General features: G+C 68.3%; 93 protein-coding genes and 2 pseudogenes. 35 read left to right on the forward strand and 60 right to left on the reverse strand.

Annotated features, from left to right (window positions below; all coding sequences use genetic code 11):
• Positions 1-117 precede the first annotated feature (117 nt).
• Positions 118-273, forward strand: a pseudogene (locus D893_RS08675) (winged helix-turn-helix domain-containing protein); the annotation flags it as partial.
• 13 nt (positions 274-286) lie between these two features.
• Positions 287-1600, forward strand: a complete 1314-nt coding sequence (gene phoR, locus D893_RS08680; RefSeq protein ID WP_110619571.1) for a phosphate regulon sensor histidine kinase PhoR — start codon at positions 287-289, stop codon at positions 1598-1600.
• A gap of 2 nt (positions 1601-1602) precedes the next feature.
• On the opposite strand, the gene D893_RS08685 is transcribed toward phoR, so the two are convergent.
• Positions 1603-2229 (reverse strand): YIP1 family protein, encoded by a 627-nt coding sequence (locus D893_RS08685; protein WP_077244005.1) that lies wholly within the window; start codon positions 2227-2229, stop codon positions 1603-1605.
• Positions 2230-2387: 158 nt separating this feature from the next.
• Here D893_RS08685 and D893_RS08690 point away from each other — a divergent pair, with 158 nt between their 5' ends.
• The 5 genes from D893_RS08690 (at position 2388) to phoU (ending at position 9118) form a co-directional block, all read left to right on the forward strand.
• Entirely contained in the window at positions 2388-3356 is a 969-nt protein-coding gene (locus tag D893_RS08690) for a phosphate ABC transporter substrate-binding protein PstS family protein (protein WP_110619572.1), read from the forward strand.
• A 206-nt stretch (positions 3357-3562) separates the two neighbouring features.
• Positions 3563-5833 (forward strand): ABC transporter permease subunit, encoded by a 2271-nt coding sequence (locus D893_RS08695; protein ID WP_018945908.1) that lies wholly within the window; start codon positions 3563-3565, stop codon positions 5831-5833.
• Positions 5834-5842: 9 nt separating this feature from the next.
• Positions 5843-7510, forward strand: a complete 1668-nt coding sequence (gene pstA / locus D893_RS08700; RefSeq protein WP_110619573.1) for a phosphate ABC transporter permease PstA — start codon at positions 5843-5845, stop codon at positions 7508-7510.
• A 43-nt stretch (positions 7511-7553) separates the two neighbouring features.
• On the forward strand, positions 7554-8381 hold the full coding sequence (gene pstB, locus D893_RS08705) for a phosphate ABC transporter ATP-binding protein PstB (RefSeq protein WP_110619574.1): 828 nt from the start codon (positions 7554-7556) through the stop codon (positions 8379-8381).
• Positions 8382-8395: 14 nt separating this feature from the next.
• Positions 8396-9118, forward strand: a complete 723-nt coding sequence (phoU, locus tag D893_RS08710; protein WP_024328937.1) for a phosphate signaling complex protein PhoU — start codon at positions 8396-8398, stop codon at positions 9116-9118.
• Positions 9119-9136: 18 nt separating this feature from the next.
• Here the strand turns inward: phoU and folE are convergent, their stop codons facing one another.
• Entirely contained in the window at positions 9137-9760 is a 624-nt protein-coding gene (gene folE / locus D893_RS08715; protein WP_018945904.1) for a GTP cyclohydrolase I FolE, read from the reverse strand.
• A 30-nt stretch (positions 9761-9790) separates the two neighbouring features.
• The gene (locus D893_RS08720; protein ID WP_018945903.1) at positions 9791-10546 is read right to left on the reverse strand and encodes a DUF3429 domain-containing protein; all 756 of its coding nucleotides are present in this window, start codon (positions 10544-10546) and stop codon (positions 9791-9793) included.
• 85 nt (positions 10547-10631) lie between these two features.
• Here D893_RS08720 and D893_RS08725 point away from each other — a divergent pair, with 85 nt between their 5' ends.
• Genes D893_RS08725 through D893_RS08750 form a run of 6 tightly spaced genes read left to right on the forward strand, consistent with a single transcriptional unit; the run spans position 10632 to position 15823 of the window.
• Positions 10632-11984 (forward strand): FAD-dependent oxidoreductase, encoded by a 1353-nt coding sequence (locus tag D893_RS08725; protein WP_110619575.1) that lies wholly within the window; start codon positions 10632-10634, stop codon positions 11982-11984.
• On the forward strand, positions 11984-12751 hold the full coding sequence (locus D893_RS08730) for a DUF1365 domain-containing protein (protein ID WP_110619576.1): 768 nt from the start codon (positions 11984-11986) through the stop codon (positions 12749-12751). Before D893_RS08725 ends, D893_RS08730 begins: the two co-directional genes overlap by 1 nt.
• Entirely contained in the window at positions 12751-14007 is a 1257-nt protein-coding gene (locus tag D893_RS08735; RefSeq protein ID WP_110619577.1) for a cyclopropane-fatty-acyl-phospholipid synthase family protein, read from the forward strand. The genes D893_RS08730 and D893_RS08735 overlap by 1 nt, the downstream gene beginning before the upstream one ends.
• A 57-nt stretch (positions 14008-14064) precedes the next feature.
• Positions 14065-14517 carry a GNAT family N-acetyltransferase gene (locus tag D893_RS08740; RefSeq protein WP_018945899.1) on the forward strand — a complete coding sequence of 151 codons (453 nt, stop codon included), beginning with the start codon at positions 14065-14067 and terminating at the stop codon, positions 14515-14517.
• A gap of 27 nt (positions 14518-14544) precedes the next feature.
• Positions 14545-15045, forward strand: a complete 501-nt coding sequence (locus D893_RS08745) for a hypothetical protein (protein ID WP_110619578.1) — start codon at positions 14545-14547, stop codon at positions 15043-15045.
• Entirely contained in the window at positions 15032-15823 is a 792-nt protein-coding gene (locus D893_RS08750) for a secretin N-terminal domain-containing protein (RefSeq protein ID WP_110619579.1), read from the forward strand. The genes D893_RS08745 and D893_RS08750 overlap by 14 nt, the downstream gene beginning before the upstream one ends.
• Positions 15824-15958: 135 nt before the next feature.
• Here D893_RS08750 and D893_RS08755 read toward each other — a convergent pair whose 3' ends face one another.
• Entirely contained in the window at positions 15959-16474 is a 516-nt protein-coding gene (locus D893_RS08755; protein WP_019022146.1) for a cytochrome c, read from the reverse strand.
• A 62-nt stretch (positions 16475-16536) separates the two neighbouring features.
• Here D893_RS08755 and D893_RS08760 point away from each other — a divergent pair, with 62 nt between their 5' ends.
• Complete coding sequence (locus D893_RS08760) at positions 16537-17265, forward strand: HAD family hydrolase (RefSeq protein WP_110619580.1); 729 nt, start codon at positions 16537-16539, stop codon at positions 17263-17265.
• Positions 17266-17284: 19 nt separating this feature from the next.
• On the opposite strand, the gene D893_RS08765 is transcribed toward D893_RS08760, so the two are convergent.
• The 20 genes and pseudogenes from D893_RS08765 to D893_RS08860 all read right to left on the reverse strand — a co-directional run bounded on the left by D893_RS08765 (position 17285) and on the right by D893_RS08860 (position 40428).
• On the reverse strand, positions 17285-20389 hold the full coding sequence (locus tag D893_RS08765; RefSeq protein WP_110619581.1) for an efflux RND transporter permease subunit: 3105 nt from the start codon (positions 20387-20389) through the stop codon (positions 17285-17287).
• Complete coding sequence (locus D893_RS08770) at positions 20386-21723, reverse strand: efflux RND transporter periplasmic adaptor subunit (protein ID WP_110619582.1); 1338 nt, start codon at positions 21721-21723, stop codon at positions 20386-20388. Before D893_RS08770 ends, D893_RS08765 begins: the two co-directional genes overlap by 4 nt.
• Positions 21720-22487: a 3-deoxy-manno-octulosonate cytidylyltransferase gene (gene kdsB, locus D893_RS08775; RefSeq protein WP_110619583.1), complete on the reverse strand. Its 768-nt coding sequence runs from the start codon at positions 22485-22487 to the stop codon at positions 21720-21722. Before kdsB ends, D893_RS08770 begins: the two co-directional genes overlap by 4 nt.
• 7 nt (positions 22488-22494) lie before the next feature.
• Positions 22495-22689 carry a Trm112 family protein gene (locus D893_RS08780; protein ID WP_110619584.1) on the reverse strand — a complete coding sequence of 65 codons (195 nt, stop codon included), beginning with the start codon at positions 22687-22689 and terminating at the stop codon, positions 22495-22497.
• A gap of 7 nt (positions 22690-22696) precedes the next feature.
• Positions 22697-23710 carry a tetraacyldisaccharide 4'-kinase gene (gene lpxK, locus D893_RS08785; protein ID WP_110619585.1) on the reverse strand — a complete coding sequence of 338 codons (1014 nt, stop codon included), beginning with the start codon at positions 23708-23710 and terminating at the stop codon, positions 22697-22699.
• Positions 23711-23738: 28 nt separating this feature from the next.
• Positions 23739-24887 carry a glycosyltransferase N-terminal domain-containing protein gene (locus D893_RS08790; protein ID WP_110619586.1) on the reverse strand — a complete coding sequence of 383 codons (1149 nt, stop codon included), beginning with the start codon at positions 24885-24887 and terminating at the stop codon, positions 23739-23741.
• Positions 24888-24892: 5 nt separating this feature from the next.
• On the reverse strand, positions 24893-25330 hold the full coding sequence (locus D893_RS08795; RefSeq protein WP_018869577.1) for a biopolymer transporter ExbD: 438 nt from the start codon (positions 25328-25330) through the stop codon (positions 24893-24895).
• Positions 25327-25965: a MotA/TolQ/ExbB proton channel family protein gene (locus tag D893_RS08800; protein ID WP_018869578.1), complete on the reverse strand. Its 639-nt coding sequence runs from the start codon at positions 25963-25965 to the stop codon at positions 25327-25329. The genes D893_RS08795 and D893_RS08800 overlap by 4 nt, the downstream gene beginning before the upstream one ends.
• Before the next feature lie 41 nt (positions 25966-26006).
• Entirely contained in the window at positions 26007-27332 is a 1326-nt protein-coding gene (gene rlmD / locus D893_RS08805) for a 23S rRNA (uracil(1939)-C(5))-methyltransferase RlmD (RefSeq protein WP_110619587.1), read from the reverse strand.
• Positions 27333-27336: 4 nt separating this feature from the next.
• Positions 27337-28128, reverse strand: a complete 792-nt coding sequence (locus D893_RS08810; RefSeq protein ID WP_110619588.1) for a 3'-5' exonuclease — start codon at positions 28126-28128, stop codon at positions 27337-27339.
• Between the two features lie 7 nt (positions 28129-28135).
• On the reverse strand, positions 28136-29044 hold the full coding sequence (gene cysM, locus D893_RS08815) for a cysteine synthase CysM (RefSeq protein WP_110619589.1): 909 nt from the start codon (positions 29042-29044) through the stop codon (positions 28136-28138).
• 130 nt (positions 29045-29174) lie between these two features.
• Positions 29175-29648: a DsrE/DsrF/DrsH-like family protein gene (locus D893_RS08820; protein WP_018945885.1), complete on the reverse strand. Its 474-nt coding sequence runs from the start codon at positions 29646-29648 to the stop codon at positions 29175-29177.
• Positions 29649-30068: 420 nt separating this feature from the next.
• Positions 30069-31550: pseudogene (locus tag D893_RS08825) on the reverse strand (dynamin family protein); the annotation flags it as partial.
• A gap of 46 nt (positions 31551-31596) precedes the next feature.
• Positions 31597-32145 carry a hypothetical protein gene (locus D893_RS08830; RefSeq protein WP_110619590.1) on the reverse strand — a complete coding sequence of 183 codons (549 nt, stop codon included), beginning with the start codon at positions 32143-32145 and terminating at the stop codon, positions 31597-31599.
• A 53-nt stretch (positions 32146-32198) separates the two neighbouring features.
• The gene (locus D893_RS08835; RefSeq protein ID WP_110619591.1) at positions 32199-32873 is read right to left on the reverse strand and encodes a hypothetical protein; all 675 of its coding nucleotides are present in this window, start codon (positions 32871-32873) and stop codon (positions 32199-32201) included.
• Between the two features lie 35 nt (positions 32874-32908).
• A complete protein-coding gene (locus tag D893_RS08840) occupies positions 32909-33535 on the reverse strand; it encodes a ParA family protein (protein ID WP_110619592.1) in 627 nt (208 codons plus the stop codon).
• A gap of 87 nt (positions 33536-33622) precedes the next feature.
• Complete coding sequence (locus D893_RS08845) at positions 33623-34060, reverse strand: sulfur globule family protein (protein ID WP_110619593.1); 438 nt, start codon at positions 34058-34060, stop codon at positions 33623-33625.
• 563 nt (positions 34061-34623) lie between these two features.
• Positions 34624-35340 carry a hypothetical protein gene (locus D893_RS08850; RefSeq protein ID WP_110619594.1) on the reverse strand — a complete coding sequence of 239 codons (717 nt, stop codon included), beginning with the start codon at positions 35338-35340 and terminating at the stop codon, positions 34624-34626.
• Positions 35341-35373: 33 nt separating this feature from the next.
• Positions 35374-39237: an efflux RND transporter permease subunit gene (locus D893_RS08855; RefSeq protein WP_110619595.1), complete on the reverse strand. Its 3864-nt coding sequence runs from the start codon at positions 39235-39237 to the stop codon at positions 35374-35376.
• Between the two features lie 42 nt (positions 39238-39279).
• Positions 39280-40428 carry an efflux RND transporter periplasmic adaptor subunit gene (locus D893_RS08860; protein WP_024329782.1) on the reverse strand — a complete coding sequence of 383 codons (1149 nt, stop codon included), beginning with the start codon at positions 40426-40428 and terminating at the stop codon, positions 39280-39282.
• Between the two features lie 283 nt (positions 40429-40711).
• Between D893_RS08860 and D893_RS08865 the strand changes: the two genes are divergently transcribed.
• The 3 genes from D893_RS08865 to D893_RS08875 all read left to right on the forward strand — a co-directional run bounded on the left by D893_RS08865 (position 40712) and on the right by D893_RS08875 (position 46356).
• The gene (locus tag D893_RS08865; RefSeq protein WP_110619596.1) at positions 40712-41695 is read left to right on the forward strand and encodes a sigma 54-interacting transcriptional regulator; all 984 of its coding nucleotides are present in this window, start codon (positions 40712-40714) and stop codon (positions 41693-41695) included.
• Between the two features lie 181 nt (positions 41696-41876).
• Positions 41877-43193 carry an HlyD family efflux transporter periplasmic adaptor subunit gene (locus tag D893_RS08870; protein WP_110619597.1) on the forward strand — a complete coding sequence of 439 codons (1317 nt, stop codon included), beginning with the start codon at positions 41877-41879 and terminating at the stop codon, positions 43191-43193.
• A gap of 13 nt (positions 43194-43206) precedes the next feature.
• The gene (locus tag D893_RS08875) at positions 43207-46356 is read left to right on the forward strand and encodes an efflux RND transporter permease subunit (RefSeq protein ID WP_110619623.1); all 3150 of its coding nucleotides are present in this window, start codon (positions 43207-43209) and stop codon (positions 46354-46356) included.
• Between the two features lie 48 nt (positions 46357-46404).
• Here D893_RS08875 and D893_RS08880 read toward each other — a convergent pair whose 3' ends face one another.
• The 4 genes from D893_RS08880 to D893_RS08895 are packed head-to-tail and all read right to left on the reverse strand — an operon-like array spanning position 46405 to position 50513.
• The gene (locus tag D893_RS08880) at positions 46405-47244 is read right to left on the reverse strand and encodes a ScpA family protein (protein WP_018945874.1); all 840 of its coding nucleotides are present in this window, start codon (positions 47242-47244) and stop codon (positions 46405-46407) included.
• Between the two features lie 5 nt (positions 47245-47249).
• The gene (locus D893_RS08885; protein ID WP_018945873.1) at positions 47250-48470 is read right to left on the reverse strand and encodes a tryptophan--tRNA ligase; all 1221 of its coding nucleotides are present in this window, start codon (positions 48468-48470) and stop codon (positions 47250-47252) included.
• Between the two features lie 49 nt (positions 48471-48519).
• Positions 48520-49890, reverse strand: a complete 1371-nt coding sequence (locus D893_RS08890; protein ID WP_110619598.1) for a DUF945 family protein — start codon at positions 49888-49890, stop codon at positions 48520-48522.
• A 2-nt stretch (positions 49891-49892) separates the two neighbouring features.
• Positions 49893-50513 carry an L-threonylcarbamoyladenylate synthase gene (locus D893_RS08895; protein WP_110619599.1) on the reverse strand — a complete coding sequence of 207 codons (621 nt, stop codon included), beginning with the start codon at positions 50511-50513 and terminating at the stop codon, positions 49893-49895.
• Positions 50514-50627: 114 nt separating this feature from the next.
• Here D893_RS08895 and D893_RS08900 point away from each other — a divergent pair, with 114 nt between their 5' ends.
• Positions 50628-50924, forward strand: a complete 297-nt coding sequence (locus D893_RS08900; protein ID WP_018945870.1) for a YciI family protein — start codon at positions 50628-50630, stop codon at positions 50922-50924.
• Positions 50925-51803: a peptidylprolyl isomerase gene (locus D893_RS08905; RefSeq protein WP_110619600.1), complete on the forward strand. Its 879-nt coding sequence runs from the start codon at positions 50925-50927 to the stop codon at positions 51801-51803.
• Between the two features lie 48 nt (positions 51804-51851).
• Here D893_RS08905 and thrC read toward each other — a convergent pair whose 3' ends face one another.
• From thrC to alaC, 3 genes are all read right to left on the reverse strand, one after another.
• Complete coding sequence (thrC, locus tag D893_RS08910; protein ID WP_018869600.1) at positions 51852-52994, reverse strand: threonine synthase; 1143 nt, start codon at positions 52992-52994, stop codon at positions 51852-51854.
• A gap of 37 nt (positions 52995-53031) precedes the next feature.
• The gene (locus tag D893_RS08915; RefSeq protein ID WP_018945867.1) at positions 53032-54339 is read right to left on the reverse strand and encodes a homoserine dehydrogenase; all 1308 of its coding nucleotides are present in this window, start codon (positions 54337-54339) and stop codon (positions 53032-53034) included.
• Positions 54340-54402: 63 nt separating this feature from the next.
• Entirely contained in the window at positions 54403-55605 is a 1203-nt protein-coding gene (gene alaC / locus D893_RS08920; protein WP_018945866.1) for an alanine transaminase, read from the reverse strand.
• 530 nt (positions 55606-56135) lie between these two features.
• Between alaC and D893_RS08925 the strand changes: the two genes are divergently transcribed.
• Positions 56136-56516 (forward strand): hypothetical protein, encoded by a 381-nt coding sequence (locus D893_RS08925; protein ID WP_018945865.1) that lies wholly within the window; start codon positions 56136-56138, stop codon positions 56514-56516.
• A 68-nt stretch (positions 56517-56584) separates the two neighbouring features.
• Complete coding sequence (locus D893_RS08930; protein ID WP_026288850.1) at positions 56585-57121, forward strand: SCO family protein; 537 nt, start codon at positions 56585-56587, stop codon at positions 57119-57121.
• A 78-nt stretch (positions 57122-57199) separates the two neighbouring features.
• On the opposite strand, the gene D893_RS08935 is transcribed toward D893_RS08930, so the two are convergent.
• Together D893_RS08935 and D893_RS08940 are read right to left on the reverse strand one after the other, a co-directional pair.
• Positions 57200-58759: a GGDEF domain-containing protein gene (locus D893_RS08935; RefSeq protein WP_051073604.1), complete on the reverse strand. Its 1560-nt coding sequence runs from the start codon at positions 58757-58759 to the stop codon at positions 57200-57202.
• Entirely contained in the window at positions 58756-58962 is a 207-nt protein-coding gene (locus D893_RS08940; RefSeq protein WP_018945863.1) for a hypothetical protein, read from the reverse strand. Before D893_RS08940 ends, D893_RS08935 begins: the two co-directional genes overlap by 4 nt.
• 145 nt (positions 58963-59107) lie before the next feature.
• Here D893_RS08940 and D893_RS08945 point away from each other — a divergent pair, with 145 nt between their 5' ends.
• The gene (locus D893_RS08945) at positions 59108-59674 is read left to right on the forward strand and encodes a CPBP family intramembrane glutamic endopeptidase (protein ID WP_018945862.1); all 567 of its coding nucleotides are present in this window, start codon (positions 59108-59110) and stop codon (positions 59672-59674) included.
• A 22-nt stretch (positions 59675-59696) separates the two neighbouring features.
• Here the strand turns inward: D893_RS08945 and D893_RS08950 are convergent, their stop codons facing one another.
• A complete protein-coding gene (locus tag D893_RS08950; RefSeq protein WP_018869605.1) occupies positions 59697-60077 on the reverse strand; it encodes a DUF2237 domain-containing protein in 381 nt (126 codons plus the stop codon).
• Between the two features lie 162 nt (positions 60078-60239).
• Here D893_RS08950 and D893_RS08955 point away from each other — a divergent pair, with 162 nt between their 5' ends.
• Positions 60240-62342 carry a GGDEF and EAL domain-containing protein gene (locus D893_RS08955; protein ID WP_110619601.1) on the forward strand — a complete coding sequence of 701 codons (2103 nt, stop codon included), beginning with the start codon at positions 60240-60242 and terminating at the stop codon, positions 62340-62342.
• A 5-nt stretch (positions 62343-62347) separates the two neighbouring features.
• Here the strand turns inward: D893_RS08955 and lysS are convergent, their stop codons facing one another.
• The 3 genes from lysS to D893_RS08970 all read right to left on the reverse strand — a co-directional run bounded on the left by lysS (position 62348) and on the right by D893_RS08970 (position 66010).
• A complete protein-coding gene (gene lysS / locus D893_RS08960; RefSeq protein WP_110619602.1) occupies positions 62348-63838 on the reverse strand; it encodes a lysine--tRNA ligase in 1491 nt (496 codons plus the stop codon).
• A gap of 17 nt (positions 63839-63855) precedes the next feature.
• Positions 63856-64954, reverse strand: a protein-coding gene (gene prfB / locus D893_RS08965) for a peptide chain release factor 2 (RefSeq protein WP_110619603.1) whose coding sequence is annotated in 2 segments (ribosomal slippage) — positions 63856-64881 and positions 64883-64954 — 1098 coding nt in all. Because the reading frame shifts where the segments join, the coding sequence is not laid out codon by codon here.
• A 75-nt stretch (positions 64955-65029) separates the two neighbouring features.
• Positions 65030-66010, reverse strand: a complete 981-nt coding sequence (locus D893_RS08970; protein WP_018945859.1) for a hypothetical protein — start codon at positions 66008-66010, stop codon at positions 65030-65032.
• 172 nt (positions 66011-66182) lie between these two features.
• On the opposite strand from D893_RS08970, the gene D893_RS08975 reads away from it, so the two are divergent.
• On the forward strand, positions 66183-67748 hold the full coding sequence (locus D893_RS08975) for a DUF255 domain-containing protein (protein ID WP_110619604.1): 1566 nt from the start codon (positions 66183-66185) through the stop codon (positions 67746-67748).
• Positions 67749-67755: 7 nt separating this feature from the next.
• Here D893_RS08975 and D893_RS08980 read toward each other — a convergent pair whose 3' ends face one another.
• From D893_RS08980 to D893_RS08990, 3 genes are read right to left on the reverse strand one after another with little or no spacing between them, the layout of a single operon-like run.
• Positions 67756-67986, reverse strand: coding sequence for a hypothetical protein (locus D893_RS08980; RefSeq protein ID WP_110619625.1), 231 nt, complete (start codon positions 67984-67986; stop codon positions 67756-67758).
• Positions 67983-68885: a type III pantothenate kinase gene (locus D893_RS08985; protein WP_110619605.1), complete on the reverse strand. Its 903-nt coding sequence runs from the start codon at positions 68883-68885 to the stop codon at positions 67983-67985. The genes D893_RS08980 and D893_RS08985 overlap by 4 nt, the downstream gene beginning before the upstream one ends.
• A complete protein-coding gene (locus D893_RS08990) occupies positions 68875-69702 on the reverse strand; it encodes a biotin--[acetyl-CoA-carboxylase] ligase (protein ID WP_210434089.1) in 828 nt (275 codons plus the stop codon). Before D893_RS08990 ends, D893_RS08985 begins: the two co-directional genes overlap by 11 nt.
• 99 nt (positions 69703-69801) lie before the next feature.
• Here D893_RS08990 and D893_RS08995 point away from each other — a divergent pair, with 99 nt between their 5' ends.
• Positions 69802-70578 (forward strand): lytic transglycosylase domain-containing protein, encoded by a 777-nt coding sequence (locus tag D893_RS08995; protein WP_110619606.1) that lies wholly within the window; start codon positions 69802-69804, stop codon positions 70576-70578.
• Between the two features lie 7 nt (positions 70579-70585).
• Here D893_RS08995 and D893_RS09000 read toward each other — a convergent pair whose 3' ends face one another.
• From D893_RS09000 to msrP, 4 genes are all read right to left on the reverse strand, one after another.
• Positions 70586-70900, reverse strand: a complete 315-nt coding sequence (locus D893_RS09000) for a DUF2007 domain-containing protein (protein WP_018869615.1) — start codon at positions 70898-70900, stop codon at positions 70586-70588.
• 32 nt (positions 70901-70932) lie between these two features.
• Positions 70933-71556, reverse strand: a complete 624-nt coding sequence (locus D893_RS09005) for a hypothetical protein (protein ID WP_077243969.1) — start codon at positions 71554-71556, stop codon at positions 70933-70935.
• A 64-nt stretch (positions 71557-71620) separates the two neighbouring features.
• On the reverse strand, positions 71621-72253 hold the full coding sequence (locus tag D893_RS09010; protein WP_246863899.1) for a protein-methionine-sulfoxide reductase heme-binding subunit MsrQ: 633 nt from the start codon (positions 72251-72253) through the stop codon (positions 71621-71623).
• The gene (gene msrP, locus D893_RS09015) at positions 72254-73219 is read right to left on the reverse strand and encodes a protein-methionine-sulfoxide reductase catalytic subunit MsrP (RefSeq protein WP_110619608.1); all 966 of its coding nucleotides are present in this window, start codon (positions 73217-73219) and stop codon (positions 72254-72256) included.
• A gap of 215 nt (positions 73220-73434) precedes the next feature.
• On the opposite strand from msrP, the gene D893_RS09020 reads away from it, so the two are divergent.
• The gene (locus tag D893_RS09020) at positions 73435-74532 is read left to right on the forward strand and encodes a GTP-binding protein (RefSeq protein WP_110619609.1); all 1098 of its coding nucleotides are present in this window, start codon (positions 73435-73437) and stop codon (positions 74530-74532) included.
• Positions 74533-74580: 48 nt separating this feature from the next.
• Here the strand turns inward: D893_RS09020 and D893_RS09025 are convergent, their stop codons facing one another.
• Positions 74581-75567, reverse strand: a complete 987-nt coding sequence (locus tag D893_RS09025) for a succinylglutamate desuccinylase/aspartoacylase family protein (protein ID WP_018945849.1) — start codon at positions 75565-75567, stop codon at positions 74581-74583.
• Positions 75568-75601: 34 nt separating this feature from the next.
• The gene (locus D893_RS09030; protein ID WP_110619610.1) at positions 75602-77524 is read right to left on the reverse strand and encodes a DUF255 domain-containing protein; all 1923 of its coding nucleotides are present in this window, start codon (positions 77522-77524) and stop codon (positions 75602-75604) included.
• A 131-nt stretch (positions 77525-77655) separates the two neighbouring features.
• Between D893_RS09030 and D893_RS09035 the strand changes: the two genes are divergently transcribed.
• The 3 genes from D893_RS09035 to D893_RS09045 all read left to right on the forward strand — a co-directional run bounded on the left by D893_RS09035 (position 77656) and on the right by D893_RS09045 (position 80495).
• A complete protein-coding gene (locus D893_RS09035) occupies positions 77656-78651 on the forward strand; it encodes a MerR family transcriptional regulator (protein ID WP_018945847.1) in 996 nt (331 codons plus the stop codon).
• A gap of 125 nt (positions 78652-78776) precedes the next feature.
• Positions 78777-80186, forward strand: coding sequence for a deoxyribodipyrimidine photo-lyase (locus tag D893_RS09040; protein ID WP_110619611.1), 1410 nt, complete (start codon positions 78777-78779; stop codon positions 80184-80186).
• A gap of 42 nt (positions 80187-80228) precedes the next feature.
• Positions 80229-80495 carry a hypothetical protein gene (locus D893_RS09045; RefSeq protein ID WP_018945845.1) on the forward strand — a complete coding sequence of 89 codons (267 nt, stop codon included), beginning with the start codon at positions 80229-80231 and terminating at the stop codon, positions 80493-80495.
• Between the two features lie 38 nt (positions 80496-80533).
• Here the strand turns inward: D893_RS09045 and D893_RS09050 are convergent, their stop codons facing one another.
• From D893_RS09050 to D893_RS09085, 8 genes are all read right to left on the reverse strand, one after another.
• Entirely contained in the window at positions 80534-81859 is a 1326-nt protein-coding gene (locus D893_RS09050) for an MFS transporter (protein ID WP_110619612.1), read from the reverse strand.
• Positions 81860-81866: 7 nt separating this feature from the next.
• Entirely contained in the window at positions 81867-82388 is a 522-nt protein-coding gene (locus tag D893_RS09055) for a hypothetical protein (RefSeq protein ID WP_018945843.1), read from the reverse strand.
• Entirely contained in the window at positions 82385-82684 is a 300-nt protein-coding gene (locus D893_RS09060) for a nucleotidyltransferase domain-containing protein (RefSeq protein WP_018945842.1), read from the reverse strand. The genes D893_RS09055 and D893_RS09060 overlap by 4 nt, the downstream gene beginning before the upstream one ends.
• An 85-nt stretch (positions 82685-82769) precedes the next feature.
• Complete coding sequence (locus tag D893_RS09065; RefSeq protein ID WP_110619613.1) at positions 82770-84326, reverse strand: ribonuclease H-like domain-containing protein; 1557 nt, start codon at positions 84324-84326, stop codon at positions 82770-82772.
• A complete protein-coding gene (locus tag D893_RS09070) occupies positions 84323-86740 on the reverse strand; it encodes a DEAD/DEAH box helicase (protein ID WP_018945840.1) in 2418 nt (805 codons plus the stop codon). The genes D893_RS09065 and D893_RS09070 overlap by 4 nt, the downstream gene beginning before the upstream one ends.
• A gap of 103 nt (positions 86741-86843) precedes the next feature.
• Positions 86844-87335 carry a hypothetical protein gene (locus tag D893_RS09075; protein WP_018945839.1) on the reverse strand — a complete coding sequence of 164 codons (492 nt, stop codon included), beginning with the start codon at positions 87333-87335 and terminating at the stop codon, positions 86844-86846.
• Positions 87332-87631 (reverse strand): nucleotidyltransferase domain-containing protein, encoded by a 300-nt coding sequence (locus D893_RS09080; RefSeq protein ID WP_026288845.1) that lies wholly within the window; start codon positions 87629-87631, stop codon positions 87332-87334. Before D893_RS09080 ends, D893_RS09075 begins: the two co-directional genes overlap by 4 nt.
• Positions 87632-87757: 126 nt before the next feature.
• Positions 87758-88852 carry a hypothetical protein gene (locus tag D893_RS09085; RefSeq protein WP_018945837.1) on the reverse strand — a complete coding sequence of 365 codons (1095 nt, stop codon included), beginning with the start codon at positions 88850-88852 and terminating at the stop codon, positions 87758-87760.
• 153 nt (positions 88853-89005) lie between these two features.
• Between D893_RS09085 and D893_RS09090 the strand changes: the two genes are divergently transcribed.
• The 3 genes from D893_RS09090 (at position 89006) to D893_RS09100 (ending at position 94502) form a co-directional block, all read left to right on the forward strand.
• Positions 89006-90337, forward strand: a complete 1332-nt coding sequence (locus D893_RS09090; protein WP_110619614.1) for a DNA repair exonuclease — start codon at positions 89006-89008, stop codon at positions 90335-90337.
• Positions 90334-93852 carry a hypothetical protein gene (locus D893_RS09095; protein ID WP_110619615.1) on the forward strand — a complete coding sequence of 1173 codons (3519 nt, stop codon included), beginning with the start codon at positions 90334-90336 and terminating at the stop codon, positions 93850-93852. Before D893_RS09090 ends, D893_RS09095 begins: the two co-directional genes overlap by 4 nt.
• Positions 93853-93992: 140 nt before the next feature.
• The gene (locus tag D893_RS09100; RefSeq protein ID WP_024328424.1) at positions 93993-94502 is read left to right on the forward strand and encodes a CZB domain-containing protein; all 510 of its coding nucleotides are present in this window, start codon (positions 93993-93995) and stop codon (positions 94500-94502) included.
• Positions 94503-94537: 35 nt separating this feature from the next.
• Here the strand turns inward: D893_RS09100 and D893_RS09105 are convergent, their stop codons facing one another.
• Together D893_RS09105 and D893_RS09110 are read right to left on the reverse strand one after the other, a co-directional pair.
• Positions 94538-96427, reverse strand: coding sequence for a DEAD/DEAH box helicase (locus D893_RS09105; protein WP_110619616.1), 1890 nt, complete (start codon positions 96425-96427; stop codon positions 94538-94540).
• A gap of 118 nt (positions 96428-96545) precedes the next feature.
• Entirely contained in the window at positions 96546-97547 is a 1002-nt protein-coding gene (locus D893_RS09110; RefSeq protein WP_246863900.1) for a diguanylate cyclase, read from the reverse strand.
• Positions 97548-97711: 164 nt separating this feature from the next.
• Here D893_RS09110 and D893_RS09115 point away from each other — a divergent pair, with 164 nt between their 5' ends.
• Entirely contained in the window at positions 97712-100006 is a 2295-nt protein-coding gene (locus D893_RS09115) for an ATP-binding protein (protein ID WP_110619618.1), read from the forward strand.
• On the forward strand, positions 100003-101454 hold the full coding sequence (locus D893_RS09120) for an HD domain-containing phosphohydrolase (protein ID WP_110619619.1): 1452 nt from the start codon (positions 100003-100005) through the stop codon (positions 101452-101454). The genes D893_RS09115 and D893_RS09120 overlap by 4 nt, the downstream gene beginning before the upstream one ends.
• Before the next feature lie 11 nt (positions 101455-101465).
• Here D893_RS09120 and D893_RS09125 read toward each other — a convergent pair whose 3' ends face one another.
• From D893_RS09125 to D893_RS09140, 4 genes are all read right to left on the reverse strand, one after another.
• Complete coding sequence (locus tag D893_RS09125; RefSeq protein WP_110619620.1) at positions 101466-103991, reverse strand: VWA domain-containing protein; 2526 nt, start codon at positions 103989-103991, stop codon at positions 101466-101468.
• Between the two features lie 113 nt (positions 103992-104104).
• A complete protein-coding gene (locus D893_RS09130; RefSeq protein ID WP_110619621.1) occupies positions 104105-105205 on the reverse strand; it encodes an acyltransferase family protein in 1101 nt (366 codons plus the stop codon).
• A gap of 233 nt (positions 105206-105438) precedes the next feature.
• A complete protein-coding gene (locus tag D893_RS09135) occupies positions 105439-106011 on the reverse strand; it encodes a hypothetical protein (RefSeq protein ID WP_018945827.1) in 573 nt (190 codons plus the stop codon).
• A gap of 196 nt (positions 106012-106207) precedes the next feature.
• Positions 106208-108862, reverse strand: coding sequence for an AMP-binding protein (locus tag D893_RS09140; protein WP_110619622.1), 2655 nt, complete (start codon positions 108860-108862; stop codon positions 106208-106210).
• A gap of 184 nt (positions 108863-109046) precedes the next feature.
• Between D893_RS09140 and D893_RS09145 the strand changes: the two genes are divergently transcribed.
• The coding region (locus D893_RS09145; RefSeq protein ID WP_246863901.1) for a helix-turn-helix domain-containing protein at positions 109047-109240 on the forward strand (194 nt) is incomplete at its 3' end.

A 109240-nucleotide genomic window follows, 5' to 3' on the forward strand; every position in this document is an offset into this window, starting at 1 on the left:
TCAGTTCATCGACGGCATCGAGCAGACCGAACCGACCAACGACGAGGAATCCTCCATCACCGACCGGAGCGCCGCCTGAACCAGCGATCACTCATACACCAGACTTGACCATAACTCCTGCTGGACAAGGTCTGGGGCACCAACGTCTACGTGGAGGAACGCACCGTGGATGTCCACATCCGTCGCCTGCGCAAGGCCCTGGCCGAAACCGGACACGACGACCTGGTGCAGACGGTGCGGGGCTCCGGTTACCGTTTCTCCGACCAGCCCTGACCGGATCCGCCCCTTGCAGCCCCCCTTCAATCCCTGGCCACGGGTTATTGCCCGCAACCTGCTCGCCGGCCTGATCATTCTCGGCACCGGATGGGCCCTCGGCTACCCGTGGATCACCGCGACGGCCCTGCTGACCGCCGCGCTGGGCTGGAACCTCCTGCAGCTCTACCGTCTGGAAAACTGGGCCCGTCGCGGCGGCCGCAGCGAGCCCCCGGATGCCCGCGGGATATGGGGCGAGATCTTCACCAACCTGCACCAGCGCCGCCAGCGGCGACTGCGCCGGGTGGCCGGCCTGCGGCGCACGCTGGAACGCTATCGCGACTCGGCCAGCGCCCTTCCCGACGCGGTGGTGGTCCTCAACCCCGAGCACCGGATCGAATGGGCGAATCCCACCGCCGCGCGCCTGCTGGACCTGGAATGGCCGGCCGACGAGGGCCGCCGCATCACCCACCTGGTGCGCCATCCGGATTTCCTGCGCTTCATGGACCCCGCCAGCCCGCCACAGGAGAGCCTCAACATGCCGTCGCCGCTGGATGCGAACCGGCGACTGGAGATCCGTCTGGTGCCCTACGGCGAGCACCAGTACCTGCTGCTGGCGCGCGACACCACGCACCTGCACCGTCTGGAGGTGATGCGCCGGGATTTCATCGCCAACGTGTCCCATGAACTGCGCACCCCGCTGACCGTGCTCTACGGCGTGGCCGAAACCCTCGAGGACGAACTGGTCGACCAGCCGGAACTGATGGATTCGGTACGCCTGCTGCGCGAACAGTCCGAGCGCATGAAACTGCTGGTGGACGACCTGCTGATGCTCTCGCGCCTGGAGACCGGGTCGGAACAGGGCGAGCAGACCTGGTTCAATCCGACCAAGATGCTGCGCAATCTGATCGACGAGGCCGAACTGCTGTCCGGCGACCGCGGCCACCACCTGGCACTGGACGCCGAGCCCGATCTGGAGATCCTCGGCACCGAGACCGAGTTGCGATCGGCCTTCGCCAACTTGCTGTTCAATGCCATCAAGTACACCCCGGCAGGCACCCGGGTCACTCTGAGCTGGTCCGCAACCGACGACGGCGGCGCTACCCTCGCCGTGGACGACAACGGTCCCGGCATCGCCAGCCACCATCTGGAGAGGCTGACCGAGCGTTTCTACCGCGTGGATGACGCCCGCAGCCAGGATCGCGGCGGCACCGGCCTGGGCCTGGCCATCGTCAAGCACGTGCTGCTGCGCCACCAGGGACAGCTGCAGATCGACAGCGAACTGGGCGTCGGCAGCCGCTTCAGTTGCCATTTCCCGGTGCATGCGGTGCGGCGCTGCGAAAACTGAACTCAGATCAACCAGGTCGTGCCGAGACGCAGCTCCGGGGCAGCCCCGGGGATCAGGTCCATCAACGCCCAGCCAAAGACCAGCGTGATGAACGCCCCGGAGAACAGCGTGGCCGCCCACAGGCCGATCCGGTTGCCGCGTTTCAGTCCCAGCAATTCGCGCAGAGCCACATACAGCAGCGCTAGGCTGTACAGGATCAGGGCCAGCGCGAGACCGTTGCCCCAAGGCCAGGGGAACGCCGCGACCACGTTGCCCAGCCACGCCGGGACCAGCCCCAGAGTCACGGCCATGGCGGCCCGCTCGGGACCCGTCGGCCCCTGGAACAGCTCCACCAGGTAGTGAGCCGACAGGGTCAGCCCCGCGACCCCCACCGTCATCGCCAGCACGCTGTAGACGCCGAAGCCTACCGGATCCGGAACGGACTCGGGAGGCAGCGCGGGCGGCATCAGCCCGTAAAGCCATTGACTGAGGATGACGCTGGTCAGCACCAGGGGCAGAGAGAAACGCAGGAACACGGCCTGCCACGAAGGCAGCGGACCGTGACCGGCGAGCGAGCGCAGCACCGGTCCCGGACGCACCAGGACACGGGCGGCCAGGGGCCAGACGCGAAGGGGGCGATCAGCTTTCATGGGTGCACTGTATGAAGCGCCGATGACAATCCCGTTACAGCCCCCTGTCATGCTTCTGTCACGTCGCCGTCACCAAACTGCAAGCATGGCTCCCGATAATCCGGCATCAAGGACCCACCGGTCCGACGCACCGTCAAGCAAGCACGAGGGAGTGACCCATGCTGTTCAAGCGTACCGTTCTGGCCGCCGCCGCGGCCGCCGCCCTGGCCGTCACACCGGCGATGGCCGATGTCGACCCGGATCTGCCGGCCTACCAGACCGTCAGCGGCATCTCCGGCAACCTGTCCAGCGAAGGCTCGGACACCCTGAACAACCTGATGGCGCTGTGGGCCGAGGAGTTCCAGGACTTTTACCCCAACGTCAACATCCAGATCCAGGGTGCCGGCACCTCCACCGCCCCGCCCGCCCTGACCGAGGGCACCGCCGACTTCGGCCCGATGTCGCGCCAGCCGCGCGACAGCGAGCAGGCCTCGTTCGAGCAGCGCCACGGCTACGAGATGACCCTGGTGCCGGTGGCCATCGACTCCATCGCGGTGTTCGTGAACCGCGACAATCCGATCGAGGGGATGTCGATCGAACAGGTGGACGCGGCGTTCTCGTCCACCCGCCGCTGCGGCGGTGCCGAGGACATCAACCGCTGGGGCCAGCTCGGCCTGGAAGGCTCCTGGGCCAACCGCGACATCACCATCTACGGGCGTAACGCGGTCTCCGGCACCTACGGGTACTTCCGCCAGCACGCCCTGTGCGACGGTGACTTCAAGAATGCCGTGAACGAACAGCCGGGTTCCGCCTCGGTCGTCCAGGGTGTCGCCGAGTCCCTCAACGGCATCGGCTATTCCGGCATCGGCTACAACACCTCCGGTGTCCGCGCCATCGCCCTCGGCGAGAGCGAGGATGCCCTGTACGAGCCGACTGCCGAGAACGCCGCTTCCGGCGACTACCCCCTGTCGCGCTTCCTCTACGTCGCGGTCAACAACCACCCGGAAGACGGCCTCGCCCCGCGCCAGGCCGAGTTCCTGAAGATGGTGCTGTCGAAGGAAGGCCAGGAGGTGGTCGTGCGTGACGGCTTCGTCCCGCTGCCCGAGACGGTCGCCAAGCGCCAGCGCGAGGCCCTCGGCCTCGAATAAGCGGTGTACCGCCCGCAATGGGGAGGCATCAGGGCCCGGACACTGTCCGGGCCTTTTTCGTTTATGCCTCTTTCGTTTATGCCTCTCTCCTCGAGCCGCTGCGCGTTCAAATGCCTGTCACCGCAGTGTCATCGGACTGTCACAACGCGCCCTTAGGATCCCTGCCAACGACCGTCACGCGCCCGTCGATATTTCAGGGGAACCGAATGCCCGGCACCATCGCGAACACCACTCTCGACCGCTTCCAGCGCTGGCGCCGCGCCAAGGACACCTCGGCCCGCTACCTGATCGGATTTTTCGGGCTGGCCGTGATCGGCGCCCTGACCCTGATGTTCGTCTACCTCCTGAGCGAAACCCTGCCGATGTTCCAGGGCGCCTCGCTGGAGGAACGCGCGGCCTACGATGCACCCGGCGGGGCCGACACCGGGACCATCCACCTGGCGGTCAATCGGCATCGCGAAATGGCCGTGCGCCTGACCGAGGACCGTCGGGCGGTCTTCTTCCGCCCGTACAGCGGCGAGGTGGTACGCGAACAGCCGCTGCCGATACCGGATGACGTACGGGTCACCAGTTTCAGCATGGCCGAACCGCGCACGCGCCTGGTCGCGGCCGGCCTGGACAACGGCCAGGTACTGGCCATCGAATACGAATACAACGAACGCTTCACGCCGCAGGGTCGCGAATACGATCCGGGCCTGGTGTACCCCCTGGGAGACGAGGATTCGGCGCTGCTGGACGTGGATTCCGAGGGCCGGGCCATCGACGTGGTCGGCATCCAGCGAGGCTCCAGCGGCGTGCGGGTGGCCGCGGCCACCGAGGACGGTGACCTGCGACTGGTCAACTTCGAGGAACGCACCTCGATGATGACCGGCGAGACCGAGGTCACCCGTTCGGCCCACGACCTGCCCTCCCTGCCCGGGGACGCGACACCGACCCGCATCCTGGTCGACATTACCGGACGCAACCTGATGGTGGGCGACGACCGGGGCCGGCTGCATTTCTACGACATCAGCACTCCCCGCGACGCCCGGCTCGTCGACAGCCAGCGCGTGGTGCGCGGGGACGATGCCGAGGTGACCTCGCTGGAATACATCCTGGGGACGGTTTCCGTCGTGGTCGGGGGCTCGGATGGCTCGGTCGCCCAGTACATGCTGGTGCGCGACGAAGACAACGTGAACCGCATCACCCGCGTCCGCGACTTCCCGCAACATACCGATGCGGTCACCAACACCCAGCCGGAATACATCCGCAAGGGGTTCGCCACCACCGATGCCTCGGGCGCCCTGGCGGTCCATTACCCGACCTCGCAGCGCACCCTGCTCCAGCAAACGATCAGCGACCGTCCCCTCTACCGCGCGTACATCGACCCGCGCAATCGCATGCTGATCGCGATCGACGACGCCGAGAGCTGGTTCGTGAACGACCTGTCCAACCCGCACCCGGAAGTCTCCTTCCACGTGCTGTGGCAAAAGGTCTGGTACGAGGGCCGTTCCGGCGGCGACTACGTGTGGCAGTCGTCATCCGCCACCGACGAATTCGAACCCAAGTTCTCGCTGGTGCCGCTGACCCTCGGAACGGTCAAGGCCGCCTTCTACGCCATGCTGTTCGCCACCCCGCTGGCCATCATGGGGGCGATCTACAGCGCGTATTTCATGTCGAGCCGCATGCGCAGCCTGACCAAGCCCAGCATCGAACTGATGGAGGCCCTGCCGACCGTCATCCTGGGCTTTCTGGCGGGCCTGTGGCTGGCCCCGTTCATCGAGGCCAATCTGCCCGCGGTAGCCAGCATCCTGATTCTGCTCCCGCTGGCCATGCTGGTGATGGCCTATATCTGGACGCGGGTCCTGCCGGAGGGCGTACGCCGTGCGATCCCCGCAGGCTGGGAAGCCGCGATCCTGATCCCGGTGATCCTGCTGGTGGGCTGGTTCGCGGTGTTCATCAGCCCGCATCTGGAAATCTGGATGTTCAACGGGGATGCCCGTCAGTGGCTGACCGACGCCGGCTACACCTACGACCAGCGCAACGCCCTGGTGATCGGGATCGCGATGGGTTTCGCGGTGATCCCGACCATCTACTCGATCTCCGAGGATGCGGTATTCAACGTGCCCAGGCACCTGACCCAGGGCTCGCTCGCACTGGGCGCCACCCCCTGGCAGACGGTGGTGCGCGTGGTGCTGCTGACCGCCAGCCCGGGGATCTTCTCGGCGGTGATGATCGGCTTCGGCCGCGCCGTCGGCGAGACCATGATCGTGCTGATGGCGACCGGCAACTCCCCGGTGGTCAACTTCAACATCTTCGAGGGCATGCGCACGCTCTCCGCGAACATCGCGGTGGAGATGCCCGAGACCGCGGTGGGCGGCACCCATTACCGCATCCTGTTCCTGGCCGCGCTGGTCCTGTTCGCCCTCACCTTCACGGTGAACACCATCGCCGAGATCGTGCGCCAGCGCCTGCGGAACAAATACAGCACCCTGTAAGGAACAACGATGAAACACTGGTTCCAGTCCGGCACCCCGTGGATCTGGCTGAATGCCGGGGCAATCGCCGCCTCACTGGTGATGGTCTTCGGGCTGATCACCATGATCGCGGTGAATGGCCTGTCGTTCTTCTGGCCGTCCGAGGTCATCGAGTTCGAATACCAGCCCGCGGCTGACAGCGAGCCCCGGGGGGTGATGGGCGAACTCGCACGCTCGGAGACCATGACCGCCCAGGCCGCGCGGGAAGCCGGCTTTCAGGTGCCGGAGGGTCAGGAAATCGTCGTGCGCCACCTGATCAAGCGCGGCAACCGCGACCTGGATTCACGCGACTTCCGCTGGTATCTCGAAGACGCGATGTCCGAACGCCGCACCCCGCGCGGCGCCGTGGTGCTGGAACGCCTGCAATGGGGTGACTTCTTCGGCTTCATCCGGGAATACCGCGAGGACGGCGAGACCGTGGCCGAAGGCGAAGCGGCACGCACCGCCTTCGAACAACGCATCCGGGAGACCCGCGATCTGGTGCAGCAGCTCGAACGCATCGAGCGGGTCGAGATCGGTCAGGTCAATCATCAGATGGAACGGGTGCGGCTCGACCGTCGCGGCCTCGAGCGGGACACCTCGCTACCGGAGGAACAGCGCGCGCAGCGCCACCGGGAACTCGACGAGGAACAGGCGGCCCTGGACGCCGAATACGCCGAGCTGGAATCCGAACGCAACGCCCTGCGCGAGGAAGTCGCCCGTTACGCCATCGTGCTGGAAACCGCCGATGGCCAGCGCACGACCCTCGCGCTGTCGCAGATCGTGAACGCCTGGTGGCCGAACGACATGAGCACGGCCGCCAAACTGCGCCACTACGTCGGCAGTTTCTGGGACTTCATGACCGGCTACCCGCGCGAGGCGAACACCGAGGGCGGCATCCTCCCGGCGATCTTCGGCACCGTGCTGATGGTAATCCTGATGTCGATCGTGGTGACCCCGTTCGGCGTGCTTGCCGCGATCTACCTGCGCGAATACGCGAAACAGGGCCCGCTGGTGCGCATCATCCGCATCTCGGTGAACAACCTGGCGGGGGTACCGTCGATCGTGTTCGGGGTGTTCGGCCTGGGCTTCTTCGTGTACCTGATCGGCGGCAACATCGACCAGATCTTCTTCCAGGATGCCCTGCCCTCGCCCACGTTCGGTTCGCCGGCGATCATCTGGGCATCGCTGACGCTCGCCCTGCTGACCCTGCCGGTGGTGATCGTCTCTACCGAGGAGGGCCTGACACGGATCGGCAGCAGCGTACGCCACGGTTCCCTGTCGCTGGGCGCCACCAAGGCCGAGACCCTGTGGCGGCTGATCGTGCCGCTGTCCGCGCCGGCCATGATGACCGGCCTGATCCTTGCGGTGGCGCGCGCCGCCGGCGAGGTCGCACCGCTGATGCTGGTGGGCGTGGTCAAGCTCGCGCCCAACCTGCCGGTGGACGGCACCTTCCCCTATCTGCACCTGGACCGTGCGTTCATGCATCTCGGCTACCACATCTACGACGTGGGCTTCAAAAGCCCGAACGTCGAGGCAGGCCGGCCGCTGGTGTACGCCACGGCCCTGATCCTGGTGCTGCTGATCGTCGTCCTTAACCTGACCGCCATCTCCATCCGCAACCATCTGCGCGAGAAATACCGCGCGGAAAGCGACTGAGACGCGATCGGCGTCGAACCCCATTCGCCACGGAGTACCCGAAATGAGTGACACCCGGACCCACGCCGTCAATCCGGCCCAGCAGCAGGCCCCGCGCGGCCTGAACATCGATCGCGAAGACATCTGCCTGACCGCAGAAGACCTGAAGCTGTACTACGGCGACGACCAGGCGCTCAAGGGTATCGACATCCGCATCCCGAAGAACCGGATCACCGCCTTCATCGGACCGTCCGGCTGCGGCAAGTCCACTTTCCTGCGCTGCTTCAACCGCATGAACGACCTGATCGACGTCGCCCGCATCGAAGGCACCATCCGCCTCGACGGCGAGGACATCTACGGTGCCAACGTGGACGTACCCGAGCTGCGCCGCCGGGTCGGCATGGTGTTCCAGAAGCCCAATCCCTTCCCCAAGTCGATCTACGAGAACGTGGCCTACGGCCTGCGCCTGCAGGGCGTGAAGAATCGGCGCCGCCTCGACGACGTGGTGGAAAAGTCCCTGCGCCGCGCGGCCCTGTGGGACGAGGTCAAGGACCGCCTGCACGAGAACGCCTTCGGCCTGTCCGGCGGCCAGCAGCAGCGCCTGGTGATCGCCCGGGCGATCGCCATCGACCCCGAGGTGCTGCTGCTGGACGAGCCCTGCTCGGCGCTGGACCCGCTGGCCACGCTCAAGATCGAGGAACTGATGATCGAGCTGAAGAAGGACTACACGCTGGTCATCGTCACCCACAACATGCAGCAGGCCGCGCGCGTATCCGACTACACCGCCTTCATGTACATGGGCGAACTGATCGAATACGCCGACACCGACACCCTGTTCACCTCGCCCGCGAATAAGCAGACCGAGGACTACATCACCGGCCGCTTCGGCTGAGGAGCCCCCACGCCATGGACAAGAGTTTCTTCAAGCAGCACATCTCCCAGCAGTTCAACGAGGAGCTGGAAGACATCATCAAGCGCGTGATGGAAATGGGCGGACTGGTGGAACAGCAGCTTGCCGATGCGGTGAACGCCATGGTCGAAGGCGACACCGAACAGGCCGAGACCGTGATCACCACCGACTACCGCATCAACGCGCTGGAGGTCGAGATCGACGAGCAGTGCACCCACATCCTCGCTCGGCGCCAGCCCACCGCCTCCGACCTGCGTCTGGTGATCGCGGTGATCAAGACCATCACCGATCTCGAACGCATGGGTGACGAGGCCGAGCGCATCGGCCGCATGGGCCTGCATCTGCTCGAAGCCGACCGCCAGACCGCCCCGATGAGCGATCTCGCGGAAATGGGCGAACACGTGCGCCACATGACCCGTGGCGCGCTGGACGCCTTCGCCCGCATGGACACCGAGCAGGCGGTGCGGGTCGCCCAGCAGGACATTCAGATCGACAGTCTGTACGAATCCGTCACCCACAAGCTGATGAAACAGATGACCGCCGCCCCCGACGCCGTCCCCCGCCTGATGGACATCGTCTGGGCCACCCGCTCCCTGGAACGCATCGGCGACCGCGCCCGCAACATCTGCGAATACGTCGTCTACTTCGTCAAGGGCAAGAACGTGCGCCACACCAGCTACGAACAGATGGCGGCCGAGGCCACCGGGGATCGGCGCTGACCGATTCCGGGCCGACGCTCAGTCGCGCCCGCCTCGGCCGATGAGGTTGAGGAATTCGCGCCGGGTGCGCGAGTCCTCACGGAACGCGCCGAGCATGACCGAGGTGGCCATCGAGGAGTGCTGCTTTTCCACGCCGCGCATGGTCATGCACATGTGGCGGGCATCCACCACCACGCCCACGCCCTTGGCCTGGGTCACCTGCTGCAGGGCCTCGGCGATCTGACGCGTCAGGTTTTCCTGGATCTGCAGGCGGGCGGCGAACATGTCGACGATGCGTGCGATCTTGGAGAGGCCGATCACCTTGCCGTCCGGCAGGTAGGCCACGTGCACCTTGCCGATGATCGGCAGCACGTGGTGCTCGCACAGCGAATACAGCTCGATGTCGCGCAGCAGGACCATCTCGTCGTTGTCTGAGGTGAACAGTGCCCCGTTGACGATGGTGTCCAGGTCCTGTTCGTAGCCGCGGGTGAGGTACTGCAATGCCTTCGCGGCACGCAGCGGGGTGTCCTTCAGGCCCTCGCGTTCCGGGTCCTCGCCGAGCCCGACCAGGATCTCGCGGTAGTGCCCGGCCAGTTCGCTGGCCGGCGTGCGGTTATCGGATTCCTTGTCATTGTGCGAGTCGCTGTGCGAAGCGGCATCCATCATGTTCTCCTTGGATCAGAGCGGATCGGATCAACCGACCGTGACCGCCCCCAGGCCCGCGGCCAGGGAGAGGATCGCGCCGGTGGTCAGCACCATGCGCAGGGTGAGATAGCCCGGCGGCAGTCGCCGGTCACGCAGGCTCAGCCGGTCCACCCACAACACGCCCAGGAACAGGACCGCCAGGGTCATGATCGCCTCGGGCAACGGTTGCAGGACCGCCAGCCAGGCCAGCACGGGCGGGATGACCGCCCAGGCAGGGCCCGAAAGCGGCCCCACTCGATGGGAACGGTCCGCCAGGTGGATGCCCCAGTGGATCGCTCCCAGAAACGCCAGAATGACCGCACCATATAGCGCCAGCGCGTTGAGTGCGAAAGCCTGCCATTCCGGATGGGCGATCCATGCCCCTGCCCCGAAGAACACGAACGGTATCAGTCCGCCGGCGCCCAGCACCGTCAGGACCGGGTCCCGCGCGTCGGTCCGAGGCGTGTCCGGCGTGGTATCACCCAGCCAGGCGCGCAGTTCGGGCACCCCGCCCAGGGCGCCTTCCCGCGTGACCACCAGGGGCAGGATGCGCATGCCGGTGGCCTGCTGCAACTGGTGGAACGCCGCGCGGTTCCCGGCCGACCCCATGCCCCATTCCAGGCGGGTCCACTCGCCGGGCCGCTGCTGGTCCAGCAGGGCCTCCGCTTCGCGGGTGTCGCTGAGACCGGAGGTCACCAGCACGATCGGGTATTCCTCCAGTGCGCGGCGCACCGGTTCGGGCCAGTCAGGGTTGGTCTCCGCCATGCTCGTCTCCTTCGGCGTCATTTACAGCCATTGTACAGGTATTGTATAAGATAGATATCTACCCCGGCCGCTGGAGAGCCCGGACATGCAAAGACAGCGCCTCGCCGTCATCGGCGGCGGTATTGCCGGACTCGCCTCGGCCTGGATCCTGCAGCAGCGCCACGATGTTCGGCTGTTCGAACAGGCGCCGCAGCTCGGGGGCCATGCGCATACCGTGGATGTGGCCGACCCCGAGGGGCCGACCGCCATCGACACCGGGTTCGTGGTCTATAACCAACGCAACTATCCCCTGCTCACCCGCCTGTTCGCGGAGCTGGCCGTCGAGACCCGTCCCACGGACATGAGCTTTGCCTGTTCGCAACAACCCGCCGGCCTCGAATATGCCGGCAACGACCTGAACACGCTGTTCGCCCAGCGCACCAATCTGTGGCGTCCGCGGTTCCTGCGCATGGTCGCCGATATCCTGCGCTTCAACCGCCTGGGCCACGAACTCAATGCACGGCAGGAGATGCCGGAGGGCACGCTGGGCGAGTTCCTGGCCCGTCATCGCCTGGGGCGCGGCTTCACCGAAGACTATCTGCTGCCGATGGGCGCGGCCATCTGGTCGTGTCCGCCGGCGCGCATCCGCGAATTCCCGGCGGCCAGCTTCCTGCGCTTCTTCCTCAATCATGGTCTGCTGGATCTGCGCGATCGCCCGCAGTGGCGCACGGTGGTCGGCGGTTCGCGCAGCTACGTCCGGCGTCTGGCGCAGCGCCTGGCCCCCGGCTCGGTGGCGCACGGCGCGGTATCCGCCGTGGAGGCTCGCGCCTCGCAGTGGCGGGTGCACGGATCCGGCGAACCCGAGGAGTTCGACCGCGTGGTGTTCGCCTGCCACGCGGGCGATGCCCGCCGGCTGCTGGACGGCGGCCCCGAAGCCACCCGCGCCCGCCTGGCCGCCTGCCAGTTTCAGGAAAACCGCGCGCTGCTGCATACCGACGCCCGGTTGATGCCGCGCTCCCGCCGCGTCTGGTCTTCGTGGAACTACCTCTCGCGCGCACGCGCAACCGGCGAACGCGGCGTCTCGGTATCCTACTGGATGAACGCCCTGCACCGGCTGCAGCGTCGCGAGAACTACATCGTCAGCCTCAACCCCCTGCACGACCCGCATCCTTCGCTGACCCTGGGCGAGTTCCTGTGGGAACACCCGGTGATGGACGCGCCGGCCGAACGGGCGCGCGCTGCACTGGCCGAACACCAGGGCGAGGACGGCCTGTATTTCGCCGGGGCGTGGATGGGCGACGGCTTTCACGAGGACGGCCTGCGTTCGGCACGGAGCGTGGGGCGCGCACTGGGAGTGGAAATGCCCTGGGCGGCGGGTTCCGAACCCCTGGCTGTTCCCCGCGCAGACGCCAGTCAGCCCGCGGGAACCGCGGTCCGCACCGTGACGGGACAAACCTGATGGATGCCGCCCTGCTTCCCGGCCATGTCATGCACCGTCGCCTGCACGGGCCGGACTACCGTTTTCGCTACCGGGTGGTGAGCGCGCTGTTCGACATCGACCGGATCGAAGATCTGGCGCGCAACCGCCGCTGGTTCTCGCTGGATCGCTTCAATCTGTTCAGCCTGCATACCCGTGACCACGGCCGCCGCGATGGGACGCCCTGGCGGCCGTGGGTCGAGGCCCGGCTGCGCGAGGGCGGACTGGAACCCGATGGCGGCGCGATCCTTCTGCAGGCCACGCCCCGGGTCCTCGGCCATGCCTTCAACCCCCTGAGCATCTGGTACTGCCATCAAATGGACGGGCATCTGCAGGCCGTTTTGCTGGAAGTCCGCAACACCTTTGGCGAGCATCACCATTATCTGCTGCCGGCCGGAGACAGCGCGGGGGGCATGCTGCGCGGGGAGCAGGACAAGGTGTTTCACGTCTCGCCGTTCATCGATATGGACGCACGCTACGCGTTCGCCGTGACCGCGCCCGAACTGCGCGAAGGCAGCTCGATGCGCGTGGCGATCCGCGAATACCAGGACGACCGGCTGCTGCTGGTCGCCACCCAGCACGGCCATGTCCGGCCGATGACCGACGCGGCCCTGCTGCGCCAGTGGGCCCGCATGCCCTGGATGACCCTCCAGGTCCTGTTCCTGATCCACTGGCAGGCGCTGAAGATCTGGTGGCGCGGCGGGCGCTATCACCCGCGGCCCGACCCGCCCGAAAAGGAGTTGAGCTGATGGAACTGCAACGCAGCGAACGGCTTCCGGCCGTGTCCCGGTCCGCGGCGAGCCGGGCCCTGGATCTGCTGGCGCGACGTATCCATGGACTGGACCACGGTCACCTGACCCTGATCGGTCCGCATGGCGAACGCCGCGAGATCGCCGGGCAGGGCCCGGGCAGCGAGGCGGTCTGGCACCTGCGGCGGCCGTGGGCCACGCTTGTGCGACTGGCCCGCCACGGCGACATCGGCTTCGCCGAGGGTTTCATCAACGGCGAATGGACCACGCCCGATCTGCATGCCCTGCTGCGTCTGGCGATGGAGAACGAACACCGGCTCGGCCGCGTGTACCAGCGCCCCGCCTGGCAACGCGGAGTGGATGCCCTGCGCCACTGGCTGCGGCGCAACTCGCGCCGGGGCAGCCGCGCCAATATCCGTTTCCATTACGATCTCGGCAACGACTTCTACCGCCTGTGGCTGGATCGCGGCATGGGCTACTCCGCCGCGCTGTTCTGTCGCAGCGACGAATCCCTGGAGCGCGCCCAGGAGCAGAAATACGAACGGCTGCTGACGCGCCTGGCTCCGGAACCCGGCGCCCACATCCTCGAGATTGGCTGTGGCTGGGGCGGTTTTGCGGAATTCGCGGCCCGGCGCGGCTACCGGGTAACCGGCGTCACCCTGTCCGACGAGCAGCTGGAATACGCCCGCGAGCGGATCCGGCAGGCGGGACTGGCGGACCGGGTCGACCTGCGTCTGCAGGACTACCGCGAACTGAACGAGACCTTCGACCACGTCGTGTCCATCGAGATGTTCGAGGCCGTCGGCGAACGCTGGTGGTCCACCTGGTTCGAGCAGGTGCACCGCCGCCTGCGGCCCGGCGGGCGTGCCGCGGTTCAGGTCATTACCATCGAGGAAGCGGCATTCGAGTATTACCGCCGCAACGCCGACTTCATCCAGTTGTACGTGTTTCCCGGCGGCATGCTCCCGACCCCGGCACGCTTCGGCGACGCGGCGGCCGCGGCCGGCCTTCAGGTCACCGAGCGCGCGTTCTTCGGTGCCGACTACGCCCGCACCCTGATGCACTGGTACCGCGAGGTCATGCGCACCCGGGGGCCCATCGAGGCGCTCGGTTATTCACCGGCGTTTCTGCGCATGTGGCGTTACTACCTGGCGTACTGCGAAATCGGTTTCAGTTCCGCTCGGGTCGACCTGATGCAGACCGTCATGGAACGCCCGGAACGCGGACTGCCTCACGGGCAGGAACCCCGAGGCTGAACTAGACTCTTCTGTCCGGCGTGGCCTTGGGTAACCGGCCACGAGGAGGAGGTGGTTATGTCCCAGCGCATCAACTTTCGGGAGGCCAGCTGGCCTGCCGACCGGAAGGCACTGTCCCTGATTCGCCGCGAAGTCTTCGTGGAGGAACAGCAGGTGCCCGAAGACCTTGAATTCGACGGCCTCGACGCCGGGGCCCTGCACTGGCTGGCGGAGGAGCCGGGAGGCGAACCCATCGGCACCCTGCGCCTGCTGCCGAGCGGCCAGATCGGACGCATGGCCGTGCGCCAGCCCTGGCGCGGTCACGGCATCGGATCGCATCTGCTCGAGTGCGCCCTGAGTGCAGCAATCCGCCACGGCTGGCGGGAGGTCTGGCTGAACGCCCAGGCGACTCGCCTGGGATTCTATGCCCGTCACGATTTCTTTATCATCAGTGACACGTTCGAGGATGCGGGCATCCCCCACCGGCGCATGCTGCGGCGCATCCGGAATTCCATGGCCCGCGCCGGATGAGACGGGCCGGATGACAAAGGAGAAGGCATGAACACGGAAGGCGGCGAAGTCGAGGAAACCACGGAAGACCCGCGCGAGCAGGCCCGCGAAATGCTGCGGGAGATGAGCGAAAACGCCGGGCGGATCCTGTGGATCCATGCTCCGGTATCGCTGCTGGAAGAAGTCGCGGACGACGATCTCCCCGGCACCCTCGCGCGCATGGCCCAGCGCCACCGCTCCACCGACATTCGCCTGCTGGTGGACGACGACCTGGCACTGAAGGACCGTCTGCCCGAACTGGTCGGCACGCTCAAGCGCCTGACCACCGCGGTCTCCGTGCGGGTGCTGGAACCCGACGAAAACGCACCGCTGGTGGTGACGGTCATCGCCGATCAGTCCGGCTGGATGCAGTTCACGCGTTCGGGCAGCCAGCGCATCCTGCGGGGTGAAACCGATCATCGAGGCCGGACCCGGCGCCGCGCCGAGGAATTCGAAGCGAGCTGGGAAGCCGGCCGGGATTCGGACGAACTGCGACGTGTCCATTTCTGACCGACGCCGACGGTTCCTGCGGGCGAGCGCGGCCGCCTGCCTCCTCGCCCTGCCTCTCCGTTCCACGGCTCGCGACGCGGCCGACCGTGTCACGGTCATCGACTTGCAGAATCGCCGGGCCGAAGCCGTGGTGCACGACCTGCGCGAACTGTTCCCCGGCGCCACCCTGCAGCCGGACGGCTTCCGCCTTCTGGTGCGCGCGCCGGCGCACGAGATCAAGGAGATCCGCCAGATGGTGGCGGAGCTCGACCGGGCGTCCCCCGATCTGATCCTGCGCGTGCGCCGCCGCCGCGACCACGACGACGAAACCGCCGGCCGTATCCGGCGCTTTACCACCCGGCGAGACGAGGACCGCGAGCAGTTCCTGCGGCTGCGCGACGGAGGGCGCGCCGTTCTGATGGTCGGGGAGACGCTGCCCGCCGGTTACCGCCTGTTTGCCGGCCGTGCCGGCGTGGCCATCGAACCCATCTATCGCGACACGGCGCGCGGCTTCGCCGTGGAACCCCGCATGCAACCCGATGGCCGCGTGCGCGTGGCGATCACCCATCTCCATCAGACGCCCCTGCAGCGCGGCGCCGAGCACGAACGGGTCGCAACGGAGATCACCCTGGAGCCCGGGAGCTGGCACGATTTCGCCGGCATCCGGTCGCGGCTGGAAAGCGACGCCCGCGACGTTCACCCGCCCGTTCGCCGCCGCACCACCCGCGCCCGGGATGACGTATCGCTGGAGATCCGGGTGGACCCGGCGGAGGACGCCACGGCCCCCGGGTTACGCTGAAGTCGTGCGCGGCCCGGGCACGGTGCGCGGCCCGCAACCAGAAAGGCCCGCCGCTGCAGCGACGGGCCCCGGTATGTCTCAGTTCGGCACGGGCCGACCCGGCGGCATATACCACCGGGTGGCCCCGCCGGCCGATCAGTCAGCGCGGAAGCTGTCGTGGCAGGCCTTGCAGGACTGGCCGATCTCGCCGGCCTGACGGCGCAGCTGCATTTCATCGGCCCCTTCATCGATCAGGGCCGTCATGCGCGAAACCTCTTCTTCGAAGTCCGCGATCTTCTGTTCCCAGGTCTCCTGATCTTCCCAGACCTCCATCATGGCATCGGTTTCACCGAGATCGGAGCCCTCGGTAAAGCCCTGCCACGGCATGTCGGCCAGGCGCGCCAGCTGATCGGCACGCTCCAGGAACATCTCCTCGTTGAACGGGATCTCGCCCTGGGCCATGCCCGCCATCGGGCCGAAATTCCAGCTGAAGGCCTTGAACACGCCCTGGCGATACTCGATCGCGTCCTCGGGATCGACCGCCTGAGCGGTACCGGTCATCATCATCGCACCCAGCAGGGCCACGGGAAGACTGCGCAGAAAGAGCTTCTTCATGTTGTGATTCTCCTTTTCGGGCAGAATGAAAGCTGCACGATTGAAATTCCCCTTCATTTTACACCTGCTTGAGGTTCGGAAAAGCGACGCTCGACGCAAAACTCCGACAATAACGTTCGATGAAATCGAAATCTCGACCCGCCGCGGCACCCGATCATTCGATCGAATGCATCACGTTCGATCTGGACGACACCCTCTGGCCGGTGATGCCGGTCATCCGTCATGCCGAAGACCGTTTCTACGCCTGGCTGCGCGAACGCGCGCCCGCAGTCTGCGCCCGCTTCGAACCCGAGGAGCTGGTGGCCGACCGCGCGGGCTTCATGCGTGCCGCACCCGAGGAAGAGCGCCACGACCTTACCCGCCTGCGCAAGCGATGGCTGCGCGGTCTTGCACAACGCTGCCAGGTCTGTCCGGACACCCTCGAGGAGGAAGGCTTCGCGGTCTTCTGGCATGCCCGCAACGAGGTGACCCCGTTCCCCGAGGCCGACGCGGTGCTCGCCCGCCTGCATGGCCGATTCACCCTCGGCGCCATCAGCAACGGCAACGCCGACGTGTTCCGCACGCCCCTGGGCCGTTATTTCGATTTCGCCGTTCCCGCGGCCGAAGCGGGCGCCGCCAAACCGCATCCGCGAATCTTCGAACACGCGCGCCGGCGTGCCGGCGTACCGGCACCGGCCATCCTCCATGTCGGCGACGACCCCGTGGCGGACATCCTCGGGGCGCTGGATGCGGGTCTCAACGCCGCCTGGTACAACCCCGACGCGCTGCCCTGGGAACACCCGGTTCCCGCCCCGCCGCGTCTGGGCCGTCTCGGGCAGCTCCCGCGCATACTCGGCTTGCACGACTGAATCCCGACCCGCGGCAATTTCAGGCCGGGCGCGGGAGCCGGTGCAGCGTCGCGTAGAGCACCGGCACCACGCCGAGGATCAGCACCGTGCCGGCGGCAAGGCCGCTCATCACGGCGATGGCCAGCGGCGCCCAGAACGGTCCGGACAGCGCCAGCGGGATCATGCCGAGGATGGTGGTCAGGGCGGTCACCAACACCGGGCGGAAACGATTGACCGCGGCCTCGATCAGGGCCTCCAGGGGTTCCAGTCCGCGGCGGCGTTCCAGCTCGGCCTGCTCCACCAGCACAATCGCATTGCGCAGGAGGATTCCGCCCAGGCTCATCGCCCCCAGCAGGGCGATGAAACCGAACGGCTGCCGGAACAGCAGCAGACCCGCGACCACGCCCACCACCGCCAGCGGGACGCTGAGTGCCACCACGAGGGTGTTGCGGAAACTGTTGAACTGCCAGAGCAGTAACACCACCATCAGCCCCAGGACGACGGGCACCGGCGCCAGCACGCTGGCCTGGGCATCGGCGGCCGCCTCGAACTCGCCGCCCCATGCGCGCTCCACTCGCCCGGCGTTCCCGGTGCCCTGCAGCAGGGTGTCGATCACCGGGTCCGCCTCGCGCACGAAACCGCTGGCGGTGGCACCGGGGGCAAGGTCCGCCTGCAGGGTCACGGTGGGGCGCCGGTCATGGCGCCAGATCACCGCCTCGTCGAACACGGGCTCCACCTCGGCTACCTGACCCAGCGGCACCGCGGCACCGCCGTCGCGCGGCCAGATCTCCAGGGTGTGCAGCTGTGCCAGGTCCCGGCGTTCGTCCTCCGGGAAGCGCCACAGCACCGGCAGGGCCTGATCGCCATCGCGGAACACCCCGATCGGCATGCCGCTGACCCCGGCCTCCAGCGTCTCGGCCACCTCGGCGCTGGACAGCCCGGCCGCTCGTACCCGGTCCTGATCCACCTGTACGTCCAGCGTCAGTGTGCGTTCGCGCCAGTCATGCCGGGGCCGTTCCAGGTCGGGGTGACCTTCCATCCATTCCAGCACGCGGTCGGCGGTGGCGCGCAGTTCGGCCCGGTCCTGCGGCCCGGACAGCCGCAGCTCCACCGGATAGCGCACGGGCTCCCCCAGCTGCATCGGCCGCACCCGAGGTTCCGCCCCGGGGAAGCGACCGTCCATCCATTCGCGGGTCTCCGCGATGATGTCATGCAGTCGATCCACGTCTTCGACCTGCACCAGGATCTGGGCCAGCGCCGGATTGGGAAGCTCGGGCATCATCGGCAGATAGAACCGCGGGGACCCCTCGCCGATGAAGGCCGTGTAGCTTTCCACCTCGGGGTGCTGCGACAGCCAGGATTCCAGCCGCGCCACATCGGCTGCGGTGGTCTCGATGCGCGTCCCTTCTCCCCGCCAGTGATCGATCATGAACTGCGCCCGGTCGGCCGGCGGGAAGAAGATCTGCGGTACCAGCGCAAAGGACGCGACCGCGACCAGCATCAGGCCGACCACCGACGCCAGGGTCCGACGGCGATGGCGCAGCATGGCCGTGAGCGCCCGGCGATAGAGCGCGAGCAGCTGCGTGCCGATTCCGGGCGTCTCCGTGCCGGTCGGGTCGCCATTCACCGGACCCGGCAACCAGCGCCACGCCAGCAGGGCCGTCAGGGTTACCGCCAGCAGCCACGACAGGCCCAGCGCGATCGCCACCACCCAGAACAGCGAGCGGGTGAACTCGCCCACCAGGGTCGGCGTCATGCTGATCGGCGAGAACGCCAGCGCTGCGATCAGGGTCCCGATCAGCAGCGGCCCGCCGGTCTCGCTGACCGCCTCGCGCGCCGCCTGCAGTCGCTCGGTGCCGCGCCGGATGCGGGTCATCATCAGCTCGGCGACGACGATCGCGTTGTCCACCAGCATCCCCAGCACCACGATCAGGGCCCCCAGCGAGACCCGGTGCAGTTCGATGCCGGCCACCCACATCACGAAAAAGGTCGCCAGGATGGTCAGCGGCACGCCCATGCCGACGATCAGGCCGGTACGCCACCCGAGCGCTACCAGCAGCACCCCCAGCACGATGACCACCGCGGTCGCCAGATTGCCGCCGAAATCCAGGATGGCCGCGCGCACGGTCTCCGGCTGGAAGTTGACCGTGTCGATGTCGATCCCCACCGGGCGATCCCCGCGCAACGCCTGGATGCGCTCCAGGACGTCGTCACCCAGGGCGACCACGTTCGTCCCTTCGGTCGGGCTCACCCCCAGCGCCACCGCCGGCTGACCGTTGTAGCGCAGCATGCGCTCCGGCGGCTCGGCGTCACCGCGGTGCACTTCGGCCACATCGCGCAGCTGGAAACGCTCGCCGGTCTCGGGGTTGTGGATGGCCAGGTTGCGAACGTCGTCCACCGATTCGAACACCCCGGAGACGAACAGCCGGACGCGATCCTCCTCCAGTTCGATCGCCCCGCCGGGCGCCACCACGTTCTGGCGCTCCAGGGCCTGGATAATCACCCCCGGATGCAGATCCAGTGCGGCCAGACGGGAACGCCGGGTCTCGACGAAGATCCGCTCGCCGCGATCGCCGAACAGCTCCGCCCGCGCCACCCCGGGCAGGCGCAGCAGTTCACGGCGCAGTTCATCGGCGTAGTCGTGCAGCTCGCGGTGGCTGTAGCCCTCGCCGTGGATCGCCAGCAGGGTACCGAAGACATCCCCGTAGTCGTCGTCCACCAGTGGACCGCGGATCCCCTCTGGTAGATCCGGCACCGCCGCGCGCACGGTGCGTTCCAGCTCGTCCCAGACCTGGCGCTGAGCCTGATCCCCCAGAGCCTCGTCGACGTGGACGAAGATCACCGATTCGCCATGGCGGCTCACCGACTCCAGTTCATCCAGCTCGTCGAGCTGCTGGATATGGCGCTCCAGGACCTCGGTGACCTCCTCCTCCACCCGCGTGGCTCGAGCACCGGGATACCCGGTCTGCACCAGCGCGGTCGGCACGGTGAACTCGGGATCCTCGAGCTTGCCCATGTCGATGAAGGCCCAGGTCCCGCCGAGGACCAGCAGGGCCGTCAGGAACACTACCAGCCGGGCCCGCTGGATGGCCCAGGTCGCGGCGTTGAACCCGGACCCGGCGTTGTCGCCGCCGGGCGGGTTCACGGCCGGTTGCCCCCGGCCCCGGTGTCGCGTCCCGAAGCCGGGGACTCGTCATTGAACCGACGGGTACGCTGGCCCTCGCGCAGCCGCCCGGCACCCGCGGAGACGACCTCATCACCCGGTTCCAGATCACCCTGCACGCGCACCCCGCGACCATCCGCGCCAAGCACTTCCACCTGGCGCGGGGCGACGCGGCCGTCCTCCGGGTCCCGCACCCACACCGCGTAGCCCTCCGCGTGTTCCACCAGAGCGGACGGCGGCAGCACTACGCCGACACCGGGTTCGGGGCGCGCCCGGAAGGCGACCTCGGCGGTCATCCCCGGCAGGACCCGGTCGGGGTCAAGCGCCGTCGCGGGCAGGGTCAGCGGGTCGGGGGTCTCCAGACGCACCTTGACCGGATAGGTCTGCCGTCCCGGCAGCACGTCCACCCCGACCGACCGGATGCTGGCGGAGAAACGCGCGTCGTCCAGCGCCGGAATGCGTACCTCCACCGCCTCCAGCCGGTCCCGCCAGGCCAGCAGCCCCTCGGGAATGCCGACCTCGATCTCGATGGATTCCAGATCCTCGAACAGGACCACCGGGTGATGGGCCTGCACCGGTTCATGCGGTTCCAGATCGCGTTCGGCGACGTAACCGGTGAACGGGGCTCTGAGTTCGCTGTCTTCCAGTGCGTCGCGCGCCTGCTCCAGCTGCGCCTCGATGCGCCGGATCCGGCCCCGGGCGGCCTCGCGCTCCTCCTCGCGGCCGCCGGCCTGCGCGATGGTCAGCGCCTCCTGCGCCGAACGCCGGTCCGCCGCGGCCTCGCGCAGAGCCCGGCGGGCGCGGTCATATTCCGACTGACTCACATGACCGTCGTCGCGCATGCGCGCCACCCGGCGGTATTCGGACTCGGCCTGTTCCTCGCGGGCCCCGGCCGCCTCCAGCCGCGCCTCCAGCTGGCGCCGTTCTTCCTCGCGTGCGCCGCGCTCCAGCATCAGCTGCTCCGCGCGGGCCTCCACCAGACCGCCCTCCAGTTCACGCACCCGGCGCTGGAAGTCGCGCGGGTCCAGACGCGCCAGGAGGTCGCCCTCGTCCACGCGTTCGCCGCGCTCCACCGCAACCGACTCGACCACCCCTCCGACGCGAAACGCCAGCCAGGCACGTTCCGCCGCCTGGGTACGCCCGGAGAAGCGGCGCTCGATGAGAGTGTCCCGCTCGCTCACGGTGACCAGCTTGACCGGACGCTCGGAGGCCGGCGCCTCCGACGGCCCCTCGCCACATCCGGTCAACACCAGCGCCAGTATCAGGACACCCGCGGCGTACCCCGCCGTCCGGCGACGCGGCCACCCGTCCGTCATGATCCCCGACCCTGCGCCAGCACGGCTTCCACGCGTTCTACATCGCTCGGAGTGTCGACACCGGGCGGATGCGCCTCCGCGCGCAGCCCCACCCGGATATGCGCGCCCATCGCCAGGGCTCGCAGCTGCTCCAGCTGCTCGAGGCGTTCGAGGCGCGCCGGCGGGGTCGCACTCATGCGCCGCAGGAACCCGGCGCGATACGCGTACAGTCCGAGGTGACGCACGGCCGCCGACGTGTCGGGGTCGCGGCCGGCGCGCGCGGCCTCACGGTCGAAGGGAATGGGCGCGCGGGAAAAATACAGCGCCCGCCCGTGGTCGTCGGTCACCAGCTTGACCTGGTTCGGATCGTGCAGATCGGCCGCACTGCCCAGCGGCACCCCGAAGGTCGCCATCCCGGCCTCCGGCGATTCCGCCAGCAGGGCCGCCAGCTCGTCGAGGAGCCCGCCGGGCGTCAGGGGCTCGTCCCCCTGCAGGTTCACCACCAGGGATTCGTCACCCCAGCCCTCCCTCGCAGCCACGGCGGCGATGCGGTCGGTCCCCGACGGGAGGTCCGCGGCGGTCAACACCACCTCCGCGCCCGCCTCGCGGGCTGCGGCCAGCACCCGTTCATCGTCGGCCGCCACGATGACGCGGGAGGCACGACTCTCCCGCGCACGCGCGACGACATGCGCGATCAGCGGACGGCCCGCGACCGGCACCAGCGGCTTTTCCGGCAGACGACTGGAGGCCAGCCGCGCCGGAATGACGACAACGAAGGGTTCCACGGCGCCCTCAGACGTCGCGCCAGCGTTCCTTTTCCTCGTCCGACATGGGCCGGGCCTCGTCCACCAGCATCACCGGGATCTCGTCCCGGATCGGGTACGCCAGACCGGCCTGAACCGAGATCAGCTCCTGATTCTCGCGGTCGTATTTCAGCGGGCCCTTGGTCTCCGGGCAGACGAGGATGTCGAGAAGGCGGTTGTCCATGTTGTACTTACCCCAGATGGCGGAGCCGGATGCTGGTCCTGAGACGCTGCAGCAGGGCCGGCTCGAAAGTGGCTGGAAGGCTGGCCGCCACGGGCCAGTACCAGTGGCGGGATTGCGCGAACGACCGGCATTTTACGGCATCCTTCTCGGTCATCAGAACCGGCAGGTCGTCATCAAACGCCAGATCACGCGCGCGAAAGCGATGATGGTCCGGAAACGGGTGCCGGATCACGTAGATGCCGCGCTGCTCCAGCATGGAAAAAAAACGTTCCGGGTCGGCGATGCCGGCGACCGCGTGGACCTCCCGCCCGCCCAGAAGCCTCGGGCGCATGGTCTCGTCACTGCCGTCCACCCGCCGCAGGCGCGAGGCCGGTACCAGCTGCATCGGGATCTCGTCGGCGCCGGCCTCACCACCGGTCCGCACGACGAAATCGGCCCGCGCACGTGCCGCCTTCGGCTCGCGCAGCGGCCCGGCCGGCAGACACAGACCGTTGCCGAGGCCCCGGCGTCCGTCCACCATCAGCACGGTCAGATCCCGTGGCAGTCGATGGTGCTGCATGCCGTCATCGGCGATCACCACGTCCGCGCCGCGGTCGGCCAGCGCGCGTGCGCCACGCACGCGATCGCGGTCCACCTGGACCGGCAGCCGGGTCCGTCGGGCCAGCAGCACGGGCTCGTCCCCGACCTCGGCCGGATCCGAATCCGGATGCACCGCCTGCCCCGCCTCGCCACGCCGGCCATAGCCGCGGGACACGATGCCCGGACGATATCCCGCCTCCGTCAGACGCCGCGCCAGCCAGTCCGTCATCGGGGTCTTGCCGCTGCCGCCGACCGTCAGATTCCCGACCACAATCACCGCCTTCAACGGCAGTCGGGTATTCCGGCGGATCTCTTCCAGGCGCATGCGGTTATATTCCGCAAGTCCGGCGTAGGCCAGCGACAGGGGGTACAACGTCGCGGCCACCGGGCCGCGGTGGCTCCAGTGTCGCCACCACCATCGACTCAGCCAGGCCGTATTCATGCGCGGCCTCCGTTCCCCGGCAACGGGCTCACCAGTCCCAGACCTCGGCCAGCAGCGTCTCGAAATGGTCATCCACCCGCCGCCGCTCGTCCCAGAACCGGCGGCGGGCGGCATCCCCCAGCTGACGGCGGACGGCGGCATCGTCGCGCAACGCCGTCCAGCGGGCCAGCACCGCCTGCGGATCGGCGTGCACCTCCACCGGCAATTCCAGGGTCCCTTCGCGCCCGAGGCTGACCGCGGTCCCGCCCGCAAGCGCCTGCCACAGCACCCGCGATCCCGGGGCATCCAGATGCACCGCCTGCGTCGCGCTGGCCGCCGCGGCGAACCAGCGCGGGTCGTCCAGCTGCACGACATTCCCGGGCGCGAGCGCATTGCGATCCCATTCGCTCACCCGCAGTGAACGCCCCGGCAGCGGGTGACCGGGGTCCTCTTCCAGGCTGGCCAGCAGGATATCCTCCTCCCCGAAACCGGAGGCCTCCCAGGCGGCGCGCCAGTCCGGCCAGCCGGCCGCAGTGCCGTGCCACCACCACAGCCGGCGTACCTCGCCACCCACCAGCGAGCGCAGGACCACGTCCGCCTGCGCTTCGACGAAACGCGCCATCGGATCCGCCGGTTCCAGCCACCGCGCGGCACCGCCGTCGCCGGCGTGCTCATTCCAGCGCCGGCTCTCTTCCGGATCGCGGGGCCAGGCCAGCTCCAGACCCCGCGCCGCCGGCCGCGCCGGCGGTGCCGCGTTCACCGCGATCACCGGGGCCTGTGTGGCTTCCAGCAAGTTGGGCGGGGTCACGCCGCCCGCCAGGATGATGCCCGCGGGCTGGAAGCGGTCCAGCACGCGGCGCACGACCCGTGGCCGATCGCAGGGGCCGTACCCCACGCCCACCTTGCGAAACGGCTGCATGTGCTGTTCGAACAGTTCGGGACAGTCGCGCTCGAAGGTCAGCACCAGGCGCACGTCCTGACGCTTGTGGCGCACGAATCCCAGCAGTTCGATCCCCAGGCGCAGGCTCTCGGGGTCGGCCCCGGCCCGAATCCAGATCAGGCGGCCACGGTCCTCCGGCGGACTGAGGAACCCCAGCCGCGCCAGCGCGCGTGCCCGGTCACCGCGGCGCCAGTCCCGCCCGACCGCGCTCCAGACTCCCGCCAGTCCGGCCCCATATCCCGGTTCGGTCGTGTACATGCCGCTCAGTCGTCCGCCGCCCGGCCGTCATCACCCAGTGTCGCGATCGACACCGCGCTGACACCGAGGCGGCCCACCACGTCCAGCGCCCGCACCACCGACTGGTGACTGGCACTGGCGTCCGCGCGGATCACCACGGGGTCATCGCCGCGGGCCTCGAGAACTTCGCCCAGCACCTGTTCCAGGGTTTCGGCCCGACGGTTCACCAGTTCCCGCCCGTCCACGAAATAACGGCCGTCGGCGTCCACCACGATGTCGATCCAGGCGCGATCGTCCACCTGTTCCGCTTCCCGGTCGGCCGATGGCAGGGTGATGTCGATGTCGGCGTGCCGGTCGAACGTGGTGGAGACCATGAAGAAGATCAGCAGCAGGAACACCACATCGATCAGCGGCGTGAGATTGACGCCGGGCTCCTCGCGTTGTGTGGGCGGGCGGAACTTCACGCCCGGCCTCCGGCCTCGACGCTGCTGGCACTGCGCTCGCCGTGCATGATCTCGACCAGCTTGGTGGCTTCCTGCTCCATCTCCAGCACCAGCTCGTCGATCCGGCCGCGGAAGTAGCGATGGAAGATCAGCGCCGGAATCGCGATCCCGATGCCGGTGGCGGTGGTGATCAGCGCCTGCGAGATGCCGCCGGCCAGATCCCGCGGACTGCCCACGCCGATCTCGGTGACCACCGTGAAGACCTCGATCATGCCGACCACGGTGCCCAGCAGCCCCAGCAGCGGCGTGATCATCGCGATGGTGCCGAGGGTGTTCATGTAGCGTTCGAGTTCATGGGCCACCCGCCGGCCCGCCTCCTCGATGCTTTCCTGGGTAATCTGGCGGGTACGGTCATGGGTCGCCAGACCCGCGGCCAGCACGGCCCCCAGCGGGGAATTTTCACGCAGGCGCTCGATGTCCTCCATCGACAGGCCGTGTTCGCGCATCTGTTCCCATACGCGCGCCAGCAGGCCCTGCGGTACCACTCGCCCTCGCCGCAGCGAGATAAAACGTTCCAGGATGATCGCCACGGCCAGCACCGAACACAGCAGGATCGGCACCATCAGCCAGCCGCCACTTTTCACGATCTCGAGCATTCACTGCCTCCTTGGAGTTACCACGCGATCCGGCCGCGCCCTCAGGCCCGGGAAAAGACGGCCATGGATTCCACGTGCGCGGTGTGCGGGAACATGTCCATGATCCCGGCCCGTTCCAGCCGGTAGCCATGATGATGCACCAGACGTTCGGCGTCACGGGCCAGGGTCGCCGGGTTGCAGGACACGTACACCATGCGCTCGATCCGGCGCGGGCCAAGGGCCTCCACGGCGGCGGCCGCCCCGGTGCGCGGGGGATCGAGCAGGACCCGGTCCCAGTCCTCGTGCAGCCAGTCGGCCCGCGACAGGGCCTCGGCGTCGTCCAGATCCGCACGCGCGTACCGGGTATTGGTGATGCCCTGGGCGCGGGCACTGTCCGCCGCACGTGCCAGCATGGCCTCATCCACCTCGATACCGGTTACGCCGGCCGTCCGGGTGGCCAGCGGCAGGGTCAGGTTGCCCAGCCCGCAGAACAGATCCAGTACCCGGTGCTCCGGCTCCAGCTCCATGGCGGCCACCGCCTGGCGCACCATGGCACGGTTGACCTCGGGGTGGACCTGCACGAAATCCATGGGCGTGAAGCCCACCTCGACGCCGAAATCCGGGTGACGATAAACCAGCGGGGCATCCGGCCCCGCCAGATGGACCACAGTCTCCGGCCCGCCCGACTGCAGGAACACGCCGATGTCTTCCTCATCGGCCCAGGTCGCCAGCCGCGCCTGATCCGCCTCGTCCAGCGGGTCGAGGTGACGGAACACCAGCGCCACGCGGTCGTCGTCATCCACGCCGACCTCGATCTGCGGGATCCGGTCACGCGCCTGCAGGCCGTCCAGCAGCTCCCGCAGCGCGCGGATGCGGTGCCCCACCGCCGGGTGCAGCACCTCGCAGTGGTCCATCTCCGCCAGATAGGGGCTGCCGCGTTCGCGGAACCCGACCAGCGTCCCGCCCTTCTTCGGCACGTGCTTGGCGCCCAGCCGCGCGGTCCGCCGATAGCCCAGGGTCGCCCCGGTCAGCGGCTCGAACCGCGCCTCGGGCGTCACGTGCCCGATCCGCTCCAGCGCATCGAACAGGGCCTGTTCCTTGATCTCGCGCTGCAGGTCGACCGAGGCGTGCTGCAGCTTGCACCCGCCGCACAGACCGAAGAACGCGCAGGGCGGATCCACCCGGCCGGCGGCAGGCTCCAGCACCTCCACCACCTCGGCCAGATCAAAACGGCGCTTGCGCCCGGTCTGCACCGCGCGCACCCGCTCGCCGGCCAGTGCCCCGTGCACGAAACAGGCCTTGCCGTCACGCCGGATCACCCCCTGGCCATCCAGGGTCACATCCTCGATCACGGCCTCGAACGGTGTGCGGTCGAACTTCTTGCCCATGCCGTCAGCCCCGCCAGGCTTCGAGAAATTCCAGGTGGTGCTCCGCCGGGCTGGCGGCCAGGTAATCCGCCAGCTGGTCCTGGCGGGACTTCAGCGCGTCGTCGGTCAGGTGGCCCCGCATGTGCTCGAAGCGCAGCCACACTAGGTAGGTATTGAGCACGTCGTGCTCCACGTAATCGTGAATCTCGCCGGCCCGGCCGTCGCGCCAGGCCGGCCAGACCATGGATCCGTCCATGCCCAGCTTGCCGGGGTAACCCAGCAGACTGGCCATGGTGTCCAGCCCGGTGACCGCGCGGCCCTGAAAGCCGGCGAGCACGTCCATCAGGTCGACATGGCGCCAGTGGAAGCGCGACAGGTAATTGTTGTAGCGGAATTCGCGGTCGTCGTCGCCCTGCTCCCAGTACCGCGGCGCCTGCACGCCATTGACCAGCGCGCGGTAGTGCAGCACCGGCAGGTCGAAGCCGCTGCCGTTCCAGCTCACCAGCGTGGGCGTACGCTGGTCGATCACGCCGAAGAACTGGCGCAGCAGCTCGGCCTCGTCCGGCGTGTGCCCGTCCTCGCCGTCGCGGCCGAAGGCCGACAGCTTGAGCGCTTCCCCGCCCTGGTACAGCACCCCGATGGAGACGATGCGGTGCAGCGGATGGCGCAGGAATTCCGAGCCGGTCTGCGCGCGGCGCATCGCGAACATCGCATCCGCGACCTCCCGGTCGGTCAGGCCATCAAAGTCGTACAGCCGGCGCGCGCCCTCGATATCGGGCACCGTTTCCAGGTCAAAAACCAGTACGGGAGCGGACATGCCAGCCTCAGTCGGGGTAGACGCCGGTGGAAATGTAGCGATCGCCACGATCGCAGATAATGGCGACGAAGGTCCCGCCCTCGACCTGTGCGGCGAGCCTCAGGGTGGCCGCCACCGCGCCGCCGGACGACACCCCGGCAAAGATGCCTTCCTCCGCCGCCAGCCGGCGCATGGTGGTCTCCGCTTCCTCCTGGGTCACGTCCACGGTGCGATCCACCCGCGCGGCCTCGAAGATCGTCGGCAGATAGGCCTCGGGCCAGCGCCGGATCCCCGGTATGGAAGCCCCCTCTCCCGGCTGCACGCCGACGATCTCGATCTCCGGATTGCGCTCCTTCAGGTACCGCGAGACCCCCATGATGGTCCCGGTGGTGCCCATGGAAGACACGAAATGGCTGATCGTGCCCTCGGTGTCGCGCCAGATCTCCGGCCCTGTGCCCTGATAGTGGGCATCGGGATTGTCGGGATTGCCGAACTGGTTGAGCAGGAAGCCCTCTCCCGCGTCCGCCATGCCCTGAGCGAGATCACGCGCCCCTTCCATGCTTTCCTCGCGCGTGACCAGCTTGAGCTCGGCGCCATAGGCCTTCATCGACGCCCGCCGTTCGGCCGACATGTTGTCCGGCATGATCAGGATCATGCGATAGCCCTTGATCGCAGCCGCCATCGCCAGCGCGATACCGGTGTTGCCGGAGGTGGCCTCGATCAGAGTGTCGCCGGGACGGATGTCACCGCGCTGTTCCGCCGCCCGGATCATGTTCACCGCCGGGCGGTCCTTGACCGAACCGGCGGGGTTATTGCCCTCGAGCTTGACCAGCACGGTCGACGGCAGATCCGCGGCCAGACGCTGCAGGCGCACCAGCGGCGTGTTGCCGACGAAATCCTCGAGGGTCGGAAAGGAATCGGGATGCAGTCGTTTCATGGCCGCAGAGTATAACGACTCGCGCAGGCTTTGCGGGTCCGCGGGCACGACGAATGCGACGTGAACCCCGTCAACAAAAAGGCCCCGGAGCTCGGCTCCGGGGCCCGAATGGCGCGAACGCCCCGCCCGTTTACATGAACAGGCAGATGTCGGAATCACCGGCGAACTCGAAGAACGCCGCCGCCCCCGCGTATTCCACGCCATCAATGAAGTGACTGGTGTCCATTTCGAACAGATCCACCGTCATCTGGCAGGCGATCATCCGCACTTCGGCCTCCTGGCACAGATCGCGCAGATCCTCCAGATCAGAGACGCCCTTCGCCTTCATCTTCTTCTTCATCATCACGGTCATCATCTTCTGCATCCCCGGCAGGGCCTGCACAAGAACCGGCATGGGCATCGGCATCGGCATGCCCGGATTGCCCAGCGAGGTCACCTGAAGATCCAGCTTTTTCTCCAGCAGCTTCAGCCCGTAGAAAGTAAAGAAGATCTCGCATTCATAGCCCAGGGCCGCCGCGGTGGAGGCCAGGATGAACGGGGGATACCCCCAGTCCAGACTGCCCTTGGTCGCGATGATGGCCATTTTCTTCTGTTCGTCGCTCATTGAGTTTTCCTCCTGTTGTTATACATGGCGAAGCCGGGTAGCGCCCCCTGCACCACCCGGCTCCGAATGGCGTGATTCGCGGATACTTCAGTGTCCGGCGTTGTGACGCGCTCGTCGCCAGTCCCGAACCAGGGCGCAACCCGCGCAAACGCCCAGGGCGGCAAGACTGGCCCAGACGGAAATCGGCACCAGAATCATCGCCAGCCCAAACATGACCCACGCCAGTACGGTCATTGCTCTCCTCCTTCGGTGCAGCCGGCCCTGGGCCGTCCCGCGACCGCTTTGCTTTTTTTCGACAGCAGGCAGGCACCAACCAGGGCAGCCGGAAGCCTACCGCGTTCCGTTGCTCCCTGCATCACTGACCTCGGCCGAACCTTCCTGATCCGGTCCGGATTCCGGCGCCGGCCGCCGTTCGGCGGCCTCCGCCGGACGGTGGACGTCCGCCGCGGACGCCCGGCCACTGCCTGGATCCACGGGACGTGCGTCCACGAACTGATTGTTGAGCTTCTGGATATAGGCCTCTGCCTGATCGCGGAGACCATGCAGACGCGCCAGACGCCGCCGCCCGAGTCCGCGCGGCGAGCGCGCGAATAGCGAACGCATCGGACGGGTACTCTTGAGAAAGGCCGCCTGCCAGTTCCCGGCCGCCGATTCCTTCGGCAGCTCGCGTGCGATTCGCCGTGCGAGCCAGCGCCGGTTGAAGAAATGGATCCCGCCCAGAGCCACCACCAGCAGGATCACGCCCGCCGAGGTCCAGACCGGGTTATCCAGCAGAGTTCCCCACACCCGCCCGTCGATCCACGGACGGATGCCGTCGGTCGCCTGATACCCGATCACCGCGAGCACCGCCACGAGCACCCCCATCATGCCCGCGTCGAACTGCAGCACCCGACGGCGCCAGCGGTCGAGACTGCGCTTGATCGCCGGCAGCACATCCATCTCGATGGACTCGGCAATCGCCTGCAATGCTCCAATAATGCGATAGGACCGCGACGAACTGATCTCCCGGATTTTCTTGTGGATCTCCTCGCGGTCGTGCGCGGATTTCTCCTCGTAGCGTTCCCGCACCTGCGGGTCCCCGATCTCCACCGCACCGCTTTCGTTGTAGATGCAGTAGAAACGCCCGGTTGCATTCCCCTGGCGCACCACCGCGCGCTGCCAGGCCGCGACGACTTCCTCGAGGTTGTCCTCGCGCCAGGTCGTGTCGATCTGGTTCAGGATAAAGACCAGCTTGGTGAAGTCGTTGCGCTCGGCCACCCGGTTGACCAGGTGTTCCAGGGTGTCGCGCATGGCGCCGGGTTCGGGGTGCCGTGCATCGAAGAACACCAGCACCAGATCCGACAGATCGATGATGTGGTCGGTCAGCTGCAGGATGGTGGTGCGTTGCTCGTCGGCATCGAAGCCGGGCGAGTCGATCAGAATGCGGCCCCGCAGCTGCTCCGCGCGCGCGGTCTTCATGGCCAGGAAATGATCCACCGTGCGCCCGCCGCCATCGGTGATGCGTTCGATCTCGTCGGACACCCGATAGAACGGGAAGCGCGGATCACCGTCGAGCGCCAGGCCCGGGAGCTCCTGCACCCGTTCGCTGCCGCCATAGGAGATCACGGTGAACTTGTCGTCCACCGCCTGACTGCCGCTGCGCTGCACGGTTTCACCCACGAACTCGTTGATGAACGTGGACTTGCCCGAGGAAAAGGTCCCCAGGACCGAGATCATCGGCCACCACGAAATGGTGAAGGCGTAGGACTCTTCTTCCGGATCCAGCAGGCCCGAGGCATATCCGACCCGATCCAGTTCCCGGAACGGATTGACCACGCCCTCGAGGACCGGGTTTTCCTCCGCCAGACGGTCACTCAGGAGCTTGAGCTGCTTGCGGACGCGGCTGCCAGGTCGATTGAACATTCCGATCTCCGTATTGGTTCGGGCCCGGGGCAGACCGCGCACACGACTAGCGCGGCGCCGACGGCGGACGGTATGGGCCGCCCGACCCCGGATAGGGACCGCCCTGCCCCGAGAGTGGGTTGAACATGTTCATCATACCCATGGGACCGCCCACATTGCGATTCAGGCTCCACATGTCGCGCTGCATGCCGATCACGGACCCGGCCATCACCTCGGTATCCCGGGTCATCGACCCGATGTCCGTGCTCATGCGGCCGGTGTCCTCGCTGATGGACGCAACGCTCTGCTCCATCTCGGCCGTGGACCCCGCAATATCCACCATGCGGCCCTCCATCGCCTCCATGTGGCGCACAATCGCCGACATGTCGCGGTCCACCACCCGGGTCATCGAGGAGATCTCCTCGGTCAGCTGTGACACGTCCCGGGTCAGGCTGGTGATCAACCAGAAACCGTACACCGCCAGCACGACGAATGCGACCAGGGAAGCATAGACGATCAGTTCGAGTCGCCGGGCCCGTCGTTGCGCATCGTCCGCCTCTTCCTTGACCTCGTAATACTGACTGTCGCCGTCAGCTGGCATGTCTTTCGCACCCATCGTTCCTCCGGTCGGTGACTACAGCACACGTGATGTGGAGGGTGCCGCAAACCTCAGCGGAACCGTTCCAGGTGGTCCGCCCCTTGCGGATGATGCCGGGAATAGATCGGACGCAGTGGGGCCATCATCGCCCGGCGTTCGCCCTCCGGAAGCTTCTCCAGCGCCCGGTCCCAGCTTCCCATGGCGGCTTCAACGTCGCCGGTGGCGTATTGCAGATTGCCCAGTTCCCCGAGGATGTCCGCCCGTTCCCGGCTTTCGTACGCCTGCGTTTCCAGCCCGCCTTCGAGGACGGTCCTCGCGGCTGCGGCACCCTCGCGCCAGTACGTCTCTCGAGCTTCGGTCAGCAGCGCTTCAACCTCCAGCGCCGGTTCCTCCGCGGCTTCTTCCCTGGCGGCTTCTTCCCTGGCGGCTTCTTCCCTGGCGGCTTCTTCCCTGGCGGCTTCTTCCCTGGCGGCTTCTTCCCTGGCGGCTTCTTCCCTGGCGGCTTCTTCCCTGGCGGCTTCTTCCCTGGCGGCTTCTTCCCTGGCCGCTTCCTCCCCAGCAGCTTCCTGGTCCTCGGCAGAGGGCTCTTCCTCCAGGACCACGCCGGATGCCGCGGGCGGGTCCTCCGGCTCGGCCGGCGCCAGCCAGTCTCGAGCGGACCAGGCGATCAACCAGAGGACGATCACGATCAGCACCCAGTAGCGATTGATGAAACCGTGGCGCGGCTTGTCTTCACCTGATCCCATTTGTCACCTCGTTTCCTGGAGGGGATTGCCCCTTCTTATCCAAATATCGCCCGGGCCAGTCGGTCCAGCTCCTCCGCCGCCTTGCCGGATGGCTCCAGCTCGTTTACCGCCAGCCCCTCGCTGAACGACCGCCGAAAGGCCGTGCGCTGCTTCAGCCGAGGGCGCAGAAAACGGATACCTTCGATCTGCTGCAGGGCCTCCGCAGTCTCCTCGGTCTCGCGCACGAACTGGTGCGTATCAGCGCGATTGATGAACACCTCGATGCCGGGGCCGGTGTCGCGATCGGTCCGAAGCTTCTGGATCTCGCGCACGAAACGGTGAGTGGACCACACGTCCGCCTGACTCGGCGGCACGGGGATCAGCACCCGGTCCGCGGCGGCGACCGCCTGCATCAGGGTCTCCATGGCGGAGGGCCCGACGTCCACCAGCCAGTGATCGAAATCCCCCTGCCGACCCAGCGCGACGTCGGCATCGGTCGTGGCGGGGAGCGCGGGGCTGTACCCCTCCTCCTGCCGCACTTCCAGGACATCGCCGAGAGTCCCCTGCGGATCCAAGTCCACGGCCTGTACGCGGTGCCCTTTCGCGAGCAACCAAAGCGCGAGATTGAAAGCGACGGTGCTCTTGCCCGTTCCACCCTTCAGGTTGGCCACCACGGTCAGCATTGCGGCTCCCGGATCCATTGAATTCGAAAACGGGCTGCCCGGCGAACCGGGCAGCCGATCATGCACGGGCGAACCCGTGCGAGCAGATCACTGCTCTTGCTGCTGCTGCGGCATGCCCTGCTGCGGCATTCCCTGCTGCGGGCCATAGCCGTACCCGGGGCCGTAACCGTAGCCCGGATGGCCATAGTAGCCGGGACCATAGCCATGACCACGACCATAGCCGTAGCCGTCACCACGGCCATGACCGTAGCCGTGACCATGACCGCGACCGCGGGCGGAGAAATCGAAATCGCCCATCATGTCGCCCATCATGTCGCCCATGTTGTGACCGCGGCCGTAACCCGGACCGCCAAAGAACGGCATGCCACCGTAGCCGGGGCCATAGCCATAACCGGGACCGTAGGGAGCCCCGTAGCCCGGGCCGCCATACCCCGGGCCGCCCCACTGCGCGGAAGCCATCATCGGGGCAGCGGCCAGACCGGCCATGGATGCCGCAAGAACGGCTGCTTTCAGAAACTTGCTCATAGTGTTACCTCCTCCTCTCGGAGACATGCCCTCCCGGTTTTGCCACCGATGCGCGGAGGGCGATCACGCACCGGCCCCTGCCCGAAGGCAGGTGATTCAGGGCCCCGAAAAGGGTCCCCATGCGCCCGGGCCGCCGAAGAACGGGAATCCGTACCCCGACATGCCCGGTTCACTTGCCCCCGGTCCCCGGTGGCCGCCATACGGATACGGACCGAACCCGTAACCGTAGGACGACATCCCCGGACCCGGGGGTGCTTCACCTGCGGGAACACGCGAGCGGTCCTCGCGTCCCCGCCGCGCCGGATCGTAGTCCGGCGGAGGGAACGATCCAGCCGACCGGGGTTCGCTCCGGGTGAAGCCTCCCGGCTCTCCCGCATCGGCCGCGGATGGCGGTCCGGCATGCCACGGGTTGTGACGTTCCCGGGCCTCGGCAGCCGCAGCGGCCCCCATCAGCCCGACCGTCACCAGGGCCACCAGAAGGACGCTCCGCCCCGCTGTTACTCCCCGCTGCATGCCGTAACCTTCAAACGCCATTCGCCTCGCTCCCATGCGTCACCCGGTGCTCAGTAGTCCCCCGAGTCGCGACGCTCTTCCATCTGCTCCATGCGCATCTCGCGCTGGCGTTCCATCTCTTCCATGTAGGCCTGGCGACCCTTCTTCATGGCTTCCATTCGGGCCTCGCGCATGGCTTCCATTTCCTCGATGCGTTCCTGCCGCTCGGCCTGCATGCGCTCGATACGCTCGCGCATCTCTTCCGGCATGTCCTCCGGCAGATCTTCGGGATCAAATTCCGGCATCTGGCCGTAGCCTCCGGGACCCTGCATACCGGGACCATAACCGGGACCGTACGCGGGACCGTGCATCATGCCGGGGCCATGACCCTGCTGCGGACCATAGCCGGCACCATGGCCCGGGCCGTATCCATACCGCGGGCCATAACCATGTCCCGGGCCGTAACCCTGACCGTAGCCCTGGCCATATCCCTGACCGCGGCCCTGGCCGTAGCCCTGCCCGTGGCTGCGCCCGGACATGCCGAAGCTGAAGTCACCGGAGGCATCGCGACGCTGCATCATCTCGCCGCCCTGATGCCCGCCCATGCCCTGTCCATACGGACCCGGCTGGCCCCAGGGACCGGGAACCGGAGCATGCTGGCCCATCGGCTGACCCTGAGCGCCCGGGTTCCCTTCTTCCGCCTGGGCCGCGCCCAGCACGGACATCGAGACCACTGCGGCGCCGGCCATTGCCAGGCCGAGCATGCGTGCGTTGAATCGCTTCTTCATCATTAACCTCCTTGAGGTTCTTTCAGTGATTGCTCATTTCAGCCGAATACCCCGGCGTCGGCGGCCACCCGACTGGCGTGCACCGGGGCCCGCCTCCGAGGAAGACGTTTCATTGCCATCTTCCCCCGAGTCCGACTTCTGTTCCGCCGTGGCGGAATCGTGATCCGGCGTCGCACTCGGCCCGGCGGAACGGGAAGCGCTGCCGGATTTCCGCGGCGCGTCCGTATCTCGCTCCTTCGGTTCATGCCCGTCGTCCGGCGCGGATTCGGCGTTCGCACCCGCATCCGCTTCACGGCCGGAGGGGCCGTCCGAGGCCCCCGACGCGGGGGGACCCGGCGCAGGACCGGACGACGGGGCTGGAGAAGGCCCGGAGTCCGAGCCGGAACCGCCGGATCCCGGGCCACCGCCCGGCCCCGGCCCCGGGCGCGCCCCGAAACGGCCGCGCAGAAGCTTCAACAAGGCGAGGAAAAGATCGCGCATGCCCTCGACGAAGGCGGCGGCCAGGCAGCGCAGATACAACCCGAGATACTGGACTGCGCGTGTGACCGGTCCGCCCTCGGCCGGGCCGAAGGGATTGTCGTCACGGCCGGTCCCGGCACTGCCATTCGTCGGGGTAGCACAGCCGGAGCCGTTGGTGCCGTCGCCGTCTTCCAGCGAGGCGGGACAGAACGCGCGCCGCCCGGAGATACAGCCCAGCGGGATGACGACCAGGGTCAGCAGCGTGGCCACGATGGTCCCGAACATCAGCGAGATCGCCATGCCCTGGAAAATGGGGTCGAACAGGATGACGCTGGAACCGGCGAGCAGCGCGAACGCGGTGATGATGATGGGCCGCGTGCGCGCCTGACAGGCGAGGATCATCGCCTCGCGGACGTCATGTCCCTGATCCACCGCCTGGCGACCGAAATCGACCAGCAATATGGAATTGCGCACGATGATCCCTGCGAGAGCGATGAACCCGATCATCGAGGTCGCCGTGAATTCGGCGTTGAACAGCCAGTGGCCCGGGATGATCCCGATCAGGGTCAGCGGGATCGGGGCCATGATGATGCCCGGCAGCACGAAGTTCCCGAACTCCCAGACCACAAGCATGTAGATGAGAATCAGGGCGATGGCGAACGCGATGCCCATGTCGCGGAAGGTCTCGTAGGTAACCGTCCATTCGCCGGCCCATTCGAACGCCGTGGAACCGTCGTTCGGCGGCGGTCCCAGCCAGTGCGGCTGCACCCGACTGCCGTCGGGAAGCTCGTAATCGGCGAGTTGTTCCTGCACCTCGAGCATCCCGTAGACCGGCGCCGCCAGACGCCCCACCACTTCGCCGGTGACATACTCCACCGGCCTCAGGTTCTTGTGATAGATGGGTTCGTCCTGCGGGCGCTCGACGAACCGACCCAGCTCGCCCAGGCTGACTGTCCCGCCATGCTGCGAGGCCACCGGCAGCTGTTCCAGACGCCCGATATCGGAGCGCGTGGGGCGTGGCAGGCGCAGCTCGATCAGGTGCGGCTCCACCAGCGAACGCGCCTTGATGTCGCCCAGGACCCGGCCACCGATCGCGGTCTCCAGCGTCTGGTTCACGGTCTCCACGGTGACACCGCGGCGCAGGGCCTTGTCGCGGTCCACGTCGAAATGCCAGACGTCGTGCGGGGCCTGCAGGAAGCTGTCGACGTCCGCCACGTGTTCGGCCCCGCGGAACATTCCTTCCAGGTCGCGCGCGACCTGACGCCGGGTATCGGCATCCGGGCCATACACCTCGGCGACCACCGACTGCAGGACCGGGGGCCCCGGCGGCATCTCCACCACTTCGATGCGGGCGCCGGCTTCGCGGGCCAGCGGTGTCAGACGCTCACGGGCCTCGGTGGCGATCTCGTGGCTGGAGCGCGCACGATCGCCCTTGTCCACCAGCTGAACCTGGATATCGCCCAGCCAGGGGTCCTGGCGCAGGTAGTAATGACGCACCAGACCATTGAAATTGAACGGCGCCGCAGTGCCGACATATGCCTGCAGCCCGGTCACTTCCTCGAACTCCCGCAGCTCGGACACCATCGCTTCGCTGAGCGAGGCGGTCTCGGTCAGCGCCGTGCCCTCGGGGAAATTGATCATCACCTGGAATTCGGGCTTGTTGTCCAGCGGCAGCATCTTCACCCGGACATCCGTGGTGTAGAACAGGCTGGCCATCAGGAAGAACACCACCACGATACCGGCCAGGAAGGCGTAGCCCCGGGCGGGATTGTCCGCCAGCCCGGGGATCACCCGGCGGAAGAACGTACCCAGCCGCTCGGCCTGCCGGTGTTCCTTTTCGGTGGCCTTCTCCAGGTAGGCCATGCTCGGGCGCAGCCGCTGGGTCAGCCAGGGGGTGAACACGAAGGCCGCGACCAGCGAGAACAGCATGGCGACCGACCCCAGAACCGGGATCGGCTGCATGTAGGGACCCATCATCCCGGACACGAAGCCCATGGGCAGCAGTGCAGCGATCACGGTAAAGGTCGCGAGGATCGTCGGGTTGCCCACCTCGCGTACCGCATCCACGTTGGTTTCGGCATCCAGGCCGCGCTTCATCAGCCAGCGGCGGTAGATGTTCTCCACCACGACGATGGCATCGTCCACGAGGATCCCGATCGCGAAGATCAGCGCGAACAGACTCACCCGGTCGATGGTGTAGTCGAGCAGCCACGCGCTGAACACGGTGAACAGGATCACAACCGGAATCACGATCAGCACCACCAGTGCCGCGCGCAGCCCCAGGAACAGCGCCACCAGCAGGGTCACCGCGAAGGTCGCGACAAACAGCTTGAAGATCAGCTCGTTGACCTTTTCGTTGGCCGTCTTGCCGTAGTCGCGCGAGATCTCGACGCCCACGTTGTCGGGGATGGCGGAGCCTTTCAGGCGCTCCAGGCGTTCGAGCACGCCATTGGCGACCGTGACCCCGTTACTGCCGGGCTTCTTGGCGATCGCGAGGGTCACGGCGGACGCACCCTCCGGTGCGGCATCGGGTGCCTCGGCGGCCGGGCCGGAATAGTGACGCACGAAGCGATCCACCTCCCCCGGGCCATAGCTCACGTCGGCCACGTCGCGCAGATACACCGGGCGACCGTCTTCCACCGAGATCAGCAGGCGTTCGACATCCTCGGCACTGGTCAGGAACGAACCGGTGTGCACCGACATGTGCCGTCCACCCGCCTCGATCGCGCCCGCGCCGCGTTCGGAATTGGCCTGACGCACCGCACCCGCGATCTGATCCAGGGTGACCCCGTAACCTTCCAGCCGTTCCGGCCGCACCTCGATGCGCAGTTTTTCCTCGCGGCCACTGACCACGAAGCTCTGCGCGGTGTCCGGTACCTCGTTGAGTTGCTGCTGCGCGTCCAGGGCGATCTGGCGCAGCATCGCGTCATCGACCTCGTGCGACCAGAAGGTCAGCGTCACCACCGGCACGTCATCCGCACCCTTGGGCTTGACCATCGGTTCGCTGACCCCCGGAGGCATCAGATCGCGGTTCGACATCAGCCGGTCGTGCACCTTGACCACCGAGGATTCCATTTCCTCGCCGACGTCGAACTGGACGGTAACCATCGCCTCGCCTCGCTGCGAGACCGAGTAGACGTTATCGACACCCGAGAGCTCGCTCATCAGACGTTCCAGCGGCCGCGCGGCCAGACTGGCCACCTGCTCCGACGGTACGCCCGGATACTCCACCATGATGTCGACCATCGGGACCGAGATCTGCGGGTCTTCCTGGCGTGGCGTGACGACCAGGCCGAGGATGCCGATCGCGATGCTGGCCAGCAGCAGCAGCGGCGACAGCGGCGAATGGACGAAGGCGCGGGCCATGCGCCCGGCGATGCCGGGATCGGTCGCGTGATCGCCGGGCCGTTCCTGGTTGCGAGGTTCCTGGTCGCTCATGTCTGGCGCGAACGTCCTGTCATTGTTCGATTTCGAAGCGCATCAATGGCGGCCGCCGGGGTGCCGCAGCACCCGCGCCCCGGGCTCCAGCCCCGAGGTCACGACCACGCCGCCATCACGCGACGCCCCCAGCCGGACCATGCGGATGCGCACCTCGTCATCGGCATCCAGCACGGCCACGCGCGGCAGGGCCCCGCCCGGGATGATCGCGCTCTCCGGGATCACCACCCGGTCTTCGCGCGTCACTTCGCCCGGCAGATGCACCTCGGCGTACATGCCCGGGCCGCCGCGGACCTCCTGCGGCAGATCGAACTTCACGGTCACGGTATGGCGTTGCGGGTCGGCCAGCGGGAAGATCCGCGAGACCCGGGCGCTGACTTCTTCCGCATGACCGTCGAGCGTCACCGGAACGATGTCGCCCACGTCCAGCTGACGCACCAGGCGAACCGGCACGGCCGCCTCCACCCGCAGATAATCCAGGTGCCCGAAGGTGACCAGAGGATGCCCGGGCTGAACGGTATCGCCCTGTTCCACGTGCTTGTGCATGATCACCCCGTCAAACGGAGCACGGGAGCGGGTGTCCTCCAGCGCGACGTCGAGCTCCTCGACGCGGGCCCGGGCCTGCTCCCAGCGCGCCCGGGCCTGATCGACGCCGATGTGGCGGGAAAAGAGATCCGTAGTGCGGTCCAGGGTCGGGTCACCGAATCCCATGAACTGCCCCATGTTGCGCGTGAACATCTGGTCGAACATCGACGGCATGCCCATGCCCGGCATCTGCCCGATGTCCTGTGAGCGCGGGGAAATGACCTCGCGGTCGTACTGCATGCGTGCTTCGCGGATCGCCGCCTCGGTGGTGCGCATCTCGGCGAGCGCCGCCTGGCGTTGGGCCTGCAGGCGATCGTCGGAGATCGCGACCAGTTCTTCTTCCGCTTCGAAGCGGTCGCCCTCGACCCCTTCGACCGCGATCACCCGGCCACCCGACTGCGCCCGCAGGGTCACTTCACTGAACGGGATCACCGTGCCGCTGACGGTATGGCGCTCCGCGGCGAGCGGCTGAGCAACATGGACCCCGGTATTGTCGGGACTCGTGGTTCCCGGGCTCTGGGCCGGCGTCCAGGCAGTCTGCGCACCGGCCGTGCCAACCACGGTGACCATGCACAGCATAAGGCTGGCCGTTCGCATCAGCGTCATTCGCACCTCCCCCCGACAGCGTGCCTGTTCCGTTGGTCTTGTTTCGTTGTAGAGAAAAGCACGCCCCGATACAAGCAAGAGAAATGCCAATATTAGAATATTATTAAATTTCAGATATTTGTCCTCGTGAAAAAACACCGCGCACTCAGGGTGTTGCAACACGCGCTACCCGGGAATTCGAATATAAGCATCTGTTACTTCGTAAATTTTTTTGTTGCAACAGCGGTGGCGGCGTTGCAACGCCGCTGCCATACTCCGGGTGAGTTTCCCGGAGAGGAAGGCGATGAAAATGAATCGTGGGGAGGGGCTGCCGGACGCGTTCCGTTCGGCCGATCCGGACTGCCATCACCAGATGGTCTTCGCCCGCCGGGCGGCGGGCAGCGACATTCGCATGCTGCTGCTGGGCGAGTCGGGAACCGGCAAGACCCGCCTGGCCCGGGGCATCCATGAATGGAGCCCGCGGGCCGCCGGACCCTTCGTCGAAGTCAACTGCGCGGCCATCCCCGACGAGCTGCTGGAATCGGAGCTGTTCGGCCATGTGCGCGGGGCCTTTTCCGGCGCGGTGAGCGATCGCGAGGGTCGTTTCGAATCGGCCCACGGCGGCACCCTGTTCCTCGACGAAATCGGTGAACTGCCGCTGCGTCTGCAGGCCAAGCTGTTGCGCGCGGTGCAGGATGGCCAGTTCGAACGCGTGGGCGAGAACACCACGCGGCAGGTGGACGTACGCATCCTTTCCGCCTCCAATCAGGACCTCCAGGCCCGCGTGGATGCGGGACAGTTCCGCGCCGACCTGTTCTACCGCCTGGCTGTCGCCACGGTGGAGCTGCCGCCCCTGCGGACCCGGCCGCGTGATCTGGCCGCTACCCTCGACCGCTTCATCGAGGAACACGCGCTGAAGCTGGCGCCGGCGTTAAGGCGCAAACTGGAAGCCCACCCCTGGCCCGGCAATTTCCGCGAGCTGGAGAACGTGTTCGCCTGCCTCCAGCTGCACGCGGTGAACGGGCGCGTCGAGGATTTCCCCCTGCCCGAAGGCCGGCCTCCCGGGACCGTTTCACCACCGGCGGAGGCTGCCGCCCCGGCTACGGCTTTTCCGGAAGGGGCTCCCACGGACACGGCCCCGCAGGTATCCCCGAGGGAGTCCGAAGAGGCGCGGCGCCTGCGCCAGGCCCTTGCCGCCCATAATGGCAACCGCTCGCGGGCCGCCCGCAGTCTCGGGATCGACCGCACGACCCTGTGGCGCAAGCTGCATCGCTATAACCTCGCCTGAAAGACCATCCGAACGCCTGCGGTCCTCGGGCCGCCGATGTTAGGATTGGCCATATCAGGAGACACTGATACCGGTCTCCCGTGGACGGGAACTTCAACCGGTGCACCGTCTCCAAGGCCCGGGCATCAGGCCCGTGCCCCATCCAGCCCAGGACCCGAGCGAGAACTGCATGTCCCGTGTCATGCCGCGAGTCGGCCGTGCCCTCATCCCCGTACTGATCCTCGCGCTCAGCGTGGCGGGATTCATGATCCTGCGCGCTACCGGTCCCGAGGCGCCCGCACCCGCGGGTGAGGAACGTTCCTGGCCAGTACGGGGGTTCGTCGCCGAACCGGGCACCCATCGGCCTTCCGTCATGCTCTACGGACGCAGCGGATCGGCCAGCGATGCGACCCTGCGGGCCGCCGTTCAGGGGGACGTGGGAACGGTTTCCGCCCGCATCGGACAGCATGTGGAGCAAGGCGACCTCCTGGTCCGGATCGACCCGGCCGACGCCCGCCTCGCCCTGCGCCAGGCCGAAGCGGAGGTGCGTGAACTTGAGGGGGCCCTCGAGAGCGAGGAACTCCGGGCGCGTTACGACCGCGAGGCCCTGATCCGCGAACGTGAAATGCGGGACATCGCCCGACGCGGCCTCGACCGGGCCCGCAACCTGCGTGAGCGGGACATGGGCTCCGACAGAGATGTCGACGATGCCCGCGAACGTCTCGAACAGGCCGAACTTACAGTACAGAACCGGGAAGAAGCGATCGCGGATGCCCCCATGCGCATCGCCGGCGCCGAGGCGCGGCTGGATCGCGCCCGGGCCGCGGTCGAACAGGCCGAACTGGACCTGGAACGCACCGAGATCCGCGCCCCGTTCGATGCCCGCGTGACCGCCGTCCGGACCTCGCCGGGCGAACGCGCCCGGGTGGGCGACGAACTGGTGCGCCTGTTCGACGTGGACGACGTGGAGATCCGGGCCGGACTTCCCGTGTCGCTGGAGCCGCGGCTGGAGGCGCTGCTGGCGGAGGGGAGAACGCTGGAAGCCTCGGCCCGCAACGGCGGCCGCGAGATCACCAGCGAACTGGTCCGCATCGAAGGCGAAACCCGGCCTGGCGCCAGCGCTTCGCACGGCGTGTTTGCGATCCGCGAAGGCGGGCGCTCGCTGGGTCTGAACCGCTTCCTTGAACTGGACCTGCGCCTGCCCGAGGAAGACGACAGCCTGGCCGTTCCGTTCGAGGCCCTGTACGGGCGCGACACCATGTTCCGCGTAATCGACGGCCGCCTGCAGTCCCTGAAGGTTGAACGTCTGGGCGAATACCGCAGCGAGGCCGGGGACACCCTGGCGCTGGTCCGCAATCCGGACCTGTCGGCCGGCGACGTCCTGATCGCCACCCGCCTGCCCAATGCGGTGGATGGCCTGCGCGTAGAGGTCGAGGACGACGAGGACCTCCCCACCGCGGCCGAAGCCGTGCGCGAAGGCGACCCGGACCTCCAGCCGCAGGACGCCGGCGATGAGTGAAACCAGCGCACCCATGCCGGGCGGCGCCCCGGCCGGGGGCGATGCGGAGGGCGCGGCCGGTCGCGGTCCGATCCGGCTGTTCCTGGAACACCGGCTGGCCGCCAACCTGCTGATCGCGCTGATGCTGCTGGCGGGCGCCTATGCCCTGAACCAGCTGAACTCGCAGTTCTTCCCCGATTTTGATCTCGACATCATCACGGTCCAGGTCGTGTGGTCGGGCGCTGCCGCCGAAGACGTGGAACAGTCGATTACCGACCCGCTGGAGCAGGACCTGCGCACGGTCGACGACCTGCGCGAAATGACCTCCACCTCCGCGCTGGGGGTGGCGACCATCACCCTGGAGTTCGAACCCGGCGCGGACATGTCGCATGCGCTGGAACAGGTCAACGACCGGGTCGATCAGCAGCGCAACCTGCCGGCGGATGCCGAGACCCCGATCGTCAATCAGGTGATCAACTACGAACCGGTCTCGCGCCTGCTGATCACCGGCCCCGACGACCCGGAACAGCTGCGGACCCTGGCCCGGCAGTACGAACGCGAGCTGCTGGACGCCGGCATCGCGCGGGTCGAATTCACCGGCCTCACGGAAGACGAGATGGCCATCCAGGTGCCGGCCTTCAATCTCTACCGCCTGGACATGACCCTGGCCGACATCGGCGCCGCGATCGCCGGCATGAGCCGCGACATGCCCGCCGGCTCGGTCGGACGCGACGACACCGCCCGACAGCTGCGCAGCCTGGAGCAGGCACGCGACATCGTGTCCTTCGAGCGCCTGGTGCTGCAGGGCGACCCCGAACGCGGTCGGGTGCTGCTGGGCGACATCGCCGACATCGACCTGCGCCCCCGGGACGGCGAGGTGCGTGTCCGCTCGCAGGGTACGCGGGCCATCGAGATGCAGCTGATGCGCAGCGAGACCGGCGACGCCCTGGAATCCGCGCGCATCCTCGAACAGTGGCTGGAGCGCACCCGGCCCGCCCTGCCCCCGGGTGTCGAGCTGCAGGAAACCGATGCGTTCTGGGAGCTGCTGTCCGAGCGCATCACCCTGCTGCTGAAAAACGGTGCCGGGGGACTCCTGCTGGTGCTCGGGATCCTGTTCCTGTTCCTGAACCGCCACATCGCCCTGCGCGTCGCCCTCGGCATCCCGATCGCCTTCACCGCCGCATTCGTGGTGTTGTGGCTGGTGGATGGCTCGATCAACATGATGTCGCTGTTCGGCTTCATCATGTCGCTGGGGATCATCGTCGACAACGCCATCGTCGTCTCCGAGCACGCCTACAGCCTGCATCAGAGGGGCCTGTCGGCCAGTCGGGCGGCACGTCAGGGTGCTCAGCGCATGGTCGGTCCGGTCGTCGCCGCGTCACTGACCACCGTCGCGGCCTTCATGCCACTGATGCTGATCGGCGGGATCATCGGCAACATCCTGTTCGACATCCCGCTGGTGGTGATCTGCGTGATCGTGGCCACCCTGCTGATCGCGTTCCTGATCCTTCCGGCCCATCTCAAGGGCGTGATGGATCGCCTCGAGGAACCGCCGGCCGGCAGCCTGCGGGCGCGCTTCGACCGGGGGTTCGAGAACCTGCGCAACGGCCCGTTCCGCCGTGCCGTCACGCACGCCGTGGACCACTCCGGGGTCACCCTCGCCCTGGCGGTGGGGGCGGTGATCCTGGCCATCGGCCTGGCGGCATCCGGACGCATCGGCTTCACCTTCTTCCCCTCGCCCGAGGGCACGGTCGTCAACGCGGGCGTGAACTTCGTGGCCGGCACCCCGCCGGAACGGGTCGAAGAGTTCCTCATCCACGTCGAACAGGCGCTGGAGGAAACCGACGAGGAACTCGGCGGCGGCCTGGTGCGTGCCTCGGTGACCCGGCTCGGACGCGGCATCGACCCCGGCGACGGCAACGCCCCGCAGGGCGACCAGTTCGGCAACATCCAGGTCGAGCTGATCTCGCCGGAGGCCCGCGAGGTGCGCAACCGGGCGTTCATCCAGGCATGGCGGGACAACGTCCGCGAGGCCCCCGGCATCGAGACCTTTTCTATTGACGAGCGTCAGGCCGGCCCGCCCGGGCGCGATCTCGAAGTGCGTCTGACCGGCGATGACCCGCATATCCTCAAGGACGCGGCACTGGACGTGGCCGATCTGTTCGACGAGTTCCCGGGCACCTTCGCCACCCAGGACGACACCCCGTTCGGCCGCGAGCAGCTGACCTTCCGCATCCTGCCGGAAGGCCGCGCCCTCGGACTGACCACGGAGCAGATCGGCGCGCAGCTGCGCGACGCCTACGACGGCCATCTGGCGCAGATCTATCAGGATGGCCTGGAGGAGGTCGAGGTACGCGTGCGTCTGCCCGACGACGAACGCCACGCGACGGAAAGCCTGGACCGCCTGCAGATCCGCCTGCCGGACGGCGAGCTGACCCCGCTGGAGAACGTGGCGGAACTCGCATCCCGTCCCGGCTTCGAGACCCTGCGGCATGCCGATACCCGCCTCGCGATCGAGGTATCCACCGAAGTCGACCGCTCGGTGAACAATGCCGCGCGCATCCGCGCCGCGCTGGAAGACGGTCCGCTGGACGCGGTCGCCGAGCGCCACGGGGTGGACTGGTCCTTCGAGGGCCGCGCGGCGGATCAGGAGGAGACGTTTGCCGACATGCGCACGGGCCTGGTGCTGGCGCTGGGCCTGATGTACATCATCCTCGCCTGGGTCTTCGCCTCCTGGGGCTGGCCGCTGATCGTGATGGCCATCATCCCGTTCGGGATCCTCGGTGCCCTGCTGGGCCACTGGATCCTCGGGGTGGAGCTGACCGTGCTGTCGATGTTCGGCCTGTTCGGCCTGACCGGGATCGTGGTCAACAACTCCATCATCCTGGTCAGCTTCTACCAGGGATTGCGGGAGAGCGGTCTGGCCCTGCGCGAGGCGATCATCGAGGCCTCCTGCCAGCGCCTGCGCGCGGTCATCCTGACCTCGGTCACCACCATCGCGGGCCTCACCCCGCTGCTGTTCGAGCGCTCGGTGCAGGCGCAGTTCCTGATCCCGATGGCGATCTCGATCGTGTTTGGGCTGGCAGTGGCCACGGTGCTGGTACTGTTCGTGATCCCGGCGCTGCTGCGCCTGTACGAGGGGGCATTCGATCGCGGCGCCACGTCCACCCACCACGCGAGCTGACCGCAGCCCCGCGGAAGGGGGGGCACGGGGCGGCGGGGCGCGTCGGGGTCAGGCGTCGCCGCCGCGCCGACGCAGGCGGATGGGGGCGTAGGGTTCGCTCTGCCCCCACTCCACCAGCCCCGCCTTGGCCAGCTCGAGGATGGCGAGGAACGACACCACCACGCCCTGGCGGCCCTCGGCCCGTTCCAGCAGGCCGACGAAGTCGGTGAAGGTCTCGCTGTCCAGCTCGTGCAGCAGCCGGGTCATGCGCTCGCGCACCGACAGCTGTTCGGTCGCCACGTGGTGGTGGGCGTTCAGGCTGGCACGCCGCATCACCCCGGCGAGCGCATCCATCAGGGCATCCAGCGACGGCGCCGGGGGCGGCGGGCCTTCCAGTGCGTCGGTCGCGGCGCCGGCGGCGAAGAAATCCCGCTCCATGCGCGGCAGTGCGTCCAGGCGTTCGGCCGCGGTCTTGAACTGCTCGTATTCCTGCAGCTGCCGAATCAGGGCCATGCGCGGATCACCGGCGTCTTCCTCGCCCGACTCCGCCGGGCGTGGCAGCAGCATGCGCGACTTGATCTCGGCCAGCAGTGCCGCCATCACCAGGTATTCGCCCGCCAGCTCCAGGCGCAGGGCACGCATCACCTCGATGTAGGCCATGTACTGGCGCGTGATCTCGGCGATGGGGATCGCCAGGATGTCGAGGTTCTGCCGGCGGATCAGGTACAGCAGCAGGTCCAGTGGCCCCTCGAAGGAATCGAGGAACACTTCCAGTGCATCCGGAGGGATGTACAGGTCCTCGGGCAGCTCCGCGACCGGTTCGCCGTGAACACGCCAGACGTGCTCGCCCTCCCCGGCGGCGGCCGGATCAACGGGGTCGACGGTGGCGTCTTCGGCATGTTCGCTCACCGGTTCTACCGCAGGTAGTCCAGCCCCATCGCGCGGCGGACCTCCTCCAGGGTCTCGCGCGCCTCTTCGCGGGCGGCCTCCGAGCCCTCGACCATGATCGAGCGCACCAGCCCGGGATCACTGGCGTATTCGCGGGCGCGCTGCTGAATCGGTTCCAGTTCCTCCTGGATGGCCGCGATCAGGGGCTTCTTGCAGTCCAGACAGCCGATCCCGGCGGTGGTGCAGCCCTCGTAGAGCTCGCCCCGCTTTTCCTCGCCGGTGTAGACCTGATGCAGCTCCCACACCGGGCATTTTTCCGGCGTCCCCGGATCGGTGCGGCGCACCCGCGCCGGATCGGTGGGCATGGTCCGGATCTGGCTCTCCACCTCCTGCGGCTCGGACCGCAGGCTAATGGTGTTGCCATAGCTCTTGGACATCTTGCGCCCGTCCAGCCCGGGCATCTTCGCGGTGGGCGTCAGCTTCGGATGCGGCTCGGGCAGGATGATCTTGCCCCCGCCCTCGAGGTAGCCGAACAGCCGCTCGCGGTCTTTCAGCGAGATGTTCTGCTGGGATTCCAGCATCGCCCGGGCGACCTCCAGGGCCTCGTCCTCGCCCTGCTCCTGGAAGCGCTTGCGCAGATCGCGGTAGCGTTTGGCTGCCTTCTTGCCCATCTTGTCCACGGCCTGCTCGGCCTTTTCGGCAAACCCGGGTTCGCGCCCGTACAGATGGTTGAAGCGCCGCGCCAGCTCGCGCGTGACCTCCAGGTGCGAGACCTGGTCCTCGCCCACCGGCACCATGCCGGCGCGATAGGCCAGCACGTCGGCGCTCTGCAGCACCGGATAGCCGAGGAAACCGTAGGTCGCCAGGTCCTTCTCGCGCAGCTGTTCCTGCTGGTCCTTCCACGTCGGCACCCGCTCCAGCCAGCCCAGCGGGGTGATCATGGACAGCAGCAGATGCAGCTCGGCATGTTCCGGCACGCGCGACTGCACGAACAGGGTGGCCGATCCCGGACTCACCCCCGCGGCCAGCCAGTCGATCACCATCTCGGTCACGTATTGCTGCAGGTCGCCCGGGTCCTCGTAGTGCGTGGTCAGCGCATGCCAGTCGGCAACGAAGAAAAAGCACTCGTAGTTGTGCTGCAGCTCGATCCAGTTCTTCAGGACCCCGTGATAATGCCCGAGGTGCAGGCGCCCGGTGGGCCGCATCCCCGAGATGACACGCTGGTTCGTCCCCTGATTGGTGGTCACGGTCGCGATCCTTCCTGATGGTTGACTGATGAGACTGAGGTGGTCGGTGTCAGAACATGCCGCCGGCGGCGGCGAACAGCAGGCCCAGGGCGCTGGCCGTACGATCCCGGTCGTTGACGTGGATGCGGCCGTCCCGCATCGCCAGAGTCCCGCTCAGGATCTCGCCGTCCCGTTCCAGCCAGGCATCCGCCTCGGCCGCGGCCAGAACCCGATTGAACGGTTGCGGGTCGGCCAGCCCGACCAGCGACTCGGGCCATTGCAGCCCGACCGCGGCCTGCATGTCCAGCGCGATCGCTTCCACCGGGCGCATGCGGAAGCCGTCGGGCGTCCCGGAAAAGACCAGGTTGCCCTCCAGCTCCAGCCGACGCTCCGGCTCGTCGTTCATGATCGCCCCGAGCGTCACCGCCGGGCTGCGCTCCAGCGACTGGCTCACGGCATCGATCATCGCGGCATGGGTGAGATCGCGGCGTTGCTCGGCCTCCTGGCGCCGGTGCGCCGGGTCACGCAGGGTTCCGGCGAGCTGCTCCACGGCTGCGCGGTCCCAGCGCTCCAGCCCCAGCTGCAGATCCATCGGCCCGCTGTGGCGCACGACACGCTGGGTGCCCCGCGTCACGGTCATCCGGTCGATTTCCAGGCGCGCACGGGAGTCCAGCCGGTCTCCATGGGTGCTCTGGAACGCGTTGATCCGGGCACGTTCCAGAAGCAGACTGCCCTCGCATCCCGGCCCCATCCATTCCATCCGGTCGGCCGCCACGCCGCCTTCATAATCCGGAAGCACGCCATAGGCCCCGTCGGCGTCCGGTTCCAGCGCAAGGACCTGCCGCAGACCTTCGAACACCAGGGTCCCGTCCGCGTGGTCGAGTCGCAGACGCGGGATGGACAGACTCGCCATCGCCTGCTCCTCCGACCACGCGAACTGGCCCAACGCCTCCTCGAATTCCAGCCACAGGGGGCTCTCCGACTCCCGGTCTTCCGCCACGGCGGACCACTGCGCAATATCCAGCCGCGTTCCCTGCACCTGCACGCGCGTCGTCACGCCGCCTCCGAGGCCACTCCGACTTTCCGCTTCCGGTTCCAGCCGCTGCAGCACGGCAGCCAGCGCGGCATGGTCAGCCAGGGCATCGTCGAGGGCCGCGTGATCCAGCCGGGTCTCGACCCTCGCTCCGAGAACCCCGTGCCGAACTTCATGCCGCAAGGGGATCTCGTAGGTCGTCGTACCATCCCTGACGTGCAACGTTCCCTCGGACCGCGCCTCACGATAGCTCCGCTCGTAGATTCCGGGTTCGTGGCGCAGTTCCAGGCCGCCCGCCCGCAGGTCCATCTCGGCGCTGAGGGTGTCTTCCACTTGCCCCCCGACGTACCAGGGCCAGAGTGCGGCCACGGCCAGCAGCACCAGGACCAGGATGATCCATTTACGCATGACTATTCATCCAGGAAGGCCGCGTCGCCAAGCCCGTGACGTACCACTTCGACTCCTTCGCCGGACAGGTCCAGCACCGTCGTCGCCTCCAGTGTCCCCGCCCCGCCGTCGATGATGGCATCCACGGCGTGCCCCAGCCGTTCCTCGATCTCCCAGACCTCGGTCAGCGGGGTGTCGTCCCCCGGCAGCTGCAGGGTGGCGGACATCAACGGCGTACCGAGTTCCGCCAGCAGCGCGGACACGATGGGGCTGTCCGGCACCCGCAGTCCGATCGTCCGGCGCCTGGGATGCTGCAGCCGCCGCGGGACTTCGCGGGTGGCGGGGAGAATGAAGGTGTAGGGCCCCGGAGTCCGGTTCTTCATCAGCCGAAAGGCACTGTTGTCCACCTTGGCGTACACCCCCAGTTCGGACAGGTCACGGCACAGCAGGGTGAGATGATGGGTCTCGTCCACCTCGCGGATGCGGCGGATGCGATCGGCGCCGGTCTTGTCACCGGGCAGGCACGCGAGCGCATAACAGGCATCGGTGGGCACGGCGATCACCGCACCTTCCTGCAGCCGGTCGCAGACCTGGCGGATCAGCCGTGGCTGGGGATTCTCGGGGTGGATCGCGAACGTACTCATGGGGGAACCGCAGATCGGACAAAGCGCGCAGTGTAGCGCAACTGTGACCCGACCATCACGCCGCACCCGCCCGTGACGTTACAATGTCCGCCTGTCCCCCGACACGGAATGCCGATGCTCTACATGATCCAGGGCCACGATGCCCCCGATTCGCTGGACGCCCGCCTGGCGGCGCGTCCGGAACACCTGGAACGCCTGCAGGCCCTGCGCGATACCGGACGCCTGGTGCTGGCCGGGCCGTGCCCCGCGATCGACAGCCCCGATCCGGGGCCGGCCGGCTTCAGCGCCAGCCTGATCGTCGCCGAATTCCCGTCTCTGGAAGCGGCCCGCGAATGGGCCGATGCCGATCCTTATGTCCGGGCCGGGGTGTATGCCTCGGTGGATGTCCGCCCCTTCAAGCAGGTGTTCTGAATGGCCGCATCAACGTTTCCACTGCCCGCACCCCGCGGCCTGCTCGCGGCCGCCATCCTGGTCGCCGTTACCTCACTCGCCGCCTGCGGCGACGGCCCCCGGGATGACGAACGCAATGGCCACGAAACCGGTGCCGCCACCACCACCGAAGACGCCGAAATCCTCGCACGCATCGATGGCGAACCGATCACCCGGGCCGATGTTTTTACCTATTCCGGCCTGGACGACGACCCCGGGCTGGCCGGCGATGATGGCGTGATCGACGAACTGATCAGCCTGCGGCTGCTGCGTCAGGAAGCCGAGCGGCGTGGCCTGCACGAGGAAGAAGAAACGCGCCGGATCCTCGAGATGGTCCGCACCAACTTCCTCGCCTCCGAGATGATGGAGCGCCTGACGGCCGAGCTGGAACTCACCGACGACGACCTGCGCGCCGAATACGAGCGGCAGGTGGAGCAGATGGCCGCCGAGGAGTACCGCGCCCGCCACATCCTGGTCGAGAGCGAGGAGACCGCCCGGGACCTGCTGGCCGAACTCGAGGACGGGGCGTCGTTTGCCGAGCTGGCCGAAACGCATTCAACCGACCCCGGCTCCGCCCAACGCGGAGGTGACCTGGGCTGGTTCGAAGCCGGCCGCATGGTGCTGGCCTTCAGCGATGCCGTGCAGCGCCTGGAACCCGGCGAGACGACGACGGATCCGGTGGAAAGCCGCTTCGGCTGGCACCTGATCCGGCTGGAAGAGACGCGTCCGGTCGACCCGCCGCCCATGGAAGACGTGCGGGCCGAACTGATCGAGATCCTGGAAAGCCGCGCGATTCAGGAAGAGATCGAACGCCTGCGCGAAGCCGCCCGGATCGAGATCCCCGAACGCCCGGCGAACTGACCCTGCCCGCGGGGCCGGAACCGGTCCCGCGGCTTCAGGTGAACGGTTTCAGGCGAGGTTGTCGCGGATCGCCTGCGACACGGCGTCCAGCTCCGCGGGCACCCGCGTCGGCTGGACCACGCTCTGACTGATCGCGGTGTCCGGGTCCTTGAGGCCGTTGCCGGTGAGCGTGCAGACCACGGTGGACCCCGCCGGGATTCGCCCCGAGCGAATGTCGCGCAGGGCGCCGGCCAGCGAGGCAGCGGAGGCCGGTTCGCAGAACACCCCCTCCTTCTCCGCCAGCAGTTTCTGCGCGGCCAGGATCTCGTCGTCCGCGCATTCGTCGAACCAGCCACCGGATTCCTCACGCACCTTCCACGCCATGTCCCAGGACTGCGGGTGACCGATGCGGATCGCGGTCGCGACCGTGTCGGGATCGTCCACCATGGCCCCGCGCATGAACGGCGCCGAACCCGAGGCCTGATAGCCCACCATGTGCGGCCGGTTCCCGACCATGCCGCCGCCGGCATACTTGCAGTGCCCCTGGCAGTAGGCGCAGGCGTCGGTCACGTCCTCGCTGCTGCGGGCGGCCATTTCGCTGTAGCCGATCCAGTGCGCGGTGATGTTGCCGGCATTGCCCACCGGCAGGCAGTGATAATCCGGTGCCCGGCCCAGCTCCTCGATGATCTCGAACGCCGCGGTCTTCTGGCCCTGCAGACGGTACGGATTGACCGAATTGACCAGGGTCACCGGCGTGTTCGAGGCGACTTCCTTGACCAGGCGCATGCCATCGTCGAAATTCCCGGCGATCTGGATCACCGTTGCCCCGTGCATCATCGCCTGGGCCAGCTTGCCCATCGCGATCTTGCCGTCCGGGATCACCACGAACGCGGTGATCCCCGCGCGGGCGGCATACGCCGCGGCGGCGGCCGAGGTGTTGCCGGTAGAGGCGCAGACGATCGCCCGCGAACCCTCTTCCACGGCGCGGGTGACGGCCATGGTCATGCCCCGGTCCTTGAACGAACCGGTGGGGTTCAGGCCCTCGTACTTGACGTAGATCTCCACCTCGCTGTCCAGCTCGCGCGGGATGTTGTTGAGGCGGATCAGCGGCGTGGCGCCCTCGCCGAGGGAGATCACGCGGGTGTCGTCGTGGACCGGAAGGCGATCGCGGTAACGGTCGATCAGGCCGGTGTAGCGGTGTCCGTGGGCCATGCGGATTCTCGTGTCGTGGATCGGATCAGTCGATTGTTCAGAGCGCTTCCATGCGGATGCGCGTGATCGGCGTCAGCAGGTGCGGCAGTGCCTCCACCGCGGTGATGGCCTCGTTCATCGCACCTTCCCGCACCGCGTGCGTCAGCATGATGATAGTGGCCTCGCCGCGCTGCGGATCGGGTTCGCGCTGCAGAATGGCCTCGATGCTGATGCCGTGCTCGCCGAGGATGCGGGTGATATCGGCCAGCACGCCCGGCCGGTCCTGGGTACGCAGGCGCAGGTAGAACGAGGTGTGTACGTCTTCCATCGCCAGCACCGGGTGATCCGACAGCGCATCCGGCTGGAACGCCAGATGCGGCACGCGGTTCTCGGGATCGGTGGTCAGGGCGCGCACCACGTCGACCAGATCGGCCACCACCGCCGAGGCCGTGGCCTCGGCCCCGGCGCCAGCGCCGTAGTACAGCGTCGGGCCGACCGCGTCGCCCTGCACCAGCACCGCGTTCATCACCCCGTCGACATTGGCGATCAGCCGGCGTTCCGGAATCAGGGTCGGATGCACGCGCAGCTCGTAGCCGTTGTCCATGCGCCGGGCGATGCCAAGGTGCTTGATGCGATAGCCCAGCTCGGCGGCGAAGCTCACGTCCTCGCGGGTGATCCCGCTGATGCCCTCGACCGCCACGCGATCGAACTGCAGCGGGATGCCGAAGGCGATGGAGGCCAGGATCGCCAGCTTGTGGGCCGCATCGATGCCCTCCACGTCGAAGGTCGGATCGGCCTCGGCGTAACCCAGCGACTGAGCCTCCGCCAGCACGTCCTCGAAGTCACGACCCTTGTCGCGCATCTCGGTCAGGATGAAGTTGCCGGTCCCGTTGATGATCCCGGCCAGCCACTCGATACGGTTGCCCGCCAGCCCCTCGCGGATCGCCTTGATGATCGGGATGCCACCGGCCACCGCCGCCTCGAAGGCCACCATCACGCCGCGCGCATGGGCCCGCTCGAAGATCTCGTTGCCGTACAGCGCGATCATCGCCTTGTTCGCGGTCACCACGTGCTTGCCGGCATCGATCGCCCGCAGGACCAGATCACGCGCGGTTTCGGTACCGCCCATGAGCTCGACAACCACCTCGACTTCGGGATCGTCAACCACCACGCCAGGGTCGGTGGTCAGGCGGATTCCGGAAGTGTCGCAGTCGCGCTCGCGCTCGATGTCACGGGCTGCCGCGGCCACGACCTCGATCCCGCGTCCGGCGCGCCCGGCGATGTCGGTGCCGTTGCGGGCCAGCACGTTCACCGTGCCACAGCCCACGGTACCCAGTCCGAGAATTCCGATCTTTACCGGCGTCATATGATCCTGTTTCCCTGATCGTCCGGATGCACCGCATCCGGGTTTTGGTCTTCGAATGCCTGGTTACGCGGAGGCATCGGCGAGGACGGAATCCGCCCGGAACATCGCCTTGATCCCCCGCAGGGCCTGGCGCGTGCGCTGCTCGTTCTCGATCAGGGAGAAGCGCACGTGGTCATCCCCGTAGGAGCCGAAGCCGATCCCGGGCGAGACCGCCACCTTGGCGTCGCGCAGCAGCTTCTTGGCGAACTCCAGCGACCCCATCTCGCGATAGGGCTCGGGGATCGGCACCCAGACGAACATGGTCGCCTTCGGCTTTTCCACTGCCCAGCCCAGCTTGTTCAGGCCGTCGCAGAGCACGTCGCGGCGCACGCGATAGGTCTCGCGGATCTCCTCGACACAGTCCTGCGGGCCTTCCAGCGCGGAGATCGCCGCCACCTGAATGGGCGTGAAGGTGCCGTAGTCGAGATACGACTTGATCCGCGCCAGGGCGGCCACCAGCGTGGGGTTGCCGCACATGAAACCGACCCGCCAGCCGGGCATATTGTAGGTCTTGGACAGGGTATAGAACTCCACCGCGATGTCCTTGGCGCCCGGCACTTCGAGGATCGAGGGGGCCCGATAGCCGTCGAACGCGATCTCGGCGTAGGCCAGGTCGTGCACGATCCAGATCCCGTGCTCGCGGCAGATCTCCACCACCCGTTCAAAGAACTCCAGATCCACGCACTGCGTGGTCGGGTTCCCCGGGAAATTCAGGATCAGCATCTTCGGCTTGGGCCAGGAATCGCGGATCGCCCGCTCCAGCTCGGCGAAGAAATCGACGTCCGGCGTCAGCGGCACGTGGCGCACGTCGGCGCCGGCGATCACGCAGCCATAGGGGTGGATGGGATACGCCGGGTTCGGCACCAGTACCGCATCCCCCGGCCCCAGGGTGGCCAGCGCAAGATGCGCCAGGCCTTCCTTGGAGCCGATGGTGACGATCGCCTCGGTTTCCGGATCGAGTTCTACATCGAAACGATCCTGATACCAGCGGGTGACGGCACGCCGCAGCCGCGGGATCCCGCGCGACACCGAATAACGGTGGGTGTCGCCGCGCTGTACCGCCTCGGTCAGCTTGTCGACGATGTGTTTCGGCGTCGGCTGGTCCGGGTTGCCCATGCCGAAGTCGATGATGTCCTCGCCGCGAGCTCGTGCCTCGGCCTTCAACTCGTTCACGATGTTGAAGACGTAGGGGGGCAGTCGCTCGATGCGGGGAAAGACGTCGGTCACGGGTCGATTCCTGATTGGGCCCGGGATTACCGGGCGTAGGCTTTGCGGCGCTGGCGACCGGCGCGATCAGGATACGCGCACCCTGATCCGGCGCGCGCCGGGAAACAGGTCAAACTATAACCCGCATCGGAACCTGTCAACGCACACCGCCGCAAGGCTTGTTTCGCCACCCGCGCTTTCGCTATGATTCGCGCCCGTTCGTGGCCGGGTGCCACGAGCGCATGTTGAGCCATACGAGGTATGACGACACCCATGGACAGTTGCAGTTGCCGATGCACGAAGGCCGCCGGCGCGGCGGATGACGTGTATCCAGCTGTCCGTCGGACCCGGACCCGCCGCCTCCTCGTCTGAACGAGGCCCCGGAACCCGGTCCGTCGTGACGTGGATACACGCCGGATACGGGTTCCCGCACATCCCGGTAGCGACCGGGTCGTGCCTGCCCCACCGCCCGCTCCCCGATCGGGGACCTCCGGACGGCCTTCGCATCGTGTGTTTTTCCGTTTCACCGAACCGATGCGAGGAGACCGAACATGACCGAACTGGCAATGGATACCGTGCAGGATTTCCACACCGGCGCCGAATTCCGCGGTGAAAGCGCCGTACCCGGGGTGCACTGGGCCGACATGCGCCCCGACCCCGCCGTAGCCGGCATCCAGGGCGCACTGGAGGCCGGCCAGCTGGCCGCCGCGCGCATGCGCTTTCTCAACCTCACCGAGCGGGCCCAGGCCGACGTTCTCGGAGCGCTGGATCCGCATTCCGTGGCGCGCCTCGCCGACCGCCTGCCCAGCCACGGGCTGGCGCGTGCCTGCGAGCAGCTGCCGGCCGGCGTACGCCGGGAGGTGCTCGACGCCCTGCCCGCCGGCAAACGCCACGGGGTCGGGGTAATCCTGGATCATCGCGCCCGGCTGTGAAGCCAGGCCGCTGGTCCCGGCGAGGCCCGCTCCTGCTCGCCGGGACCCTGATCGGAGCCGCGGCGGTTGTGGCCTTCATCGCATGGAGCCTGGGACAATGGCGTCCCCAGCCAGAAGGCGGCGACTTCACCCTGGAAAGCGCAGCCGGTCCAGTGTCCCTTGTCAACCGCCGGGGTCAATGGACAGTGCTGTATTTCGGCTTTACCCATTGCCCGGATGCCTGTCCGGTCAGCCTCTCCCGCTGGGCCAAAGTCTTCGATGAACTGCCGGCGGACAAACGCGACGCAGCGGGCCTCATCCTGATCTCCGTCGACCCATGGCGCGATGATCCGGAACACCTCGCCGAATATGTCGATTTCTTTGATCCGGCCTTCACCGGGGTGACCGGCTCGCCCGAACAGATCGCGAAGGTGGCCGGGCGCTACGGTGCGGAATACGAGCGGGTGGAACTTGACTCGGCGTTGGCATATACCGTCGACCACTCCACCTGGAGCTACCTGATCAACCCCCGAGGCGAGATCGTGCACATGTATCCGGACGACACGCCGGCTTCGGTGCTTGAAGATTCCCTGCGGGAACACATGCAGGCATCGGATCAACACTGAATCGGCTCTGCCAGGGCACTGCATCGGCGCAACGGCTTTCGCTTCGCCTTCTCCCGCGTGAAACGATCCGGGAGGATGTCAGCCCGTGGCTGCGCGGGACGGATCATAGACGCTGACCACGCCCTTGCCCTGACCCTTCGCCTGATAAAGGGCTACGTCGGCCTGCTTCAACAGATCATCCACATCACGCGCCCCCTGGCCGACATGGGCAATCCCGACGCTGCCCCCGACCTGGACAGTAATGCCCGCAGTCTCCAGCTCCATGGTCCGCGCCATGTGTTCCAGCAACCATTGCCCGACTTCCCGGGCCGCCTCCCCGTTGCCATAACCCTGCAAGACCACGACGAATTCGTCGCCGCCCAGGCGCGCGACCAGGTCGTCCGCCTGGACCGCATGACGCAGCCGCTGCGCCACCACGCGCAGCACCTCGTCCCCGGCGTCGTGGCCGTGGGTGTCATTCACCGGCTTGAAGCCGTCCAGATCCATCAGCAGGACGGCCAGGGGTTGGCCGTCACGCTCCCACGCCCGCAGGCCCTGCTCCAGAACCTGCAGCAGTCGGGTACGGTTGGGCAGGTCCGTCAGCATGTCGTGGAACGCCAGGCGCTGCATGGTCTGTTCGGTCCGCCGGCGCTGGGTGATGTCCTCCATGGTCAGGATGGCCATCACGGGCTGGCTTTCCTCGTGCAGCACCACGGAAACCTCAAACAGGCCTTCCTGCCCGTTGGGGAGACGCAGGCTGATCTCCTTTTTATCCAGCACGCGATCGGGCGACGACTGCAGTTCGGCCACCAGTTCTTCCCAGGTCCCGGGCACGGAGCAGATCAGGGTATCGCGCACGCTGGCCCCGGGCGCCGTCAGGCCCATGTTGGTGCTCCAGGCCTCGTTCGTGTTGACCACCGTCTCGTTGTCCAGGCGGATCACCGCCGCCGGCACGGGCATGACCCGGAGCAGATCCAGCAGCCGGTTCTTCATCTGCACCACGGCCTGGATCAGGGGCGCATCCCGCACATCGTCCGGAAGCTGCTGATCGGAGATCAGATCCCCCTGCATGATGTCCTGTGCCATCTCGATCACGTGCTGGTCCTGATAGGCCTCGCGGCGAAGCCAGATGGACAGGTAGATCATCATTGCGATGAACGGCAGGAAATAGGCAACGTGGACCCAGAACAGGGTCCAGAATTCGGGTCCGTCGAACACGTACACCGGCACGCCCAGGGTCTGGGTATACCCCAGGATCAAGTGATGCAGGTAGATCACCAGCGTCGCCATGGCGATAGTGCGCCAGTCGCGGTAATACAGCAGGATGCCGATCAGGCCGAAGGCGGCGAAATGGGCCTCGGTCATCCCCTCGCTCTGATGGATGATCAGCCCGGTGAACACCATGAACGCGGCTGCCATGTACAGCCGAGTGATCAGCGTCCCCGCGTAGCGGGTCCCCAGTATGAAGGCGAGGATCAGGGTCGGCACGCCCACCGTCAGCACGGCCAGCCAGGTCCCGTACCACGGCGCCAGGGCCACACAGACTGCCAGCAGGAAGGCGTTCATGCCGATCATGATGTGATCGGCGCGCTCGCGATAGGTCCTCAGCAGGACGTCAAAGCGGGCCTCGTGTTCCAGCCAGCGGGGAAAGAGGTTCATGCGCCGGCACTCAGACAGAAGACTCCGCGCTGGGCGCTTTCATACGCGAGATAGCCAAGCATGGACATGGAGTAAACCAGCCATGTCAGGACCCAGGCGACCGGGCGTCGCCAGAAGGCCGGCGCGGCTTCCTGCGCTACGGTCGCTTGCTTGCTGACGTCGCGCCCCATGGATGCCCCCGTGTCGTACGTCTCAAGACTCAATCGCGCATCCCCTTGCCCGGGGACACAAGGTCATGCCCTCGATCAGAGCATGGTATCATTAGGGTTGTCTCGCAACACGCCCGTGTCCCGGGATCGCTCACGTCGGCATAATCCCGATTCACCGTCTGCCTGAAGACCCGCTGCCTTGCGTTCGTTCATCGCCCGTCATCCACTGCTCGCCGGAGCCCTGTTCCAGGGTGCACTCATCCCCGTGGCGTTCGCGCTGGCGGCGCTCGCCGGAGTGCCGCTTCTGGGCGCGATGGACTGGAGCATCGAGGCCGTGGCCCTGGGCCTGCTGGTCACCACCCCGATGTTCCTGCTGGTCGCCGTGCTGGGCTGGACCGACCACCCGGCGTTTCGCGACATTCGGGCACAGCTGCAGGAATTCCTGGATCTGCTGTTTCGCGGGGCCCCGGCCGGCTCGGTAGTGCTGATCGCGGTGCTCGCCGGGGTCGGCGAGGAGCTCCTGGTACGCGGCGTGCTACAGCAGTGGCTGGGTCTGCACCTGCCGCCCGGGGCCGCGATCCTGCTGGCCTCGGTGCTGTTCGGGCTGGCGCACTACGTAAGCCATCTGTACTTCGTCTTCGCCACCCTCATCGGCCTGTATCTCGGCTGGGTCTACCACGTGACCGAGAACCTGGTGGTGGTGATGATCGCGCACGCGGCCTACGACTGGGCGGTCATCCGCTGGTATCTGGCCCGCCCCGTCTGAGGCGCCCGCGAACGCGTCCGCGCTACTCTGCCGGATCGCGGGCGTGCGCCTGCAGCACGTCCAGCGGGATGATCGCCAGGGTTTCTTCGTGGGTCGCCCGCAGATACACCCCCGGCGCCACACCGGCCCGATACGCCTCGACCCAGCGGCCGGCGCACAGGCACCACCGGTCTCCGGGCTTGAGCCCGGGGAAGCCGAAGGCCTCCATCGGCGTCACCAGATCGTTGCCCTGCGCCAGGGAATAATCGAGAAACGCCTGCGTCACTTCGGCACAGACCGTATGGATACCGGTGTCGTCGTGTCCGGTGGCACAGCGCCCGTCGCGATAGAACCCGGTCACCGGGTCGCGGCCACAGGGCTCGAGTTCCTCACCGAAGACATTGCGCGAGGCAAAGGGCTGCATTGATGGCTCCCTGAGTACGGATTCAGATTCACAAGGATACCCGATCTGCGCATGGCGTTTCGCGCAACCGGACTCGCCGGGCGGATCCGGCGCGATTGCACCGGGCGAATTTCCATCGCCATAATGAGCCAATGGCGATCGGGCACCAGGCAGGGATCAAGGATGAAAACGGATCAACATCAATACGGGCCCGACGATACACTGGTCATCGATTACCGCAGCCTGATCGAGGACCACCCGCACATCATCACGGTGTACCGGCCGGACACGACCATCCTGTTCGCCAACCGCATGGCGCGGGAATACTTCGGCGCCGATCTGGTCGGCCGGCGCTGGATCGAGGATCTGCCCCCCGAACACCAGAAGGCCAACCTCGCCGATCTGGCCCGCTTCACGCCGGAACACCCGGTCCGGATCATCGAGAACCCGGTCATTCGGGCGGACGGTACACAGCGCTGGGTCGAGTGGACCTCCCGTGCCTTCTTTGACGAGCACGGGCGGATCACCCACCTGCAGACCCTGGGCATCGACTCCACCGAGCGCCACCGTGCCCGCGAAGCGCTGGAACAGCGCGAGGCCGAACTCGCCGAGGCGCAGCGCATCGCCCATCTGGGTTCCTGGATCTCGGATTTCGAAAACGACGAAATCCGCTGGTCGGACGAGGTCTACCGCATCTTCGGCATGACCCGGGAGCAGTGGGGCGCCAATCACGAGTCCTTCATAACGGTCGTGCATCCGGATGACCGGGAACACGTTCAGCAGGCGGTCAACGCGGCTCTGCGCCCCGATGGTCCGGAATATGACATCGAACACCGCATTCGCCGACCGGACGGCACCACGCGGGTGGTCTACCAGCGCGGCACCGTGAGTTTCGACGACCATGGCCGCCCACGGCGCATGGCCGGGATCGTGCACGACATCACCGAACGCCGCGAGACCGAAGACCGCCTGCAATACCTGACCTGGCACGACCCCCTGACCGGCCTGCCCAACCGCGAACTGTTCCTGCAGCGGCTGAACGAAAGCATGGAATACGCCTGCGGCCGCGGCTGGCCCCTGCTGGTTGTGCACCTGGGGCTCGACCGGTTCAAGGGGATCAACGAGGGGCTGGGGCACACCACCGGCGACGCACTGCTGCAGCGTGTCAGCCAGCGTCTGGAAGGTGCCCTCGAGGAAGGCGACACCCTGGCGCGTATCGGTGGCGATGAATTCGGCATCGTACTGGGCCACAGTGCCGAGGCCAAAACCCTGGTCCGCCAGGCGGCCGGTTTGGTGGATCATTTGAAGGAACTGTTCGCGATCGATGGCGAAGAGGTCTACGTTCCCGGGTCGGCCGGGGCGGCCCTCTACCCCGACGATGGCAGCGAACCCCACGAGCTGTTGCGCCGCGCGGGTGCCGCCATGGATCAGGCCAAGCGGGAAGGCGGTAACGGGCTGCGTTTCTGTTCCGGCGAGCGCAACACCACGGCGCGCGCACGGGTCGCCCTGGAAGGCCAGCTCCGGCGCGCCGTCTACCGCCAGGAAGGCTTCTTCCTGCACTATCAGCCGCGGGTCGAGGCCGGGAACGGGCGCATCACCGGTCTCGAAGCCCTCCTCCGCTGGCAGGATCCCAACGGACAGGTGCTGTCGCCGGGGACCTTCATCCCGGTACTGGAAGAAACCGGACTGATCCGTGAACTGGGGGAATGGATCCTGCGCGAGGCCTGCCTGCAGCATCAGCGCTGGAAGGCCAGCGGACTGCCCTCACCACGGATCTCCATCAACCTGGCCGCCCCGCAGTTCCGTGATCAGGATCTGCCACGCCGGATCCGCCGGATCCTGGCCGAAACCGGCACGCCGGCCGATGCGCTGGAGCTCGAGGTGACCGAGAGCATGCTGATGGCCGACGTCCAGCGGGTCATCCACACCCTGGGGGCATTTCGCGACATGGGGCTGCGGGTGGCCCTGGACGACTTCGGCACCGGCTACTCGTCACTCGCCTACCTCCAGCGTTTCCCGCTGGACGTACTCAAGATCGACCGCAGCTTCGTGCGCGACCTCGACAATGGCGGCAGTGGCGAGGCCATCGTGCGCACGGTGCTCAGCCTTGCCGCAAACCTGAACCTGGAGACCGTCGCCGAAGGCGTGGAAAACCTCGAACAGCAGCGTTTCCTGGAAGCCGCCGGCTGTGACACTCTCCAGGGGTTCCTGCTCGCCCGCCCCGCTCCCGCGGCACAGTGCGCCGGGCTGCTCGCACGGGGCGTCATCGCCCCGGACAAACGCTGAGGGACTCAGGCTTCGGGGCGCATGTGCGGGAACAGCAGCACGTCGCGGATGGAGCTGGAGTCCGTCAGCAGCATCACCAGGCGGTCGATCCCGATGCCCTCCCCGGCGGTGGGCGGCAGGCCGTGCTCCAGGGCGCGGATGAAGTCGGCGTCAAAATGCATGGCCTCGTCGTCACCCGCGTCCTTCTCCGCGACCTGCTCGCGGAAACGCTCGGCCTGATCCTCGGCATCGTTGAGCTCGGAGAACCCGTTGGCGATCTCGCGCCCGCCCACGAACAGCTCGAAGCGATCGGTGACGAACGGGTTGTCGTCGTTGCGCCGGGCCAGCGGCGAGACCTCGGTGGGATAGGCGGTGATGAACGTCGGGTCGTGCAGCTGGTGCTCGGCGGTGGCCTCGAACAGCTCGGTCCACAGCTTGCCGAGACCGAACCCCGGCTTCACCTCGATGCCCTTGCGCTCGCAGTGCGCGCGCACGCGCTCGATGTCGTCGAGGTCGGCATCCGCGATATCGTCGTTGTGGGCGAGGATCGCCTCGCGCACGGTCATGCGCGCAAACGGTCTGCCGAACTCGTAGGTCACGCCCTGGTATTCCACGGTGGTGGTCCCCAGCACGTGCTCGCACAGCCCGCGCAGCAGCGCCTCGGTGCGATCCATCAGCGCATGGTGGTCCACGAAGGCCTCGTAGAACTCCAGCATGGTGAACTCGGGGTTGTGCCGCGTGGACAGCCCCTCGTTGCGGAAATTGCGGTTGATCTCGAAGACCTTCTCGAACCCGCCCACCACCAGGCGCTTGAGGAACAGCTCCGGCGCCACGCGCAGGTACAGCGGCATGTCCAGCGCATTGTGGTGGGTGACGAACGGACGTGCAGTGGCCCCGCCCGGGATCACCTGCATCATCGGGGTCTCCACCTCGAGAAAGCCCGCATCCTCGAAGTAGTCACGGATGAAGCGGATGATCCGCGTACGCCGCCGGAACAGCTCGCGCGATTCCGGACTGGTGATCAGGTCCACGTAGCGCTGGCGGTAGCGCGCCTCCTGATCGGTCAGGCCGTGGAACTTCTCCGGCAGCGGCCGCAGGGCCTTGGTCAACAGGCGGAATTCGGTCAGATTGACGGTCAGCTCGCCGGTCTTCGTACGGAACAGCGTGCCGCGCGCGCCGACGATGTCGCCCAAATCCCACTGCTTGAAGGCCGCATACACCCCTTCCGGCAGGGCATCGCGCTGCACGAACAGCTGGATGTCCCCGCTCATGTCCCGCAGGCGCACGAAACTGGCCTTGCCCATCACCCGTTTGCCGATCATGCGCCCGGCCACGCAGACCTCGATGCCCTCGGCCTCCAGCGCCTCGCCCTCGGTTTCATCGTGCGTGGCGTGCAGCTCGCCGGCCAGGGCATCCCGGCGGAAGTCGTTGGGGAAGGCGTTGCCGGCCGTGCGCAGCTCGTCGAGCTTGGCGCGGCGCTGCGCGATCAGCTTGTTCTCGTCGGTTGTTTCGGTCATCGAGGGTTTTCCGGGGGTTACAGCCCGCTCTTGAGGCTGGCTTCAATGAAGGGATCGAGGTTGCCGTCGAGCACGCCCTGGGTGTTGCCGACCTCCACGCCTGTGCGCAGATCCTTGATCCGCGACTGGTCCAGGACATAGGAGCGGATCTGGCTGCCCCAGCCGATGTCCGACTTGGTCTCTTCCTGCGCCTGTTTGGCCGCGTTCTGCTCCTGGATCTTCTGCTCGTACAGCTTGGCCCGCAGCTGGTTCATCGCCATCTCGCGGTTCTTGTGCTGCGAGCGTCCGGCCTGACAGGCGGCCACGATGCCGGTCGGCTCGTGGGTGATGCGCACCGCCGAGTCGGTAGTGTTGACGTGCTGCCCGCCGGCCCCGGAGGAACGGTAGGTATCCACGCGCAGGTCGGACGGATCGATCTCGATCTCGATGTTCTCGTCCACCTCGGGCGAGACGAACACCGACGCGAACGAGGTATGGCGGCGGTTGCCGGAGTCGAACGGCGACTTGCGCACCAGACGGTGCACGCCGGTCTCGGTACGCAGCCAGCCAAACGCATGATCACCCTCCACGTACACCGTCGCACTCTTGATTCCCGCGGTGTCACCTTCGGAGAGTTCGGTAACCTCCGCCTTGAAGCCCTTGCTTTCGGCCCAGCGCAGATACATCCGCAGCAGCATGTTGGCCCAGTCCTGGGCCTCGGTGCCGCCGGAACCGGCCTGGATGTCGAGGTAGGCGTTCGCCTCGTCCATCTCGCCGGAGAACATGCGACGAAACTCCAGCGCCTCCACTCGCGCCGTCAGCCCCGCGACATCCGCCTCCACCGAAGAAACGGTTTCGGCGTCATCGTCCGCCTCGGCCATCTCCAGCAGCTCTCGGCTGTCCTTCAGGGCTTCGGAGATCTCACGGATGTTGAAAACCACGCCCTCCAGCTGGGCGCGTTCCTTGTTCAGGGCCTGGGCCTGCTCCGGTTGATTCCAGATGTCCGGGTTTTCTTCCAGCTCGCGCTGGACTTCTTCCAGCCGTTCTTCCTTGCCAGCGTAGTCAAAGATACCCCCTCAGGCCGTCGATGCGGCCTTGCAGGTCTTCGATCCGGCTGTAGAGCGGACTCAGTTCCATGGTGTGTCCCCGTGCGGAAAAAACCCGAGAGTATACCAAGCCCGGCCGCCTGCGTGGTATCACTCATGCACGGAGTTACAGACCGGGCCAGGGCATCCGCCGGCGCCACAGCGCCCAGGTATCGCGTCCGCGCAGTATGCGACGCGGGCCCTCCGCCGGTGGCAGCAATGGATCCTCGATCTCCAGACGCCCGGTTCGGCCGAAGCGCAGGCCGGCGGCGCGCGGGGCGATGACCTCGAGCACCAGCGAGGTCAGCAGCTCGGCCATGCGTTCCGGGCTCGCCGGACCGTCCAGCGAATCCATCACGATCACGTCGCCACCCGACGCCGGATCGGGATTCCAGTCCGCCCCCGCGGTCTCCGCCAGCCAGCGGCCGTGGATGCCGCCGCCGGCGACCCGCACTGCCGGCGCAGCGGGCGGCGGCTCGCCCGGCGACCAGAACCACAGCCCCTGCACCGGGTCCAGACCGCTCTGTTCGCGCTGCTGGTTGACCGGATGCTGAAACCAGGCCATCTGGATCGCGTTGCCCAGCACCTGCAGGCAGCGGGCGGCCTCGCTGTCCAGGCCGGCGGCCGGCATCGGCCGGCCCCAGCCTGCCGACGGGCTGCGGGTGCCGTCGGCACCCGCGGCGGCCATCGACAGCAGCCACAAGCCCTGCGGCGACTGGTCCAGCCGCGCCCCGACCTTTTCCAGCTCCGGTGCGGCGGCCGCCCAAAGGGCCTCCCGATCGGTATCGGCGACCCCGTCCACCGGACGGGCGGTCAGGTCCCGCATGCCGGCATTCAGTGCTACCGGACTGGCCAGCCAGGTACGCAAGGCGGACCCCGTCTCTCCTCCGTTTCCGGGTTCCGTATATCCCAGCGCCTGCGCGAGGGTCCGCTCCCAGCCGGGCGGTTCGTCCGGTCGCACCCCCGTGACGGTTTCAGCGGGCGTCGCCGCGCGCGAACGCGCGAGCAGCTGCCGCAGCCAGCGTACCGCCAGCCCGCCGCCCCCGGCGGCGCGTGCCGCCACCAGGGCATCGCGCAGCCCCGGCACCAGAATCCGCACGTCGCTCATCGCAGCCACCTCCGCGGAACAGCCAACCGCGCGCTTTCGTCTCTCATGCAAGGATCCCTCGGATGAACCCGCGCATGGTAGCAGCCGAGCGCGGCGATCATGGAGAAGCCCCGCAGCCAGGGTCTATGCTTTACGAAAGAGTCGACCGCGAGACGCGGTCCAGGAGCCCGACATGGGAACCGCAACTCAACACGTTTCAACTGCCCGCAACGGCTTGCGCGCCGCAGGTACCCTGCTGATCGCGGCGCTGTGGCTGTTCGTCGGTGCGGCGTCGGCGGAAGACTACCCCGCGGATTCGCAGATCGAATGGAACAGCTTCGATCCCGAACTGTTCGACCGGGCCGAGGATCAGAACCAGCCGCTGTTCTTCTACTTCCACGGGCAATGGTGCACCTGGTGCATCGACTTCCAGAACGAGTCGCTGGAAAACCCCATGGTCGTGGACATCCTGAACGAGGAGTACGTCCCGGTCCTGATCGACCTGGATCGGCGCGCCGACCTCTTTACGCGCTATGGCGGCCGCGGTCTGCCCTTCGTGGTCATCACCACCCCGGACGATGACGTGATCTCGCGCTTCACCGGGCATATCCGCGCCGACGGCCTGTACCGGATCCTGGAGCGCCAGCAGCGGGTGGTGTCGGTGACGGGGCGCGAGGAAACCCCCGCCGAGGAGCCGATCACCACGGTCGACGGCTTTCTTGAGATGCTCGACCAGGTGTACGTCGCCGACGCTGACCGCCTCAGCGGCAGCGCGCTGTTCGGTACCCTGAGCAAGCGCCCGCAACCCTGGACCTACCGCTTCCTGCTGGATCAGGAGAAATGGGCCGGGCGCATGCCGGGTCTGCTGGATCAGGTGGCCGAAGACCTGCACGACCCGGTGGATGGCGGCTTCTTTTTCTTCTATGACTTCGACCAGCGCGACCCGGACCGGGCCCTGGAGACCTCCAAACGCCTGGATCAGAATGCCGCGTTTTTGTGGCTGTTCGCCCGCGCCTGGGAAGAAACCGGCGATGAACGCTACCGCGAGATCGCGGAAGACGTGATCCGCTGGCTGCGCGATGCGATGTGGGACGAGGACCAGCGGCGCTTCGGCAACTCCCAGTACGCCGACAATGCCTATTACCGACTGGATCCGGATGAACGCCGCGCCACCGATCCGCCGCGGATCGACCGCACGACCTACGCCCATACCTCGGGGCAGGCCATCGCGGCACTGGCCGCCAGTGCGCGGATCTTCGACGATGACGAGCTGCTCGAGTGGGCCGACACCGCCCTGCGCGGCGTGGATGCCTATCTGGGCATCCCGGTGGGTTTCCTGCATGCGGTCACTGAGGAGGGCCAGCCCGAACTGGAAGGCTATCTGCCCGCGCAGATCTGGCCGGAAATCGCCCGTCTGGAACTGCGCCGGGCCGCCCGGGCGCTGGAGCGCAATCCGACGGACACCGCCGCCGGCAAACCCGACCCGCAGGCGCGCCTGGACCGGCTGCAGCCGTTCTTCGACGAGGATCTGAACGCCCATGCCGAGCGACTGGACGGGGAACTCGAACCCTGGACCGAGGTACCCACCCAGGCCGCACTGGCCTGGTGGCTGCATTACCTGCCGGCGGAGGCGGTGGCGGCCAGCCACGTGGACCCGGCGGCCGTGGAAGCCCAGCTGCAGATCCATCCCGGTGCCGACCCCGATGACATCGCGCTCGGATTCGCCGCCCTGCAGCGCGGCATGCCGGGCGAGGATTAAGAAGCGATCATTCCTCGCCCTCGGCCGACGCGGAGGGATCCTCCCGGGCCTCCAGGCGCTGGCGCAAACGCTCCGCCTCGGCCCCGGTGCGCACCTCCAGCACCTTGATGCCTTCGCCCGCGGCCTCCGGGGGCGGAGCATCGGACCAGGGATCCGGGTCCAGGTGTCCGCTCTGGTAGGCCCAACCCAGATAGCCAAGGTTGGCCAGCAGCAACACAAAAACCGTCCAGCGAATCATTCCCCCGCCCTCCCCGTCCATGACTCGTCCGCCAGCTCCAGCCCGGCGAGCACCGCCAGCCCGTCCAGCACGGGCCGGGGATCCGTTCTCACCGGCCCCGGCAGATGCTCCATCAGCATCCGGGCATCCCCCCCCGTCAGGAGACAGACCGGCACGCGCGCCACCCCCGCAGAGCCGGTACTCCCCTCCTCGGGGTACGGGGTGTCCGCGAGCGATTCACGGCCGGCCGCCACCACGGCCGCCACGCCCGCCGCCCAGGCCGTGGCCCAGCCCCGGTCCAGCGCCATGGCCGTACTCTGCCCCGGCGAGCGCTCGGGCCACGGATCAAAACCCGCGCCCGGCGCACGCGGGGCGATGCGGTCGCTCAGCAGCTTCTGCATCCCGGCCCAGCCGCCGTGCAGCCCCGGCAGGATGTAACCCCCGAGGTGCACACCGTCGGCGCGCAGTACGTCCACGGTGACGGCGGTTCCGGCATCCACCAGCAACACCGGCTGCCCCGGATCACGCGCGCGCGACGCCAGCAGGGCACAATAACGATCCACGCCCAGCTGGCCGTGGGCATACCGCGACACCAGCACGTCCGACCGCGCCGCCGCCCCGGGGCCCACGCCGGACTCCGCCTCCAGACGGGGTTCCACCTCCTCGACCGTCAGACCGGGCCAGGCCGTGGCCAGGGCCTCGCGCAGGCGCTGCGAGCGCTCCGGCGCCCCGACCCGCGCCAGCCACGCGGCCACCGGCGGAACCGCCACCGTCCGCGCCAGCTCCGCCACGCCGGCCGTGATATCGGCGTCGGCACCGCTGGCCCGTTCCACCCCGGACTCGTCGCGCAGGGACCATTTGAGGCGGCTGCTGCCCAGATCCAGCAGTAGCGTCAGACTCGGATTCCCGTCACTCGACATGTTTCCACCTGCGCACGCTGACCTCTCCGGAATGCAGAGCCTGTTCCCCGCCCCGTTCTCCGCTTTCTTCGCCGCGCACCCGGAGCGTTCCGGCCTGCGGATCGATCCCCAGCGCGAGGAATCGCTCGCCGGTCTCCAGGCGTTCCACGCGCTGCCCCGCCAGTACATCCACGGCACCCAGCCGCTCGCCGGCCTGACTCAGACCGTGTGCCATCAGCCATGGATGCGCCCTGAGCAGACTCGCGGCGAGGCGCCCCGCCAGTTCCAGCCAGCCCGGCGGCGGGACACCCTGCGCGGCCAGGTCCGTCACCGCACGCCCCAGCTGCAGACGCTGCGACCCGGCGCGGTTCAGCCCCACGCCCGCCACCAGCCGCCCGCCGACACCGTTCGCGACACGCGGCGCCTGCTGCTCGACCAGGATGCCCCCCAGCTTGGCTTCGCCGACCACCAGATCATTGGGCCATTTCAGGCCGACCGCGGCGTAGCCCAGCTCGTGCAGGGTCTCGCCGAGCACCAGTCCGGCGCCCACCGGCCACGCCGGCGGCACCCGCTCGCCCGGTTCCAGCGGCCACGCCACGGACAGTGCAATGCCGTCTTCCGGGTGCCCGACCCAGTCCCGGCCACGCCGGCCCCGACCGGCGGTCTGCTCGCGCGCCAGACACACCCGTCCGGCCCGCGGCAGCGCATCGGCGGACACGTCCTCCAGGAGATAGCGACTGGTGGAATCCACTCGATCCAGGACTTCCACCCGGGCCGGCCCCGCGTGCGCGGATTCATCGCGCAAAAGGCCTTCCAGCGCCGTGGTTTCCGGCGCCATAATGGCGGCAGTCGAGGAGAAGGCGGTCATGGGGATCGGCAGATCGACGGGAGAACCGGCTTGAACACGGTCCATCATCTTACGGCGTTGCGCAGGGGGTTGTCCGCCCTGACCCTTGCGGTCGGGTCACTGGCCCTGGCAGGGGGTCTCGCGGCCCCGGTACCGGCGCAGGCCGAGTTCTACACCTGGATCGATGACGATGGCGCCCGCGTCATCAGTGACGAACCGCCCGAACACGGCGATTATGAGGACGTTCCCGGTCCCTCGTCCTCGCGCGGCAACACGACCACCGGCGGTGACGACGGCTGGTCGCCGACCGAGATCTTCGTCTTCGAGGGACCCGACGGCGAACGTCTGGTCACCAACCTGCGCAACCAGGGGCCCGGCATGGAGCTGATCGCCCAGTACGGCCGTCCGCCGGCGCGCGCCCGCTGCGGCCGCAACGCCCAACGGGCAATGGCCAGCGGCGGCGGGAAATACGCCGACATCATCCACGACGCCGCCGGCCGCGAAGGCGTGGATCCGGAACTCGTCCTGTCCGTGATCCACGTGGAGTCGTGCTTCGATCCCGAGGCCGTGTCACGGGTGGGCGCCCACGGCCTGATGCAGCTGATGCCGGCCACCGCGGCAGAGCTGGGGGTGACCGACCGTTTCGATCCGGCCCAGAACGTCCAGGGCGGTGTGCGCTATCTGGCCGCCATGCTGCAGCGCTTCGACGGCGACCTGGACCTGGCCCTGGCGGCCTACAACGCAGGTCCCGGTGCGGTGGAACGCCATGGCGGCGTCCCGCCCTACGAAGAAACCCGCGAATACATCCGGCGCATCGGTCGGCACTATAACGGCGACCAGCCGCTGGTCCGCGCCGGCTCCGGCTGACGCTGCTTCAGCGCCGCTCGCGCCCGCAGTTCCAGCACTGGGTGAACTGCGGCTCGATCCGCTCGCCGCAGCTCGGGCAGGTCCATTCGGTCGCGTCACCCACCGGATCGCCCTCGAGGTATTCCATCACCAGTTCCCGCGCCTCGGTGGCCTGCTCCTCGTGCACCACCACGATGCGCGCCCAGCACTCGTTGGGCGGGATCTCGCCCGAGGCGCCATAGAGCCCGGCCTGATGCACGTGGGCGGGGATGCCCGCGTCGTTGAGCATGCCGCCGATGAACTCGGCCATCACCGGATCGGCGTTGTGGTAGACGGTCTTCATGGATCAGTGTTTCCCATGCCCGCCCGGCGGCGCTACTGGACCGTGCCCTGGTTGGCGGCCTGGAAGTACTCCATGGCCTTCTGGATGGCGTACATCGGCCCGTCATCCATCGCCTCGCGGGTATGCGGCAGCTGAATGTCGGCGTGGTACTTGCGCAGCGCCAGGACATGGATCGGCAGCTCGCGCCCGAACTTGTCGTTGGCATAATTGAAATGTTGCGCCAGCCCCAGTACCAGATGCACCCGATCGTTCGCCTCCAGTGACTCGGGCGACACGGCGACCTCCGGCATCTGCCCCACCTGCCCGGTCACCTGCACCTCGATCCGTCGGTCGCCGTCGGCCGGTGCGGGGCGTTCCGTCTCGTCGGTCACCAGTTTCAGGTTCTCGGAGAGGTCCAGATAGCCCTTGTTCAGGATGTGCTGGTGCGGCTGGAACACCTTGCTGGACATGTTCACCGCCCACAGCTCGAGGATCTCCTTGAGATCCTGCGCCGGCTGGGTGTCACCCAGCGCGAACAGCTGCTGTGCGTAGAGGATGTCCCACACCCACACCTGCCCGTATTCGGGCAGCTCGTCGCCGGATTCGTCCACCGAAACCGTCTGCAGCTCGGGCTGCTCGGGATCGGGGGCATGCAGGGTGAGGGTAAAGGTGGCCAAGGAACTGCTCCAGTCAGACGTTTTCCCCATTGTAGCGATGCGACGCCGGCCGCGGGGAGATCTTTCATCCCGCCCGGGGCCTTCGCACCGGTTGCAGGGCCCGCCACAGCCGCCAGCCTAGGAGCACCGCCAGCACTGCAGCATAGATCCCCACTTCGACGTAGTCCGCGCCGCGGGTCAACCACAGCACGTGCAGGATGGCCAGCACGCCCGCCGCGTAGGCCAGGCGGTGCAGGCGCGGCCACCAGCGTCGCAGCCGCCGCTGCGCCCCGCGCGTGGAGGTCAGCGCCAGCGCCAGCAGGATCACCCAGGCGGTGAACCCGACGGTGACATAGGGCCGGTGACGGATGTCATCGAGGATCAGTACCCAGTCAAAGAACAGATCCAGCCCGACCCAGACCAGCAGATGCGCGCTGACCCAGGCAAAGGCCACCAGCCCCAGCATCCGCCGCAGCGCGCTGATCCAGGCCAGGCCAGTCCACTGGCGCAACGGCGTGACCGCCAGCGCCACCAGCAGCGCGATCATCGCGTGGGTGCCGGTATCCGCCAGCAGCCGCTCGATCGGGTTGACCCCCAGCCCGCCGAACCACCCGGCCGCGCGCAGGGTGATCCACGCCCCCGGCGCCAGCGAGGCCGCCAGCACCAGGGTCCACACCCCGCGCGGAGGCCGGGCCGATGCGCGCCGGCGTCTTTCCACTCAGAACTTCTCGGTCAGGTCCATTCCGGCATACATCGATGCAACCTCTTCCCCGTAGCCGTTGAACATCTCGGTGCGCCGGCGGCGGAACTCGCCGATGCGCCGCTCGGTGGCCTGCGACCAGCGCGGGTGGTCCACGTCGGGGTTCACGTTGCTGTAGAAGCCGTACTCGTTCGGCTGCATGCGGTTCCACGAGGTCGGCGGCTCGTCCTCGACGAAGCGGATGCGCACGATCGACTTGATGCTCTTGAAGCCGTATTTCCACGGCACCACCAGCCGGATCGGCGCCCCGTTCTGGTTGGGCAGCACATGGTCGTACATCCCGACCGAGATGATCGTCAGCGGATGGCGCGCTTCGTCCATGCGCAGCCCTTCCACGTACGGCCATTCAAGCACGCTGCGACGCTGCCCCGGCAGGTTGTCCGGATCATGGATGCTCTCGAAGGCGACATAGCGGGCGCTGCCGGTCGGCTCGGCACGGTCGATGATGCGGTTGAGCTCGAAACCGATCCACGGGATCACCATCGACCAGCCTTCCACGCAACGCAGGCGGTAGATCCGCTCCTCCAGCGACCAGGGGTCGATGAAATCTTCCAGCGCATACTCCCCGGGGTTGTCGCAGAGCCCCTCCACGCGGATGCTCCAGGGGTCGGTCTGCAGCCGGTCGGCCAGACGATGCGGATCTTCCTTGCCGGAGCCCAGCTCGAAGAAGTTGTTGTAGGTGGTCGCGTCCTCGAACGGGGTCAGCGATTCGTCGGTGGAGAACTCGCCCGGCTCCGCGTCCAGGGGCTTAAGCTCGTCGCGCAGGTCGGCACCCGCCGGGCCCGCAAGCCCCAGCGCCCCCAGGCCCAGCCCCGCCCCGAGGGCCAGACCGCCCTTCATGAACTCGCGGCGGCGCCGGTAGACCGCCTCGGGCGTCACCTCGCTGCGCGGGATCTCGCTGCGGCGGCGCACTCGTATCAGCATGGGGCACTCCTCGTTCAAGGATCTGTACCAATCGACCCCGCAGCGGCGACGGAGTTCGGGCGCCCGGCTAATGCCGAACCATCCTCGCGTTGCGGCCCGGTTCGCCTGCAAGCAGGCATCCTACGATGCCTGTTGGGACCTGCTTGCAGGCGAGCCGGCGGGATCCGCGAACCACCACTGTTATCATGTTTCACCGTCGAATCACGGAGACCGCCATGAGCCGCACAGAACCCGCCCACCGCGACATCCCGGTCAACCTCGTCACCGGCTTCCTCGGGGTCGGCAAGACCACCACCATTCGCGCGGTGCTGGCCCAGCGCCCGCAGGACGAGCGCTGGGCGGTACTGGTCAACGAGTTCGGCGAGATCGGCGTGGACGGCGGCCTGCTGGCCGACACCGGCGTGCGCACCGAGGAGATCCCCGGCGGCTGCCTGTGCTGCGTCTCCGCGCAGATGTTCACCGTGGGCCTCAACCGCCTGATCCGCCAGCAGCAGCCCGATCGCATCCTGATCGAGCCCACCGGCCTCGGGCATCCGGCCGAGATCATCCGTACCCTGACCGCCCCGCCCTACGACACCGCGCTGGATCTGCGCGCGACCGTCACGGTGATGGACGCGCGCCACCTGGCCTCGCCGCGCCATCGCGAGCACCCCAACTGGAACGACCAGATCGCGGTGGCCGACGTGCTGATCGCGAACAAGGCCGACGCCTGGAGCGAGGCCGACCGCGAGGCCCTGCATGCGTTCGTGGCCGGCCTGCCAGCTCCGCGCCCGCGGGTGATCGAGACCCGCGAGGGGCACATCGATGCGGCGCTGCTGGACGCCGCGCGCCTGGAGCACGGCGGCGCCCTGTTCCCGGAGGCCCGGGCATACCTGTCCGCGAACGCGGACGATGGCCATGACCACGGCCACGATCACGACCATGGGCATGAACACGAACATGACCATGCGCCCGCATCCGACACGGGCGACTGGGTCGTGATCGACAATCGCGGCGACGGGTTCGTCGGCCGTTCATGGCGCTTCCCGACGTCCACCGTGTTCGATCACGCGGCGCTGGAGGCCCTGATCCGGGAACAGGACGCGGACCGCCTCAAGGGCGTGCTGCAGACCGAACGCGGCTGGCAGCAGATCAACCGGGTGGAGCGCGATGGCGGCCTGGAAGCCCTGGCGACGCCCCCGGACACCACCCCGCCCCGCCTGGAGCTGATCCGTGCCGAAAGCGGCGACCGCGGCGGCCGCGAGGAGCTCGAGGCGCTCAACGCCGTGGACCGCGCCCTGCGGCGCGCCGCCAGACTGCCCGCGGACGACTGAGCCGCACTCTGTCTGCCGCGGCCCCCGGGCCCGCTGTGCCCCCGGGGCCTACTGCGGACCCGGGGGCACCTCGCGGTCGCTGAACTCCGCGCGGTAGAACCACTCGTTCCCCGGCAGGCTGTTGGGGTTGGGGAACACGATGAAACCGTCCTCCGGCGCGCGCACCTCGGTCCCGTCGGCGCGCACGCCGATCAGATCACCCCGGGTCAACGGATCGAAACTCTTCCACTCGCGGGCGAAGGCATCATCCGGGTGGTCGCGATCGATCACCTCTACCAGGCGCAGCACTTCCGGGTCAGCCTGCCCGGGCGTGGCACGCCGTGGCAGCATCGCCAGCTGCGCCAGCGCGTTGATGATGGCGTTGTACGCCACCTCCGGCGCCTGCGGGTCGTCGTGCTGGCCGCATTCCAGGGTCACCCCGTAGCCGCCCTGGCTGCGCATGTACTCGGTGGTGCCGATGCCGTAGCTCGGATCGGTGGACAGGATCTGCGCCCGGTGGCTGGCGTTGGGGTTCTTCATGCGCTTCTCCACCCCGCGCGCATAGGTGTCCAGCCAGCCCTCCACCATGCGCCGCGGTCCCAGGCAGGCCGCCAGCGCCTGTTCCTCGGCCGCCTGCGCAAACGGCTCCAGCTCGCCATCGTTGTCACGCGGGCCGAGCATGATGAACGGCTGCCCGCCGGTGTGGAACGAGTGGAGGTCCAGCAGCACGTCGTGCGCCGCCAGCAGCGGGCACAGCCGGTTGGCAATACGGTCCTCGAAATCCTGCGGATCCTCGGTCACCCGCAGGTTGCGATTGAGATTGCGCTCGCCCATGCGCTGGTTGCGCTGCACCGCCAGCGGGTTGGTGCGCGGCACCAGCGTAAGCGTGCCGCGCAGCAGCTCGCGTTCGCCGGATTCCAGTTCCGCCTGCAGCCGCTCGGTCGCCTCGGTGCCGCACAGCTCGTTGCCATGCACCGCACCCAGCACGATCAGGCGCGGCCCGGGCTCCAGGCCGTGGAAGGTGACGGATTTCAGCGCCGTGGGCTGACCGGACATGCGCACACTCCTGCTTGCGTGGAAAAGGCGCAGTCTAGCCTTCGTCCCCGCGTTCCTCCAGCCACAGGATCAGGCCCGCGTGGTGCAGCGGATTGCTCTCGATGCCCTGCCCCGGCTCCAGCGGATAGTCGGCCAGCGCGGACTCCAGATCCGCATCCGCGGCGGCGTGTTCGGCCGTCAGCTGCAGGACGGCGGTGGTCCCCGACGGGCGGTGCACGGCCGGATGGAAACGCTCGGCGATCATGCCCGGCAACGGCGGGTCCTCGGTGGTGCGGAACCCGTCCTCGCCGGAGAAACGCGTCCAGGCGGTACGCAGCAGGGCGCGCACCCGCTCGCCGTCGCCGCTGTCGGTGGCGGCGTCCCAGTCGTGAAGGCCGCGGGCCACGTACGCGTAGTCCGGCAGCGTGGCCGGGCCGACCTCCTTGGCCGGCAGACCCAGCAGCGCCGGCAGGTCCTCCGGCTCGTCGGCGCGTGACGCCAGCCAGTCGCGCACGTCCCGGCCCATGGTCTCGTACTCCTCGCCCAGGTCCTGACGCACCGCCTCGGCCAGCGCCGACAGCAGCATGCCGTGGGCGCCGGTCAGCACCTTCTCGTCACGCGGCAGGCCGCGCTCCTGACGCGCCTCGATCAGCGCCTCGCGGCCCCGGTCGACGTACTCGCGCACCCGGTCCTCGTCGAGGTCGAAGCGCTCGGCCAGTGCCGCGGTATCCATACCATCGGCCGGCAGGTGGCCGTCGCTGAACGACGGCGAGCCGTCCATGCCGAAACGTGCCCGCACCAGCTCCGGCTCGGGGTGATCCTCCAGCGCGGCGTCCAGCGCGGTGCCCGGCCACAGGTAGGCACCGCCCTCGCGGCCCTCGTCGTCCAGCGCCGACAGGCTGGAGGCAAAGCCCCGGAAATCGCTCTCCGGTGCGCCCGCCGCGCCGGGGTCGGAATCGCGCAGGGCCATCTCGCGGCCGACGAAATCGAGGGTCTCCAGGCCGATCCGCGTCCAGTCCTCGCGCCCGAAGAGCTCGCCAGCACGCAGGTAGACACGCGCCAGCTGCGCCTGATCCTCCAGCATGATCTCGAAGTGCGGGGTACCCCAGTCCGGGGTTTCCGAATAACGGAAGAAGCCGCCGCCCAGCACGTCGCGCAGCCCGGATCCGGCCATCTCTTCCAGAGTGATGCTCAGGAATTCTCCGACCCAGTCCGGCGCGCGGGTGTCTTCCTGTGCGGTCAGCAGTGCATCCAGATAAGGGGAATGCGGGAACCTGGTCTCCTGCCCGAAGCCCCCGCCCAGATCATCCGCTTCGCGTTCCATGCGGCTCCAGAGGACATCCGGCAGGCGTGCCGCACGCTCCGCCGAAAGGGGTTGTTCCCCGTCGCGCAGACGCTGTTCCAGCTCGCGCGAGCCGGCGGCGGCCAGTTCGGCCAGGCGCTCCTCATCCGCCCTCAGCCGCTCCACCACGCCGTCGAGGAAGTTGGCAAAGCCATCCCGCGGCGCATAGACCACCCCGGTCAGCGCATGGCCCTCGGGCATCACCACCACGTTCAGCGGCCAGCCGGCGCTGCCCCCGGTCGCGCGCTGGAACTCCAGCAGGTAGGTGTCCAGCGCGGTATGCACCTCGCGGTCCAGCTTGACCGGGATGAAGTGCTCATTGAGCCGCTCGGCGATGCCCTCGTCGAGAAAGCTTTCCTCGTGCATCACGTGACAGTAATGGCAGGAGAAATAACCGCTGGAGATCAGCAGCGGCCGGCCGCTTTCGCGCGCCTCGTCCAGCAGGCCCCGATCCCAGGCCCGCCACTGCACCGGGTCCTCCGCGTGCAGACGCAGATACGGGGAAATGCTGTCGGCCATCTCCGGATTCGCCGGCTCGGCCGCCAGCGGATGGGCTCCGGCCAGGACCAGCGCCAGACCTGCCGCCAGAACCGCAAGCGTGCGGCGCATTTCGGACACGGGATTCATGAAACTCATGGCCTACCTCAATCCGGACGTGTAATGTCTGTGAGACCGCTCAAGTTGATCAAGCATTCCCTCGCGGAATTCCCGAGCCGGCATCCACTTTTTTCGTACATGGTCTGTACAGATCCTGTATAGTTCGGAGCATGGCCATCGCAACCGACAACGACTCGAACGAGCAGGCGGGGCTGTACCCGATCCGGCACGTCTGTGCGGAGACCGGCATCAATGATGTCACCCTCCGCGCGTGGGAGCGTCGGTACGGGCTCATCCGCCCGATGCGCACCCCCAAGGGACACCGCCTCTACAGCGAGGAGGACATCCGGCGGGTCCGTCGGATCATGGAACTGCTGGACCAGGGCATTCCGGTCTCGCAGGTCCATCGCGTGCTGCAGCGCGACGAAGACGCCGCGGCGCAGGATCCCGCCGAACCCGAGGGGGACGACGGACCCGCCTCGCCGGCACCCGGCCGACGGCCCGCGATCAGTGGCCCCGGGATTGCCCCGCATACGGCCGACCCCATTGCCGACGCGCTGTACCACGCGGTGGACCCGCTGGACGTGGAGCAGCTGGACCGCGCCTACGCGCGGCTGGTGATGCGTCACGGATGGGACGGGGTGCACGAACGCGCCTTCCTCGAGGTCTATCGTCAGTTGCGCGAGGAGTCCCGCCATTCGCCCGAGGGCGAGGTACGCCTGGCGGTATTCTCCGCCTGGGCCACCGCCGCCCTGGCCGACCAGCTGCGCAATGCCCTGCGGGCCTGCGAAGGGCCTGTGGCGCCCTGCCTGGTGCTGGGCGGCGGTCATCAGCAGGTCGGCGGCATGCTGCTCCAGGTCAGCTGTGCCCGGCGCGGTCTCGCCACCCTGTCGTTGTTCGACGCGACCAGTGCGGCCGCGCTGGAGTCGCTGGTCGGCACCCTGGGTGCGCGCGGGATTGTCCTGCACGGCTCGTCGCGCCTGCTGCGCAGCCCGGACCTCAATCAGGTGGAGGGAATCCTGGCGGCACCCGGAGCGCCGGTCTACCTGGCCGGCTCCGCCGCCCTCGAGCTGTCAAAGCTCGACAGCCAGCGCCCGGTGGAAATCCTGCCCGGCGCGCCCCTGGAAGCCGCCGACCGGCTCTGGCAGTACCTGGGCCGCGGCTGAACCCCTGGATGGGCCCGAGGCGATGGCGACGCCCCTGCGCACGCTGCTGATCGTCCTCGGCGGCGCGCGGGAACACGACCTCGCGCGGGTGAGCTGCGCCGGCGCCTGCGCAAAGGAGACCGCCTGTGAGTACCCCGCCCCCCGCCCTCGTCTGGCTGCGCCGCGACCTGCGCCTGGCCGACCAGCCCGCGCTGCACGCCGCTCTCAGCCGCGGCGGCCCGGTAATCCCGGTGTACATCCACGCCCCGGACGAAGAAGCGCCCTGGGCCCCCGGCGCGGCGTCGCGCTGGTGGCTGCATCACAGCCTGCAGGCGCTGAGGGGCGAGCTCGAAGCCCTGGGGGCCACGCTGACCCTGCGCCAGGGCCCCAGCCTTGAGCAGCTCCGCACGCTGGTGCACGAGACCGGCGCCGGCGCGGTCTACTGGAACCGCCTGTACGAACCGGCGATCACCGCGCGCGACGCCACCATCAAGGCCGCGCTGCGCGAGGACGGCCTGGAGGTGCACAGCTTCGCCGCTGCCCTGCTGCACGAACCCTGGGAACTGGCCACCGGTCAGGGCACGCCCTACCGGGTCTTCACCCCGTACTGGCGCGCCGCCTGCAAACGCGGGCTGGAACGCGACCCGCTGCCGGCCCCGAGCCGCATCCCCGCGCCGCCGTCGCCCCCGGCCTCGGAACCGCTGGAAACCCTGGATCTGCTGCCGCGCATCCGCTGGGACAGCGGGCTGGCCGCCGCCTGGAACCCGGGCGAGCGCACCGCGCTGGAACGTCTGCAGAGCTTCATCGATGACGGCGTGGGCGCCTACGCCGAATGCCGCGAGCGCCCTGACACCGACGGCACCTCGCGGCTGTCACCGCATCTGCATTTCGGCGAGATCAGCCCGACGCAGATCCTGCGCGCCCTGCGCCAGGCCGGGTACGAGCCGACCGACGGCCCGGCCGAGCCCTTCGTGCGCGAACTCGGCTGGCGCGACTTCGCCCACCACGTGCTGTACCACTTCCCCCACACCCCGGAGCAGCCTCTCAATCAGCGCTTCGAGGCCTTCCCCTGGCGCGAGTCGGCGGAAGACCTGGAGCGCTGGCAGCAGGGCCGCACCGGCATCCCGGTGATCGACGCCGCCATGCGCCAGCTGTGGGAGACCGGCTGGATGCACAACCGCATGCGCATGGCAGTCGGCTCCTTCCTGACCAAAAACCTCCGGCTGCACTGGCACGCCGGGGCGCGCTGGTTCTGGGACACCCTGGTCGACGCCGACCTCGCCGCCAACACCCTCGGCTGGCAATGGGCCGGCGGCTGCGGCGCCGATGCCGCGCCCTACTTCCGCATCTTCAACCCGCAGCGCCAGGGGGAACGCTTCGACCCCGACGCCGCCTACATCCGGCGCTTCGTCCCCGAACTCGCCCGCGCCTCCGCGCGCGACATCCACCAGCTGCGCCCCCGCCTCGGCGCCCACTATCCCGCCCCCATGGTCGACCTGAAACAGAGCCGCCAGGCCGCCCTCGATGCCTTCGCCAGCATCAAGCAGAGCGGGTAGAATGGGCCGCGATCCCATGAACCCAACAGCGAGAATCCGGCGATGAGCACCTTTTCGGAAGGCAACCTGCAGTACCCGCGCAACGTCTCCTACAATTTCAGCCGCTACGAGGACACCACTCCGGTGCGCGTGGAGGCCGAGGGCAAGCGCTACGTGGGCCAGCTGCTCAACCACGAGCCGCCCTACCGCGTGCGCGTGACCGAAGAGATCGTGACCCCGGGCAGCGCCCGCTTCATCCCGGTGCGCGAGATCCATCTGCAAAGCCTCGACGGCGTGGAATACCTGCACAAGGGCCACCACGCGCACTGAGCCACAAACCGCGAGCCGGCTCCGGCCGGCTCAACGGTTCACACGCCCGCGATGTGGTCGGGCGTGCGCACCGGGGCAGACGCGATCAGGGCGATCACGAACAGCACCAGACAGAACAGGATGGCGTTGGCCAGCCCCAGCCAGGCCTGCAGCAGGCCCAGCCCCAGCAGGCCGAAGATCGCCGCGGCCTTGGCCGCCAGGCCCCAGAATCCGAACCAGCGCCCGGCCTCGCGCGGCGGGGACATGATCGCCACCAGCGCGCGGCCGGCCGACTGCGCCGCCCCCAGGCTCAGCCCGGCGACCGCACCCACCGCCAGAAACACCTCCTGCGCCTCCACCGGGCGGCCCACCAGTGCGGCCAGGGCGTCCGCCAGCGTGGGCGTGGCGTAGATCGCCAGCACCGCCAGGCACCACATGATCAGCGTCAGGCGGTAGATCCGCACCGGCCCCGCGCGATCCTGCAGCCACCCAAACCCGATCGCCCCGACGATCGCCGTGATCTGGGTAATGACGAACATCGTCACCCGCGTGGACTCGTCCCACTCGATCACCTGCGAGCCATAGATAAAGGTGAAGGCGATGATGATGTAGATCCCCGCCATCAGGAAGAAGATCGACACGAACAGGCTGCGCAGCGCGCGATCCTCGCGCAGGCGCTGCAGCGCCTGCAGTACGCGCCGCCAGCCCAGCCCCAGCTGCACCCGGCGCGCAAGCTGGCGCCGCGTACCGCGCTCCTTCAGGAACAGGAAGGTCGGCAGCGCCGAGACCAGGAAAAACGCCGCCGCGAACGGCCCCACCCAGCGGATGCGGTCGAAGTTGTCCTCGGTCACCTCGCCCAGAAGCCCCAGCGCAAACGCCGTGGCCACCAGACCGCCCAGATACCCCAGCCCCCAGCCCAGCCCCGAGATCCAGCCCAGCCGCTCCGGCGGGCCCAGGTCCGGCAGGAAACTGGCGATGAACGACTCGCCGATGGCGTACCCGAAGTTGGAGGCAATGATCAGCGCCATGCCGAACCAGATCAGCCCCGGCTCGACGAAATACAGCAGTCCCGTGGTGACCACCGTCAGCAGCCATGAACCCAGCAGGAACCGCTTGCGCGTGGCCGTCGCATCCATGATCGACCCCGCCAGCGGCGCCAGAACCACCACCAGGCCGTAGCTCACCGCCAGCGCCACGCTCCACAGCAGGTTGCCCAGGCGGTAATCCGGCCCGTCCCCCACGATCACGCGGGTGAACAGATCGCCGAAGATCACGGTAATGATCAGCAGGGTGTAGGCCTGGTTGGCGAAGTCGAACATCGCCCAGCCGAAGATCTCCCGGCGGGGCGCCGGCGCCTTGGGCGGATAGCGCCGGATCAGCGACATGCCGGCACTATTTCGCTCCCACAAGCGATACGGGCACCGCCGTGGAATCCAGTCCCATGCGCTCCACCGCGAAACGCCGCACCCGCTCGTAGGTGTCCAGCAGCATATCCGTGTGCGCGCGGGTACGACAAAGGTCTTCGGCGAAGGTCTCCGGATCGCGCATGTACTCGTGCACCAGCCGGTTGCGCAGCCGCCGCACTTCAAGCCAGTCTTCCAGGTCCTCGATCACACCCAGACGTTCCGCCCGATTGAGGACCTCGATCTGACTGCCCGGTGTTTCCGCCAGCGCGAGAAGCCAGCGTGGCAGGAGCTTGTCGGCGATGGTGTCCTGCATGCGGCCGAAACGGGACACGAATGCTTCCATGCGCTCCGCTCGCTCCGGGGCGTCGTCCAGCGCTCGCACCCATTCAGCGTCGATCGATTCCGCTGCCAGCCGCCCGCGACTCCAGTCCAGATGTTCTCCCTCCCGGCGCACGATCTCCAGCGTCTGCAGAAAGCGATCGACTGGCAGCAAACTTTCCTCGTTCACAGCGGCACCCCCGTGCGACGGGCTTCGCGATGAATCGGCTCGCAGGTCGTATCGGGATCGATGGTGACCACATCGAATTCGCGATCCCCCAGGCGCCTCTGCAGGCGCGCCACCAGGGTCAGCTCCCGCGACCGCCGATCCGGCATCGACTGCGGCAGCTCCACCAGCAGGTCGATGTCCCCGCCGCGCGCGGCATCATCCGTGCGCGAACCGAACAGCAGCACGCGAGCCTCCTCGCCAAAGACCTCCCGCACCGTGGTGCGAATCGTCTCGCGGGTTTCGTTCGACAGGCGCATGGGCATGGACTCGACGTGGCGAGGGATTCCGGGATCGTAACAAATCCCCGGCACCGGAACGGACCGGTCGGGGCCCAGCCCGGCTTCAACCGGTGGGAGGCCAGCCCTCTGGCCGATCGGGCGCCGAGTCCGGGCTCGCGTCGGCGAGCAGGCCTGCATCCCGGCCGAGGCGCTGTACCAGCCGGGCACACCGTGCACGCGCGGCGGCAGAATCCGGCAGGCGACGCGCCCACTCCAGGGCGGTCGCGGGGTCACGGCGCTGATGCTCGTGGTATTTGGCCAGGGCCTCGATGGCTTCCGGGTGTCCCTGTTCGGCCAGAGACTGCCACAGAGCGACCGCGCGTTCCCAGACACCCGCGCGGCGCCATTCCCGGGCGAGCCACAACCGCCCGGCGGGGTTCAGCCGTTGTTCGCATTGCTGCAGCAGCCGGCGGGCTTCCACCGGCCCCCGAAGCCGGTGTAACAGACGCGCGGCGCCCTCCGGCGAAGCCAGCTGCGCCGGCGGGTCCGCCAGCACCCCGGCGAGCGCGGGACCCAGAACGGCCAGACTGAAGATATCGTCGGCATTGTGCCGCACCACACGCTGCAGCAAATCCGCCTGACCGAAGCGCAGATACGCCTGCCACGCCCACGGCGCGTCGGAGCCGGGGAGATCATCGGTGCGCTGCAGGCCCAGAAGCCGTTCTTCCGCGGTGCGCAGGCGGCAGTCGGGCCAGGCATGGCCATACAGCGCGCGTACCGGATGGAGAAAGTCGGTGTGGGCGCTGTCCGCCGGATCGTTTCGACGCTGCATGCGCCGGCGGTCGCGCAGCAGCGGCAGGTCGAAGGTCTTGCCGTTGTAGCTGACCAGGCGCTCGCAGCCGGCCAGCGCGGCGTCCACCGACTCCAGCATGGCCGCCTCGCCGGCGAACGCGGTCATCAGCCACTGGCGCAGGCGCAGGCCCTCGCCGGTCGGCGTCGCCAGGCCCACCAGAAACGCCACGGTCCCGGCACCGCCGGCCAGCCCCGTGGTCTCGGTGTCGATGAAGCCCACCCGTTCGCCGGCCTCCCAGAACGGCCACGCCGACTCCAGGGCCTCCCCCAGAGCCAGCCGGCCATGTTCGTGCCCCGGTGGCAGCTCGCGATCCAGCAGGATCACGTGTTCGCCAATGCGGCTGCCGCCGAGACGTTCGGCGAGTTCGTCAACGGATACGGCCGGGCCATTGGGGATCGCGGTCGGTGCCGTCGCCCCGTCTGACTTCCCATCTGCGGGGGATACGGCGGAGTGCCTGACATCCTGCGCGCTGGGCTGTTTCGGCGCAGCCCCCATACGCCGGATCCGTTCGCGCAGCTCGGCCAGGGCGCGGGCGCGCTGCGGGCTTTCGCCCTGCCCGGTCGCTGGCGCCCGGCCTTCGCGCACGGACCCTTCGTTTCCCGACGCACCCCCCGGATCTGCGGAGGCGTCCGTCATCGAACCGGTTTCTTGCCCGGATTCGATCCCGGGGGCCGTCCCGCCTGCGGCATCCGCAGGGCCGGCTTCCGAACCCCCGGGGGCCGAACCGGAGGGTCCGGCCCCGTCCCGGACAACCTCGTCCGCGGTGCGCCGTTCCGGGGTCACGCCGGCCTGCCGTCGCAGGGTGTTCAGCCGGTCGGACAGGCTCATGCCGCCGCCCCCTCGCCAAGGGCCTCCAGCACGGTCAGCGCCGCCTGTTTGGGCGAGAACCCGCGCACCTCGTCGCTGGCGAGAATCGGGCCGATGCAGGCGGGACAGCCATGGGCACAGCCGCAGTTGTGGATCAAGGCCAGGGCGTCGCGGACCACCCGCGCCCGCGCATCGAACAGCGGCGACGACAGCCCCACGCCCCCGGGATAGTTGTCGTACAGGAACACCGCCGGTCGGAAGCGCGCTTCCTGCTCGGGGTCGCGCTCGCCGCCGTCGAGGGTGCGCAGCTGTCCCCGCCCGCCGGCCCCCACGGTGGCAAACCAGCGGGCGTCGCCGTCACCCACCGCACGACCGAGATCCTGCGGTTCCGACATCACCACCAGCGCGGCGACGTGATGCATCGCGTAGGCCGCGCCGAGAAAGCCGTCCAGCGCCTCGTGGCGGGAGGCAAAATGCTCCTCCAGCGCCTCCGGCGCCATCTGCCACCACACCGAGGTGGTGTGCATCTCCTGATCCGGCAGATTGATATTGCCGTAGCCAATGTTCTCGTGGGTGTAGTAGCGGATCTTCTTGTAGCCCGGGATGCGGCGGACGATATGCACCTCGCCTCGCGCGGCCTCCCCCTGCCCGGCCGCGCTGCGCTCGAAGTCGTCGAGGATCTTCAGCCGGGTGTAGTCGATGGCGTCGGTGTAGTAATCGGCGCGGGTGCGGGTGACGAAGGCCTTGCGCCCGTCCCAGTCGAGGTGCTCGACCTGGTAGGGCACCGCCTGCACCAGGTAGATCGCCCCCTCGTACAGGGTCTCGGCGGCACTGGAGAAATCCACCTCCGCGATGATCTTCTGCTGCCCGTCGCTGGTATCCACCACCACGAAGTTGCCCTCGGCCACCGAGCGCAGGCTGACGCTCTGCGCCGGGTAGCTGTCCTCGGTCCAGTGCCAGGTGTCGGACTCGCGGTGCAGCACGCCCTCCTCTTCCAGGTAGTCGAGCAGGGCCTCCAGGTCCTCGCCGCCGAAGGTCTCGCCGCGCCGGAATGGCAGCTCGAACGCCGCGCAGCGCACGTGGTCCAGCAGGATCAGCAGCTGGTCCGGGGCGATGCGCGCCTGCTCCGGCGACTGCCCGAGGAAGAACTCCGGGTTGCGAATGATGTACTGATCCAGCGGCTCGGAGCTGGCCACCAGCACGCCCAGCGAGGGCCGGTTGCGCCGTCCGGCGCGACCGAGCCGCTGCCAGGTGCTGGCGATGGTGCCGGGGTAGCCCGTCAGCAGGCACACGTCCAGGCTGCCGATATCCACGCCCAGCTCCAGCGCCGAGGTGGCGATCACGCAGTCCACGTTGCCGCCGCGCAGCGCCTTCTCGGTCTCGCGGCGCTCGTTCGGCAGATAGCCGCCACGGTACGCGGCCACCCGCGCCGCCTTGCGCGGGTCGTTGTCGAACACGTCCTTCATGTAGCGGGTGATGATCTCCACCATCAGCCGCGTGCGCGCGAAGATGATGGTGGACAGCTTCGCCCGCATGGCCGTGCGCGCGATACGCGTGACCTGCGAGCGCGCCGAGGCGCGGATGCCGAGATCGGCATTCACCACCGGCGGATTCCACAGCAGCAGGTGGCGTTCGCCGGCCGGCGCGCCGCTCTCGGTGATCGCCTCCACCGGTGCGCCCACCAGCCCTTCCGCCAGCTCCTGCGGGTTGGCGATGGTCGCGGAGCTCAGGATGAACACCGGATCCGCGCCGTAGAAGCGGCAGACCCGGCGCAGCCGGCGCATCACGTTCGCCACGTGCGAGCCGAACACCCCGCGGTAGCTGTGGGTCTCGTCGATGACCACGTACTCCAGGCTCTCGAAGAACTGCGCCCACTTGGTGTGGTGCGGCAGCACGCCCTGATGCAGCATGTCCGGGTTGGTGACCACGATGTCCCCGCGCGTGCGCACCGCCTTGCGCGCATCGCCCGGGGTATCGCCGTCGAAGGTATAGGCGCGCACGCCCAGATCGCCGGCCTCGTTGAGCTCCATCAGCTCGGCCACCTGGTCCTGTGACAGGGCCTTGGTGGGGAACAGGTACAGCGCGCGCGCCTTGCGCTCGCGCGCCGCCTGCAGCACCGGGAGGTTGTAGCACAGGGTCTTGCCCGAGGCGGTGGGGGTGACCACGACGGTGTGATGCTCGGCACGCACCCGATCCCAGGCCGCCCGCTGGTGGCTGTACAGCCGCTCGACGCCGCGCGCCCGCAGCGCGGTGGCGATCGCCGGATCGAGGTCGTCGGGGATAGGCGCGGTGCTGGCCGGCCGCGCGGGCATCACCAGCTCGCCGGTGATCCGCTTGCGGTAACGCGCCTTCAGCCGCTCCGCCAGCCGGCGCGCGCCCTCCACTTCGGAATCGGCTTCGGGGACATCGGATGGCGGACGGGCCGATTCGGGCACGGAATGCTTCTCACGGGAGCTGATCACTGGCGATCTTAGCCCGCAGAACCAGAAGCAGCCAATGACATGAGAGGGCCACCGTGATCTCTAAACGGGTCGTCTGTCATGTCTCCGCAATGGTCCAGCCACGGGCGCGCATGTCAGTCAGGAATGCCTGAACGACAGACTGCAACGTCGGCACGAATTCGTGCCCCGTTTGCAGGGCGTCGGCAAGGGTCACTGGGTCCTCGATATATTCGTGCACCATCTGGTTGCGCAGTTTCCGCATGGCCAGCCAGTCGTCACTCGAAGGCATCAGCCCCAGCTTTTCGGCTCGGTCAAGGTTGTCAATGGCGGCGCCAACATGTTCTCCCAGCGCTTCGAGGTAGAGCGGGAGCAGTTTGTCCCCCAGGGTATCCTGAAGGCGGCCAAATCGGCTGACAAAGGCTTCCACTCGTTCGGCCTCGTCTACTTTCTCGGCGAGGTCGCGCGCACGGGCCTGGGTGAATGGCTCGTTGAATACGCGCTGGTCGGTGGTCAGAAGATGCTGTTGCTCACGCTGTACGACACGCGCGAGAAACCGCAGACGTTCCAGTTGTTCGTGCCCGAGCTTCACAGAAGCTGCCCTTCTCTTTCGGCAATGTCATGAACCGGGCTCCGGGTGATGTTCGGGGCGGAGAGGACAACGTCCACTGCACGCCCCTGGAGCCGGCGGCTGATCATGGCCGAGAGACGGGCGGAAAGCATGGCCGGGCGCTCGACCGGGTCATCCAGCTCAACCAGCACGTCGACATCGCCACCTCGCCCTGCATCGTCCAGACGCGAGCCAAACAGCCGAACACGGGCGCTCGCACCGCATTCTCGGCGCACGACCTCGCGGATTGCTTTTATATGCTCGGGACGAAGGCGCATTCCGTTGATTGTAGGCCAGCCGGTGCCCCCCTCCAAACGGAGGGTCGGCTGATCGGGGCACATCCGTGTGCCTCGGCGAAACTGCGATAAATCCGGGTCGATAAACCCGGGTCGATGAACCGGCGTTTACCTAACGCCCCGATCCGGGGCGTCCCGCCCACGATCTTCGGGATCCTGCTCGCCAGGGCCTGTTGTCGGGGCATCACTGTCAGCCCCTTCACCACCACTGCTGGCGGCACCGGCCGTCGCCATATCGTCCGTCTCATCGGAACGCCCGGAGCCGCCCGTCCAGGCCGCGGCCTTCTGCCGCATCTCGCCGAACTTGCCGGTCAGTTTTTCCAGCCGCCCTTCCCATTCCGGGTCGGGCTCCTGTCCTTCGGTCACGCGGTTGAACACCTGCATCAGCGCGACCATGCCGACCGGCTCGATCACCGCCTGCTTCACGCCCCAGGCCAGCACCAGGGCGATGATCACCGTCAGCGGGCCGGCCAGCGCCGGGATCAGCGCCACCAGGCCGGCGACGGGGGCAAGGATGACGAGAAACACGAGGAAGGTCATGCCCCAGATGAAGAAGGCAAGGAAGAACGCGTTCTTCAGGAACGCCTTGTAGTTCTGCGCATACAGGATCAGCGCGGTGCGGCTGGCTGCCCACGGGTTCTCGGCCCGGGTGCGGATGTTGTAGGCGAGGATCACCTCGTCCAGATAGGTGAGCGACAGGTTAATGACCGTGTTGATGAAGCTCGCCAGACCCTTCGTACCGGGCAGCGGGATCAGCGCCGCAATGCTGAAGAAGGCCCGGTTGAAGACCTTGAGCACGCCCTTGATCAGCTGATCCACCGCGAACAGCACCGAGGCCTGGGCAAAGCGCTCTTGCACCACCTCGCGCGCGTGCTCGATCTGGCCGCGGCCCTGCGGCAGCTCCTGCCCGTCCATGCGCTCCACCAGCACCGCGATATGCCCGGCCTTGACGATGTACAGCAGGTATTCGCGGAAGAAGTACACCACCGCGCCCACCAGGCCGAAGCCGATGAAGCCGCCCCACAGACCGAATACCCCGGGGTTGTCGCCGATATATCCGATCCCGTAGCCGAGGCCCGCACCGACCCCCGTGCCGATCACGTACGCCAGCGTGATCCCCACGTAGATGACGAAACGGAACACCAGAAACGGTGCGGTACTGCGCAGCAGACCCAGGGTCTCCCGCATGCTGAAGTCCTTCATGGCGTTGCCCCCCGAAAAGGTTCCGTTGTGATCTCCACCAGCATCACCCACCTGGGACACTCCTGTCCCCCTCCGGATACAGGGGGCGGCCCCACTTCTCCCCTGTATGCGGCGATGCGACCATAGGGCCCCGAATACCGGAAAGGGATCTCCATGCCCGTTCGAATCCTCGCCGTGGGCGACATGCACCTGGGGCGCCGGCCGGCCAGCCTGCCAGCCGCGCTGGCCGACGACGGCGCCAAACTGGGCCCGGCCGAGGCCTGGGAGCGCTGTGTCCGCCTGGCCATCGAACAGCAGGTGGACGCGGTAGCACTGGCCGGTGACCTGGTCGAGCGCGAGGACGACTTCTTCGAGGCCTACCGCCTCCTGCTGCAGGGGATTCGGCAGCTCGATCAGGCCGGCATCACCGTGGTGGGCGTCGCCGGCAACCACGATGTCACCGTGCTGCCACGCCTGGCCGACGAACTCGAGGGCTTCCACCTGCTGGGCCGTGGCGGGACCTGGGAGCGCCTCACCCTCGGTACGGACGAGGACCGGGTGACCCTGCACGGCTGGTCGTTCCCGTCGCGGCGGGTGACCACCAGCCCGCTCGCCGGACATGACTTCCATGCGCGGGGCGAAGGCGCGGCGGCCGGCGTTCAACTGGGCCTGCTGCACGCCGACCGCGACGCGCGCGACTCGCACTACGCCCCGGTCAGCTCCGCCGAACTCGCCGCCGCCGGGCTGGACGCATGGCTTTTGGGGCATATCCATCGACCCGATGCCCTGGACACGCTCGCCGGACCGGGAACCTCGTCGGCTGCGCCGCGTTACTCGGGCGGCTACCTGGGGTCCGTTACCGGATTGCACCCCGGCGAACACGGCTCCCGCGGCCCGTGGCTGATCACCGTCGAAGGCGACCGCATCCGATCGATCGAACAGCAATGCCTGGCGCCGCTGCACTGGGCGCGACTGGATCTGGACCTCACCGGGCTCGAGGCCCCGGAGCAGGCCCGCACGCGCCTGCTGCAGGGCCTGCGCGAGCTGGAAGCCCAACTCGATGCGCGCCCCGCCCCGCCACGCGCCCTCGGCCTGCGCCTGCGCCTGACCGGACAAACCACCCTGGCCGGCGAGGTCGCGCAGCAACTGGAGGAGCACCGCGAGGAAAGCATTGCCGCCAGCCCCGAGCGCTTCACCTTCATCGAACGCATCCTTGCCGACACCCGCCCGCCCGTCGATCTCGACGAGCTGGCACGGCGCCAGGACCACGCCGGCCTGCTCGCCCGCCGCCTGCGGCTGCTGGAACATCCCGTCGACGATCCCGACCGCCGCGCCCTGCTGGAACAGGCACGCGAGCGCCTGGCTTCGGTCGCCACCGACGCCCGCTGGCGCGGCCTGCCCGAGGCCGGACTGGATGACGAGGCCGTCGCTGCGCGCCTGGCCGACAGCGGCAGCCGGCTACTGGAACACCTGCTGGCCGATCCGGACACGGAGGCCCGCCCGTGAAACTGCAGCATATCGACATCCGCCGACTGCCCGGCATCGACCGCAGTTTTTCCGTCAACGAGCTGGACCCGACCATCAATTTCGTCACCGGACCCAACGCCTCCGGCAAGAGCAGTCTGATCCGTGCGCTGCGCTACCTGCTGGCCGGTCACCGCGCGGGCGATCCGCACCAGCTGTCCCTGACCGCGGGCTTTCACGATGGCGAGCACCGCTGGACGGTGGACCGCAACGGCACCCACGTCACGTGGCAATGCGACGGCCGGCCCGCGGATCCGCCGGCTCCGCCGCCCCCCGACCTGCTGGACAGCTACCTGATCGGCGTCGAGGACCTGGTCCGCATCCAGGGGCGCGGGGAACAGGCCCTGGCCCGCCACCTGCGGCGCGAACTCAACGGCGGGCTCGACCTGCCGGCCCTGCGCGAGGCGCTGTTTACGTCCGCCCCGCGCGCCGGACATCGGGAGCGCCGCGCGCTGGAGCAGGCGCGCCGGCAACGCGAGGAGGTGGAACGCCACCAGCACGGAGTGGCCGAGCAGGAACGTCGCCTGCCGGAGCTGGACCGGGCCATTGCACAGGCCCGCGACGCGGAGCAGGAAGGCCGTGCCCTGGACGCCGCCCTGCGGCTGTACGAAGCCGAGCAGGCCCTGCGCGGCCTGGATGCGCGGCTGGCGGAATTCCCGCCGGACATGGACCGCCTCACCGGCCGCGAAGCCGCACGCCTGGACGAGCTGGAGCAGCAGCGCGAACGCGTCCGCGACGACCTGGACCGCGCCGGGCGCAGCCGCGAGCAGGCCCGCGAGCAGCTCGCGGCCACCGGCCTGCAGGAACGGCGGCCGGACGAGGCCGAACTCGACCGCCTGCGCGGGCGCCTCGACGAACTGCACCAGCAGGAACAGGCGCTGGCCACCGCCGAGCGGGAATGCACCGACGCCCGCAGCGCGCGCGAGCACGCGATCGCCCGGCTGGACACCCGCGCGGCCGCGGCCCGCGAGCTGCCCCGTCTGGACGACGCCAGCCTCGACCGCGCGCGCGATCTCGCCCGCCGCCGCCGCGAGCTGGAAGACCGCCACGCAGCCCTGCAGGCCCGTCTGCAGGGCGCCCCGGACACCTCGCCGGAAGAGGACCTGCAGCGCCACGAGCGCGGCGCCCGTCTGCTGCACGACTGGCTGACCCTGGCGGAGCCCGCGGAACCCGCGCGTCCCGTGCTCCCCACGGTGGTCGGGGCCGGGCTCGGCGGCAGCATCGCGGTGGTCGGCGGGATCCTGGGACCGGGCTGGCTGGCCGCGCTCGGCGGCGGCCTGATGCTGCTCGCGCTGCTGCCGCTGGTCTTTCCCCGGCTGCTGCCGCCACGCCTGCGCCGCACCGACGAGGGCCGCGCGCGCGACGCTCGGCGCGACGGCCTTGCGCGGGATTTCGCCGCGCTGGGCCTGGAGCCGGCTGCCGGCGAAGCACTGCGGGAAGCGGATGCGGACGCCGTGCGCGCCCTGCTCGAGACCGTCGAACGCCGGCGCGACGAGCTGCGCATGACCCGCCGGCGCTTCGAGGAGGCCGAAACCCTGCGGGGCGAACGTGACCGCGTGGATGCCGAGCTGCGGGAACTCGAGGAGGAAGCGGCGGCATTCACGCGCGAGGCCGGTTTCGACCCCGCGCTGGCCGGACGGCTGGACGACTTCCTCGAGCGCACCCGCGCCCTGCAGCAGGCGGAGCTGACCCTGCACCAGGCCGAGGCCCGACGCGCGGAGATCGCGGAACGCACCCGCACGCTCGCACGCGAACTGCAGGACGCCCTGGCCCGCTGGCCCGACCCCGAGGCCCGGGCCCCGGCGGTGGAGGCCCTGCGGACCCGCGCCCGCGACGCCGCCGAGGCCGAACGCCGCATCGCGGAGATGGACCGCGAATGCCGCCGCCTGGAGACCTCGCTGGAGGAGATCGACCGTCAGCAGGCGCGCGAGATGGCCGATGCCGGTCTGGAACCCGACCAGCGCGATCTCCTCGATCACCGTCTGCAGCAACGTGAAGCCTGGCAGGCGCTGCGGCAGGAACGGGACGACGCCCGCCGGCGGCGGGACGACGGGGTTCGCGAGCTGGAATCCCGCCCGGACCTGCTGACCCTGGCCGGTTCCCGAGACGGCCCCGGCGATCGCGACACCCTCGAGCGGCGCCGGAACGAGGCCGCCGACCGGGCCGCACGACTGGAGGCCCTGCAGGAGGAGCGCAGCCAGATCCGCGAACGCATCGAGCAGACCGGACGCCAGCAGGAGCGCGAGCAGGCCCTGGCGGCCGAGCAGAATGCCCGCGAAGACCTGGAACGTCGGCGCGACGAAGCCCTGGACGCCGAAGCCGGGCGCTTCCTGCTCGACGACATCCAGGAGGAGTTCCGCCGCGAGGAAGAACCGGAACTGCTGCGCCGCGCGCGCGAGGCCTTTGCCCGCTTCACCCACCACCAGTGGGCGCTGCGGCTGAGCGAGGACGAGGACGGTTTTGTCGGCGAGGACCGCGTGCAGGGTGCACTGCGCCCCCCCGGCGAACTCTCCACTGCAACCCGCATGCAGCTGCTGCTGGCGCTGCGCCTGGCCCGGGTCGAGACGCGCGAGGCGACCGAGGGAGCAGGGCACTGGCCGCTGCTGATCGACGAGGCCCTGGCCACCACCGACCCCGAACGCGCCCGCGTGATGTTCCGTACCCTGCAGGAACTGGCCCGCGACGGGGATCGCCAGATCCTGTACCTGGCCGCCAGCGACTACGAGGTTCAGCTATGGCACCAGGCCACCGGCGAATGGCCGCACCGCGTGGATCTGCAGGCGCTGCGCGGGCTCCCCGCGGAGGCGACCGAACCTGCCCGGTTCGAGCTCCCCGCGGCTCCCGCCATCCCGGAGCCGGCCGGCAAGGACCTGGCCGCCTGGGCACGCGAACTGGGGGTGCCACGACCGGACCCGACGGGGCCCGCCGAAGACGTCCACCTGCTGCATGTATTGTTCGATGATCCCGCGACCGCGCGCGACCTGATGCAGGTCTGGCGGGTCGATCGGGTGGGCCCGCTGCGCAGCCTGCTGGATGGACGGATCGCACACCGCGCCCTGCCCGACGAGCACCGGCGCGCCACGCTGGCATATCGCTCCCTCGCGCTGGAACACTGGCTTGCGGCCCGGCGCATCGGCCGCAACCGGACGGTGGACCGGGGCCTGCTGGAGGAGGCCCGTGATGCCGGCGTGCTCACCGACAACGCGCTGGAGGGCGTGGCGCAGCGCGCCACGGAACTCGAAGGCGACCCGCAGGCCCTGCTGGAAAGCCTGCAGCAGCACCCGATCACCATGGCCAGCGGCACGGAACAGCGCCTGCGGGCAGGCCATCGCGAACAGCTGCACGAATTCCTGCGCGAGCGTGGCGTGCTCGACGAGCGCGCCCCCCTCACGCCGGAAGCGCGCCGCCAGCGTGTCCTCGAGCGCCTCCCCGCCGCGGCCGACCCCGCCGACATCCAGCGCCTGATCGACCACCTCGAGCACGAAACCGCCGACTGACTCCCGGACGATGTGCGGAACCGTGAACGGTTCCGCATTCCGGTCGTCCCATCCGCGCCGCAGGCAGGCCAGAATTGGGATCGCTTCATCCCTGAATACCCCCTCTGCCGCGGCGCTCCGCGTCGCTCGGAGAGACGAAGATGACCAAAGCGGACGTGATCAAGCGGATCCACCGCGCCCGGCTGAGCCACAAGATGTGGGTCAGCTACGCCCACGGACTGATCGAAGGGATCCCGCTGGACCAGGACAAGGTCCCGGTCGCCCCCACCGACTGCAAGTTCGGCCAGTGGTACTACGGCGAAGGGCGCGGCCTGTCGGATCTGGCATCCTACTGCCGGATCGAACCGCCGCACGACGAACTCCACGCCACCTACCGGCGGATCTTCAACATCCTGTTCGAGGAACAGACCGAGAAGCCGACACCGCTGGCACGGCTGTTCGGTTCCACCGGGTTCGACGACACCCGGCGGCTGGACCGGGCTCGGGAGCTGCTACCCCATCTCAAGCAGTGCTCCGCGACCATCCTCACGCACCTCGACCGCCTGGCCGAAGATATCCGGGCGATGGACGAGGAGGAGGTCCGCCGGCGGCTGGGCGGATATCCGGACGACGCCTCCGCCGACGCCGTCTGCGAGCATTGCGAAAGCTGAGGATCTGAGCCGGTCCCCGGCCGCCTCTTCGGCGATCAGCCGTTGGCGGCCTTGCGGCGGATGCCCAGGGTTCCGGTACTGTTCTTGCCCTGGCCCTTGCCCGAAGCCCGTCCGGGGCCCTTGCCCGTCGCCTGATACGCGGGGCGCTTGCCGGTGGCCGGCTTGCCGCCGGCAGGCTTGCGGGATGCGGGCTTCGACTTGCGCGCCGGCGTGTCGTGGCCCGGGCCCTGCGGCGCCGGGATCTCCAGCGTCAGCCCGAGGCGACGGTTCGCGACATGAATGCCGCCCAGCTTGCGGATCGCGCCCTCGTCCAGGCTCTCCGGCAGATCCACGTGCGAGTGTTCCTGCTGCAGGCCGATGCGGCCGATGTCGCGGCCCTTGAGCCCGCCCTCGTTCGCCAGCGCGCCGACGATCGCGCCCGGCGCCACGCCGTGGGTGCGGCCCACGGGCATGTAGTAGCGCACCATGCCGGATTCGGGACCTGCATCACGATCGCCCTGGCGGCCGCCTTCGCGGCGCTTGTTGTTGCGCTCGCCCTTGTCGCGGCCACCGGAGCGCTCGTCGCGCGCAGCACGGGCCGCGCCGGCCAGCGGGTCGGCACCGGCGGTGGCGGAGGCATCCAGCGGGGAGCCCTCGGTGGCCAGCGCCACCAGGGCACCGGCCAGATCCTGCGGCGAGGTCTCGCCATCGGCCAGCAGGCGTTCCACCAGGGCCGCGTGACGCACCCCGGCGTCATCCGCCACGGCAGCCCGCACGCGTTCGGCGAAGCGATCCTCGCGCCGTGCCCGCACCGCCTCACGGTCGGGCACGGCCTGTTCACGCACGGATTTGCCGGTCAGGCGCTCGATGTCTTTCAGCATGCGCCGCTTGCGCGGCTCCAGGAACAGGATCGCGCGGCCCTTGCGCCCGGCGCGGCCGGTCCGCCCGATGCGGTGCACGTAGACCTCGGCATCGCCCGGGGCATCGAAATTGAACACGTGGCTGATGCGCGGGACGTCGATCCCCCGTGCGGCCACGTCGGTGGCCACGATCACGTCCAGACGACCGTCGCGCAGGTTGGCGACCACGCGCTCGCGCTCGCCCTGCTCCATGTCGCCGTTGAGCGCCGATGCGGCCACGCCGGCGGCGCCCAGCCGATCGGCGATCTCGACCGTCGCCGCCTTGGTACGGGCAAAGACCACCGCCGCGTCCAGATCCGGCTCGGTCTCCATCAGGCGGGTCAGGGCCTCGAGCTTGTTGCGCTGATCGACCAGGCAGTAGCTCTGGTCGATGTCGACGCCGGCCTCGTTGCCCGCACCCACGCGGATCTCTTCCGGCTCGCGCATGTGGCGGTGCGCGATGCGCCGGATCGGCGCCGGCATGGTCGCGGAGAACAGCGTGGTCTGGCGCTCGGCCGGGGTCTGCTCCAGCAGCCACTCGATCTCCTCGACGAAGCCCATGCGCAGCATCTCGTCGGCCTCGTCCAGCACCACCATGCGCAGGCTGGACAGATCGAGGCTCCCGCGGCGGACGTGATCCGCCACGCGGCCGGGCGTGCCAACCACCACCTGGGCCCCGTCGCGCAGGGCGCGCAGCTGCTGGCCCATCGGCTGGCCGCCGTAGACCGGCAGGATCTCGATGCCGTCCAGACCCGCCGCGAAACCGCTCAGGGCGTCGGCCACCTGACCGGCCAGCTCGCGGGTGGGGGCCAGCACCAGGGCCTGCGGCGCCTTCAGGGCCGCGTCCACGCCATCCACCAGCGGCAGGCCGAACGCACCGGTCTTGCCGGTGCCGGTCTGGGCCTCGCCCAGCACGTCGCGACCACCCAGCAGGGCGGGGATGCAGGCGGCCTGAACCGCGGTGGGGGTGGCAAAGCCCAGATTCGACAGGGCACGGACCAGCGGCTCGGACAGACCGAGCTGGTCAAAGGAGGGAGATTCGGACATCACACAGTACTCACACGGGCCGGAAACAGCGACGGCACTGGCGTGCCCCGGGCCCGGCGAAAAGGAATGACCACACGGTCAGCCGCGCACTATACACGAAACGCGAGAGCCGTGGGGGTCAGCCGCGCTCCACGCGATCGCGTCCGCCGGCCTTGGCGGCATACAGGGCCTGGTCCGCACGCGCCATCAGGGTTTCATGAGTATCCCCGGCACGAGCCTCCACCACGCCCAGACTGCCGGTCACGGAGACCCCGTCGGGATCACGCAGGCCGTGGATCTCGCCACGGAGGGTCTCCGCAAGCTGCGAGGCGACGGTCAGATCCATCTCGTGGGCGATGATGACAAACTCCTCGCCGCCCCAGCGCCCGACGTGGCCCGCGCCCTCGACAGCCCGCGCCAGGATGCCGGACAGCGCCTTCAGGATCCGGTCTCCCTCAAGGTGACCGTGCACGTCGTTGATCCGCTTGAACCGGTCCAGATCCAGCAGAATCACGGCCAGCGCCGAGGCCCCGCCACCCGTCCGCGCAAGGGCCCGTTGCAGGGTTTCATCGATGCTGCGACGGTTGGCCAGGCCGGTCAGCGAATCGGTGCGAGCGAGACGATCGATCCGTTCCAGCGCCTCATGGAGCTCGGCCGTGCGCTCGTCCACCCTTCGCTCCAGCACCGCATTGCGGTCTTCCAGCTCCTTGACCGGGTAGGCTTCATCGTCCCCGTGCTCCACACCGGGGAAGGACACGTGGATGTGCTCCAGGCGCCAGACGTCATCGTGCCGGCTCCACACCAGGCTGTGCCGCACTCCGTTGAAGCGCACGGCCTGACGCGCAATGGTCGTGTGCAGATCCAGCACACAGCTGGCGATCGCCACCCCTTGCGCCGGAAACGACACATGCAGGTCCCGCAGGGAGTATTCCACCGGATTCGGCGCCTGCTCGATGTCGTGCCGGTAGAGCTGCTCGGACGCCTCCCGGGTAAAGCAGACCTCGCCGGAACCGGTCCCGATGCCGTGCATGGAGGGGCTCAGCAGCTCACATGTAGCAACGAGGTCGCGCTCGCGGAAGTAGCGATCGAAGTACTGCTCCACCGCCGCCCGGACCTCTGCTTCGGGTGATAAAGCCGTCATTGCCGATGATCCATCTCCGGGGTGCCGCCTGAGGCGTCCTGCAGGCCAGAAGGAGGCGTATTGTGCACCGGGCGGGGGCATACGGGCGAATCCCGCCACCCGGAGCCCGATATGGACCTCGTGGCCTGTTACACTGTGAACTTCTTCACAGGCAGGTCCGAGCGATGTCCGACGCGCACGACCCCGCCTTCCGGGCGCAACTGCGACACCTGCGGAAGTACGTGGCGCTGGCGGCGCTTGTGTGGACCCTGTTCTTTGCCGGGCTGAGCCTGTGGCTGCTGGACCACTTCCGGACGATGACCCTGGATCTCGCCTATCAGGAGGCGCAGGCGAACTTCAACAAGGATCAGGCCTTCCGTTTCTGGGGCACCCTGCACAGCGGGGTCTACGTGCCGGTGAGCGATCTGGTCCAGCCCAACCCGTACCTGGCACACCTGCCGGAGCGGAACATCACTACGCCCTCGGGTCAGGAGTTGACCCTGATGAACCCCGCCTACATGCTGCGCCACCTCAACGAGCAGTTCGGCGACCTCTTCGGGGTGCGCGGCAGCATCACCAGCCTGCAGCCCCTGCGGCCGGAAAACGCCCCCGATCCCTGGCAAGAGGAGGCATTGCAGGCCTTCCATGAAGGCGCCGAAGAACGCCTGGAGGTGGCGGACATCGACGAGGAGCCCCATCTGCGCTACATGGCGCCCATGCGCGTGGAGCGCGGCTGCCTGGAATGCCACGGCCATCAGGGATACGAGGTGGGAGAGATCCGCGGCGGCGTGTCCGTGGCCGTGCCCCTGGACGACCACCGCGAACGCGAGGCGGAGACCGCCACGGTCACGCTGGCGGCGCTGTCCGGCGTCTGGCTGCTGGGCCTGGCCGGACTGAGTGCGGGCGCCCGGCGCCTGAGTCGCGACGTCCGTGCCCAGCATGCCGCCGCACAGCAGATCCGCGAGCTGAACACCGGACTGGAGCGCCGCGTCGAACAACGCACCGCCGAACTGGACGAGGCCCGGCGACAGGCGGAAGACGCCAATCGCGCCAAGAGCGTCTTCCTCGCCAGCATGAGCCACGAGCTGCGCACCCCGCTGAACGCGATCCTCGGGTTCTCGCGCCTGGCGGCACGGGGCAGCAACCTCACGGGCGAACAGCGCGACCACCTCGGCCTGGTCGAACGCAACGGCGATCACCTCCTGTCGCTGATCAACGACGTGCTCGACATGGCCCGGATCGAGTCCGGCCGCCTGACCATGGAGCCGGTCACGCTGGACCTGCCGCAGACCCTGGAGGATGTGGTTGCAACGCTGGGCGCACGAGCCCGGGAGAAGAACCTGACGCTGACCCTGGACACCGATCCCGAGCTGCCCCGCTTCATCCGCAGCGATGCGCGCAAGCTGCGCCAGATCCTGATCAATCTGGTGGGCAACGCCATCAAGTACACCGAAACCGGGGGCGTCGAGCTCCGCGCCGAGACGCGGGAAGATCCGGCGGGCGAACGGCGCCTGCAGCTGGGCGTGGAGGACACCGGCCCCGGCATCCCGCCGGAACAGCAGGAATCCATATTCGAACCCTTCGTTCAGGGTGGCGCGGCCGGCACCACCGAGGGGACCGGCCTGGGGCTGTCGATCACCCGCCAGTTCGCGGAACTGCTGGGCGGTTCGGTGGATGTCTCGAGTGCGCCGGGTCAGGGGTCGCGTTTCAGCGTGGACCTGCCGCTGGAAGTGGTGGACGACGCCACCCATACACCGGCCCCCGCCGCGCGTCGGGTGCTGGGCCTGGCGCCGGATCAGCCGGCCTGGCGCATCCTGGTGGCCGACGACTCCGAATCCAATCGCATCCTGCTGCAGCGGCAGCTGGAAGAGGCCGGATTCGATGTCCGTCTGGCGGCGGATGGTGAAGAGGCCGTGGAGGTCTACCGCGAATGGCAGCCGCACTTCGTGTGGATGGACATGCGCATGCCGCGCATGGATGGCTACCAGGCCACGCGCGCTATCCGCGAGGCCCCCGGCGGCCAGGACACGGTGGTGGTCGCACTGACCGCCTCGGCCTCCCTCGCCCAGACCCGTGAGGTCCGCGAGGCAGGCTGTGCCGATCTGATCAGCAAGCCCTACAGCGATAACGACATCTTCGGCACGCTGGAGCGCCACCTGGGCGTGGAATTCCGATACGCCGACGCAGACCCAGACTCGGGACCGTATACGGACGCCGGCCCCGACGCCGGGGCCAGAACCGGGGCCGCGCACGATGAGGCCCTGGACACCCGGACCCTGGCCACGCAGCTGCAAAACCTGGCGTCGGAACGCCGTGACCGGCTGGCCCGCGACGTTCGGTCCGGCGATCTGCAGGCCCTGGAAGCCTGGGTCGCAGCCCTGGGGGACGAGCACCCGGAGACGGCCATCGCGCTGCGCCAGGCCGTGGACGCATTCCGCTACCAGGACATCCTCGACGCGCTCGGAGCCTCCCAACCATGAGCCCGGCGGCCCCTTCCGGCCACATGGATCCGGCAGTCCCCGCCAACGTGGGGGAAGGGATCCTCGTGGTGGACGACAACCCCAGCAACCTGCGCCTGATGGTCGACGTGCTTCAGCAGGCGGGGCTGGCGGTGCGCGTGGCGCCGGGCGGCCGCATGGCGCTGGAATCGGTCGCCGAGCGGCGGCCCGCGCTGATCCTGCTGGACATCCGCATGCCGGACCTCGACGGTTTCGAGGTCTGCCGGCGCCTGAAGGAAGCCCCTGAAACCGCCGACATCCCGGTGATCTTCCTCAGCGCCCTGCGCGAGCCTGAAGACAAGCTGCGGGGCTTCGCCGCCGGGGCGGTAGACTACATCACCAAGCCCTTCGTCGCCGAGGAGGTGCTGGTACGGGTCAAGAGCCATCTGGCCATGCGCCAGTCACAGATGGCCCTGGAGGCCCTGGTGACCGAGCGTACCCGCGCCCTGCACACCGTATCTGCCGGCAACCGCGCGCTCGTCCACGCGGAAGGTCCCGATGACCTGCTGCGCGGCATGACCGCCGCCATCATCACGACTGGCGGCTATGCCGCCGCCCGGGTACGACTGCACGACGGCCGCGACCGGCTCGCCGGCCTGGACGTGGCACCGGTCACGCCCGCCACCGACGCGACGGAGCCGGACGGGGCCTGTCTGGTGCCCGTCGCCGACCCGACGCTGCTCGTACTGATCCTGCCACTGGTCGACGACCGGGGCCGGCTGGGCGATCTGCAGGTTGCCGCGCGATCCCGGGAGGCCTTTGCCGAACCGGACAACGTGGCGCTGCTGAACGAACTGGCGGGCGATCTGGTATACGGGCTGCGCACCCAGCAGTCGCGCGCGGCGCTGGAACACTCGCTGGAACGGACCATCGAGGCGATGGCCGCCACCATCGAAGTCCGCGACCCGTATACCGCCGGGCACCAGCAGCGCACCACGCAGATCGCCGACGCGATCGCGGTCGAACTGGGCCTGGAACCGGAACGGCGCAAGGGCCTGCATGTGGCCAGCGCGGTGCACGACATCGGCAAGATCTCGGTGCCGGTCGAGATCCTGGCCAAGCCCGGCCGTCTGTCGGCGGCGGAATTCGAACTGATCAAGGGACACGCCGCTTCCGGCTACGAGATCCTCAAGGGCATCGACTTCCCCTGGCCGGTGGCCACCGTCGTGCGCCAGCATCACGAGCGTCTCGACGGCTCCGGCTATCCGGATGGCCTCACGGGCGAGGCCATCCTCCCGGAGGCGCGCATCCTCGCGGTGGCCGACGTGGTCGAGGCGATCCACTCGCACCGCCCCTATCGCCCGGGGCTCGGCATCGACGCAGCGCTGGAAGAATTGCGCAAGCAGCGCGGCACGCTGTACGACCCGCAGGCCGTGGATGCCTGCCTGCGCCTGGCCGACCAGGGGCGCCTGCCCCTGGAGACGGCCTGAGCCCCCGGCTCCTATTCCACCTCCAGCGGGATGCTCTCGAGCACCTCGCCGCTGTCGGAAGCGCGGTAGCGGATCTCGTAGCTGCCCGCACTGGAAGGTGCGAACAGCTGCACCGGACTGCCCTGCGAGGCCCGTGCATCCTGCACCGCGCTGGCGTCCGGGTCCGCGCCGGCCTCGACGATCTCGATCAGATCCTCGAAGCGCCCCGGCCCGGTGAAGCTCACCTCCACCGTACTCCGGGCGGCCACGGTATCTTCGGCCGAAAGGGTCACGTCGGTACCACCGACGGCAATCGGAATGGCCTCCAGGGTGCGGCCGGAATCGCGGATCACGTAGCGGATCTCGTACTCGCCCTCCTCGTCCGGCGCGGTCAGGGTCTCGGTGTCGCCGGAGACACGACTGCTGGCGCTGCGGCTGTCGCCGCTGTCACCCTCGGGCGCGTTCGGCTCCACGATGGCCACGAAGTCGTTGCGATTCTCCGGTCCCTCCCACCGCACTTCGAAATCGGCACCCGGCAGCACGGTGTCCGGCGCTTCCAGCGACGCCTCGACCGGAGTCAGCGTCACCTCCTGCGAGGCCAGCACCCGGCGACTGTCGCGCAGCACGTAGCGCACCTCGTGGGTGCCGAGCGCATCCGGCGCCTGGATCTTCACCGGCTCGCCGTCCTCCGAAACCCGGCTCGTGGCGCGGCGGGAATGCCCGGTTTCATCGTCCGGCGCGCCCGCTTCGACAATCGCAATGTAGTCGTTGCGGTTGACCGGGCCTTCCCACTCGACTTCGAAATAGGCCCCGGCCGGGACCTCCTCCGGTGCGGAGACGGAGGCCTCCACCGGGGTCAGCGTCACCTCCTGCGAGGCCAGCACTCGGCGACTGTCACGGAGGACGTAGCGCACCTCGTATGAACCCAGCGCATCCGGGGCCTGGAGGGTCACCGGCTCGCCGTCCTCCGAAACCCGTGCAGTGGCCCGCCGGCCATGCCCGGTGTCGTCGTCCGGGGCCCCGGCTTCCACGATCGCGATGTAGTCGTTCCGGTTGACGGGGCCTTCCCACCCGACCTCGAACTGCGCACCGGCCGGGACCTCCTCCGGTGCGGAGACGGAAGCCTCCACCGGCTCCAGCTCGATGGTCCGGGTGGCCAGGACCGATCCCGTTTCCCGATGTACGTAACGCAGTTCGTGGGGCCCGAGGGCGTCCGGCATCTGCAGGGTTACCAGCTCCTCGCCCTGCACGCGGTCCCTGGCGCGACGTGAATGGCCCGCATCATCCCCGGGCGCGCCGGGCTCCACCACGACGATGAAGTCACGATCCTCGCCGGGCCCGTCCCAGCCGACGTCGACCATGGAACCAACGCCGGCGGTGTCCGGGGCATGGAGCTCGGCGTCCGGCAGTTCCTGTTCGAGCGTCACGACCACTTCCCGGTCTTCCGCGAGGGTCGCCGTCTCCCGCGCATCACCGCTCGTCGCGCCGCGTTCGGCGGAGATGCGGTATTCCCCGGGCTCGAGGTGCAGTTCCAGCGGATCGGCATCCTCGCTGCGGACCTCGATCGCGTCCTCGGTCTCCACGTTCAGCGCGACCCAGTCGACCCCGCCCAGGGCTTCCCCGGTTTCGGCGTCCTCGGCGCTCAGCTCCAGCGTGGCCTGCGTCTTCGCCATCATGATGTCGACCGGCTCGTCGGTCTGCGGGGTGATCCCGAACTCGGTCTCGCCGGCGAAGACCTCCGCTTCGGCCTCGACCGTGTAATGACCGGGCATCAGCTCCAGGTCGATGATGCCCCGCGACTCCCCGGAAAAGATCGACTCGCCCGCCTCGTCGGCGACCTCCCAGTCCACCCGGCGCACGTGCTCTTCGGGATTGCGTTCGTCCAGCGCGCGCAGCTGCACGCGCAGCGCCTCGGGTTCCGCGACCGCGATCTCGTCCAGTGCGGCACTGAGTTCCTCGCCGGACTGCGTGGTGAACAGCTGGCCACCGGTCTGCTCCGGCACACAGGAAAGGGTCTGAACCTCTTCCTCCTCGAGCGCAAAGCCGACCACATGGGCCCGCAGGTCGATGCCCTCCTCCGCCATCTCGGCGGCCAGCGCACAGGGATCGCCACCGCAGTTTTCCAGGCCATCGGTCACCAGGATAATGTCCGCGGACTCCGCGGTGCGCGGGATCATCTCGCGAGCCCTGGCCATTGAGTCGGTCAGCGGCGTCATGCCCTGCGGGTTGAGATCGTGGATCGTGCGCGCGATCTCGTCACCCTCGTGGGTGTCCAGCGGCAGGACGGCCTCGATATCGTCACAGTCGCCACGGCGGGTATGCCCGTAGGCCACCACACCGAAGGGAATGCCGGCGTCGCGACTGGCCGCGAACTCGTCGACCACCTCGCGCGCCACCTCGATGCGCGACTTGTCGTCTTCCATCCGCGCCCACATGGACCCCGAGGCATCGAACACCATGATGCTCACATGCTCATCGGCCACCACCGGCGACGCCACGCCGAATGCGCCGGCCAGCAAACCGCCGGCCACGGCCCGGCGCCAGAGTTTTCCGTACATTGTCCGCTCCCCTCAGTGCCATTGATTGGCCCGATGTTCCCCTTGAGAGGATCGCGCAATGCACAAAAGAACGCCCCCTCCAAAAGGAGGGGGCGACGCGGCTCAGAGCCCGCTCAGCGTGGCCGGTCCCGGCTCTGCCGCCGCGCGATCCACGGCAGAAACAGCAGGCTCTCCAGCGGACCGCGCTGGAACCGTGAACTCCACAGGACCGCGAAAGCGGCGAAGGCCGCCATCGCCAGCAGGGTCACCACGGTCGCGATCGCGGGGGAGTCCATCACGTGGTCGTCCAGGCCCGAACTCTCGAGGGTTTCCCGCAGCAGCCAGAGCACCAGCAGGTGGGTCACGTAGAAGGTCAGCGCCAGCTGCCCGGACGCGATCAGGGGCCACAGCCAGCGGCGCGCCCGATCGGCGAGGAGCAGGCACAGCCCCAGCACCGCGCCGGCGGTCAGCACGGAGCCGGCCAGCCACAACAGCATCTGACTGTGGGGCTGCGTGACCAGCAACCGGTTCCAGCCCCAGTCGTCGGCATCCACCCCCAGCGCCCGCTGCAGCCCGGCGCTGGCCAGCAGCACCCCGGCCGTCCCTACCGCCCCGACCACGACCAGACGCCGGCGCACGGCGGTACTGCGCAGGTCGAGCCGGCCCAGCCACATCCCGACCGCAAACGGCACGATCCAGGTCACCAGCGGATACGGGCCGGACAGCACCAGACGGTGCAGCATCTCGCCCGCAGCAAGCCCCGGCATCACGGGCGAACGGTCGAACACGTCGGGGCTGGTCAGCTGCCCGTGCAGAAAGATCGCCGGACCGAGGGCCAGCATCAATGCAGCGATGGCCAGCAGTCCGGGTGACGGCATGCGCAGCATGGCGATCGCCAGCACGAACAGTGCCGCGTAGGCCGGCAGGATCACGTAGATGGCGTCGGGCTCCAGGGCCTGCAGCCCGAGCCCGATCAGGAAGAGCAGCGCGGCCCGCCACAGCAACTGGGCCTCGGCCCCGCCGCGTCGCGGACGCCGGGAGGCGGCCAGGAAAGATACTCCCACCCCGGCCAGCAGCATGAACAGCACCGACGCCCGACCCTGAGGCAACGCGTACAGCTGCCCGCCGAGCGTCTCCAGGCCCACCGGCCCCACATGCGCCGACAGCATGCCGGCCACGGCCAGCACACGCGCCAGATCCAGGCCCTCCAGGCGCGATGCCGAGACGGCGGTCATGCGGCCACCCTGCTCGCGCCAGCAACTTCGGCCCCGAACTCGAAGTTCGGGGTTATGTGTCGAAACGCGACGGATCCGCACGACCCATGTGGCACATTGCCACGCCGGCGGTACCCGGCCGTACGGCATCGCCGCCGGGCTCGCCCGCGTATTCGATCTGTCCCTGGGCAGTCCATGCCGGAGGGGCTAGCAAATCGCCGGCCACTCCGGGGACGGACAGGTCTGCGGGTCGATCAGGCCTGGATGTTGACGCTGGAACCGGTGGTGTCCGGACCCGTGCTGGCCAGGCTGCCGTCCGCCATGAAGGTGGAGCCCATCTCTTCCTCGGCGCCCGGTTCGTCCTGCGCGGCACCGTTATCCGGGTTGCCAGAGCCGGTGTCCGTGGAGGAGTCGCCCGCCTGCATCTCCGAATCGACGGACAGTCCGGTATCGATCTCGCCCGCGGACTGCGTCGCTTCGGTGCCGCCAATTCCGGAAGTGCTCCCGGTATTGCCGGTGGAACCGGTCGGAGCCGCCGGGCTCTGGGTAGCGGCCGCCTGGGTGGCGTTCTGTCCGGGCTGGGCCTGTCCCATGGCCGGGCTGGCCGCGGCCTGAGCCGGCTGCGCTGCCTGCATGCCGCCCTGCGCGCCCGCTTGGGCCGGCTGGGCCTGCTGCGCCGCGGCCATGCCGGCGGCCTGCCCGGTCGCCTGGCCCGCCGGGTTCTGCCCGGCCGCGGCCGCGGGGCCCTGGTTCCCGGCGCCATTCGGTCCGTTCATGCCCGCCGTCTGGGCCATGGTGGCCGGATTGGGTCCGATGCTGTTGATCATGGCGTGCTCCTGCTCGAAGGGTTTTCCCGCTCCGCATGAACGAAGCCGGGGCAGCCTTTCCAAGCGAAACGCATGCCAGAATCTTCCCGAGCACGACCTCGCTGCTCCATGCGGCGACCCGGATCCTCACACACCCCGGGATCGTTCCAGTACCCCCGGAGGCTCCTTGCCGAGCACTTCCGGCATTCGGCATGCGTCAACCGGGGCATTTCTGCCCCAGTTCCTCCAGTGCCGTCTGCAGTTCACGGACGATCGCCCGTTCATCTCCGCCGGCGGTCGTCGGATCCACCGGGGCCCCGATCACGATGCGCACCTTCCCGCCCGGCCGCGGGAGACGCTGCCCCGGGGCCATCACCTCGCGCGTGCCCTCGATCCACACGGGTACGACGGGGACGGGCTGCGCGGCCAGCACCAGCCCGATGCCGGGACGCAGGGGCTGCAGGCTGCCGTCCGGCGAGCGCTGGCCCTCGGGAAACCAGATCAGTCCGTGACCGCGCTGCAGACTGGCCGCCGCGAGGGCCAGGCTGCGACGCGGTGCGGCCCCCGGGTCCACCGGCAGGATCCGCGCCGTGCGGCTGAAGGCCCGCGACAGCGGGCCAGTGAACAGATAGCCCTGCAGCCCGGCCCAGTACAGCGATTCCAGACGCCGCCGGTCGAGGGCCGGCAGCAGCGCGAGCGCATCGACGAAGCTCAGATGGCGCGGGGCGATCACGTACGGGCCGTTCGCGGGGAACTGACCGTGTACTTCCACGCGCATCAGCAGCCGGGAGAGCAGACGCGCCCCGCCCAGCAGGAGCACCCCGGCGCCGCGGCGCAGTGCCCCCGGGGGTTCCAGCGCGGTTTGCTGGTCGGCCTCCAGCAGCGACTCCGGATCCGCGAGCTGTTCCTTCAGATCGGCCTGCCCCTCGCGGGCCGCACCTGCGGCCGCCGCTTCCTGCAGCAGATCGCGCACCGTCTCGACCCGTTCGATCGCCGAGTCGTCCAGATCGATCCCGGCGCGGTCCTGCAGCGCCAGCGTCAGGTCGACCCAGCTGAGCGAATCGATGCCCAGCTCCTCGGCCAGGCCGGTGTCCGGGGTCAGACGCCGGTCGTGGAAACGCTCGGCGAGGTAGTTCCAGGTGCGCTCGGCGCCCGGGTCGGACAGCAGCTGCTGGTCCTCCGGGGCCATGGATTCCGGCGAGACCGGCTCCGGACGGGCCCGCGAGACCGCGTCTTCGTGCCCCAGCTCCTCGAACAGCTCTTTTAGCTTGTGCCGACGCAGCTTGCCCAGACGCGTGCGCGGCAGCGGATCGAGCGCGACGCGCACCACGCCCGGGCGGTGATGGGTGGGCAGCGACTTCGCCGCTTCGTTGATGGCCTCGCGCGTCCGCCGTTCGAGCTCCTCGCCGGCGGCCTCACGCATCAGACCCGCATCCGGCACCGCCACGACCGCCAGCCGGTCGTCATGCTCCAGCACGCCCGCCTCGCGGATTCCTTCGGCCGACTGCAGCGCGCCCTCCACGCGTTCGGGATCGATGTTCTCGCCACCGGAGAGCACGATCATGGCGGATTCACGACCGTGCAGATAAAGAAAGCCATCCGCATCGATTTCGCCGGTATCCCCGGTGCGGAACCAGCCGTCCGCGTCCAGGACCTTTGCGGTCTTGTCCGGGAGATTGAGATAGCCGGCGAATACGTTCGGCCCGCGGGCCATCACCTCGCCCCGGCCATCGCCGGAGCCACCGTCGTCGATGGCCAGTTCGACCCCCGGCAGCGCCACCCCCGCGGCGTCCAGTCGCACCCGCTCCGGGGGGTTATAGGTGAGGATGGGCGAGGTCTCGCTGAGGCCGTAGCCCGTCGCCACCTCCCAGCCCAGTGCCTGCAGATTGCGACCCAGGGCGGGATCGAGCGCCGCGCCCCCGGCCACCACCATGCGCAGGCGCGGCGCCAGGCGCTGGTGCAGACTTCCGAACAGACGACGACCCAGGCGCAGGCCGAAGCGCTGGCGCGCCTGTTTCGACAGGCCCAGCATCGCGCGGAACAGTAGCGCCGGTACTCGCCCGCGGCCGGCCACGCGATCCTGCAGCCCCTTCCACACGGCCTCGTAGAGCCGGGGCACGCCCAGCATCACGGTCGCCTCGCCATCGCGCAGGCCGCGCACGATCTGCGGCCCGACCAGCGAAAACGGCACGATAATGGACGCACCCAGGGTCAGCGGCACCAGGATGCCGACCGTGAACGGATACACATGATGAAACGGCAGCGGCACCAGCACTCGATCCTTATGGTCCGCGACCTCTTCGGTACACAGGGCCTCCACGTTGCTGGCCAGGTTGCGGTGGGTCAGTGGCACGCCCTTGGGCGGACCGGTGGTGCCGGAGGTGTAGAACACCGCGGCCACATCCCCGGCCTGCGCGACCGACCCGGCGGGCTCGGCCTGCAGCAGGCTCACCCAGGCATTCGGGGCATCCTCTGCGGCGTCGAACAGGCGGACCTGCCACTCGCCGGGGGCATCCGCCAGCCGTTCTTCCAGCCCCGAGGTAGTGAAGACGAAGCGCGGGGTCGAGTCCGCAAGGACGTGGTGCAGGTCCTCGGACGGCATCTGCGTATCCAGGGGCACCACGCTGCCGCCGGCGTTCATCACGCCCAGGGCCGAGATGATCCAGTCCGGGCTGTTGGGGGCGAACAGCACCACGCGGTCCCCGCGTTCCAGCCCCGCCTCGCGCAGCCCGGCCGCCAGTTTCGCCGCCCTTTCGAGCAGCTCGGCCCGCTCGGTGGTTTCGTGGCCATCGCGGGTCATGGCCACCACCGCCTCGCGTCCCGACTCGGGGGAGCGCGAGGCCAGGAGTTCGTCGACGGTCTGAACGCTCATCCGCTAGCCTCCGGCGGGACGGCGCCCGCGCAACGTGGTGGGCAATGCGACTTCCATCATACACATTGACAGGATTCGTCACGAAACCCCAATCTTCTCGCTAATTGTCAGGTCACGCCTGATTGCATACCGCGAGAGAAGGCACCCCTGTTTCATGCCCGGGAGTGGATGAGTATTGTGCCCGATGAGCGAACGGGAGGCTGACCGCATGGCGAGTACCATCCATTCCAACGCCCGCACCACACCCCGGATCCGGCAGGAACTGCAGGAGGCGCCGGCCGGCGTCAGCGACCCGGAACTGGCCCGGCGCTACGGCATCAGTCGCATGACGGTGCGCAAGTGGCGCCGCCGGCGCACCGAGGTGGAAGACCGGACCCA

This window comes from Thioalkalivibrio sp. ALE21 (assembly GCF_003208255.1).
In the GTDB taxonomy this organism is placed as follows: Bacteria; Pseudomonadota; Gammaproteobacteria; order Ectothiorhodospirales; family Ectothiorhodospiraceae; genus Thioalkalivibrio; species Thioalkalivibrio halophilus.

Bases quoted from the DNA above. Each gene is read 5' to 3' on its own strand.
- cysM (WP_110619589.1), bottom strand. From the start codon at position 29,044: ATGAAACGACTGCATCCCGATTCCTTTCCGACCCTCGAGGATTTCGTC.
- D893_RS08900 (WP_018945870.1), top strand. From the start codon at position 50,628: ATGCTCTACATGATCCAGGGCCACGATGCCCCCGATTCGCTGGACGCC.
- D893_RS08800 (WP_018869578.1), bottom strand. From the start codon at position 25,965: ATGCTCGAGATCGTGAAAAGTGGCGGCTGGCTGATGGTGCCGATCCTG.
- D893_RS08740 (WP_018945899.1), top strand. From the start codon at position 14,065: ATGTCCCAGCGCATCAACTTTCGGGAGGCCAGCTGGCCTGCCGACCGG.
- D893_RS09110 (WP_246863900.1), bottom strand. From the start codon at position 97,547: ATGACGGCTTTATCACCCGAAGCAGAGGTCCGGGCGGCGGTGGAGCAG.
- D893_RS08860 (WP_024329782.1), bottom strand. From the start codon at position 40,428: ATGACGCTGATGCGAACGGCCAGCCTTATGCTGTGCATGGTCACCGTG.
- D893_RS08855 (WP_110619595.1), bottom strand. From the start codon at position 39,237: ATGAGCGACCAGGAACCTCGCAACCAGGAACGGCCCGGCGATCACGCG.
- phoU (WP_024328937.1), top strand. From the start codon at position 8,396: ATGGACAAGAGTTTCTTCAAGCAGCACATCTCCCAGCAGTTCAACGAG.
- D893_RS08875 (WP_110619623.1), top strand. From the start codon at position 43,207: ATGCCGGGCGGCGCCCCGGCCGGGGGCGATGCGGAGGGCGCGGCCGGT.
- D893_RS08685 (WP_077244005.1), bottom strand. From the start codon at position 2,229: ATGAAAGCTGATCGCCCCCTTCGCGTCTGGCCCCTGGCCGCCCGTGTC.
- D893_RS09085 (WP_018945837.1), bottom strand. From the start codon at position 88,852: ATGAAGGACTTCAGCATGCGGGAGACCCTGGGTCTGCTGCGCAGTACC.
- D893_RS09060 (WP_018945842.1), bottom strand. From the start codon at position 82,684: ATGCGCCTGTCGAACGAAACCCGCGAGACGATTCGCACCACGGTGCGG.
- D893_RS08790 (WP_110619586.1), bottom strand. From the start codon at position 24,887: ATGTACACGACCGAACCGGGATATGGGGCCGGACTGGCGGGAGTCTGG.
- D893_RS08830 (WP_110619590.1), bottom strand. From the start codon at position 32,145: ATGGGTGCGAAAGACATGCCAGCTGACGGCGACAGTCAGTATTACGAG.
- D893_RS08990 (WP_210434089.1), bottom strand. From the start codon at position 69,702: ATGGCGCCGGAAACCACGGCGCTGGAAGGCCTTTTGCGCGATGAATCC.
- D893_RS09020 (WP_110619609.1), top strand. From the start codon at position 73,435: ATGAGCCGCACAGAACCCGCCCACCGCGACATCCCGGTCAACCTCGTC.
- D893_RS09090 (WP_110619614.1), top strand. From the start codon at position 89,006: ATGCCCGTTCGAATCCTCGCCGTGGGCGACATGCACCTGGGGCGCCGG.
- D893_RS09120 (WP_110619619.1), top strand. From the start codon at position 100,003: ATGAGCCCGGCGGCCCCTTCCGGCCACATGGATCCGGCAGTCCCCGCC.
- D893_RS08915 (WP_018945867.1), bottom strand. From the start codon at position 54,339: ATGACGCCGGTAAAGATCGGAATTCTCGGACTGGGTACCGTGGGCTGT.
- D893_RS08730 (WP_110619576.1), top strand. From the start codon at position 11,984: ATGGATGCCGCCCTGCTTCCCGGCCATGTCATGCACCGTCGCCTGCAC.
- D893_RS09125 (WP_110619620.1), bottom strand. From the start codon at position 103,991: ATGTACGGAAAACTCTGGCGCCGGGCCGTGGCCGGCGGTTTGCTGGCC.
- D893_RS08935 (WP_051073604.1), bottom strand. From the start codon at position 58,759: ATGAACCTCTTTCCCCGCTGGCTGGAACACGAGGCCCGCTTTGACGTC.
- D893_RS09045 (WP_018945845.1), top strand. From the start codon at position 80,229: ATGAGCACCTTTTCGGAAGGCAACCTGCAGTACCCGCGCAACGTCTCC.
- msrP (WP_110619608.1), bottom strand. From the start codon at position 73,219: ATGCTGATACGAGTGCGCCGCCGCAGCGAGATCCCGCGCAGCGAGGTG.
- D893_RS08980 (WP_110619625.1), bottom strand. From the start codon at position 67,986: ATGATTCGCTGGACGGTTTTTGTGTTGCTGCTGGCCAACCTTGGCTAT.
- lysS (WP_110619602.1), bottom strand. From the start codon at position 63,838: ATGACCGAAACAACCGACGAGAACAAGCTGATCGCGCAGCGCCGCGCC.
- D893_RS09130 (WP_110619621.1), bottom strand. From the start codon at position 105,205: ATGACCGCCGTCTCGGCATCGCGCCTGGAGGGCCTGGATCTGGCGCGT.
- D893_RS08865 (WP_110619596.1), top strand. From the start codon at position 40,712: ATGAAAATGAATCGTGGGGAGGGGCTGCCGGACGCGTTCCGTTCGGCC.
- D893_RS08870 (WP_110619597.1), top strand. From the start codon at position 41,877: ATGCCGCGAGTCGGCCGTGCCCTCATCCCCGTACTGATCCTCGCGCTC.
- D893_RS08985 (WP_110619605.1), bottom strand. From the start codon at position 68,885: ATGTCGAGTGACGGGAATCCGAGTCTGACGCTACTGCTGGATCTGGGC.
- D893_RS09140 (WP_110619622.1), bottom strand. From the start codon at position 108,862: ATGAGCGTTCAGACCGTCGACGAACTCCTGGCCTCGCGCTCCCCCGAG.
- D893_RS08690 (WP_110619572.1), top strand. From the start codon at position 2,388: ATGCTGTTCAAGCGTACCGTTCTGGCCGCCGCCGCGGCCGCCGCCCTG.
- D893_RS08745 (WP_110619578.1), top strand. From the start codon at position 14,545: ATGAACACGGAAGGCGGCGAAGTCGAGGAAACCACGGAAGACCCGCGC.
- D893_RS08810 (WP_110619588.1), bottom strand. From the start codon at position 28,128: ATGTCCGCTCCCGTACTGGTTTTTGACCTGGAAACGGTGCCCGATATC.
- D893_RS08695 (WP_018945908.1), top strand. From the start codon at position 3,563: ATGCCCGGCACCATCGCGAACACCACTCTCGACCGCTTCCAGCGCTGG.
- D893_RS08725 (WP_110619575.1), top strand. From the start codon at position 10,632: ATGCAAAGACAGCGCCTCGCCGTCATCGGCGGCGGTATTGCCGGACTC.
- D893_RS08720 (WP_018945903.1), bottom strand. From the start codon at position 10,546: ATGGCGGAGACCAACCCTGACTGGCCCGAACCGGTGCGCCGCGCACTG.
- thrC (WP_018869600.1), bottom strand. From the start codon at position 52,994: ATGGCCCACGGACACCGCTACACCGGCCTGATCGACCGTTACCGCGAT.
- pstB (WP_110619574.1), top strand. From the start codon at position 7,554: ATGAGTGACACCCGGACCCACGCCGTCAATCCGGCCCAGCAGCAGGCC.
- D893_RS09105 (WP_110619616.1), bottom strand. From the start codon at position 96,427: ATGTCCGAATCTCCCTCCTTTGACCAGCTCGGTCTGTCCGAGCCGCTG.
- D893_RS08925 (WP_018945865.1), top strand. From the start codon at position 56,136: ATGACCGAACTGGCAATGGATACCGTGCAGGATTTCCACACCGGCGCC.
- rlmD (WP_110619587.1), bottom strand. From the start codon at position 27,332: ATGGGCAAGAAGTTCGACCGCACACCGTTCGAGGCCGTGATCGAGGAT.
- D893_RS08970 (WP_018945859.1), bottom strand. From the start codon at position 66,010: ATGAGCGACGTGCGGATTCTGGTGCCGGGGCTGCGCGATGCCCTGGTG.
- D893_RS09025 (WP_018945849.1), bottom strand. From the start codon at position 75,567: ATGTCCGGTCAGCCCACGGCGCTGAAATCCGTCACCTTCCACGGCCTG.
- folE (WP_018945904.1), bottom strand. From the start codon at position 9,760: ATGGATGCCGCTTCGCACAGCGACTCGCACAATGACAAGGAATCCGAT.
- D893_RS08835 (WP_110619591.1), bottom strand. From the start codon at position 32,873: ATGGGATCAGGTGAAGACAAGCCGCGCCACGGTTTCATCAATCGCTAC.
- D893_RS08840 (WP_110619592.1), bottom strand. From the start codon at position 33,535: ATGCTGACCGTGGTGGCCAACCTGAAGGGTGGAACGGGCAAGAGCACC.
- D893_RS08975 (WP_110619604.1), top strand. From the start codon at position 66,183: ATGGGAACCGCAACTCAACACGTTTCAACTGCCCGCAACGGCTTGCGC.
- D893_RS09035 (WP_018945847.1), top strand. From the start codon at position 77,656: ATGGCCATCGCAACCGACAACGACTCGAACGAGCAGGCGGGGCTGTAC.
- D893_RS09135 (WP_018945827.1), bottom strand. From the start codon at position 106,011: ATGATCAACAGCATCGGACCCAATCCGGCCACCATGGCCCAGACGGCG.
- D893_RS08820 (WP_018945885.1), bottom strand. From the start codon at position 29,648: ATGAGCGACGAACAGAAGAAAATGGCCATCATCGCGACCAAGGGCAGT.
- D893_RS08760 (WP_110619580.1), top strand. From the start codon at position 16,537: ATGAAATCGAAATCTCGACCCGCCGCGGCACCCGATCATTCGATCGAA.
- pstA (WP_110619573.1), top strand. From the start codon at position 5,843: ATGAAACACTGGTTCCAGTCCGGCACCCCGTGGATCTGGCTGAATGCC.
- D893_RS09065 (WP_110619613.1), bottom strand. From the start codon at position 84,326: ATGAGCCTGTCCGACCGGCTGAACACCCTGCGACGGCAGGCCGGCGTG.
- D893_RS08845 (WP_110619593.1), bottom strand. From the start codon at position 34,060: ATGAGCAAGTTTCTGAAAGCAGCCGTTCTTGCGGCATCCATGGCCGGT.
- D893_RS08895 (WP_110619599.1), bottom strand. From the start codon at position 50,513: ATGAGTACGTTCGCGATCCACCCCGAGAATCCCCAGCCACGGCTGATC.
- D893_RS08850 (WP_110619594.1), bottom strand. From the start codon at position 35,340: ATGAAGAAGCGATTCAACGCACGCATGCTCGGCCTGGCAATGGCCGGC.
- D893_RS08905 (WP_110619600.1), top strand. From the start codon at position 50,925: ATGGCCGCATCAACGTTTCCACTGCCCGCACCCCGCGGCCTGCTCGCG.
- D893_RS08755 (WP_019022146.1), bottom strand. From the start codon at position 16,474: ATGAAGGGGAATTTCAATCGTGCAGCTTTCATTCTGCCCGAAAAGGAG.
- D893_RS08890 (WP_110619598.1), bottom strand. From the start codon at position 49,890: ATGCGTAAATGGATCATCCTGGTCCTGGTGCTGCTGGCCGTGGCCGCA.
- D893_RS09115 (WP_110619618.1), top strand. From the start codon at position 97,712: ATGTCCGACGCGCACGACCCCGCCTTCCGGGCGCAACTGCGACACCTG.
- D893_RS08770 (WP_110619582.1), bottom strand. From the start codon at position 21,723: ATGACGGACGGGTGGCCGCGTCGCCGGACGGCGGGGTACGCCGCGGGT.
- D893_RS08950 (WP_018869605.1), bottom strand. From the start codon at position 60,077: ATGCAGCCCTTTGCCTCGCGCAATGTCTTCGGTGAGGAACTCGAGCCC.
- D893_RS09050 (WP_110619612.1), bottom strand. From the start codon at position 81,859: ATGTCGCTGATCCGGCGCTATCCGCCCAAGGCGCCGGCGCCCCGCCGG.
- D893_RS09080 (WP_026288845.1), bottom strand. From the start codon at position 87,631: ATGCGCCTTCGTCCCGAGCATATAAAAGCAATCCGCGAGGTCGTGCGC.
- lpxK (WP_110619585.1), bottom strand. From the start codon at position 23,710: ATGAATACGGCCTGGCTGAGTCGATGGTGGTGGCGACACTGGAGCCAC.
- D893_RS09030 (WP_110619610.1), bottom strand. From the start codon at position 77,524: ATGAGTTTCATGAATCCCGTGTCCGAAATGCGCCGCACGCTTGCGGTT.
- D893_RS08780 (WP_110619584.1), bottom strand. From the start codon at position 22,689: ATGGACAACCGCCTTCTCGACATCCTCGTCTGCCCGGAGACCAAGGGC.
- D893_RS09000 (WP_018869615.1), bottom strand. From the start codon at position 70,900: ATGAAGACCGTCTACCACAACGCCGATCCGGTGATGGCCGAGTTCATC.
- D893_RS09100 (WP_024328424.1), top strand. From the start codon at position 93,993: ATGACCAAAGCGGACGTGATCAAGCGGATCCACCGCGCCCGGCTGAGC.
- D893_RS08735 (WP_110619577.1), top strand. From the start codon at position 12,751: ATGGAACTGCAACGCAGCGAACGGCTTCCGGCCGTGTCCCGGTCCGCG.
- D893_RS08955 (WP_110619601.1), top strand. From the start codon at position 60,240: ATGAAAACGGATCAACATCAATACGGGCCCGACGATACACTGGTCATC.